Annotated in this window: 99 protein-coding genes and 2 pseudogenes (1 of these 101 running past the window's edge); 65 read left to right on the top strand and 36 right to left on the bottom strand. The window is 70.8% G+C overall.

The window, feature by feature from the left end; genetic code table 11:
• Positions 1 to 320 carry the 3' portion of a hypothetical protein gene (locus ACFYPM_RS10485; protein WP_387193747.1) on the top strand. It extends 340 nt beyond the left edge of the window, so the window shows 320 of its 660 coding nt (coding positions 341-660); its start codon lies off the left edge, out of view; the stop codon is at positions 318 to 320.
• A gap of 556 nt (positions 321 to 876) precedes the next feature.
• Positions 877 to 1245 carry a nuclear transport factor 2 family protein gene (locus ACFYPM_RS10480; protein ID WP_387193744.1) on the top strand — a complete coding sequence of 123 codons (369 nt, stop codon included), beginning with the start codon at positions 877 to 879 and terminating at the stop codon, positions 1243 to 1245.
• Positions 1246 to 1296: 51 nt separating this feature from the next.
• Here the strand turns inward: ACFYPM_RS10480 and ACFYPM_RS10475 are convergent, their stop codons facing one another.
• From ACFYPM_RS10475 to ACFYPM_RS10465, 3 genes are all read right to left on the bottom strand, one after another.
• Entirely contained in the window at positions 1297 to 2010 is a 714-nt protein-coding gene (locus tag ACFYPM_RS10475) for a hypothetical protein (RefSeq protein ID WP_387193742.1), read from the bottom strand.
• 98 nt (positions 2011 to 2108) lie between these two features.
• On the bottom strand, positions 2109 to 2771 hold the full coding sequence (locus ACFYPM_RS10470) for a response regulator (protein WP_387193739.1): 663 nt from the start codon (positions 2769 to 2771) through the stop codon (positions 2109 to 2111).
• A complete protein-coding gene (locus ACFYPM_RS10465; protein ID WP_387193736.1) occupies positions 2768 to 3943 on the bottom strand; it encodes a sensor histidine kinase in 1176 nt (391 codons plus the stop codon). The genes ACFYPM_RS10470 and ACFYPM_RS10465 overlap by 4 nt, the downstream gene beginning before the upstream one ends.
• Positions 3944 to 4086: 143 nt before the next feature.
• On the opposite strand from ACFYPM_RS10465, the gene ACFYPM_RS10460 reads away from it, so the two are divergent.
• The 6 genes from ACFYPM_RS10460 to ACFYPM_RS10435 all read left to right on the top strand — a co-directional run bounded on the left by ACFYPM_RS10460 (position 4087) and on the right by ACFYPM_RS10435 (position 8260).
• Positions 4087 to 4806, top strand: coding sequence for a carboxymuconolactone decarboxylase family protein (locus tag ACFYPM_RS10460; RefSeq protein WP_387193733.1), 720 nt, complete (start codon positions 4087 to 4089; stop codon positions 4804 to 4806).
• A complete protein-coding gene (locus tag ACFYPM_RS10455) occupies positions 4799 to 5251 on the top strand; it encodes a DUF6220 domain-containing protein (RefSeq protein WP_387193730.1) in 453 nt (150 codons plus the stop codon). The genes ACFYPM_RS10460 and ACFYPM_RS10455 overlap by 8 nt, the downstream gene beginning before the upstream one ends.
• On the top strand, positions 5248 to 5577 hold the full coding sequence (locus ACFYPM_RS10450; RefSeq protein WP_387193728.1) for a hypothetical protein: 330 nt from the start codon (positions 5248 to 5250) through the stop codon (positions 5575 to 5577). The genes ACFYPM_RS10455 and ACFYPM_RS10450 overlap by 4 nt, the downstream gene beginning before the upstream one ends.
• Positions 5578 to 5790: 213 nt before the next feature.
• Positions 5791 to 5889: a multicopper oxidase domain-containing protein gene (locus tag ACFYPM_RS10445; protein ID WP_387193725.1), complete on the top strand. Its 99-nt coding sequence runs from the start codon at positions 5791 to 5793 to the stop codon at positions 5887 to 5889.
• Between the two features lie 160 nt (positions 5890 to 6049).
• Complete coding sequence (locus tag ACFYPM_RS10440; RefSeq protein ID WP_387193722.1) at positions 6050 to 7480, top strand: non-reducing end alpha-L-arabinofuranosidase family hydrolase; 1431 nt, start codon at positions 6050 to 6052, stop codon at positions 7478 to 7480.
• A gap of 165 nt (positions 7481 to 7645) precedes the next feature.
• Positions 7646 to 8260 carry a dihydrofolate reductase family protein gene (locus tag ACFYPM_RS10435; RefSeq protein ID WP_387193720.1) on the top strand — a complete coding sequence of 205 codons (615 nt, stop codon included), beginning with the start codon at positions 7646 to 7648 and terminating at the stop codon, positions 8258 to 8260.
• A 280-nt stretch (positions 8261 to 8540) separates the two neighbouring features.
• On the opposite strand, the gene ACFYPM_RS10430 is transcribed toward ACFYPM_RS10435, so the two are convergent.
• Complete coding sequence (locus ACFYPM_RS10430) at positions 8541 to 9614, bottom strand: hypothetical protein (RefSeq protein ID WP_387193717.1); 1074 nt, start codon at positions 9612 to 9614, stop codon at positions 8541 to 8543.
• A 316-nt stretch (positions 9615 to 9930) separates the two neighbouring features.
• Between ACFYPM_RS10430 and ACFYPM_RS10425 the strand changes: the two genes are divergently transcribed.
• On the top strand, positions 9931 to 10788 hold the full coding sequence (locus ACFYPM_RS10425; protein WP_387193714.1) for a cellulose binding domain-containing protein: 858 nt from the start codon (positions 9931 to 9933) through the stop codon (positions 10786 to 10788).
• 56 nt (positions 10789 to 10844) lie between these two features.
• On the opposite strand, the gene ACFYPM_RS10420 is transcribed toward ACFYPM_RS10425, so the two are convergent.
• Positions 10845 to 11642: an SAM-dependent methyltransferase gene (locus ACFYPM_RS10420; RefSeq protein ID WP_387193711.1), complete on the bottom strand. Its 798-nt coding sequence runs from the start codon at positions 11640 to 11642 to the stop codon at positions 10845 to 10847.
• A gap of 366 nt (positions 11643 to 12008) precedes the next feature.
• Here ACFYPM_RS10420 and ACFYPM_RS10415 point away from each other — a divergent pair, with 366 nt between their 5' ends.
• The 12 genes from ACFYPM_RS10415 to ACFYPM_RS10360 all read left to right on the top strand — a co-directional run bounded on the left by ACFYPM_RS10415 (position 12009) and on the right by ACFYPM_RS10360 (position 25186).
• Positions 12009 to 12863 carry a DUF1684 domain-containing protein gene (locus ACFYPM_RS10415; RefSeq protein ID WP_387193708.1) on the top strand — a complete coding sequence of 285 codons (855 nt, stop codon included), beginning with the start codon at positions 12009 to 12011 and terminating at the stop codon, positions 12861 to 12863.
• A gap of 33 nt (positions 12864 to 12896) precedes the next feature.
• Positions 12897 to 13430: a flavin reductase family protein gene (locus ACFYPM_RS10410; protein ID WP_387193705.1), complete on the top strand. Its 534-nt coding sequence runs from the start codon at positions 12897 to 12899 to the stop codon at positions 13428 to 13430.
• A 43-nt stretch (positions 13431 to 13473) separates the two neighbouring features.
• On the top strand, positions 13474 to 14382 hold the full coding sequence (locus ACFYPM_RS10405) for a zinc-binding dehydrogenase (protein ID WP_387193702.1): 909 nt from the start codon (positions 13474 to 13476) through the stop codon (positions 14380 to 14382).
• Between the two features lie 395 nt (positions 14383 to 14777).
• Positions 14778 to 16421, top strand: a complete 1644-nt coding sequence (locus ACFYPM_RS10400) for an ABC transporter substrate-binding protein (protein WP_387193699.1) — start codon at positions 14778 to 14780, stop codon at positions 16419 to 16421.
• 1 nt (position 16422) lies between these two features.
• On the top strand, positions 16423 to 17358 hold the full coding sequence (locus ACFYPM_RS10395; protein WP_387193696.1) for an ABC transporter permease: 936 nt from the start codon (positions 16423 to 16425) through the stop codon (positions 17356 to 17358).
• Positions 17359 to 17361: 3 nt separating this feature from the next.
• On the top strand, positions 17362 to 18261 hold the full coding sequence (locus tag ACFYPM_RS10390) for an ABC transporter permease (protein WP_387193694.1): 900 nt from the start codon (positions 17362 to 17364) through the stop codon (positions 18259 to 18261).
• A complete protein-coding gene (locus ACFYPM_RS10385; protein ID WP_387193692.1) occupies positions 18261 to 19886 on the top strand; it encodes a dipeptide ABC transporter ATP-binding protein in 1626 nt (541 codons plus the stop codon). The genes ACFYPM_RS10390 and ACFYPM_RS10385 overlap by 1 nt, the downstream gene beginning before the upstream one ends.
• 10 nt (positions 19887 to 19896) lie before the next feature.
• Complete coding sequence (locus tag ACFYPM_RS10380; RefSeq protein ID WP_387193690.1) at positions 19897 to 21105, top strand: LLM class flavin-dependent oxidoreductase; 1209 nt, start codon at positions 19897 to 19899, stop codon at positions 21103 to 21105.
• Between the two features lie 16 nt (positions 21106 to 21121).
• The gene (locus ACFYPM_RS10375) at positions 21122 to 22468 is read left to right on the top strand and encodes an NtaA/DmoA family FMN-dependent monooxygenase (RefSeq protein ID WP_387193687.1); all 1347 of its coding nucleotides are present in this window, start codon (positions 21122 to 21124) and stop codon (positions 22466 to 22468) included.
• A complete protein-coding gene (locus ACFYPM_RS10370) occupies positions 22465 to 22980 on the top strand; it encodes a GNAT family N-acetyltransferase (RefSeq protein ID WP_387193684.1) in 516 nt (171 codons plus the stop codon). The genes ACFYPM_RS10375 and ACFYPM_RS10370 overlap by 4 nt, the downstream gene beginning before the upstream one ends.
• Positions 22977 to 24044 (top strand): LLM class flavin-dependent oxidoreductase, encoded by a 1068-nt coding sequence (locus ACFYPM_RS10365; protein ID WP_387193681.1) that lies wholly within the window; start codon positions 22977 to 22979, stop codon positions 24042 to 24044. The genes ACFYPM_RS10370 and ACFYPM_RS10365 overlap by 4 nt, the downstream gene beginning before the upstream one ends.
• 17 nt (positions 24045 to 24061) lie before the next feature.
• Positions 24062 to 25186, top strand: a complete 1125-nt coding sequence (locus ACFYPM_RS10360) for an LLM class flavin-dependent oxidoreductase (RefSeq protein ID WP_387193678.1) — start codon at positions 24062 to 24064, stop codon at positions 25184 to 25186.
• Positions 25187 to 25196: 10 nt separating this feature from the next.
• On the opposite strand, the gene ACFYPM_RS10355 is transcribed toward ACFYPM_RS10360, so the two are convergent.
• A complete protein-coding gene (locus ACFYPM_RS10355) occupies positions 25197 to 26654 on the bottom strand; it encodes a serine hydrolase domain-containing protein (RefSeq protein WP_387193674.1) in 1458 nt (485 codons plus the stop codon).
• A gap of 190 nt (positions 26655 to 26844) precedes the next feature.
• Here ACFYPM_RS10355 and ACFYPM_RS10350 point away from each other — a divergent pair, with 190 nt between their 5' ends.
• Entirely contained in the window at positions 26845 to 27426 is a 582-nt protein-coding gene (locus tag ACFYPM_RS10350) for a TetR/AcrR family transcriptional regulator (protein WP_387193671.1), read from the top strand.
• A 173-nt stretch (positions 27427 to 27599) separates the two neighbouring features.
• Positions 27600 to 28289: a hypothetical protein gene (locus ACFYPM_RS10345; RefSeq protein WP_387193668.1), complete on the top strand. Its 690-nt coding sequence runs from the start codon at positions 27600 to 27602 to the stop codon at positions 28287 to 28289.
• On the opposite strand, the gene ACFYPM_RS10340 is transcribed toward ACFYPM_RS10345, so the two are convergent.
• Positions 28276 to 29640 carry a serine/threonine-protein kinase gene (locus ACFYPM_RS10340; protein ID WP_387193665.1) on the bottom strand — a complete coding sequence of 455 codons (1365 nt, stop codon included), beginning with the start codon at positions 29638 to 29640 and terminating at the stop codon, positions 28276 to 28278. The genes ACFYPM_RS10345 and ACFYPM_RS10340 overlap by 14 nt on opposite strands.
• 58 nt (positions 29641 to 29698) lie before the next feature.
• Between ACFYPM_RS10340 and ACFYPM_RS10335 the strand changes: the two genes are divergently transcribed.
• Both ACFYPM_RS10335 and ACFYPM_RS10330 read left to right on the top strand, forming a co-directional pair.
• A complete protein-coding gene (locus ACFYPM_RS10335) occupies positions 29699 to 30250 on the top strand; it encodes an RNA polymerase sigma factor (RefSeq protein ID WP_387193662.1) in 552 nt (183 codons plus the stop codon).
• A gap of 176 nt (positions 30251 to 30426) precedes the next feature.
• Positions 30427 to 32511 carry a PQQ-dependent sugar dehydrogenase gene (locus ACFYPM_RS10330; protein WP_387193659.1) on the top strand — a complete coding sequence of 695 codons (2085 nt, stop codon included), beginning with the start codon at positions 30427 to 30429 and terminating at the stop codon, positions 32509 to 32511.
• Positions 32512 to 32530: 19 nt separating this feature from the next.
• Here ACFYPM_RS10330 and helR read toward each other — a convergent pair whose 3' ends face one another.
• Positions 32531 to 34660, bottom strand: coding sequence for an RNA polymerase recycling motor ATPase HelR (gene helR, locus ACFYPM_RS10325; protein WP_387193656.1), 2130 nt, complete (start codon positions 34658 to 34660; stop codon positions 32531 to 32533).
• Between the two features lie 153 nt (positions 34661 to 34813).
• On the bottom strand, positions 34814 to 35194 hold the full coding sequence (locus ACFYPM_RS10320) for a YccF domain-containing protein (RefSeq protein ID WP_387193653.1): 381 nt from the start codon (positions 35192 to 35194) through the stop codon (positions 34814 to 34816).
• A 47-nt stretch (positions 35195 to 35241) separates the two neighbouring features.
• Between ACFYPM_RS10320 and ACFYPM_RS10315 the strand changes: the two genes are divergently transcribed.
• From ACFYPM_RS10315 to ACFYPM_RS10285, 7 genes are all read left to right on the top strand, one after another.
• Positions 35242 to 35835, top strand: a complete 594-nt coding sequence (locus ACFYPM_RS10315; protein ID WP_387193650.1) for a hypothetical protein — start codon at positions 35242 to 35244, stop codon at positions 35833 to 35835.
• A 115-nt stretch (positions 35836 to 35950) separates the two neighbouring features.
• Entirely contained in the window at positions 35951 to 36547 is a 597-nt protein-coding gene (locus ACFYPM_RS10310; protein ID WP_387193647.1) for a hypothetical protein, read from the top strand.
• 73 nt (positions 36548 to 36620) lie between these two features.
• Positions 36621 to 36818: a hypothetical protein gene (locus ACFYPM_RS10305; RefSeq protein ID WP_387193644.1), complete on the top strand. Its 198-nt coding sequence runs from the start codon at positions 36621 to 36623 to the stop codon at positions 36816 to 36818.
• A gap of 162 nt (positions 36819 to 36980) precedes the next feature.
• Positions 36981 to 37967, top strand: coding sequence for an ABC transporter substrate-binding protein (locus ACFYPM_RS10300; protein WP_387193641.1), 987 nt, complete (start codon positions 36981 to 36983; stop codon positions 37965 to 37967).
• Positions 37954 to 39006, top strand: a complete 1053-nt coding sequence (locus tag ACFYPM_RS10295) for a FecCD family ABC transporter permease (protein WP_387193638.1) — start codon at positions 37954 to 37956, stop codon at positions 39004 to 39006. The genes ACFYPM_RS10300 and ACFYPM_RS10295 overlap by 14 nt, the downstream gene beginning before the upstream one ends.
• 4 nt (positions 39007 to 39010) lie before the next feature.
• Positions 39011 to 40087, top strand: coding sequence for a FecCD family ABC transporter permease (locus ACFYPM_RS10290; RefSeq protein ID WP_387193635.1), 1077 nt, complete (start codon positions 39011 to 39013; stop codon positions 40085 to 40087).
• Positions 40084 to 40857: an ABC transporter ATP-binding protein gene (locus tag ACFYPM_RS10285; protein WP_387193632.1), complete on the top strand. Its 774-nt coding sequence runs from the start codon at positions 40084 to 40086 to the stop codon at positions 40855 to 40857. Before ACFYPM_RS10290 ends, ACFYPM_RS10285 begins: the two co-directional genes overlap by 4 nt.
• Positions 40858 to 40922: 65 nt before the next feature.
• Here ACFYPM_RS10285 and ACFYPM_RS10280 read toward each other — a convergent pair whose 3' ends face one another.
• Entirely contained in the window at positions 40923 to 41312 is a 390-nt protein-coding gene (locus tag ACFYPM_RS10280; RefSeq protein ID WP_387193629.1) for a DUF1304 domain-containing protein, read from the bottom strand.
• A gap of 352 nt (positions 41313 to 41664) precedes the next feature.
• Between ACFYPM_RS10280 and ACFYPM_RS10275 the strand changes: the two genes are divergently transcribed.
• Positions 41665 to 45600 carry a ThuA domain-containing protein gene (locus tag ACFYPM_RS10275; RefSeq protein ID WP_387193626.1) on the top strand — a complete coding sequence of 1312 codons (3936 nt, stop codon included), beginning with the start codon at positions 41665 to 41667 and terminating at the stop codon, positions 45598 to 45600.
• 341 nt (positions 45601 to 45941) lie between these two features.
• On the opposite strand, the gene ACFYPM_RS10270 is transcribed toward ACFYPM_RS10275, so the two are convergent.
• Together ACFYPM_RS10270 and ACFYPM_RS10265 are read right to left on the bottom strand one after the other, a co-directional pair.
• Entirely contained in the window at positions 45942 to 46436 is a 495-nt protein-coding gene (locus ACFYPM_RS10270) for a septum formation initiator (RefSeq protein WP_387193623.1), read from the bottom strand.
• 57 nt (positions 46437 to 46493) lie between these two features.
• Positions 46494 to 47393 carry a helix-turn-helix transcriptional regulator gene (locus ACFYPM_RS10265; RefSeq protein WP_387194434.1) on the bottom strand — a complete coding sequence of 300 codons (900 nt, stop codon included), beginning with the start codon at positions 47391 to 47393 and terminating at the stop codon, positions 46494 to 46496.
• Positions 47394 to 47497: 104 nt separating this feature from the next.
• On the opposite strand from ACFYPM_RS10265, the gene ACFYPM_RS10260 reads away from it, so the two are divergent.
• Genes ACFYPM_RS10260 through ACFYPM_RS10245 form a run of 4 tightly spaced genes read left to right on the top strand, consistent with a single transcriptional unit; the run spans position 47498 to position 50785 of the window.
• Complete coding sequence (locus ACFYPM_RS10260; protein WP_387193620.1) at positions 47498 to 48196, top strand: SDR family NAD(P)-dependent oxidoreductase; 699 nt, start codon at positions 47498 to 47500, stop codon at positions 48194 to 48196.
• Between the two features lie 24 nt (positions 48197 to 48220).
• Complete coding sequence (locus ACFYPM_RS10255) at positions 48221 to 48916, top strand: response regulator transcription factor (RefSeq protein WP_387193618.1); 696 nt, start codon at positions 48221 to 48223, stop codon at positions 48914 to 48916.
• A complete protein-coding gene (locus tag ACFYPM_RS10250) occupies positions 48913 to 50202 on the top strand; it encodes an ATP-binding protein (RefSeq protein WP_387193615.1) in 1290 nt (429 codons plus the stop codon). Before ACFYPM_RS10255 ends, ACFYPM_RS10250 begins: the two co-directional genes overlap by 4 nt.
• Before the next feature lie 28 nt (positions 50203 to 50230).
• Positions 50231 to 50785 carry a DUF5872 domain-containing protein gene (locus ACFYPM_RS10245; RefSeq protein WP_387193612.1) on the top strand — a complete coding sequence of 185 codons (555 nt, stop codon included), beginning with the start codon at positions 50231 to 50233 and terminating at the stop codon, positions 50783 to 50785.
• 30 nt (positions 50786 to 50815) lie between these two features.
• Here ACFYPM_RS10245 and ACFYPM_RS10240 read toward each other — a convergent pair whose 3' ends face one another.
• On the bottom strand, positions 50816 to 51697 hold the full coding sequence (locus tag ACFYPM_RS10240; RefSeq protein ID WP_387193609.1) for a LysR substrate-binding domain-containing protein: 882 nt from the start codon (positions 51695 to 51697) through the stop codon (positions 50816 to 50818).
• 100 nt (positions 51698 to 51797) lie between these two features.
• Between ACFYPM_RS10240 and ACFYPM_RS10235 the strand changes: the two genes are divergently transcribed.
• Positions 51798 to 52247, top strand: a complete 450-nt coding sequence (locus tag ACFYPM_RS10235; RefSeq protein ID WP_387193606.1) for a GNAT family N-acetyltransferase — start codon at positions 51798 to 51800, stop codon at positions 52245 to 52247.
• A 160-nt stretch (positions 52248 to 52407) separates the two neighbouring features.
• Positions 52408 to 52956, top strand: coding sequence for a PepSY domain-containing protein (locus tag ACFYPM_RS10230; RefSeq protein ID WP_387193603.1), 549 nt, complete (start codon positions 52408 to 52410; stop codon positions 52954 to 52956).
• 85 nt (positions 52957 to 53041) lie between these two features.
• Here the strand turns inward: ACFYPM_RS10230 and ACFYPM_RS10225 are convergent, their stop codons facing one another.
• The 3 genes from ACFYPM_RS10225 to ACFYPM_RS10215 all read right to left on the bottom strand — a co-directional run bounded on the left by ACFYPM_RS10225 (position 53042) and on the right by ACFYPM_RS10215 (position 56535).
• Positions 53042 to 54934: an ABC transporter ATP-binding protein gene (locus tag ACFYPM_RS10225; protein WP_387193600.1), complete on the bottom strand. Its 1893-nt coding sequence runs from the start codon at positions 54932 to 54934 to the stop codon at positions 53042 to 53044.
• Between the two features lie 95 nt (positions 54935 to 55029).
• A complete protein-coding gene (locus ACFYPM_RS10220) occupies positions 55030 to 55698 on the bottom strand; it encodes a class I SAM-dependent methyltransferase (RefSeq protein ID WP_387193597.1) in 669 nt (222 codons plus the stop codon).
• Positions 55699 to 56028: 330 nt separating this feature from the next.
• A complete protein-coding gene (locus ACFYPM_RS10215; RefSeq protein ID WP_387193594.1) occupies positions 56029 to 56535 on the bottom strand; it encodes a nitroreductase/quinone reductase family protein in 507 nt (168 codons plus the stop codon).
• Positions 56536 to 56665: 130 nt separating this feature from the next.
• Here ACFYPM_RS10215 and ACFYPM_RS10210 point away from each other — a divergent pair, with 130 nt between their 5' ends.
• Positions 56666 to 57145 carry a cold shock domain-containing protein gene (locus ACFYPM_RS10210; RefSeq protein WP_387193591.1) on the top strand — a complete coding sequence of 160 codons (480 nt, stop codon included), beginning with the start codon at positions 56666 to 56668 and terminating at the stop codon, positions 57143 to 57145.
• A 357-nt stretch (positions 57146 to 57502) separates the two neighbouring features.
• Positions 57503 to 57652, top strand: a complete 150-nt coding sequence (locus ACFYPM_RS10205) for a TetR family transcriptional regulator C-terminal domain-containing protein (RefSeq protein WP_387193588.1) — start codon at positions 57503 to 57505, stop codon at positions 57650 to 57652.
• A gap of 54 nt (positions 57653 to 57706) precedes the next feature.
• Here ACFYPM_RS10205 and ACFYPM_RS10200 read toward each other — a convergent pair whose 3' ends face one another.
• Both ACFYPM_RS10200 and ACFYPM_RS10195 read right to left on the bottom strand, forming a co-directional pair.
• On the bottom strand, positions 57707 to 58453 hold the full coding sequence (locus tag ACFYPM_RS10200; protein ID WP_387193585.1) for an MBL fold metallo-hydrolase: 747 nt from the start codon (positions 58451 to 58453) through the stop codon (positions 57707 to 57709).
• Positions 58454 to 58613: 160 nt separating this feature from the next.
• The gene (locus tag ACFYPM_RS10195) at positions 58614 to 59828 is read right to left on the bottom strand and encodes a chitosanase (protein ID WP_387193582.1); all 1215 of its coding nucleotides are present in this window, start codon (positions 59826 to 59828) and stop codon (positions 58614 to 58616) included.
• A gap of 299 nt (positions 59829 to 60127) precedes the next feature.
• Between ACFYPM_RS10195 and ACFYPM_RS10190 the strand changes: the two genes are divergently transcribed.
• Positions 60128 to 60784 (top strand): hypothetical protein, encoded by a 657-nt coding sequence (locus tag ACFYPM_RS10190; RefSeq protein WP_387193579.1) that lies wholly within the window; start codon positions 60128 to 60130, stop codon positions 60782 to 60784.
• A gap of 46 nt (positions 60785 to 60830) precedes the next feature.
• Here ACFYPM_RS10190 and ACFYPM_RS10185 read toward each other — a convergent pair whose 3' ends face one another.
• Positions 60831 to 62456: a glycoside hydrolase family 43 protein gene (locus ACFYPM_RS10185; RefSeq protein ID WP_387193576.1), complete on the bottom strand. Its 1626-nt coding sequence runs from the start codon at positions 62454 to 62456 to the stop codon at positions 60831 to 60833.
• A gap of 249 nt (positions 62457 to 62705) precedes the next feature.
• Here ACFYPM_RS10185 and ACFYPM_RS10180 point away from each other — a divergent pair, with 249 nt between their 5' ends.
• The 6 genes from ACFYPM_RS10180 (at position 62706) to ACFYPM_RS10155 (ending at position 70423) form a co-directional block, all read left to right on the top strand.
• Positions 62706 to 64001: an extracellular solute-binding protein gene (locus tag ACFYPM_RS10180; RefSeq protein ID WP_387193573.1), complete on the top strand. Its 1296-nt coding sequence runs from the start codon at positions 62706 to 62708 to the stop codon at positions 63999 to 64001.
• A 52-nt stretch (positions 64002 to 64053) separates the two neighbouring features.
• Complete coding sequence (locus ACFYPM_RS10175) at positions 64054 to 65052, top strand: carbohydrate ABC transporter permease (RefSeq protein ID WP_387193570.1); 999 nt, start codon at positions 64054 to 64056, stop codon at positions 65050 to 65052.
• Positions 65049 to 65885, top strand: coding sequence for a carbohydrate ABC transporter permease (locus tag ACFYPM_RS10170; RefSeq protein ID WP_387193567.1), 837 nt, complete (start codon positions 65049 to 65051; stop codon positions 65883 to 65885). The genes ACFYPM_RS10175 and ACFYPM_RS10170 overlap by 4 nt, the downstream gene beginning before the upstream one ends.
• A gap of 53 nt (positions 65886 to 65938) precedes the next feature.
• On the top strand, positions 65939 to 66955 hold the full coding sequence (locus tag ACFYPM_RS10165) for a LacI family DNA-binding transcriptional regulator (protein WP_387193564.1): 1017 nt from the start codon (positions 65939 to 65941) through the stop codon (positions 66953 to 66955).
• A gap of 124 nt (positions 66956 to 67079) precedes the next feature.
• Positions 67080 to 68201, top strand: coding sequence for a hypothetical protein (locus ACFYPM_RS10160; protein WP_387193561.1), 1122 nt, complete (start codon positions 67080 to 67082; stop codon positions 68199 to 68201).
• Between the two features lie 353 nt (positions 68202 to 68554).
• A complete protein-coding gene (locus ACFYPM_RS10155; protein ID WP_387193558.1) occupies positions 68555 to 70423 on the top strand; it encodes an aKG-HExxH-type peptide beta-hydroxylase in 1869 nt (622 codons plus the stop codon).
• A gap of 22 nt (positions 70424 to 70445) precedes the next feature.
• Here ACFYPM_RS10155 and fxsT read toward each other — a convergent pair whose 3' ends face one another.
• The 4 genes from fxsT to ACFYPM_RS10135 form a co-directional block, all read right to left on the bottom strand.
• Positions 70446 to 74336 (bottom strand): FxSxx-COOH system tetratricopeptide repeat protein, encoded by a 3891-nt coding sequence (gene fxsT, locus ACFYPM_RS10150; RefSeq protein WP_387193555.1) that lies wholly within the window; start codon positions 74334 to 74336, stop codon positions 70446 to 70448.
• A gap of 127 nt (positions 74337 to 74463) precedes the next feature.
• Positions 74464 to 75951 (bottom strand): hypothetical protein, encoded by a 1488-nt coding sequence (locus ACFYPM_RS10145; protein ID WP_387193552.1) that lies wholly within the window; start codon positions 75949 to 75951, stop codon positions 74464 to 74466.
• Between the two features lie 57 nt (positions 75952 to 76008).
• Positions 76009 to 76446, bottom strand: a complete 438-nt coding sequence (locus tag ACFYPM_RS10140; RefSeq protein WP_387193549.1) for a hypothetical protein — start codon at positions 76444 to 76446, stop codon at positions 76009 to 76011.
• A gap of 217 nt (positions 76447 to 76663) precedes the next feature.
• The gene (locus ACFYPM_RS10135) at positions 76664 to 78019 is read right to left on the bottom strand and encodes a PHB depolymerase family esterase (RefSeq protein WP_387193546.1); all 1356 of its coding nucleotides are present in this window, start codon (positions 78017 to 78019) and stop codon (positions 76664 to 76666) included.
• A gap of 444 nt (positions 78020 to 78463) precedes the next feature.
• On the opposite strand from ACFYPM_RS10135, the gene ACFYPM_RS10130 reads away from it, so the two are divergent.
• Positions 78464 to 80524 carry a cellulose binding domain-containing protein gene (locus ACFYPM_RS10130; protein ID WP_387193543.1) on the top strand — a complete coding sequence of 687 codons (2061 nt, stop codon included), beginning with the start codon at positions 78464 to 78466 and terminating at the stop codon, positions 80522 to 80524.
• Positions 80525 to 80613: 89 nt separating this feature from the next.
• Here the strand turns inward: ACFYPM_RS10130 and ACFYPM_RS10125 are convergent, their stop codons facing one another.
• From ACFYPM_RS10125 to ACFYPM_RS10110, 4 genes are read right to left on the bottom strand one after another with little or no spacing between them, the layout of a single operon-like run.
• On the bottom strand, positions 80614 to 80898 hold the full coding sequence (locus ACFYPM_RS10125) for a hypothetical protein (protein ID WP_387193540.1): 285 nt from the start codon (positions 80896 to 80898) through the stop codon (positions 80614 to 80616).
• A complete protein-coding gene (locus tag ACFYPM_RS10120; RefSeq protein ID WP_387193537.1) occupies positions 80898 to 81980 on the bottom strand; it encodes a hypothetical protein in 1083 nt (360 codons plus the stop codon). The genes ACFYPM_RS10125 and ACFYPM_RS10120 overlap by 1 nt, the downstream gene beginning before the upstream one ends.
• Before the next feature lie 15 nt (positions 81981 to 81995).
• Complete coding sequence (locus ACFYPM_RS10115; protein ID WP_357250008.1) at positions 81996 to 82292, bottom strand: WXG100 family type VII secretion target; 297 nt, start codon at positions 82290 to 82292, stop codon at positions 81996 to 81998.
• Complete coding sequence (locus ACFYPM_RS10110) at positions 82285 to 82596, bottom strand: hypothetical protein (protein ID WP_387193533.1); 312 nt, start codon at positions 82594 to 82596, stop codon at positions 82285 to 82287. The genes ACFYPM_RS10115 and ACFYPM_RS10110 overlap by 8 nt, the downstream gene beginning before the upstream one ends.
• 169 nt (positions 82597 to 82765) lie before the next feature.
• Here ACFYPM_RS10110 and ACFYPM_RS10105 point away from each other — a divergent pair, with 169 nt between their 5' ends.
• The 5 genes from ACFYPM_RS10105 (at position 82766) to ACFYPM_RS10085 (ending at position 93520) form a co-directional block, all read left to right on the top strand.
• Positions 82766 to 85324 (top strand): WD40 repeat domain-containing serine/threonine protein kinase, encoded by a 2559-nt coding sequence (locus ACFYPM_RS10105; protein ID WP_387193530.1) that lies wholly within the window; start codon positions 82766 to 82768, stop codon positions 85322 to 85324.
• Between the two features lie 124 nt (positions 85325 to 85448).
• The gene (locus ACFYPM_RS10100) at positions 85449 to 87968 is read left to right on the top strand and encodes a WD40 repeat domain-containing serine/threonine protein kinase (RefSeq protein ID WP_387193527.1); all 2520 of its coding nucleotides are present in this window, start codon (positions 85449 to 85451) and stop codon (positions 87966 to 87968) included.
• Positions 87969 to 87978: 10 nt separating this feature from the next.
• Positions 87979 to 92244, top strand: a complete 4266-nt coding sequence (locus ACFYPM_RS10095; RefSeq protein WP_387193524.1) for an FtsK/SpoIIIE domain-containing protein — start codon at positions 87979 to 87981, stop codon at positions 92242 to 92244.
• A gap of 293 nt (positions 92245 to 92537) precedes the next feature.
• Positions 92538 to 93338, top strand: a complete 801-nt coding sequence (locus ACFYPM_RS10090; RefSeq protein ID WP_387193521.1) for a helix-turn-helix domain-containing protein — start codon at positions 92538 to 92540, stop codon at positions 93336 to 93338.
• The gene (locus ACFYPM_RS10085; RefSeq protein ID WP_387193518.1) at positions 93329 to 93520 is read left to right on the top strand and encodes a DUF397 domain-containing protein; all 192 of its coding nucleotides are present in this window, start codon (positions 93329 to 93331) and stop codon (positions 93518 to 93520) included. Before ACFYPM_RS10090 ends, ACFYPM_RS10085 begins: the two co-directional genes overlap by 10 nt.
• Positions 93521 to 93593: 73 nt before the next feature.
• Here the strand turns inward: ACFYPM_RS10085 and ACFYPM_RS10080 are convergent, their stop codons facing one another.
• On the bottom strand, positions 93594 to 96395 hold the full coding sequence (locus ACFYPM_RS10080; protein ID WP_387193515.1) for a M14 family zinc carboxypeptidase: 2802 nt from the start codon (positions 96393 to 96395) through the stop codon (positions 93594 to 93596).
• Between the two features lie 176 nt (positions 96396 to 96571).
• On the opposite strand from ACFYPM_RS10080, the gene ACFYPM_RS10075 reads away from it, so the two are divergent.
• Positions 96572 to 96964 carry a hypothetical protein gene (locus tag ACFYPM_RS10075; protein ID WP_387194431.1) on the top strand — a complete coding sequence of 131 codons (393 nt, stop codon included), beginning with the start codon at positions 96572 to 96574 and terminating at the stop codon, positions 96962 to 96964.
• Here ACFYPM_RS10075 and ACFYPM_RS10070 read toward each other — a convergent pair.
• Complete coding sequence (locus ACFYPM_RS10070; RefSeq protein ID WP_387193513.1) at positions 96951 to 98276, bottom strand: glycoside hydrolase family 18 protein; 1326 nt, start codon at positions 98274 to 98276, stop codon at positions 96951 to 96953. The genes ACFYPM_RS10075 and ACFYPM_RS10070 overlap by 14 nt on opposite strands.
• A gap of 146 nt (positions 98277 to 98422) precedes the next feature.
• Between ACFYPM_RS10070 and ACFYPM_RS10065 the strand changes: the two genes are divergently transcribed.
• Positions 98423 to 99307, top strand: coding sequence for a bile acid:sodium symporter family protein (locus tag ACFYPM_RS10065; RefSeq protein WP_387193510.1), 885 nt, complete (start codon positions 98423 to 98425; stop codon positions 99305 to 99307).
• Between the two features lie 48 nt (positions 99308 to 99355).
• On the opposite strand, the gene ACFYPM_RS10060 is transcribed toward ACFYPM_RS10065, so the two are convergent.
• Entirely contained in the window at positions 99356 to 99775 is a 420-nt protein-coding gene (locus ACFYPM_RS10060; protein WP_387193507.1) for a PPOX class F420-dependent oxidoreductase, read from the bottom strand.
• A 404-nt stretch (positions 99776 to 100179) separates the two neighbouring features.
• Between ACFYPM_RS10060 and ACFYPM_RS10055 the strand changes: the two are divergent.
• Positions 100180 to 101157, top strand: a pseudogene (locus ACFYPM_RS10055) (phosphotransferase family protein).
• Positions 101158 to 101210: 53 nt separating this feature from the next.
• On the top strand, positions 101211 to 102119 hold the full coding sequence (locus ACFYPM_RS10050) for an NAD-dependent epimerase/dehydratase family protein (protein ID WP_387193504.1): 909 nt from the start codon (positions 101211 to 101213) through the stop codon (positions 102117 to 102119).
• Here ACFYPM_RS10050 and ACFYPM_RS10045 read toward each other — a convergent pair.
• Both ACFYPM_RS10045 and ACFYPM_RS10040 read right to left on the bottom strand, forming a co-directional pair.
• The gene (locus ACFYPM_RS10045; protein ID WP_387193501.1) at positions 102101 to 103213 is read right to left on the bottom strand and encodes a glycoside hydrolase family protein; all 1113 of its coding nucleotides are present in this window, start codon (positions 103211 to 103213) and stop codon (positions 102101 to 102103) included. The genes ACFYPM_RS10050 and ACFYPM_RS10045 overlap by 19 nt on opposite strands.
• A 242-nt stretch (positions 103214 to 103455) precedes the next feature.
• Positions 103456 to 104418: an AraC family transcriptional regulator gene (locus ACFYPM_RS10040; protein WP_387193498.1), complete on the bottom strand. Its 963-nt coding sequence runs from the start codon at positions 104416 to 104418 to the stop codon at positions 103456 to 103458.
• Between the two features lie 204 nt (positions 104419 to 104622).
• Between ACFYPM_RS10040 and ACFYPM_RS10035 the strand changes: the two genes are divergently transcribed.
• The 4 genes from ACFYPM_RS10035 to araD all read left to right on the top strand — a co-directional run bounded on the left by ACFYPM_RS10035 (position 104623) and on the right by araD (position 109491).
• A complete protein-coding gene (locus ACFYPM_RS10035; RefSeq protein WP_387193495.1) occupies positions 104623 to 106194 on the top strand; it encodes a flavin-containing monooxygenase in 1572 nt (523 codons plus the stop codon).
• A gap of 137 nt (positions 106195 to 106331) precedes the next feature.
• Positions 106332 to 107531: a low temperature requirement protein A gene (locus ACFYPM_RS10030; RefSeq protein ID WP_387193492.1), complete on the top strand. Its 1200-nt coding sequence runs from the start codon at positions 106332 to 106334 to the stop codon at positions 107529 to 107531.
• A gap of 158 nt (positions 107532 to 107689) precedes the next feature.
• Entirely contained in the window at positions 107690 to 108586 is an 897-nt protein-coding gene (locus ACFYPM_RS10025) for an acetyltransferase (protein WP_387193489.1), read from the top strand.
• A gap of 203 nt (positions 108587 to 108789) precedes the next feature.
• Positions 108790 to 109491 carry an L-ribulose-5-phosphate 4-epimerase AraD gene (gene araD / locus ACFYPM_RS10020; protein WP_387193486.1) on the top strand — a complete coding sequence of 234 codons (702 nt, stop codon included), beginning with the start codon at positions 108790 to 108792 and terminating at the stop codon, positions 109489 to 109491.
• 62 nt (positions 109492 to 109553) lie between these two features.
• Here araD and ACFYPM_RS10015 read toward each other — a convergent pair whose 3' ends face one another.
• On the bottom strand, positions 109554 to 110657 hold the full coding sequence (locus tag ACFYPM_RS10015; RefSeq protein ID WP_387193483.1) for an aldo/keto reductase: 1104 nt from the start codon (positions 110655 to 110657) through the stop codon (positions 109554 to 109556).
• Positions 110658 to 110786: 129 nt separating this feature from the next.
• Between ACFYPM_RS10015 and ACFYPM_RS10010 the strand changes: the two genes are divergently transcribed.
• The 3 genes from ACFYPM_RS10010 to ACFYPM_RS10000 all read left to right on the top strand — a co-directional run bounded on the left by ACFYPM_RS10010 (position 110787) and on the right by ACFYPM_RS10000 (position 112475).
• Positions 110787 to 111389 carry a TetR/AcrR family transcriptional regulator gene (locus tag ACFYPM_RS10010; RefSeq protein ID WP_387193481.1) on the top strand — a complete coding sequence of 201 codons (603 nt, stop codon included), beginning with the start codon at positions 110787 to 110789 and terminating at the stop codon, positions 111387 to 111389.
• 12 nt (positions 111390 to 111401) lie between these two features.
• Positions 111402 to 112139, top strand: coding sequence for an alpha/beta fold hydrolase (locus tag ACFYPM_RS10005; protein ID WP_387193478.1), 738 nt, complete (start codon positions 111402 to 111404; stop codon positions 112137 to 112139).
• Between the two features lie 93 nt (positions 112140 to 112232).
• Positions 112233 to 112475 carry a hypothetical protein gene (locus tag ACFYPM_RS10000; RefSeq protein ID WP_387193475.1) on the top strand — a complete coding sequence of 81 codons (243 nt, stop codon included), beginning with the start codon at positions 112233 to 112235 and terminating at the stop codon, positions 112473 to 112475.
• Here the strand turns inward: ACFYPM_RS10000 and ACFYPM_RS09995 are convergent.
• The 3 genes and pseudogenes from ACFYPM_RS09995 to ACFYPM_RS09985 all read right to left on the bottom strand — a co-directional run.
• A complete protein-coding gene (locus ACFYPM_RS09995; RefSeq protein ID WP_387193472.1) occupies positions 112456 to 113085 on the bottom strand; it encodes a DUF305 domain-containing protein in 630 nt (209 codons plus the stop codon). The genes ACFYPM_RS10000 and ACFYPM_RS09995 overlap by 20 nt on opposite strands.
• A gap of 71 nt (positions 113086 to 113156) precedes the next feature.
• Positions 113157 to 114050 carry a DUF1996 domain-containing protein gene (locus ACFYPM_RS09990; protein ID WP_387193469.1) on the bottom strand — a complete coding sequence of 298 codons (894 nt, stop codon included), beginning with the start codon at positions 114048 to 114050 and terminating at the stop codon, positions 113157 to 113159.
• A 445-nt stretch (positions 114051 to 114495) separates the two neighbouring features.
• A pseudogene (locus tag ACFYPM_RS09985) lies at positions 114496 to 114584 on the bottom strand (phytochelatin synthase); the annotation flags it as partial.

Below are 114584 nucleotides of genomic sequence, written 5' to 3'. Positions count from 1 at the left end.
TGCCGCTGCTGGGAATGCTCCTCGACGCACCTGCCGACCTGCGCAACACCGTGTCGGTCGGTGAACGCCGACCGGTGCGGATGTCGGTGCACCGGCAGGACGGGGTGGCCGGGCGGCCGGTGGTGACGGTGACTGTCGCCGCCTCGTACGACGACGGCCGGAGCTGGCACGCGGTGCCGGTCAGCCGGGACGGTGAAGGCTGGCTGGCGTCGGTGCCACACCGCCGGGCCGGTCACGTGTCGCTGCGGGCGAACGCCGCCGACGCGGACGGCAACGCGGTGGAGCAGACGGTGCGCCGGGCGTACCGGGTCGGCGGCTAGCGCGGTGGGTGGGGATTCCGTCGGTCCGGCGATGACCGCGGAATCCCCACCGCCTCCGGCCCGATACCTGGGCTGGTGCCGGCCGGCTGAGGTAGGCCGTCGTGTGGGCGGGGTGTTGGTGGCGGACTCTGGCCTGCTGCTGACGACTAACTCCGCACCCTGCCGGGGGCGGGGGGCGCAGCTGGAGGTGACCGTCGGTCACCTCCGTGGAGGCGGATGCGGCAGTGAGCGGTGTACCGCCGAGTCATCTCGGTGCCTCTGCGGGCATAACGCTGAACAGCACGTCGGCATGAGCAATGCTGGAAACCTGTGGATGGGCCATTGGGAGGCTTAGCTGCCCAAGGCATCCGGTTCAAGGGATCAAACAAGGCCCGCACGCCAACGCGGGTCGGGAAGGTACGCCTGTGCCCACCCTGGTCGCCGCCGAGGGGCCGACGCCAGCCACCACGACGACTAACGGGTCCTTGATCGTCGCTCTTGTGCGTGCTGGCGCGCGGTTCAGACGCGGTCAACTGATCGACCGACCGACCCCCGGCACAGCCGCCGAGGCAGCCTGATGAACCAGCTGCGCGAGTACATCACCGCATGGCAACGCCACGACGTGGCCGCCGTCCTAGCCATGCTTTCCGACGACTGCGTGATCATCGAGTGCTACGGCCCGGTCTACCGAGGCAGGCAGACAGTCGAGCAGTGGATGCGTAGCTGGCTCGACGCCGGCTCGGTCGACAGCTGGGAGATCACCACGCACGCGGCTGCCGGCGACGTCCTGATCGCCGAGTGGCTGTTCTCATACACCTGGCACGGCAAGCCACGCACCTTCGAGGGAGCCTCGGTCGCGAGACTCACCGGCGACAAGATCTCCTACCTCCGCGAGTACGCGACCACCGCGCCCCTCTACGACTGGACGGGCACCTGGCGCGAATGACAGCAACACCGCGCACGGCACAGTGCCCGTCGAGGTGACGCCGGAGGCTGCTCAGACCAGGAACTCCTCCCGCATCCGCGCGCCCAGGTTGATGCCGCCGACGGCCCGGGGGCCGGCCGGATCGTGCACGGCGACCGTGTTGTTGCGGCGCATCAGCTCACGGACGGCGGGCGGCAGTCGCGGCGGGTCGTCCATGGCCGCGAGGACCTGCCCGGCACTGGAGATCAGTCGATCGGCCAGGGCGGCGGCGTCGGTGTCCACCCGCACCCGGCCGTACTCCCAGCCGGCGGTGGTCAGGTCGAGCACCTCGAACACGCGGGTCAACAACGGGTTCGGGTCGGTCACCCGGTCGAGCCGGGGCGCCCGACTGCCGACCACCGTGACAGCGGCGGCCACCTGCGCGTACGGGTGGAAGCCGGACGGCAGTGCGAACAGCGGCCACCGCAGCGCGGGACCGGCCTCCTTCCACAGCGGCCGGTAGTTGCGGCGGTGCACCAGCAGCCGCCGGCCCGTCCGTCGGTGGATCTCCTGGGCCTGGGCCTGCAGGTCCACGTGGGCCTCGTCGGCGACCTGACCGACGATCTGGGCCGCCACCAGCAGGCCGTCGTCGCTGTCCAGCGTCGCGGTGAGCGCCTCGACCTGCTCGGTGAACCGGATCCGCGCGTGCGGGCCGTACCGGGTGTGCACGTCGTGCAGCAGCGCCTGCTGGCGTCCCGGATCGAGTTGGACCCGCCTGCCGCCCAGCAACCGCCGGAGCCAACGCATGTCGCCTCGTTTCAGCAGAGCCGTCGTCGGTCGGCGGCAATGCTAGTGCGTCGGCCCCACCCCGTGTGCCTTCGGGTGCCCTCGAAGCGCGTTGTCGATCATCGACGGCGCGGCGTGACGAGTCCCGACTCGTACGCCCACACGACAAGTTGGGCGCGGTCACGGCAGTGCAGCTTCGCCATCGCCCGATTCACATGTGTCTTGGCGGTCAACGGACTGATCACCATGCGCGAGGCGATCTCGTCGTTGCTCAGCCCGCCCGCGACCAGCTCGACGATCTCCTGCTCGCGGGCGGTCAGCACGTCACGCCCGGCCGCCGGCTCGGCCGGCGGTGGGCCGGACACGAACTCGCTGATGAGTGTCCGCGTCACGGCCGGTGCGAGCAGTGCGTCGCCGCGGGCCACGACGGCGATGGCCTGGAGCAGGTCGGCGGGGTCCGCGTCCTTGAGCAGGAAACCGCTGGCACCCGCGCGCAGGGCGGTGAAGACGTAGGAGTCGAGCCCGTAGTTGGTGACGATGAGGACGTGGACCGCGGCGAGGTCCGGGTCGGCGGCGATGCGGCGGGTGGCTTCGATACCGTCGAGCCCCGGCATCTGCACGTCCATGAGCACCACGTCCGGGCGCAGACGCCGCGACAGGTGGACGGCGGCGGCACCGTCGCTGGCCTCGCCGACGACCTCCAGGTCGTCCTCGGCGTCGAGCAGGGCCCGGAATCCGGCTCGCATCAGGGCCTGATCGTCGGCGAGCAGAACCCGGATCATCCCGGCTCCCCGGCGCGCTGAGTCCGCTGGACCACAGGTGAGCGCGCGGTCCCGCCGGGGCCGTCCAGCGGGAACGCGGCCCGTACCGTGAATCCGTTGTCGTTGGCGGCGGCGGCCCGCAGGGTGCCGCCGAGCCCGGTCACGCGTTCCCGCATGCCACGCAGGCCCACGCCCGGTGTGATCGGGTGAGCCGGCGACGCGTGGCCGTCGTCGGTGACCGAGACGGTGAGCTGGGCCGGGGCGTACTCGACGTGGACGCGCGCGGTGGCGGGGCCGGCGTGACGGGCCACATTTGTCAGTGCCTCCTGGACGACCCGATACCCGGCCTGGTCGATCTCGGCGGGCAGGTCCCGTGGCGGGCCGCTGACGGTGACGTGCACCGGGACGCCGGCGGCCCGGGTCCGTTCGGCGAGCTCGTCCACCCGGGCCAGCCCCACGCGGTCCTCGTCGGCGGGTGAACGCAGGACGTCGAGCGTGGTGCGCAGCTCCCGCATCGCGGCGCCGCTGGCCTCCTGGATCGCCAGCAGCGTGGCCGACGGCTGCTCGCCGTGTTTGCGGGCGAGGTGCACGGCGATCCCGGCCTGCACCTTGATCACCGAGATGCTGTGGGTCAGGGAGTCGTGCAGGTCACGGGCAATGCGCAGGCGTTCCTCCCCGGCGCGACGCAACGCCATCTCCTCGCGGGTGCGTTCGGCCTCGATCGCCCGCTGCTCGACCTGTTCCAGGTACGCCCGGCGCTGCCGCGCCACCAGCCCCGCGACGTTGGCAGCCACGAACCAGCCGAGCAGCAGGGGCGTTCGCTCGACGATGAGCTGGCCGGTCTGCGCCGTCGAGATGTCCCGGGCCAGAAAGCTACCGAGGAAGACGAGGCTGGCCACGGCGGCAGCCGCCCGCTGCCCCCGCCAGGCGGCGACGTAGACCGCTGCGAGCACCGGGAACGCGGCGGACACGCCGGGGTGCACGCGGACGTGCACGGCCAGCATGGCGACGGTGACCACGCCCAGCGCCACCACCGGATACCGCCGACACGCCGCCAGGGCGACCATCATGGCCAGGACCAGGACGACGTCGACAGCACCAACCGCCGCGGCGTCCGGCGCGAGCGCCGCGTTGCCGAGCAGAAGGGCGCCGAGGGCGAGGCCACTGAGGGCGTACGGCAGATCGCGACGCATTGTCGAACTGTAGAACGGGCCGTCACCGTGCGGCATCCACCGACCGCGGTAACCGGACGTACCGCGGACGCGGTAGCGCCGGCCGGCCAAGTGCCTGCGACGGCACGACGTTTTCCCAGCTCGCCCGGACGAGCATCGAACCCATGACATACCGCTTCACCACCCCAGTGCAGGCGTCGGCCGCGACCGGCTGGACCGCGGAGGTCTACCGGCAGATGTCGGACGACTTCCTCGGGCCGCTGCCCACCTTCCAGGTGCTCGCCGCCGTGCCGGAGGTGCTGGCCGCGACCTGGGCGCTGATGCGCGAGGCGCTGCTCGCCGGGGACGCGTCCCGGGTCGAGCGCGAACTCGTCGCGGCGGCGGTGTCCCGCGCCAACCGCTGTCGGTTCTGCCTCGACGCCCACGCGATGCTGCTGCACGCGCTGGGCGAGCCGAAGCTGGCCGAGGTCATCGTCCGGGACGGGACACCACCGCAGCCGGGGTACGCTGCGCTCGTCGATTGGGCGCAGGCGAGCCGCAACCCCACGGCGTCCGACTGGACCAGCCCGTACCGCCCGGAGGTCACCGGCACCCTGCTCGCCTTCCACGTCATCAACCGGATCGTCTCCGCGCTGCTCGACCCCGATCTGCTCCCCGGCGGCCTGCAACGCTCCCCACTGGTGCGCTCGGTCGGCACCCGGATCGCCCTGCTGGCGGCGTTCGCGCCCAGCGCGATAACCGTCGGCGACGTCGCTCTCTGGCGGCTCTCCCATCCCGGCGACGCCGACCTCGTGCGGCTTGTCGCCTACGGGGCGATCACGGCCACCGAGCACATCGCCCAGGCACTGACCTCGGCGCACCCGCTGGGAGACCACCATGCGTAAGGCACTCGTCATCAGCAGCGCCCTGTTGCTCGTCGCGTTCGTCCTCCAGTTCGCCTTCGCCGCCGTGGGCGGGTTCACCAGATCCGGGGGCGACGACGCGTACGCCCTGCACAGCATCAACGGCATGGCGGTCATCCCGGCCCTCACCCTGCTCACCGCGCTGTGCGCGGCACTGGCGAAGGCACCGGGCCGGCTCATCGCGCTGGCGCTCCTGCCGATCGGTCTCGTCGTCCTGCAGGCGCTCCTCGCCGCGCTCGCCAACGCGGCCACCGACGCCGCGGGCGTCAGCACCCCGCTCGGACCGATCGTCGGTGCGCTGCACGCCCTCAACGGGATCATCGCCGTACACGTCGTGGTCGCCGTCCTCCAGGGAGCCCGGAAGCTGTCCGACCCCGAGCCGGCCGACTCCACCGGCGCCGTCGTGGGCAGCAGAGAGCCGGCATGACCACCGGCTCGCTGCTCGTCGTCGACGTTCTCCTCGCGGTTCTCGTGGCCGCCGGTTGGCTGGGCGGCGGCGCGGCGGCGGCCGTCCAGCGGCGTCCGCTCGCGCTCGTCGCGCTGCTCGCCACGCTCGCCCGCGCGATCACCATCACCGCGCTCGCCCGCGCCGGCTGGTGGTTCGCGGCGGAGAAGGTCCTCGTCGTCGCCCCCTGTCGCTCGCGGCGGTGGCCGCGGCCGGGCCGCGGTGGCGATCGGTCGCGGGCGACATCCGGTCCGTCGCGGTCCCGTTCCTCTTCGCCGGGTACGCCACGAGCGGTGACCTGTTCGTGACGGTCCTGCACGGTTATCCGGGGCGACGCCGCCGGGCGACTGGCCGGTGCTGGATCCGCTCGGCTACGGCGTCGCCGCCGCGCTGCCGTCGATCGTGGCCTCGACCTGGACGACCTGCTTCCCCGCTACGCGCACACCGTCGACGGCGCGGCCGACCCGAGCATTCCGCTGTGGCTGGACTCGTTCGACGTCCGACCGGGCGAGGTGTGGGAGGTGGCGTTCCGGGCCGACAACCCGATGGTGTGGGCCAACCACTGCCACAACCTGGCGCACGCCGACGCCGGCATGACGATGCGCCTCAGGTACTCGTGATCCACCGGGCGGCACAGGAGATCGAAGATTGTGAGTTCAAGGTTGAGGGTATGGGAGCGCTCCCGTAACATACCTGTCGCGGCCTGTTAACGCTCACAAAACCACCGAGCCAGCGACTACCGCCAATGTGCGGGCCGCCGTCCCCTCAGGAGGGTGTTCTATGACCAGATCCAGATACACCAATGTCGGTCTGGCGTCGGCCGGCGTTGCCCTACTCGTGTCGGCGTCGGTTGTCGCGGCGCTGCCGGCCGGTGCCGCGGCGGCGGGCTGTTCGGTCAACTACGCCGTGCCGTCGCAGTGGCAGGGTGGATTCACCGCCAACGTGTCGATCACCAACCTGGGTGATCCGGTGACAAGTTGGACGTTGACCTGGTCGTATGCGGCCGGGCAGACGGTCACGCAGGCGTGGAGCACGTCACTGACGCAGAGCGGCTCCGCGGTCACCGCGAGGAACGTGAGCTACAACGGCTCGATCGGCACCAACGCCACGGTGTCGTTCGGTTTCAACGGATCGTGGACGGGCAGCAATCCCGCGCCGACGAGCTTCGCCCTGAACGGCGTGACCTGCGGTGACGGCACCACGCCGACGAGCCCACCGCCGACGAGCCCGCCCCCGACGAGCCCGCCCCCGACCACACCACCGCCCACGACGCCGCCGCCGACGACCCCGCCGCCGACCCGCTGCGACCTTCCCTCGACGTACCGCTGGTCGTCGAGTGGCGTGTTGGCGACGCCGAAGTCGGGTTGGGTGTCGCTCAAGGACTTCACCGTCGCGCCCTACAACGGTCAGCAGTTGGTCTACGCCACCACGCACGACTTCGGGGACCGCTGGGGTTCGATGAACTTCAGCCTCTTCAACAACTACTCGCAGATGGCTTCGGCCACCCAGACCGGGATGAACTCGGGGACCGTCGCGCCCTCGTTGTTCTACTTCGCGCCGAAGAACATCTGGGTGCTCGCCTACCAGTGGGGTGGGCCGGCGTTCTCGTACCGCACGTCGACCAACCCGACCAACCCGAACGGCTGGTCGGCGCCGCAGACGCTGTTCACCGGGAGCATCACCGGTTCCGGTACCGGGCCGATCGACCAGGCGCTCATCGCCGACGACACGACCATGTACCTGTTCTTCGCCGGTGACAACGGCAAGATCTACCGGGCCAGCATGCCGATCGGGAACTTCCCCGGCAGCTTCGGCAGCAGCTACACGACCATCATGAGTGACACGACGAACAACCTGTTCGAGGCGCCGCAGGTCTACAAGCTGCAGGGTCTGAACAAGTACCTCATGATCGTCGAGGCGATCGGTTCGACGGGGCGCTACTTCCGCTCGTTCACGGCCACCAGCCTCAACGGTTCGTGGACGCCGCAGGCCGCGACCCAGAGCAACCCGTTCGCCGGCAAGGTCAACAGTGGTGCCACCTGGACCAACGACATCAGCCACGGTGAGTTGCTGCGCACCAACGCCGACCAGACCATGACGGTCGACGCGTGCAACCTGCAGTTGCTCTACCAGGGTCGTTCGCCCAGCTCCGACGGCGTCGACTACGGCCTCCTGCCGTACCGGCCGGGTCTGCTGACCCTGCAGCGCTGACGCTGCTGGCCCAGAAACGGGCGGGCTCGGCGACACGCCGAGCCCGCCCGCGACCTTCCGGGTGCGAAACGCCGAAGTCCTCCTCGGCGCGGCCGCGGGCGGGAGAGTTTGGGATGATGCGGCGGTCTACCTGCGACATCACCTGAGCTGAAGGGATTCCCCGCGATGGCAAAGGTCATCTCCACACTGTTCATCTCGGCCGACGGGGTGGCCGAGATCGACCCCGACTGGCACTTCCCGTACTTCGACGAGAACATGGGCCGCGCCGTCACCGAGGACTACGAGACCGCCGACGTGCTGCTGATCGGCCGTGCGACCTACGACAGCTTCGCCGGTGCCTGGCCCGAGCGTGAGGCCGCGGGAGGAGAGGACGCACCGTTCGCCAAGCAGCTCGGGGACGTGCGCAAGGTCGTGGTGTCGCGCCAACCACTGGAGTTCTCCTGGCGCAACTCCGAGTTGATCGCCGGTGACCTCGTCGGTGCCGTCACGTCGCTCAAGGCCGATGACGGGGTGCGCGGCATCCTCGTCCCCGGGTCCATCTCTGTCGTGCAGCAGCTGCTGGCCGCGGGGCTCGTCGACGAGCTGCGCCTGCTGGTGCATCCGGTGGCGGCGCGGAAGGGCCGCAAGCTGTTCGACGAGGGTGACACGGCGTACCACCTGCGGGTGGTGGCGACCGAGGCGTTTCCGACGGGCGTGCTGCGCGTGATCTACGCGCCGGCTGCGGCACCGGGGAAGGCCGGCTACGACGACGTCAGGGACCAGGTGCCGGCCGGGCAGTAGCCACCGTCGCGGGAACGTCGTAGGCCCGTGTGACGACCGTGCTCGATCCTGGTTGTCAACGCCGTCGCGTTAGGGCAGGAGAATCGCGCCGATCTCGCACTTCCTGTCGCCAATTTAAGCGGTAATGCACCCTAATGTCGGGGCAGAAAGTGCAAGATCGCGAGGCAGGATCGGTTGACGAGCAGTCATTCCGCCTAACGGTTTCGGGAGCGACCGGGTGCGGGTTGGTTCGTCTCCCCGGTGACGGGCCAGGACGGTCCGACCCGGGGAGACGAGAAGATCAGTCGACGGTCGGTGGCACCGTCCTCGCCGCCTCGGCGAGCGCCGCCGCGGCGCCGGCGTACGGGTTGTAGCTGTAGGTGCGAGCCTGGCCAGCCGGCACCGTGAAGTACGCGGCCGACAGTTTCGCCGGGTCGCTGGCGATCTCGCCACGCGCGGGGGCGTCGTTGCCGTCGTCCCAGCCCCAGGGCGCGTTTGCCGAGTTTGTCGAACAGCTCCAGGTGCCGACGCCGCAGTCGCCGGACGTGTCACCGGCGAACGTGCCCAGGCTGGCGAACAGCCGCGCGTTGGACCGCTGCGCCCACAGGCCGCCGGCGGCGAAGATGTCGATCAGCTGATAGCGCACGTCGCGGTCGTTGCTGCTGCTCGGCGTCTCGGCGACGGTCGACGGGTAGTAGACCAGGCCGTCGCCGTTGATGTCGTACTGCGGGTGCGCCTTGAGTCCGTGGCCCTGCGCCTCCTGCGCCGTCACCGGGTGCTGGAACGTGTCGTGCGGCGACGCCTGGAACCGCAGGGTGCCGTCGATGCTCTCCCCGCCGTTGGTCCAGGTGCTGCCGGTCGGCGTGTAGGAGAAGAAGTCACTGTGCGCGACCGTGATGGCCGAGCGGAGAACGCCGTACGTGGAACCGTCGCGCTCGATCGCGAACAGCGCGCCCTCACCGTCGTTCTCGTGCTCGGTCTCGAAGAACGGATGGTCGGTCCAGTCGCGGGGGTGATAGAAGAAGTACGTGATGTACCAGTGGGTGCTCGTCTCCACGACGGAGTAGTACACGTGCGCGGCAGGTGCGGTGCCGGCCTGGCCAGCCCGGTCCCAGTTGTTGCGTCCGTCCAGGTCGCCGTCGAGGTCGACAGGGGCCAGGTAGTCCGACTGGCCACTCAGGGCGTGGCTGCCGGTGGCATCGACGTCCTGGTAGTGGATGGGCGCCCAGCGGAGGGCCAACTCGGCTCGGCCGACGGCGGCGACGGCGGGGGTCGGCGCGGCCAGCGCGGCAGCGGCCAGCGCTGCCGCAGCGCCTGCCGCGGCCAGTGCCCGCACCACCCGGGGTCGCCGGGTTGTGCTGCTTGCGTCGAGCATGGTGTGCTCCGGTGTCCGAAGGAATAGACCCTGATGGATCATTCGGGGTTCGGGCACCCGGCGGGTGTCCCTACGGCGACGAGAAAGCAGACGATGCCCGACGAGATCGGGATCGGGTTGTATCGATGCTTGCAGACTGCCATGCTGGGGTTCGGTCGTGTTCGGGAGTCGGCGCGTACCGCATCTTCTCCGGCCCGCAGGGCGCACGAGGTGGCTGAGTCACCCGTGCCGGGCAGCCCTCGTCGGCGGTCGGACACCCGAGCGCGGCACCGGCCACCACCTCGGTCCTCGGTGCCCGGTAACCACGGAGGCACCGATGCTTCGCACGTTCCTCGCCGTCACGACCATGGCGCTGGCCGCCTGGGCCGGGACCGCCGTCGCCGAGGCGACACCAGCACCGACACCGTCGGCCACGTCAGCACCCACTGCGGTACCCACGCCCACTCCGATACGCACACCCACGTTGGCACCCACTGCGGCACCCACGCCCACTCCGATACGCACACCCACGTTGGCACCCACTGCGGCGCCCACGCCCACTCCGATACCCACTCCCACGATCGCCTGCCCGCCGGCCCTGCCGATCGGCGCCAGCGTCACCGCTGTCACCACCACGAGCGTGACCATCTCGTACTCGATCTTCTTCCGCCCGCCCTGCGGCTACGACCCGCCGTTGACCGTCAGCCTCTTCGCCAGCCGCGAGGACGCCCAGCAGTGGCGGGCGCCGGTGGCGGCGGCCGCCTCCGGGTCGGAGCGCGCCGGCGCGGTGACGATCGACCGGCTGACGCCCGACACCGAGTACTGGTACCGGTTCAGCGATCCCAACGGCAAGCGGGATCCGTTCGTTTTCGGGTCGGCCCGGACCGCTGCGCTGACATCGTGCCGTGCGACGGCCTCGATCGACGCCCAGTGGGGCAGCGGTTTCCTCGTCACGGCCACCGTGCGAAACATCGGAAGCCAGCCGCTGGACCGGTGGCGCGTCTCCTGGCGGTGGTCCGGAGACGAGCGGGTCGAGAACGTCTGGGGTGGAGTGCTGGAGACGGTCGGCGCCGACCTCACGGTCCGCAACGCCACGTACGACGGGACGCTGGCGCCGGGTGGTGTGGCGAGGTTCGGACTGCTCGTGTCGACAAGCGCCGTGCCCGACGGGTTGACGCTGACGTGTAACGGGTGAGCGACGTCCGTCCCGCTGTCGCGGTCACGGCGGCGGCGGGACGGACGTCCGGTCGGTCAGGGCTTGCGCGCCACCGCGCCGTAGGCGTCGATCCCGACAGCGTCGGAGTCCTCCGGTCGCCAGAGGGGGATCGGCACCAGGCCGGGCTCCACCATCGTCAGCCCGTCGAAGCAACTCGCGAGCTCTTCCGGGCTGCGCAGGATGTACGGGACCCCGCCGCTCTGCGCCAGCCGCTCCGCGCCGGAGACCACCGCCGGGCTGGTGTTCGTGCCGTCCCAGAGCACCAGGTGCGAGCCGGAGGGCATCGCGTCCATCGTCCGCCCGACGATGGAACGCACCACGTCCAGGTCCGGCTCGTAGCCGAGCACACCCATGTACATGACGGCGGTGGGCTTGTCGAAGTCGAGCGTCAGCGCCGCCTCGGCGAGGATCTTCTCCGGCTCGTGGTAGTCGGCCGGGACGTAGGTGGTGACACCCTCCGAGGTCGTGCTGGCCAGCAGTGCCCGTGCGTGCACCAGCACCATCGGGTCGTTGTCGACGTAGACGATCCGCGACTCGGGCGCGACGCTCTGTGCGACCGCGTGCGTGTTCTGCATGGTGGGCAGGCCGGTGCCGATGTCCAGGAACTGCCGGATGCCCGCCTCGGCCGCGAGGTGACGCACGGTCCGCACCAGGAACACGCGCGACTGCTGCGCCATGACGACGATCTCCGGATAGACCTCGGCGACCGCGTCGCCGGCCGCCCGGTCGGACTGGAAGTTGTCCTTGCCGCCCATCCAGTAGTTCCAGATCCGAGCCGCGTGCGGCACGTCGGGCTGAAGTTTCGCGGCGAGTTCGGCGTCCGGACCGGCCATGCCAGGCTCCTATCGAGGGGTCGTCGGCGGGAGATCACCACTGCGGTGCGCAGCGGGATCGTACTCCGCCGCCGTCCACTGTCGACGCTGGACGGGGTGGGCGGCGGTGCCGCACTCGATCCGGGGTCTTGAATTCCTACTTCATTGGTAGGAAACTCGATGACATGCCGCTGCTTCGGTTGTTCACCTCCCGCCGGGTCGTCGACCTGATGCGGGTCGCCGCGCAGCTCTGTCCCGGCGCGCCGATCCCGGCCTGACCGGCTGCCCAGCCCGCACCGGCCCTTTTCTCGTCCGCGGCGCACTGTCGCGCCCGGCACCCCGCATCCCGCCCGCGTGGCGGTGCATCTCGTCGAGGAGGACCCTGCCATGAGCAACGACGGCGTATCAGCGACGACCTTGGACCCCCGGCTCGACTTCGAGGCGGCCTGGCGGGAGTGGCATCGACTCCACGAGGAGGCCCGGGCCGACCCGCACGGCTTCCTCGCCGTCACCGACCTGCACTGGCTGACCCCGGGGCCGCAGCGGTTCCCCGACGTGCCGGGGGAGTGGCACACCGGCGACGAGGGACCCGTGGTGGTTCTCGGTGCGGGCGGGCGACTCGTCATCGACGGCCGCCAGGTCCAGGATCGGCATGAGTTCGGGCCGATCGCCGAGCGTGGCGGCGTCACCGTGGGCATCGAGGGTGGGGTGCTGGAGGTGGCCCGCCGGGGTGGGCGCGACATCCTCCGTCCCCGGCGCCCGGATCACCGCCTCCGTGTCGCCTACCGGGGCACCGCCACCTATCCGCCCGATCACCGGTGGGTCCTGAGCGGGCGCTTCGTGGCCTTTGACAGCCCGCGGCCCACCACCGTCGGCGCGGCAGTGGAGGGACTCACGCACGTCTACGACGCCCCCGGTCAGATCGAGTTCGCCGTCGACGGGGTGCCGCTGAGCCTGACCGCGTTCAACGGCGCCGCCCCCGGCAGCCTGTCGGTGCTGTTCACCGACGCCACCTCCGGCGTCACGACCTATCCGGCCAACCGGTCCCTGGCCGTCGCCGCACCCGACGAGCAGGGTCTGGTGACGCTCGACTTCAACCGGGCCACCAACCTGCCGTGCGCGTACACCGACTTCGCGACCTGCCCGCTGCCGCCGGCGGAGAACCGGCTGCCGATCGCGGTCGAGGCCGGCGAGAAGACCCCGTACGAGCGGCTGGCTGTCGATTCGGCCGACCGTTCGTAGCCCCTGCGCACCCACCCCTGCGGGAGGATCGTCATGACCCAGTCCACCGACGCCCCGATCGACGCCGACAGCGACGCGCTGCGGACCCTGCTGCGTCACCAGGCCAGTACCGTCACGGTGGTCACCGCTCCCGGCTCGCCCGCGGTCGGCTTCACCGCCACGTCGTTCACCTCGGTGTCGCTGGCGCCGCCGATCGTCTCGTTCTGCCTGAACCTCGGGTCGTCGAGCTGGCCCGCGGTGGCCCGTGCCCGGCACGTGGCCGTGCACCTGCTCGCCCACCACCAGCAGCAACTGGCCCGGACATTCGCGACGAGCGGCATCGACCGGTTCGCCGCACCCACCCGCTGGCGGACCGGTCCGGAGGAGGTGCCGATCCTGGACGACACCCTGGCCTGGTTGCTCTGCCGGGTCGTCGACCGGGTGACCGTCGGCGATCACGCCGTCGTGCTGGCCGAACCGGAGGTGCTTCGGCACAGCGACGTCGGCTCGCCGTTGCTCTACCACCGGGGGCGCTACGCCGGTCTCGCCGGCGACCAGTCCGGACTGTCCCGCCGTCCCGCCGCCTGACCGGGCGCTCGCCCGCCCCAACCACCGTACGCAGGAGGATGCCGTGCAAGCGATCGTCGCCGCTCCGGACACCCACGCCGGGTTCCGAGTGACGGGCCTGCCCGATCCCACTCCGGGACCGGGGCAGGTTCTCGTCGAGGTGCGACACGTCGGCGTCAACGCCGGCGAGATCCGTCACCTCGACGTCTGGCCGGCCGGCGCCGTGCTCGGGCATGACGCCGCGGGTCACGTGGTGCGCGGCGCCATCGACGGGTCAGGCCCCCGCGAGGGTGACCCGGTGGTCGCCTTCGGGCCGGGGGCCTGGGCCCGCCTGGCGGTGTTCGACGTGGACAGTGTGGCGGTGGTGTCCGCCGCCGTCGACCTGGCCGAGCTGGCCGTGCTGCCCACCGTCGGCCTCACCGCGCTGCGCACCCTGCGGACGTCGGGGCCGCTTCTCGGCCGTCGGGTCCTGATCACGGGTGCGTCCGGGGGAGTGGGCCGGGTCGCCGTCCAACTCGCCAGGCTCGGTGGCGCGTACGTGGTCGCGGTGGTCGGCTCGCCGGCTCGCGGCGCGGGGCTGACGGACCTCGGCGCCGACGAGGTAGTGGTTGGCCTCGACGCGATCATCGACCCGGTCGACGTGGTGCTGGAGACGGTCGGTGGCGCCCACCTGGTGGCCGCCTGGGGCCTGCTGGCCCCGGGTGGGGTGCTGCACAGCATCGGCTGGGCCTCCGGCGAGCCGGCTGTCCTTCCGGTGAACTCCACCTTCAGGCCGGGTGCGGCACGGACACTGCGGTCCTTCGGCGACGCCACCGCCCCGGGGTCGGATCTCGGTCTGCTCGCGGACCTGGTGGCGCGTGGAGCTCTGCGCGCGCCGATCGGGTGGCGCGGCTCGTGGCAGCGCCTCGACGAGGCGGCCGATGCGCTGCGAGAGCGCCGGGTGGCCGGGAAGGTCCTGCTCGACCTGGACTGAGCCGAGCTGGTTCCGCTGATTCTCCGATCAGGAATTCCCGGCAAACCCTATAGCCTTAGTAGGGTATGCGTCAACGGATTGACGTCCACCCGTGCGATAGCCGACATCCGGCGACGGATTCGTTGACACCAGCACTGCCCTGAAGGTGGACTCAACTCATGTCCAGCGAGCTGCGGCTGACGATCCGCGGCCACATCGACTTCGGTCGCGTGTGGTCGAGTTCCTGTCTGGCCTGACCCGGCACCCTCGCCCGTGACCCGGCCCGCCACACCGGCCCGCCGGGGTTTGGCGCACCGCCGCGCCACCACCGCACCGACACCGCCACCGGCCCACGCCCACGCGTCGGGTCCGTTGTCGGCACCCCGCTTCCGCCTGTCCGGACAGGAGATCTCCGCATGCCCGCGTACCGTCTGCGTACCCTGGCCGCCGCCGCGCTCGCCGCACTGCTCGCCGTCGTCGCCGGCTGCTCCACGGCCACCAGCCCGGCCGCCGAGGCGGCCGGCCAGCCCCGCTCCGGCGGCACCCTCACCTGGGCCGTGGAGACCGAGCCGGTCACCCTCAACCCGCACCAGTACGCCCAGGCCAAGGCCCGCCTGCTGGTCTGGAACACCTTCGAGTCGCTGCTCACCTACGACCAGCAGGGCAAGCTCGTGCCCTGGCTGGCCACCGGCTGGACGGTCACGCCGGACGGGCTGTCCTACAGCCTGACGCTGCGCGACCGGGTCACCTTCTCCGACGGCACGCCCTTCGACTCGGCGGCCGTCAAGGCCAACTTCGACAAACTCCGGGAGCCCGGGTACGCCCCTGGCGTCGCCGCCGTCCAACTACGCAACCTCAAGGCCGTCGAGACCCTCGATGAGCGCACCGTACGGCTCGTCCTCAGCGCGCCGGACGTGCTCATCCTCGACTTCCTCGCCTCCCCGCAGGGCGCGCAGGTCTCCCCGACGTCGCTGCGGCAGGCGAAGAACCTCAAGGCCGGTGGCACCGATGTGGTCGGCACCGGGCCGTTCGTGCTGGACCGCTACGTCCCCGGTCAGGAGCTGCGCTATCGGCGCAACGCCGGCTACGACTGGGCGCCGCCCACCGCGACGCACACCGGCCCGGCCCACCTCGACGGGATCACCTACCGCTTCCTCAAGGAGTCGGCGGTACGTGTCGGCGCCCTCACGTCCAACCAGGTGCAGATCATCGAGGGGGTGCCGGCCACCGATCAGCCGCTGGTCACCGGCAACCGGACACTGCGCCTGAACCGCGAACTCAACTCCGGGTCCGCCTACTCCTACTACTTCAACACCTCCCATGCGCCCTTCGACGACCTGCGGGTCCGGCAGGCGTTCCGGGAGGCCGTGGACGTGAACACCGTGTTGACGTCGGTCTACCGCGACACCGCCACCCGCGCCTGGAGCGTGATCAGCCCGTCCAGCCCGCTGTACGACAAGCGCCTCGAAGGCGGCTACAGCGGCGACACCGCCAAGGCGAACACCCTGCTCGACCAGGCCGGCTGGACGGCCCGGGACGCCGACGGCTACCGGGTGAAGGCCGGCAAACGGCTCACCGTACGGCTCGTGCAGTCCGCACCCTTCGTCCGGGACCGCCGCGACGTCCTGGCCCAAGCCGTCCAGGCCGCCGTCAAGCAGAGCGCCGGCATCGACCTCAAGGTGTCGCTTGTCGACCAGGGCACCGCCACGGACGCGTTCCAGCGCAACGAGTACGAGGTCTTCGACAACTCGCGGGCCGACACCGACGCCGGCGCCGCACTCAACCTGCTGCTGCACTCGAAGGGCGGCATCAACCGCACCCAGGTCAACGACCCGCACATCGACCAACTCCTGGAGACCGGTCAGGCCACCGCCGACCCGACGAAGCGCGCCGGCATCTACGCCGACGTGCAACAGCAGGTCGTCGCCGAGCAGGCCCTGGCGCTGCCGCTGTACGCCCCGGCCGACCAGATCGCCGCCAGCACCGGCGTCGGCGGGGTGCGCTTCGAGCCCACCGCCGGGGTTCCCGCCAGCGCCTACGACCTGTGGATCGGCAAGTGACATGAGCCGCCCACCCGTACGTGCCGTGGCCCGCCGGCTCGGTGCCGGCCTGGTCGTCCTCTGGGTCGCGGCCACCGCCGCCTACCTGGCGCTGCTGGCCGCCCCCGGCGACACCGTGGACAACATCGTCGGCGACGGCGCGGACACCCCGCAGATCCGTGCCGAGATCATCGCCGAGTGGGGCCTGGAACGACCGGCCATCGTGCAGTACGTCGACTACCTGGGCCGGCTCGGCGGCGGCGACCTCGGTCGCTCCTACCTGTTGCAGCGCCCCGTCGCCGAGGTGATCGGCGAACAACTCGCCCCCACCCTCACCCTCGCGGTCGCCGCCGCCGGGCTCGGGGTGCTGCTCGCCCTGCTCATCGCGGTGGCCACCGCCGGGGACCGGCGAGGGTGGCTGCGCCGGGTCAGTTCCGGCACCGAACTGCTGCTGGTGTCCACCCCGCCGTTTTTGATCGGGCTTCTGCTGCTCAGTGTGCTGTCGTTCCGGTTCGGGCTCTTCCCGGTCTCCGGTGATCGGGGGATCGCCGCGTTGGTGCTGCCCGCTGTCACCCTCGCGCTGCCCATCGCCGGGTTGCTGGCGCAGGTGCTGCGCGACGGCATCGACAGGGCTCTCGACGAGCCGTTCGTGCTCACCGCCCGGTCCCGGGGCGTACGGGAACGCAGGGTGCTGCTGCGCCACGCGTTGCGGCACGCGCTCCTGCCGGCCGTCACCCTGGCCGGTTGGCTCTTCGGCATCCTGCTCGGCGGTGCCGTGATCGTCGAACAGGTCTTCGGGCGGCCCGGTCTCGGACAGGTCACCCTCAGCGCGGTCACCAGCGGGGACATGCCTGTGGTGCTGGCCGTCGTCACCCTCTCGGCCGCCGTCTACGTGGTGGTCAACACCGCCGCCGACCTGGCGTACCTGCTGGTCGATCCGCGTCTGCGAAGGAGTTGACCGATGACCGTCACCCTGGGCCCACCGCTCACCGACGCCTTGGCGCGGACAGCCGCCGACCCGGCCGAACCGGCCGAACCGGTCGTACGCCGACGGCCCCGGCTGCGACCCGGGCTGCTCGTCGCCGGGGCGTACCTGATCCTGCTGGTGGTCGCCGCGGCCTGGCCCGCGGCGCTCGCCCCCGGCGACCCGCTCGCGGCCGACCCGCTCGGCGTGCTCAGCCCGCCCGACGTGGCGCACTGGCTCGGCACCGACCACCTCGGCCGCGACGTGTGGACGCGGGTGGTACACGGCGCCGGCCACTCGCTCACCATCGGTGTCGCCGCCACCGCGCTCGCCGTCACCGGCGGGGTGCTGCTCGGCCTGCTCGCCGGTCTCACGCACCGGGCCGCCGACGAGGCGCTCAGCCGCACGTTCGACGCGTTGTCGGCATTTCCCATGCTGCTGCTGGCCCTGTTGTTCATCGCGATCGCCGGCCCCGGCACCGCCAGCCTGATCGTCGCCATCGGCATGGCCACCCTGCCGCACTACGCCCGCGTGGTCCGTGGCCAGACGCTTGTCGTCCGCCGCGCAGGCTTCGTCGAACAGGCGGTCACCTTCGGTGAGTCCCGGTCCCGGCTGGTGCTGCGGCACGTGCTGCCCAACGTGGTCGGTCCGGTGCCGGTGCTCGCGGTGATCGGGCTCGGTGAGGCGATCCTGGCCGCCGCCGGGCTCAGCTTCCTCGGCATGGGTCCACAGCCGCCGTCGCCGGAGTGGGGCGCGATGCTCTCCGAGGGCCGCAACTACCTCCAGGTGGCCTGGTGGATCACCATCCTGCCCGGCCTGGCGGTCACCGCCACAGTGGTGTCGCTGACCGTCGTCGGCCGGCACTGGCAGGCGCGCTTCGACGGGCGGCGGCGCTGATGGCCCCCCTGGTCACGGTCGAGGACCTGCACGTCGACTTCGACACCCCGACCGGCCCGGTGGCCGCGGTGCGGGGGATCAGCTTCACCGTCGAGCGCGGCGAGTGTGTGGCAGTCGTCGGGGAGTCCGGCTCCGGCAAGAGCGTCACCGCTCGTACCCTGGTCGGGCTCGCCGGGCCGGGCGCGCGCGTGCGCGCCGCTCGGCTCGAACTGGCTGACCAGGACGTGCGGGGCCATCGACCGCGGGACTGGCGGCGGGTCCGTGGCCGGCTCGCCGGGCTGGTCCTGCAGGACGCGCTGGTCTCCCTCGACCCCCTGCGGACGGTGGGTGCCGAGATCGGTGAGGTGCTCGCCACCCACGAGATCGTCGGCCGCCGGGAACGGGCCGGTCGGGTCACCCACCTGCTCGACGAGGTGCACCTTCCGGAGCCGGAGCGCCGCGCCCGGCAGTACCCGCACCAGCTCTCCGGAGGGCTGCGCCAGCGGGCACTGATCGCCTCGGCGATCGCTGGGGAACCGGCCCTGCTGATCGCCGACGAGCCGACCACCGCGCTGGACGTCACCGTGCAGGCGCAGATCCTGCGGCTGCTCGCCGAGCGACGCGCCGCCGGGGTGAGCCTGCTGCTGATCAGCCACGATCTTGCGGTCGTCGCCCAGATCGCCGACCGGGTCCTGGTGCTGCGCGACGGTCGGATCGTCGAGCAGGGTCCCACCGGCACGCTGCTGCGGGCACCCGCGCATCCGTACACCCGGCAGTTGCTGGACGCGGTGCCCTCGGCGACGTCGCGGGGACGCCGGCTCGGGGTGCCCCGGTCCGGGGACGCACGGGCGGCCCTGCCCGCCCGGCCCGAGGTCCGCGCCGACGACACCGTGCTCGACGCGGCCGGGCTGACCAAGACGTACGGCGAGCAGACGGTCGTGCGGGACGTCTCCTTCACCATCGCCCGGGGCGAGACCCTCGGCCTGGTGGGGGAGTCCGGCTCCGGCAAGAGCACCGTCGCTCGGATCGTCGCCGGTCTGCTCGACGCCGACGCGGGCGCCGTCACGTTCGAGGGCACCGCGTGGGCCGGCGTACGGGAGCGGACCCGCCGCCCACTGCGACGCCGGTTGCAGCTGATCTCCCAGGACTCGCTGAGTTCCTTCGACCCCCGCTACACCGTCGGGCGGGTCGTCGCGGAGAACCTCGGCGGCGACGTCAGCCGCGCGGACCGGCGCGACCGCGTCGTCGACCTGCTGCGCCGGGTCGGTCTCGGCGCGGACCTGTTCGACAGGCATCCCCGGCAACTCTCCGGAGGCCAACGGCAGCGGGTCGCCATCGCCCGCGCGATCGCTCCCCGACCCAGCTTGATCGTCTGCGACGAGCCGGTCTCCGCCCTCGACGTCTCCGTGCAGGCCCAGGTCCTCGACCTGCTGGCCGACCTGCGGGCCACCGACGGCACCGCCCTGTTGTTCATCTCCCACGACCTGGGTGTGGTGCACCACCTCAGCGACCGGGTGCTGGTCATGCACGACGGCGCGGTGGTCGAACAGGGCCCGGTCGGTGACGTCTTCAGCTACCCCCGACACGACTACACCCGGTCCCTGCTGGACGCGCTGCCCACGCTGGTCACCGCCGGCCGACCGTAGGAGGAACACCATGACCGACCAGAGCCTGCACCTGGCCGTGGCGCTCGACGGTCTCGGCTGGCACCCCGCCGCGTGGCGGCTCTCGCGCGCCGACGCGACCGCGCCGCTGACCGCCCGCTACTGGAACGCCCTCGCCGGCGAGGCCGAACACGGCGCACTGGACCTGCTCACCATCGAGGACAGCCTCGACCTACAGACGTCCCGGCCGGACGGCCCCGACGACCGCACCGACCAGCTCCGGGGACGGCTCGACGCGGTGCAGATCGCCGCCCGGCTCGCCCCGCTGACCCGGCACATCGGGCTGATCCCGACCACCAGCACCACCCACACCGAGCCCTTCCACCTCTCCACGGCGATAGCCACGCTCGACCACATCAGCGGCGGGCGGGCCGGTTGGCGGCCCCGCGTCTCCGCCCGCAGGGCCGAGGCCGGGCACTTCGGCCGCCGCGACGTCCCGCCGCTGGACCCGGCCCGGTTCGACGAACCGGAGGCGGTCCGGTTCGTCGACGACCTCCTCGGCGAGGCCGGCGACGCGGTGGAGGTCATCCGCCGGCTCTGGGACAGCTGGCAGGACGACGCCGTGATCCGGGATGTGCCGACCGGCCGTTTCGTCGACCGGGAGCGGCTGCACTACATCGATTTCACCGGCCGGTGGTTCTCGGTCCGGGGTCCCTCCATCGTGCCCCGCTCACCGCAGGGGCAACCGGTCGTCGCCGCGCTGGCCCACTCGGCGGTGACATACGCGTTCGCCGCCCGCCACGCCGACGTCGTCTTCGTCACCCCGACCGATGCCGGGCACGCCGCGGCGATCGTGGCGGAGGTACGGGCGGCCGAGGCGACCATCGGCCGGACCGACGGGCGACTGCGCGTCCTCGCCGACGTGGTCGTCCTGCTCGACGAGTCGTCGACATCGGTCCGACGCCGTCGCGCCCGTCTCGACGAGCTGAACGGCGAGGCGTTCACGTCCGACGCGGCCATTTTCGCCGGCACCCCGGGGCAGTTGGCCGAACTGCTCGCCGAGTGGCACCGCGCCGGCGTGGACGGTTTCCGGCTGCGACCGGCCGTACTTCCCGACGACCTGACCGCGATCACCCGGGCGGTGGTGCCCGCGTTGCGGGATCGCGGTCTGTTCCGCGTCGACTATCCGGCCGGGACGCTGCGTGACCTGCTCGGCCTGCCCCGACCGGCCAGCCGGTACGCCTCCACGGCGACCGCCTGAGCACTGGAGACCCGTCATGCCCAAGCAGATCATCCTGGCCGCGCACTTTCCCGGCGTGAACAACACCACCGTGTGGAGCGACCCGGCGTCCGGCAGCCAGATCGACTTCTCCTCCTTCGTCCACCTGGCCCGTACCGCGGAACGGGGCAAGTTCGACTTCCTCTTCCTCGCCGAGGGGCTGCGCCTGCGCGAGCAGCGGGGCCGCATCCACGACCTGGACGTCGTCGGTCGTCCGGACACCCTGACCGTGCTCGCCGCCCTCGCGGCGGTCACCACGCACCTGGGTCTCGCCGGCACGCTCAACGCCACCTTCCGCGAGCCGTACGAGCTGGCCCGGCAGTTGGCCAGCCTCGACCACCTCTCCGGCGGGCGAGCGGCCTGGAACGTCGTCACCACCTCCGACGCGTTCACCGGGGAGAACTTCCGCCGGGGCGGCTACCTGGACCGCTCGCTGCGTTACGAGCGGGCCGCCGAGTTCGTGCGTACGGCGCGCGAGTTGTGGGAGTCGTGGCCGGCGGAGGCGATCGTGGGCGACCGCGACGCCGGCCGGTACCTCACCGGGGCCGGACCCGGGGGGTTCGCCCACCACGGCGACCAGTTCGACATCGCGGGGCACTTCACGGTGCCCCGCAGCCCGCAGGTGCACCCGGTGATCCTGCAGGCCGGCGACTCTCCGGACGGGCGCGAGTTCGCGGCGTCCAGCGCCGACGCGATCTTCTCCCGACACGGCACCCTGGAGGACGGCCAGGACTTCTACCGGGACGTGAAGTCCCGGCTGGCCCGCTACGGCCGCCAACCCGACGACCTGCTGGTCATCCCCGGTGTCACCTTCGTGCTCGGCGGGACCGACGCCGAGGCGCAGGAACGCGCCCACCACATCCGCCGCCAACAGGTCAGCCCGCAGACCGCGATCCTGCTGCTGGAACAACTCTGGAACCGGGACCTGTCCGGGTACGACCCGGAGGGTCCACTGCCCGCCGACGACCCGGATGTGTCCGGTGACGCGATCAGCCGAGGTCGCGCCGGCATGTATCCCGATCCGGTCGACACCGCGCGGCGGTGGCGGGCGCTGGCCGAGGAGAAGGGACTCGGCATCCGCGACCTGATCATCGAGGTCACCGGCCGGCAGTCGTTCGTCGGCACGGCACGGCAGGTCGCCGACAGGATGAACCACTTCGTGCAGTCGGACGCCGCCGACGGCTTCATCCTGGTGCCGCACCTGACCCCCGGCGGGCTCGACGAGTTCGTCGACCAGGTCGTGCCGCTGTTGCAGGAGCGCGGCGTCTTCCGCGGCGAGTACACCAGCACCACCCTGCGTGGCCATCTCGGTCTCGGCCCCGCCCGCCCGGTCGGTGCGGTGTGACCCCGCCGGCGACGGTGTGCCAGCGACGCTGGAACGATCCGGACGCCGTCGCGCTGCGCGCGGCCATGACGGCGGAGATGCGCCAACGGTACGCGGACCGCCTCGCCGACCCGATCCATCTGTCGGACGCGCAGGCGATAGCCCCGACCTCGGTCGCCTGGACCGGTGTGGCCTACACCGCCGACGCCACACCGGTCGGGCATGCCGCGCTGCGCTGGCGCGGCGCCGACCTGGAGCTCAAACGGATGTACGTGCTGCCCGCTCATCGGGGGCGCGGCGTCGCCCAGGCACTTCTCGACGCGATCCGGGAGACCGCCGGTCGGCTCGGCGCGGCGCGGATCGTGCTCCAGACCGGTGACCGCCAACCGGACGCGGTCCGCCGGTACGAGGTGGCTGGCTACCGGCCGATCCCGGTGTTCGCCCCGTACGACGTGTTGCCGTACTCCCGCTGCTTCGCCCTGGTGCTGCGCCCGACCCTGACCCTGCCCGCGAAAGTGACGGTCCCGGCGTGAAGTTCCTGCTGATAACGCTCATCACCCACCTGCCCGACCCGGTCACCGGCCAGCGCAGGAGCACCACGGACCGGTTCCGGGAGGTGGTCGACACGGCCGTCCTCGCCGAGGAACTTGGGTTCGACGGGTACGGCGTCGGGGAACGGCACGAGCACCCGTTCATCTCGTCGTCGCCGCCGGTGGTGCTGAGCCACATCGCGGCCCGCACCTCCACCATCCGTCTGTTCACCGCGGTCACCACGCTCAGCCTGCTCGATCCGGTCCGTGCCTACGAGGACTACGCCACCCTGGATCACCTCTCCGACGGCCGACTCGAACTGATCATCGGCAAGGGCAACGGTGCCGCGCAGGCACAACTGTTCCACGTCACCGCCGAGGACCAGTGGGACCGCAACCGGGAGGGCTACGAGCTGTTCCGCCGGCTCTGGCGAGAGGAGAAGGTCACCTGGTCCGGGAGGTACCGACCGTCGCTCACCGAGGCCGAGACCTGGCCACGCCCGCTCCAACAGCCCATCCGGGTCTGGCACGGCAGTGCCACCAGCCGAGACTCCGTCGACCTCGCCGCCCGGTACGGCGACCCCCTCTTCTCTGCCAACGTCACCAACCCGATCGAGCCGTACGCCGAACTCATCCGCTACTACCGGGAACGGTGGTCGCACTACGGGCACGACCCGGCTGACGCCCTCGTCGGTGCCGGCACCGCGGGCTTCTACGTGGCCCGCACCTCGCAGGAGGCCATCGAGCGGTACCGACCGATCTTCGACGCCCGGCTGGCCACGTTTCAGCGACTCGGCGTGCCACCCGTCTTCGCCACCCTGGAGGACGCCCTGGACCGCAGCTCGATGCTGGTCGGCAGCCCGCAGCAGCTCGTCGACAAGGTGTTGCGCTACCACGAACAGTTCGGCCACGAGGTCATCCACCTCCAGGCCGACCACGACGGGCTGACCGACAAGCAGCACCGGGAGAGCCTGGAGTTGTTCCAGGCCGAGGTGGCCCCGGTGCTGCGCCGGCAGATCCCCAGCCGTCCCTTCCGCGCGCCGGTGACCGCAGCCACCACGGCCTGACCAGAACGGGGACCACCATGCCCTCCACGCCCCTGTCCATCCTCGACCTGTGCCCGGTGCCCGCGGGCGGCACCGTCACCGACGCCCTCCGCAACACCGTCGACCTGGCCCGCCGCGCCGAGCAGTCCGGCTACCACAGGTACTGGCTTGCCGAGCACCACCTCGCCGCCGGTGTCGCCAGTTCCGCCCCGGCCGTACTGATCGGGCAGGTCGCCGCGGCCACCAGCGTGCTCCGCGTCGGCTCCGGGGCGGTACAGGTCGGGCACCGGACCGCCCTGTCGGTGGTCGAGGAGTTCGGCACCCTCGCCACCCTCTACCCCGGCCGCATCGACCTCGGGCTGGGCCGCTCCGGCCAGCGGCGCGTCGAGGCGGCCCGGGAAAGCGCCGCGCTGGCCCCGCCGCCGGTGGCGGGTCGGGTGGTCGACGGGCTGCTCATCCCGCCACCGTTCTCCTACGCCAGCGTGCTGGCCGCACCGCGTTTCGCCCTGACCACCGCCCTGCTGCACCAGCCGGGCGCGCAGCCGCCACCCTTCGGCGAGCAGGTGGCCGACGTGCTGGCCCTGCTGGGCGGCGACTACCGCGACGCCGACGGCCTGGACGCGCACGCCGTACCGGGGGAGGGTACCGACCTCCAGGTGTGGCTGTTGGGCAGCAGCGGCGGCGAGAGCGCCCGTCTCGCTGGCGCGCTGGGCCTGCCCTTCGCCGCCAACTACCACGTCAGCCCCTCGGCGATCCTCGACGCGGTCGCCGCGTACCGGGCCGCGTTCCAGCCCTCGGCCACGCTCGCCGAGCCGTACGTGGTGGTCTCCGCCGACGTGGTCGTCGCCGAGACCGACGGTGCCGCCAGACGGCTGGCGGCACCGTACGGCCCGTGGGTGCGCAGCATCCGCAGTGGCGAGGGAGCGATCCCGTTCCCGAGCCCGGAGCAGGCCGCCGCGTTGCCCTGGACCGACGACGATCGTGCGCTCGTCGCCGACCGGGTGGACACCCAGTTCGTCGGATCACCCGGGACGGTGGTCGAGCTGCTGCGGACCCTGCGGGACGTCACCGCGGCCGACGAGTTGCTGGTCACCACGATCACCCACGCGCACGGCGACCGGGTCAGCTCCTACGAGCTGCTCGCCAAGGAGTGGAACGACTGACCGTCACCGGTCAGGCCGTCTTGGGGGTGGCTCGCATACCCACGTAGCAGACCCGGGTGCCGTTGCTGAGGGTCGAGAAGACCACCGGCATGTAGTCCTCGCTGAAGGAGGGGCCTGCCCCGGAGGCGGCGAAGACGGTCTCGGTGACCGGCTCCAGGTCCATCTCCAGGGGCGGTGACAGGTCCGACATGTCGTCAACGAACTCGTACCGCAGGTGTGGCGAGCCGTCGTCGCCGCGGGAGACGGTGATGACGACACCCTCGCGCTGGTACGTGCCCAGCAGCGGCGCGAGGTCGATCGCGGGCGGGACGGACGCCGGGGCGAACGGTGCGGGCAGGACGACGCCGGCGAGTTCGGCGAGCAGGTCGCGGAACAGCTCGGCGTACAGCAGACGGGCCGCGCCGCCGTTGGTCATCAGGGCCAGGGCGACGCCCGCCTGCGGGACGACGCGCAGGTAGGCGTACTGGCCGATGGCGGCACCGTCGTGCCCGTAGCCGGCGATGCCGTCCCAGTCGTAGAGCGTCCAGCCCAAGCCCCACCCGTCGGCGCTGACCGTCCACTTGTCGGGCACGTCGACCTCGCGGTGTCGCATGGCGGCGACCGCGTCGGCGGAGAGGACGCGGGTGCCGTCGGGGGCGAGGCCACCGTCGAGGTGCATCTGCGCGAAGCGGGCCATGTCGCCGGCAGAGACGATGACCCTGCCCGCCGGCCCGACGGCGCGGGGCATCGGGTCCCAGAACGGGGCCGGATCGGGCAGCATCGCGGGCTCACCCAGGTGGCTCATGGCGACGCGAAAGCGCAGAGCCTCCTCCGGCAGCGTCATCGAGCGGTGCAGGCCGAGTGGCTCGAACAGGAGGTTCTTCAGAGCTTGGTCCCAGGTCAGGCCGGTGAGCCTTTCGACGACGCGGCCCAGCACGACGTAGCCGAGACCGCCGTACGAGATGGCCGTGCCGGGCGGGCAGTCCAGGGCGACCCGCCGGGCGGCCTCGACGTACCGGGCGAGGCAGTCGTCACCGCGGCCGCCGTCGAAGTTGAAGTCGTTGGTCACGCCGCCGGTGTGCGACAGCAACTGTCGGATGGTGATCGTCCTGGTGGCCTCGGGGTCGGGGGTGGCGAACTCCGGCAGGATGTCCACGACCGGCGCGTTCAGGTCCAGCTTTCCCGCGTCGGCCAGCCGCATGATGAGCGTGGCGGTGTAGACCTTGGCGATCGAGCCGGCCAGGAACACCGAGTCCGTGGTCACCGCCACGCCGGTGCCCCGGTGCAGCACCCCGCTGGCCAACTCGTAGACCTGTGCGTCGAGCACCACGGCCAGGCTCGCGCCGGGGACATGGTGGACAGCACGCAGCTCGTCGAATCGCTGCTGCCAGTGGTCGACGTCGAACCGTCGGTCGGTGGAGAACCCTTGGCCCCGGTTGATGTGGGCTTGCACCTCGCGGTCGGCGTTGCGGCTCATTGTCTCGAACATCGATCATCCCTTCGGTCGATCAGGTGGTCGCGGAGTCGGGGGGCGGATGGCGTGCCCTGCGGGCCGAGGGCGGTCGACACGGCGGTGCAGCTATGGAACGGCACGTGCCGTGCCGTTAGCGGCCCGTGCTCAGTGTGGCCACCGGGATGGGGAATGTCAACGGCACGTGCCGTGTCGATAGGGTGGCGTCATGAGTGACGACCGCCGCACCAGAGGCACCGACCGGACCCAGGCGATCATGCGCACCACTCTGGAACTGGCACAGGAGTTCGGCTATGCCAAACTCAGCATCGAGGCGGTAGCGGCCCGCGCCGGCGTCGGCAAACACACGGTCTACCGTCGCTGGCCCTCCAAGGGCGCCCTGTTCCTCGACGCGGTGCTCACCTCCGGGGGACCGGGGCTCGACTACCCCGACACCGGCGACCTCGTGGCCGACCTGCGCCAACAGATCCGCGCGGCCGTCGACCTCCTGGGCCGGCCGCCACTGGGTCCCCTCTACCAGGCCCTGGTGGGCGAGGCCCAGCACGACCCCAGGATCGCCGCCGCGCTCAACGAACGCTTCATCCGCCCCCAGGCCGACAGGACCGTCGCCCGGCTCAGGAAAGCCCAGCAGCAGGGTCAGCTGTCCGCCGAGTTCGACCTGGACCTGGCCATGGCCATCCTGTCCGGCCCGCTGTACTTCAGGCTCCTCATCACGCAGGAGCCGCTGACCCACGAGTACGTCGAGCGCCTGCTCAACGCCCTGCTGGCCGGGATGGCACCGAGACCATAGGGTCCGGCAGGCGGGTCGCCTCACCGCGAGGTAGGGCGGACACCTGTTCGCCGTCAGGGGGGAGCCACGCCGTTCTGGTGGGTAGTGGAGCTTCCGGCGCCCCGGATGCGTGAACCATTTCCCGTACCGGTGCATCAAACCCAGTGACAGACCCTCCAGAGGAAGGACCGTTCATGCGCGGCAGACTGCTTGTCGGTGTGGTGCTCACCCTTACGTTCGTCGGCGGTTGCACGTCACCGTTCGACCGGGTCGGCGGCGACGCCGCGCCCGCCGGCTCCCCGTCCGCCAGCGTGAGCCCGACACCGAGCGATCCGGCCTCGACCACCCCCAGCCCGACCGCTCCGGCCAGCCCCACCCCGGCCACCCGCACCACCGGGCCGGCCAAGCCGCTGAGCGAGATCAGGCGGACCGACTGGCCCAACGCAGTCATCGGCAACCTGAAATTCTGTGGAGGGTCCGACGACACGGTCAGGTTCCGCAACGGATCGAACGGCGCCCCCGTGCCGTGCCGGATCCTGCCGGGCGGCGCGCGCCCGGTGTACGCCGAGTTCGTCGTCGAAGAGCCAGCGAACGCGCCGTCGACCGAGGACGCCCTCATCCTCGTCGAGCTGGGCGATCCCGGCTCCCGACGGGCACAGGCCCTGGTGCCCGTCCAGCTCTCCTACAACGGCAAGGAGCGGAACGCGTGGCCGTACATCGTGGGCGACAGCGACGGGCCCGACGAGATCGAGACGTTCATCTCGTACCGGGTGGTTGACCAGGACGTGCAGGCCACCGTCCGCAAGCTCGACGGCAGCACCGAGAAGCGGCAGTGGCGCAAGGCCGACGGCGGCGGAAGATGGGAACGGACTACCGTTGAGTGACCAGCGACGCGTGCACCCGCAACGTGCCGAGGATCTCGTCGGTACGGTCAGCGCCGTCGCTCTGCCTGACCTGGACGTACACGCCGACGACGCCGTCGGCCGCGACGAGGGTGACCTCGCTGAAGGACGTCTGCGCGCCCCCGCAGCGCGCCCAGTGCCCGACGTTCCCGCTGAGGGCGCCGACGGTGACCGCCCGATCGGCGGCACGCGTGCATCCGCTGTGATCCGGCAGTGTCGGCCTCTTCGCTCCCGCGAGAGCACGGCTCAGCCCGACGAAGACCCCCGGTGTCGCGCTGTCCACGTCGGACCAGTCACTGAGGTCCGCCCCGACGAGCAGGCCGGGCCGGCGTTCGTCGACGAGGCCGATCACGGCCGGGTCCCAGCCGGTGTCCCGCAGTTGCCGTGCCCAGCCGTCCGGGACGGCCACCGAGAGCGCGCCGGTCGCGTCGGCCACCCGCGTCCAGCCAAGCGCGGCGGTGGGAACGGTGGCCGATCCGGCCATGACCAGCGTCGCGGCCACGGTGCCGACGGCGGCGAGGCTCCGCCGGGTCCGCCGCAGCCATGGGCGGGCCGGAACCCGTCGCGCGGCAAGCAGACCCTCCAGCGCGGTGGCGTACGCGGCCGCGGTCGGCCAGCGGCGGTCCGGGTCGCGGTGCAGGGCGCGACGGACGGCGCGCTCGACCGGGGCGGGCACGCCCGACGCCGACTCCATCGCCCGCCCCGGTGGCAGTCCGGTCATCATGTGCTGGGTCAGGGCACCGATCGCGTAGACGTCGGCGCGTGCGTCCAGCCCGCCGCCCGGGACCAACTGCTCCGGTGCCATGTAACCGGGCGTGCCGGCGGTCACCGTGAACCCGGAGGCATGCGCGAGTGCCTTCGCCAGCCCCAGGTCGGCGACCAGCACCCGACCTCCGGCGGTGGTGGTGTCGAAGAGGACGTTGGAGGGCTTGAGGTCGCGGTGCAGCACCCCGTTGTCGTGCAGCACGGCCACCGCCCGGGCGATGTCGGCGGCGGTGCGCAGCGCCTCGCGCACCGGCATCGGCCCGTTGGCCAGCCGGTCCGCGAGCGTGCCGCCTCCGGCGTACGTCATCACCAGGTACGGCCGACCATCGGGCAGCTCGCCGATGTCCAACACCCGCACCAGGTGGTCGGAGTCGACCTGCCGCATGAACCGGGCCTCCTGGCGGAAACGCGCCCGGATGTCGGCGCGTTGCGACCAGTTTTCGGCGAGCACCTTGATGGCCACCGGGGATCGCAGCTCGTCGTCGTACGCCAGCCACACGGTGGCGAACGCCCCGCTGCCGACGGGGTGTGCGATTCGGTACCGGCCGACCTGCGACGGGATGGACACGACCGTATTATCCGGCAACCGGAACTGCGGGTGTCGCAGACGAGCGGGGGGAGCGCCGGTGGTGGACGGGTCGTCGATCGAGGATTTGGCACGTCGGGCGGCGAACGGCGACAGCGGCGCGTTGGACGAGCTGTTGGTCGCGATCAGACCGATGGTGCTTGAGCAGTGCGGACGGTTCCTGCCCTGCCGGCAGGACGCCGAGGAGGCGGCCCAGGATGCGTTGGTGCAGGTGGCCAGGCACATCGAGCGATTCGAGGGCCGGTCGCTCTTCTCGACCTGGTTGCACGTCGTGGTCGCCAACTGTGCCCGCCAGACCTATCGGTCCCTGCGGCGACGGGCGGCCGAGCAGCCCGGCCTGCTGCTGCCCGTCGAGGTGGCCGACCCCCGTACGACGAGCGTCATCGCCGGGTCGCGCCTCGACCTGCTCGACGCGTTGGACCGGCTGGAGGCCCACCGGCCGGAGCTGGTGACGGCACTGGTGTTGCGGGACCTGTGCCAGATGGACTACCAGGAGATCGCCGAGCAACTGGGCATTCCGGTCGGCACGCTGAAGTCCCGGATCCATCACGCCCGCCGGCACGTCCGCGAGTCGTTGCGGGGTGGGGAGTAGGGCGGCGCTCTTGCCGGACATCGCCTCGATCTGGGGTTTTGTCGCCGATCGAGTGACATCGTTTGACATGCGTCGTCGACCCATCTTTGATATTCGATGTTCATAGTTCGACTTGGTCGGGTGCCGGTCGTCCGGCGCCGGATCGGTCCGGTCGACGCCCCGATCCTGGAGGACGGATGTCAGCTCTCGCGCGGACCAACCCACGTCAGGCACGACGACGACGGTTACTGCCGGCGGCGATGGCAGCGGTGACGCTGCTGAGCATCGCGATCGGTGTGCCAGCATCGGCCGCGCCGGCCTCCACGGTGGTGAGCGCGGCGTCGGGCCGCTGCCTGGACGTCGTCGGCAACGTCCGGACGGCCGGCGCCGGCATCAACATCTACGACTGCAACGGTCAGGCCAACCAGTCCTGGGCGTTCACCTCGGCCGGTGAGCTGCGGGTCTACGACGAGACGATGTGCCTGGACGTGGTCGGCCAGGACACGACCGCGCCGGCCACCCTGCAGATCAACTCCTGCACCGGCGGCGCCAACCAGCGCTGGCGGATCAACACCAGCGGGACGATCGTCGGCGTCCAGTCCAGCCTGTGCCTGGACGTCAACGGCGCCGGCACCGCCAACAGCACCCTGGTTGGTCTCTGGACCTGCAACGGGCAGGCCAACCAGCGGTGGACGACGGCGCTGGGCAGCTCCGACACCCAGCCGCCCACGGCTCCCGGCAGCCCGCGGGTGAGCGGCCTGACGTGCGACTCCGTGACCTTCGCGTGGAATGCCTCGACGGACAACGTCGCGGTGGCCTTCTACGACGTCTACCACGACGGCCAGTTGATGAAGTCGGTGAGCGGCTCGACGCTGTCCACCAGCCTCACGGTGGTCGCCGGAGCGACCTGGGGCCTGTACGTCAACGCCCGGGACGCGGCCGGCAACGTGTCCCAGGCGAGCACCACCGTGTCGATCACGCCCCCGCAGTGTCAGGCCGACACCCAGGCGCCGAGCGCGCCGCAACAGCTCTCCGGCACCGCGTCGGGCACCACGGTGACCCTGCGCTGGACCGCGTCGACCGACAACATCGGCGTCCGGGCGTACGACATCTTCCGGGGTGGCGTGAAGGTCGGCACGGTCACCGGCACGCCGCCGGTGACCACCTTCACCGACAGCGGGCTGGCGGCGAACACCGCGTACCAGTACTACGTGGTGGCCCGGGACGCGCAGGACAACGCCTCGTCGCGCAGCGCCACCACGACGGTGACCACCGGCGCGGGCTGCGGCAACCCGGTGTGCGGGGTGCGCCAGGTCACCACCGACACCGACGTCCCGTGGGGGCTTGTCACGCTGTCGGACGGCACCGTGCTCTACAACCGCCGCGACGCGCACGACATCATCCAGCTCAACCCCACCACCGGGGTCAAGACCAATCTGGGTACGGTGCCGAACGTGCAGAGCACCGACGGCGAGGGTGGCCTGCTCGGGCTCGCCGTCTCGGCCAGCTTCGCCAGCGACCGCTGGTTGTACATCATGCACACCTCGCCCAGCGACAACCGGATCGTGCGGATCAAGTTCGAGAACGGCCGCCTCAACACCTCCAGCGAGCAGGTGCTGGTCAGTGGCATCCGGCGGAACAAGTACCACGATGGCGGCCGGCTGCGCTTCGGCCCGGACGGCAAGCTGTACGCCAGCACGGGCGACGCGCAGAACGGCAACTACGCGCAGGACCGGTCGGCCCTCGAAGGCAAGATCCTGCGTCTCAACCCGGACGGCACGGTCCCCTCGGACAACCCGTTCGGCAACTACGTCTGGAGCTACGGCCACCGCAACCCGCAGGGGTTGGCGTTCGACTCGCAGGGTCGGCTGTGGGAGCAGGAATTCGGCAACTCGATCATGGATGAGACCAATCTGATCACGAAGGGCGGCAACTACGGCTGGCCGGCGTGCGAGGGCACCAGCGGCACCTGCGGGACGGCCGGCTTCATCGCGCCGGCGCGCACCTATCCGACCTCGGAGGGGTCCTGCTCCGGGATCACGATCGTGCGGGACGCGCTCTACGTGGCCTGTGCGCGGGGTGCCCGGATGTATCGCGCGGTGATCAGCGGCAGCAGCCTGACGAACGTGCAGACGTACTTCAGCGGCACCTACGGCCGTCTGCGGACGGTGGAGCCGGCTCTCGACGGCGGGTTGTGGTTGACCACGACCAACACCGGTGACAAGGACAGCACCCCGAACAACAGCAACGAGAAGATCCTGCACGTCACGCTCGGCAACTGACAGCTGTGGGCCGGGCGGCTCAGCGCCTCGTCAGGACGACGAGCTGCTGGGTCGCCCGGGTCATCGCGACGTACCGGTCCACCGCGCCCTCGATGCCCGTGCCGAACGCGTCCGGATCGATCAGGACGACCAGGTCGAACTCGAGGCCCTTGGCCTGCTCCGGGCTCAGCGATCGGACGCGCGACGCCGGTGCGAACGCCGGGTCGCCGATCACACAGGCGGTCCCGTCGGTGTGCTCGGTGAGCCAGGCGTCGAGGATCGTGCCCAGCTCGTCCGTCGAGCCGTGGACGACGGGGAGCCCGTTGCCGCGGATGGAGGTCGGCACGTTGGCGTCCGGGAGCACGGCCCGGATGACCGGCTCGGCCTCCGCCATGACCTCCGCCGGGGTCCGGTAGTTGATGCTCAGCGAGGCCAGGGTGATCCGGTCCAGCCCGATCCGCTCCAGGCGTTCCTGCCACGACTCGGTGAACCCGTGTCGGGCCTGGGCGCGGTCCCCGACGATCGTGAAACTGCGCGACGGGCACCGGGTGAGCAGCATCTGCCACTCGGCGTCGGTCAGCTCCTGGGCCTCGTCCACGACGATGTGCGCGAACGGGCCGGCCAGCAGGTCCGGCTCGGCGCTGAGCGACCCGGACTCGTCGGCCAGGGCGTCGCGCAGGTCGGGCTGGCGCAGCATCGTCAACAGGCCCTCGCCGTCGTCGTAGGCGTCGGCCGCGAGGAGTTCGTCGACGACCCGGTCCCGGTGCTCGCGTTCCACGGCGGTGGCGGGGTCGTGCCGCTGCGAACGCCCCGACGCGACGCCGAGCCGCCGCCGGGCCGCGTCCAGCAGCGGCAGGTCGGACACGGTCCAGGCCCGGGGCTCGTCGCGCTGCAGCGTCCGGATCTCCTCCCGGCTGAGCCAGGGCGCGCACGTGCGCAGGTACGCGGGCACCGACCACAGGTCTCCCACCAGGTCGGCCGCGTCGAGCAACGGCCAGGCGCGGTTGAAGGCGGTGCGCAGCTCCCGATTGCGCGACAGCGACCGGCGCAGCACGTCGTCCGGCTCGTCGCCGTCGTACCTGTCGACGAGGATCGTGAGCAGCTCCGCCCAGATCTCGTCGCGTGCCTCGTTGTGTGGGGTGCCCGGCCCCGGCGCCTGGAACGCGTCGGCCCAGTCGTCGGCGCCCAGCCAGATGTCGCCCTCGTCGGTGGTGACAGTCATCGGCTCGACCGGTGGGTCCTCGTAGAACCGGACCGCCGCGTCGATCGCCCCGACCAGGTCCGCCGACGACTTCAGCCGAGCCACGTCCGGGTCGGGTTCGCCGGTCGCCGCCCCGCCCTCGTCGACGAGGTCCCGCAGGGTGCAGGTCTGCACGTCCTCCTCGCCGAGACTGGGTAGGACGTCGGCGACGTAGGCCAGGTAGGGCTGGTGTGGCCCGACGAAGAGCATTCCGCCCCGGCGTTGACCCAGGCGAGGGTCGGAGTAGAGCAGGTAGGCGGTGCGGTGCAGCGCGACGACCGTCTTCCCGGTGCCCGGACCGCCGTCCACGACGAGAGCGCCGGCCGATCCCGCCCGGATGATGGCGTCCTGGTCGGCCTGGATGGTGCTGAGGACGTCTCGCATCCGGGCGGAGCGGGCAGTGCCCAGGCTGGCGATGAACGCGGACTGGTCGTCGAGCGCGACGGCGTGTCCCACGAACCCGTCCGGGGTGAACACCTCGTCCCAGTAGTCGCTGATCCGGCCGCGAGTCCAGCGGTAACGGCGACGGCTGGCCAGACCCATCGGGTTGGCGTGGGTGGCGCCGAAGAACGGCTCGGCGGCCGGAGAGCGCCAGTCGAGCAGCAGCCGCCGACCGGTGCTGTCGGTGAGGCCGCGCCGCCCGACGTACACGGGTTCGGGGTCGTCCGAGCCGACGACGTGGCCGAGGCACAGGTCCAGGCCGTATCGACTCAGCGCACGCAGGCGGCCGGTCAGCCGGCGGATCTCCTCGTCCCGGTCCATCGCCTGCCGGCCCTTGCCGCCGGGCGCGAGGCGCTCGGCGGCAAGGCGCTCGGACAGTTCGGTGTTCAGCTGGTCGAGGCTCTGCGCCATCGTCGCGAAATGCTGCTCGTCCAGGGCGATGAGCCTTGGGTCGGTCTTGGGGGAGAGGTGCGCGGGGAGATCGAACACGGAGGTAGGCAGGGAATTCAAATGATGACTTCCATTTCGGCAGATTCTGGCCTCGGCCGACGATTTTGCGGCACGACCCGGGTCTTGCCGCAAGCCCCCCAGTGCGCTATAAGTTAGAGGTGGCGGGGGAGTAGGTGTCCCCGTTTTCCGAGCTCAGGGCGTGTCCATGACCTCGCGGCCGAGGGGCCAGAGCGCCGCCGGCACGAGCTTGAAGTTGGCGATGCCGAACGGGATCCCGATGATCGTCACGCAGAGGGCGATGCCCGCGACGATGTGGGACAGCGCGAGCCACCAGCCCGCCAGCACCAGCCAGAGGATGTTCGCCAACCCGGAGGCCACGCCCGCGCCGGGCTTCGGCACCAGGGTGCGGCCGAAGGGCCACAGCGAGTAGACGGCGAGGCGGAGCGACGCGACCCCGAACGGGATCGTCACGACCAGGACGAAGCAGATCAGTGCGGCGACGCCGTACCCGACCGCCAGCACGATGCCACCGCCGAAGATGAGCCACAGCACATTCAGTACGAAACGAATCACCACTCCAGCATGAGCGACGCTCGCCACCCACCACGAGAATGACCACCATGGACGCGAAGACGTACGCGACGGTCGCCGACGTGTGCCGGCGGCTCGCGGGCCGGCTCCCCGACGATGTCCTCGGCACCGTGCGGGAGAACTACGCCGCGGGTGAGTTCGACCTGGCCGACGCCACCCTCCTGCTCAGCCTGGCGCTCCACGGCGTCGGGATAACCAGCGCGGAACGGGCACTGCTGCGCGCCTTCGTCGCTGAGCCCGACGGCTGCGACCTGGCCGACGTGCCGGCCGTCGCGGAGGTGCCGCCACTGTCGTACCGGTTCAGCGTCGACGGCCCGCCGGACGCGCCCAACCCGGCCCCGGCCGACACCCTCCTGTCCGCCGACGCGCCCCGCCGCCACGGGCGCAGCCTGCACCGCGCCTGGCGGACGCCACTGGACGGCGCACCGGACGCGGCGGCGTGGACGTACGTGCTGCTGGTGGCCGAGGGCGCGGACGAGCCGTCGACGTACTCGGGCGTGCAGTCGACGCTCTGGGTCGCGCTGGGGCAGAGGTGGCCGGTGGAGGTCATCGCCGCGGACTCGCCGCGAACGCCGTACCAGGAGGCCGCGCTGGCCGCCGCCTCAGCGGTCTGGCACGCCTGACAACCAAGGCACCGACCGAGGGTCGGCTCGGTGGAAAACCTGAGACGGAAATCGGGGGCCGGGCGAGGATCTTCCCGGAGCCGGCCGCGACGCCGAGGACCAGATGATGGTCGGCATGAAACGCGCTGAGCTGTATGTCCTCGCCGGACCGATCGGAATTGCCGCCTACGGCCTGGTTCGCCTCTGGGCGAAGTCCGATGGTGTGTACGGCCCGGGGTTCGACTGGCAGGCCGCGCACCTGGTCGCGCTCGCCGGCATGGTGTGCTTCGTCCCGGGGGTGCTCGCGCTGTCCCGCCTCCTGCCCCGCAGCCCCTGGCGCACCGGGGTGGTGGCCCTCACGATGGTGGGACTCGCCGCGACGATGGTGCAGTTCGGCGCCGACATCGTGGAGGGTCTCCTGGCGGCGGACCGGGCGGAGATGTCGGCTCTCGGCGCGGACTTCAAGGACATCCCCGGCGTCGAGGTGGCCGTCTACGACGTCGTACCCCAGTTCTTTCTCCTCGGCCTGGTCGTCCTCGCGGGGATGCTCGCCGCGAAACGCCGGCTGCCGTTGTGGAGCGTGCCGCTGCTGGTCGTCGGCATCGTCCTGCCGGTGGTCACTCTCGACCTGCTTCCCGTCGCCGGCCTGGCCATGCTGGTGGCGCTCGCGCCAGCGTTGCCGGCCCTGCGCCAGCAGGGCGAGCGTGCCGAGCCGCCCCTGGCCGTGCGCTGACCTGCGTTGGCCCGGCTCGGCTTCGACGCGGAGTTGGCCGCCGAGGCGCAGCGGCTCGTCGGGGGCGACGGAGGTGGGCCTCGCGGCCCGACTGGGGGTCGAGCACGAGGCGACCGTGCAGCGGCTCTGGGACGTCGCCGCTGACGCGCAGTGGCGCTGGCGGGACCGGGCGGAGGACCCGCTGCTTGCGCCCTCGCAGCGGCGCGGGACCCAGGTCGTCGTCCGTAGCTGCGAGGGGATGATCGCCGAGCGGGCCGCGGGCGGTCCTTGAGCTGCCGGCGCCTGGGTGCTGACCATCTTCGGAGGTGCGGGGCATCGCCATTGGTCAAGATAAGCAATGTTGGTTAGGCTAACCTAACTTCGGGCCGGGGAGGCTCGCTTCTCTCAAAAGATCGGAAACTTCAGCATGCAAAAAAGGCGTCCGGTACTGGCCGTGGCGGCGCTGAGCGTCGTGCTCAGCGGGCTGACCGGCTGTGCCAACGACACCGCTGCCGGTGACACCACCGCCTCCTCCGGCCCCTGGTCGTTCAACGACGGATCTGGTCAGGTCGTCAAGACGGACAGGACACCCACGCGGATCATCGCGCACGCCGGAGAGGCCGCAGCACTCCTGTCCTTTGGCATCAAGCCGGTCGGCGTCTACGCCGACGAGTCGGTCAAGACCGACCCCAACCTGAAGAACCTCGACCTCACCGGGATCGAAATCCTCGGCGAGGAGTGGGGCAAGATCGACGTGGAGAAGGCCGCGGCCCTGCGTCCGGACCTGATCGTCGGCGACTGGTGGCCGGCCGAGAAGGCCCACAGCGGCATGGAGGAAGGCGTCGACGAGAAGAGCAAGAAGCTCGCCGAGTTGGCCCCCGTCGTTGGGATCGCGCAGGGCAAGTCGATCGTCGCGCTGGCCGAGGGGTACGAGGATCTCGCCGAGAGCCTCGGCGCCGACGTGAACAGCCCGCAGATCGCGGCGAACAAGAAGCGCTTCGAGGAGGCCGTGGTCGCGTTCAGGGCGGCTGCCTCGGGCCAGCCGGGCCTGACGGTGGCGGCGATGTCGCCCGCGACGGACAAGGTGTACGTCGCGAACCCCGAGTACGCACCCGAGTTGCTGGACCTGCAAACCTGGGGTCTTAAGGTGACCAACCCGGCCAGCCCGGACCCGGCCTTCCCGTACTGGGAGAACCTCAGCTGGGAGAACGCGGACAAGTACCAGCCGGACCTGATCCTGTGGGACGGCCGATCCTTCACGCCCACCGCCAACGCCGAGTGGGGCAAGAAGCAGCCGACCTGGTTCAAGATCAAGGCGGCCAAGGCCGGCGCTACCGTCTCCTGGCCGGCGTTCTGGCTGCACACGTACGGTGACTTCGCCACCGAGCTGGACAAGCTGACCGGGGCGGTCAAGGCCGCGGATCCGAATGTCGGCAACTAGCCAGATCGGGGCGCGCACGTCGACAAGAGGGGTGCGGCGAGCCTCCGCCCTCGGGCCGGGGCTCGCGGTCCTCTGCGTGGTCCTCGCTCTCGTCGGCTTCCTCAGCGTGACCCTGGGCTCGCGGGCGATCGGGGTGTCCGAGGTGCTGCACGCCCTGTTCAGCTTCGAGAGCGACGGGCTGATCAGCGGCACGGTCACGCTGGAGATGCGCGTACCCCGCACCCTTCTCGGCATCCTCGTCGGCGCCGCGCTCGGCGTGGCCGGGGCGATCCTGCAAGGTGTCACCCGCAACCCCCTGGCGGACGCGGGGATCCTGGGCATCAACTCCGGTGCCGCCGCGTTCGTGGTCTTCGCGATCACCGTGCTCGGCGTACGCGGGATCGGTGTCTACGTCTGGTTCGCCTTCGCCGGCGCGATCGCGGCGCTCGCCCTGGTGTACGCGATCGCGTCTCTCGGCCGCGAGGGTGCCACGCCGGTCAAACTGGCCCTCGCCGGCGCGGCTGTCACCGCCGGCCTGGTGTCGGTGACCAGCGGGATCGTCATGACGAACGTGGACGCCCTCAATGAGCTGCGGTTCTGGCAGGTGGGGTCGCTCGCCGGCCGGTACGCCCCGATCCTGACCGGGATCGCGCCGTTCCTGCTGCTCGGCCTCGTCGCGTCCCTGGGCTTCGGGCGTGCCATCAACGGCCTCGCGCTCGGCGAGGACGTCGCACGTGGCCTTGGTCAGCACGTGGTCCGGACCCGCGCGGCCGCGTTCGCCGTGGTCGCGGTCCTCGCCGGCGCGGCGACCGCCGCATGCGGTCCGATCGTCTTCGTCGGGCTCGTCGTGCCGCACCTGGCGCGGTTCATCTGCGGCCCCGACTACCGGTGGATCCTGCCGTACTCGATGCTCCTGGCGCCCATCGTCCTGCTGCTCGCCGACGTGCTCGGCCGCGTGGTCGCGGCCCCCGACGAGCTTCAGGTCGGTGTGGTCCTCGGGCTGGTGGGCGCGCCGGCGTTCATCGCGATCGTGCGCTACGGCCGACTGTCCGAGGTGTGAGCGGATGACGATCACGACCACGCCCACGAGCGATCTCGGCACCGTGGCCTCGGGCACGGCGGCGTCGTTGCGCACCAACCGGAGGCGTCGCGCCGGCCGCTCCACCCTGGTGACCTGCGCCCTGACCGGAGCGGTTGGCACCCTCTTCGTGCTCACCATGATGGTGGGCAGCTTCCGCATCGGCGCCGGAGAGGTCATCGCCTCGGTGCTGCACCTGTCCGACAATCCCAGCGTTGACTTCGTCGTCCGTGGCCTGCGGTTGCCGACCGCGGCAGCCGCCCTGGCGGTCGGGCTCGCCCTCGGCGCCTCCGGGACGATCTTTCAACAGGTGCTGCGCAACCCCCTCGCGTCCCCGGACTTCGTGGGCGTCACCTCGGGAGCAGGGCTGGCGGCCGTCACCGGGATCGTGCTCCTGCAGGCCGGTGGCCTTCTCGTCAGCGGGCTCGCCCTCAGCGGCGCGATCGCCGCCGCCCTGGTGATGTACCTGCTGGCCTGGCGCGACGGCGTCAGTGGCTACCGTTTCATCCTCATCGGCATCGCAGTGGCGCTCTTCTTCGAGGGCCTGATCGGCTACCTGCTCAGCCGGGCACAGCTCTTCGAGGCCCGCCAGGCCATGCACTGGCTGGTCGGCTCGGTCGGGCAGGCCAGCGCGACGGAGTTGCGCCTGCTCATCGGCGCGCTGGTCGTTCTGCTGCCGGTCGCCGCCCTGCTCCAACGCCCACTGCGCGCCCTCGACCTCGGCGACGACGCCGCCCGGATGCTGGGAGCCCGGACCGAACTCAGCCGCGCCGTGCTCCTGGGCGTCGCCGTCGTCCTGGTCGCGTTGGCGGTGTCCGTGGCGGGTCCGATCGCGTTCGTCGCCCTCGTCGCCGGGCCGATCGCCAACCGGCTCCTCGGGCCAGCAGCCCGGGGCGTCCTCCCCGCCGCGCTGGTCGGCGCGGCGCTACTGCTCACCGCCGACCTCGTCGCTGTGCACCTGCTGCCCACACCACTGCCCACCGGGGTGGTGACCGGTGCGGTCGGTGCTCCCTACCTGCTGTGGCTTCTGGCCACCACCAACCGGCAAGGAGCGGGCGGATGACCCGACTACGCGCCGAGGGCCTGACCCTCGGCTACGACGACCGGACCATCGTCGACGACCTCGACGTCACCGTGCTCGACGGCAAGGTCACCGCGATCGTCGGTGCCAACGCCTGCGGCAAGTCCACCCTGCTGCGCGGCCTGGCCCGACTGCTCACACCGCGGGCGGGCACCGTCCTGCTCGACGGCAGATCCCTCGCCGACCTGCGGAACGTCGACGTGGCCAAGGTGCTCGGGCTCCTCCCGCAAACTCCCGTCGCGCCGGACGGCATCACCGTCGCCGACCTCGTCTCCCGCGGCCGCTACCCCCACCAGGGCTGGTTCCGGCGCTGGAGCGACGACGACCACGATGCCGTCGCCCGAGCACTCGACGCCACCGGCACCGCTGACCTGATCGACCGCCCGATCCGGGAACTGTCCGGGGGCCAACGCCAGCGCGTCTGGGTCGCCATGGCCCTGGCCCAGGACACCGACCTGCTGCTCCTCGACGAACCGACCACCTACCTGGACATCAACCATCAGGTCGAGCTGCTGCGGCTGCTGCGAAAGCTGAACGCGGAGTCCGGTAAGACCATCGTCATCGTCATGCACGACCTCAACCTCGCCTGCCGGTACTGCGACCACCTCATCGCGATGTCCGGCGGGTCAATCGTCGCCGAGGGCGCCCCGGTCGACGTGGTCACCGGCGAGCTCGTCGAGCAGGTCTTCGGTCTCAGCTGCCTCGTCGTACCGGACCCGATCGCCGGCACACCGATGGTCGTCCCCGCCTGAATGGGTTTTGGGCAGGGCAGCCAGACCTATCACGCGGGCGGCGCCGATCATCGGTGCCGATCAGATCAGAGGCTCAGACCGGTCGCCAGGGCGGCCACCCCCAGGAGTGGGGGAACGAGCTGTTTGAGCGCTGCGCTTGCTTTCGCGGGCGTCGAGATGAGTAGCACCAGACCGGCGGCGACCATCGAGCCGGCGCCGACGAAGACGAGGGTGGCACCGACGGTCTGGGATCCGAGGGCGAAGGCGGCGATGCCGACGGCGATCGTGATCGCCAGAAACAGGTTGTAGAAGCCCTGGTTGAAGGCCAGTTCCTTGGTCGCGTCCGCTTCTTCGCGGCTGCTGAGACCGAAGATCGCGCGGGCCCGGTCACCGGTCCAGACGATGGACTCCAGATAGAAGATGTAGATGTGGATCAGGCCGGCGATAGCGGCGAGTACGAGTCCTGCGATGACCACGCTGGTTCTTCCTTCGTTCGAGCCGGCGCGCCCCAGTCTGCCAGCCGGGGGATGCGCGTCCCGCACTGGCCGTGCGTGCTGTGCTGTGTCCGAGGGGATGGATGTCCTGGCTTAGACGCTTTCAAGTGCCTCCGCGCCGGGGTCCGCCGCGTGCGGTCGTGGTCCGAAAACCGTTATTCGATCTCACTCTGCACAGTCGTGCCTGACCTGCGGAGATAACGCTCTCACGAATGGCGCGCGAGCGCTTGACGCGCCCGCCGCGCAGAGGCAACGATGCATTCGCATGTCTAGTGCTACCACCACCGCCAGGCGTGATCGGCGCACGCCGTCCTCGCACCGCGAAAGGACTACCGTGCGCAGATCCCTGAGATCGTGGCTCGGCGTCGCCCTGAGCGCGATCCTCGTGGCCGGCGGCATCGTCGCCGCGCCACCCACGGCCAGCGCCGCACCGTTCACCGTGCTGGTCTTCAGCAAGACCGCCGGATTCCGGCACGGATCCATCGGCCCGGGCATCACCGCCATCCAGCAACTCGGCGCCGCCAACGGCTTCACCGTCGAGGCCACCGAGGACGCCGCCCAGTTCACCGACGCCAACCTGGACCGGTTCGCCGCGGTGATCTGGCTGTCCACCACCGGCGACGTGCTCAGCGCCGCCCAGCAGGCCGCGTTCGAGCGCTACATCACCGGCGGCGGCGGCTACGTGGGCGTGCACGCCGCCGCCGACACCGAGTACGACTGGCCCTGGTACGGCGGCCTGGTCGGGGCGTACTTCGCCTCGCACCCCGCCGAGCAGAACGTCACCGTCAAGGTCGCCGACCAGGTACACCCGTCCACCGCGACCCTGCCGCAGCGGTGGAACCGGTTCGACGAGCTGTACAACTACCGCACCAACCCGCGGGGCGCCGCGCACGTGCTGGCCACCCTGGACGAGAGCACCTACACCGGCGGGAGCATGGGCGCCGACCACCCGATCTCCTGGTGCCAGAACTACTCCGGCGGCCGAGCCTGGTACACGGGCCTGGGCCACACCGACGCGTCGTACACCGAGGCGAGCTTCCGTCAGCACCTGCTCGGCGGCATCCAGACGGCTGCCGGCGCGCTCGACGCGGACTGCGGCCCCACCGTCACCAGCAGCTTCCAGCAGGTGGAGCTGGCCAAGGGCGCGGCCGAGACCGGTGAACCGATGAGCCTCACCGTCCTGCCGGACCGGGGCGTGCTGCACACCTCCCGCAACGGCGTGATCCGGCACACCGACGGCGCCGGCAACACCAAGATCGCGGCCACCCTGCCCGTCTACACCGGCGACGAGGAGGGCCTGCAGGGCATCAAGGCCGACCCGAACTTCGCCACCAACCGCTGGGTGTACGCGTACTACGCCCCACCGCTGAACACTCCCGGCGGCGGCGCCCCGGCCACCGGCACCCCGGCGGACTTCGCCGTCTGGGACGGCGTCAACCGACTGGCCCGGTTCACCGTGAACGCGGACAACACCATCAACCTGGCCAGCGAGACGCTGATCCTGAACGTGCCCACCAGTCGGGGCATGTGCTGCCACGTCGGCGGTGACATGGACTTCGACGCGGCCGGCAACCTCTACCTGTCCACCGGTGACGACACCAACCCGTTCGACTCGGCCGGGTTCACCCCCATCGACGAGCGGGCCGGGCGCAACCCAGCCTCCGACGCGCAGCGCACCTCGGCGAACAGCAACGACCTGCGCGGCAAGGTGCTCCGGATCAAGCCGAGCGCGGCCGGCGGGTACACCATCCCGGCCGGCAACATGTTCGCCCCGGGCACCGCGCGAACCCGCCCGGAGGTCTACGCGATGGGCTTCCGCAACCCGTTCCGGATGAGCGTGGACAAGGCCACCGGCATCGTCTACCTCGGCGACTACGGTCCGGACGCGGGCACCGCCGACCCGAACCGGGGACCGGCGGGCAACGTGGAGTTCGCCCGCATCGACCGGCCCGGCTTCTACGGCTGGCCGTACTGCACCGCCCGCAACGACGCCTACAACGACTACACCTTCCCGTCCGGCCCGTCCGGGGCGAAGTTCGACTGCGCCGGGGGGCCGGTGAACAACTCGCCCAACAACACCGGCATCACCCAACTGCCGCCGGCCATCCCGGCCTGGTTGCCGTACGGCGGCTCCGGCTCGCCGCCGGAGTTCACCGGCGGCGGCCTGTCACCGATGGGCGGTCCGGTCTACCGGTACGACCCGAACAACACCTCGCCGGTGGCGTTCCCCAAGTACTACGACGGGACCTACTTCGCCGGTGAGTTCGGTCGCCGCTGGATCAAGAACATCAAGCTCGACACGTCCGGCCAACCACTGAAGATCAACCCGTTCCCGTGGACCGGCACGCAGGTCATGGACATGGAGTTCGGCCCGGACGGCGCGCTCTACGTGCTCGACTACGGCACCGGCTGGTTCAACGGCGACGCCAACTCGGCGCTCTACCGCATCGAGTACGCCCGTGAGGGCAGAGCGCCGGTCGCCAAGGTGTCGGCCACCCCGACCAGCGGCAGCGCGCCGCTGACCGTGGCCTTCTCCTCGGCCGGCACCCTCGACCCGGACGGTGACCCGTTCACCTACGCCTGGGACTTCGACAACAACGGCACCACCGACTCGACAGCCGCGAACCCGAGCTTCACGTACACCACGAACGGGACCCGCAGCCCGACGCTGACGGTCCGGGACACCACCGGCAAGACGGCCACCGCGAGCGTGGTCGTCACGGTCGGCAACAGCGCGCCGGTGGTCACCGTGAACACCCCGTTGAACGGGCAGACGTTCTCCTTCGGCGACGCCGTGCCGTTCAGCGTCACGGTCACCGACGCCCAGGACGGTGCGATCAACTGCGCTCGGGTCAAGGTGAACTACGTCCTCGGCCACGACTCGCACGGCCACCAGCTCGGCAGCGCGCAGGGCTGCACCGGGGTCATCCAGACCACCGCCGACGGTGAGCACGACACCGCGGCGAACATCTTCGGAATCATCGACGCCGAGTACACCGACCTGGGCGGGGGCGGCCAACCGCCGCTGACCACGCACACCCAGGCGGTGCTGCAACCCCGGGTGCGGCAGGCCGAGCACTTCGGTGACTCGTCCGGCGTCCAGATCGTCTCCGGGGCGGCCGGGCACGGCGGAGCGGCGGTCGGCTACATCGACAACAACGACTGGATTTCGTTCCGTCCGTACAACCTGAGCGGCGTGCAGTCGTTCAGCGCCCGGGTCGGCGCCCCGGCCGGCGGCGGTGGCACCCTCGAACTGCGGGTCGACTCGCCCACCGGTCCGTTGGTCGGCTCGGCCACCGTGGTCCCCACCGGCGGGTACGCCACCTTCGCCACGGTCACCGGCGGGGTCACCGCACCGGCCGGCACCCGGACCCTGTTCCTGGTCTTCAAGGGCACCGGCCCGTACTTCGACATCGACGAGTTCACCCTCTCCACGAGCCCCGGTGGACCAGGACCCGACCCGGACCCGGATCCCGAGCCAGGTGCCAACCTGGCGCGGGGCAAGCCGGCGCGGGCGTCCAGCTTCGAGGGCGCGTTCACCGCGGCCAACGCGTTCGACGGTGCGACCGGCACGCGGTGGGGCAGCGCCTTCGGTGACCCGCAGTGGATCGACGTGGACCTGGGTGCCTCGTACGCCATCAACCGGGTCAAGCTGACCTGGGAGGCGGCGTACGGCAGCGGGTACCAGATCCAGACCTCACCGGACGGGGTCACCTTCACCACGATCCGCACGGTGACCGGCGGCGACGGCGGCGTGGACGACTTGACCGGGCTCACCGGCTCCGGCCGGTACGTCCGGCTGCTCGGCACCACCCGGGGCACCGCCTGGGGTTACTCGCTGTTCGAGGTCGAGGTGTATGGCGGCACCGGCAGCCCGACCGGCGGGAACCTGCTGCTGAACAAGCCCACGTCGACGTCCAGCAACGAGGGAGCCGACGTGTCCGGCGCCCAGGCGGTCGACGGCAGCCCCACCACCCGCTGGTCGAGCACCTTCTCCGATCCGCAGTGGATCCGCGTCGACCTCGGCGGCACCACCGCGATCGGCCGGGTCAAGCTGAGCTGGGAGGCGGCGTACAGCAGCGCGTACCAGATCCAGACCTCGAACGACGGCACCACCTGGACCACCGCGAAGACGGTGACCGGGGCCGACGGTGGCGTGGACGAGCACACCGGGCTCGGCGCCAACGGCCGCTACCTGCGGATCTACGGCACCGCCCGGGGCACCGGATACGGCCACTCGCTCTGGGAGGTGGAGGCGTACACCAGCTGAACCACCACCTGAGTCCGCCCCCACCCCCAATCGGGCGGTGGGGGCGACTCCCCTCGATCATGTGATGCTCAGTAGTTCAGATGGCCTCCTGACTACTACTTCTCAACGCCGTTGCGTTAGGCGGAATGACTGTTCATCAACCGATCCTGCATCGCGATCTTGCACTTTCTGCCCCGACATTGGGGTGCATTACCGCTTAAATCGGCGACAGGAAGTGCAAGATCGGCGCGATCCTGATCATGGTGCCGCGCTGCGCGCGGCCGGCACGATTCGTGCGCCTGGTGCTGCGCGACGGTCTGCCGGGCCAGCATTGGTGCCCCGGCAGCCCGTGTGCACCCGGCTCAGTCGTCGGCGACGGCCACCGGCTCCGCGCCGATGCAGCGCACCTTCAACTCGTACTCCCGGGTTGGCCCCGCGAACGTGACCTCGACGTCGTCGTCCGGTCCCCGGTCCACGTCCCGGACCCGGTAACCCTGCGCGGGCGCCCAGGAGACGAGGCGTACGCCTCCAGCGCCGCACTCGGCCACGGCCGTGCCGCCCTCGGTGGCGAACCCCCGGCGGACCCCGGCGCTGGCGCTCGGTGCGGGCCCCGTCGTGCCCGGCCCGGCCGAGCCGGTGCTCGTCGTGCTTGGCCCGACTGAGCCGCTGCCCGTCGTGCCGGTGGGCACCGGCTCCGGCGAGGCGAGCGCCCGTTCGATCTCGGCCTCGCTGCGCACCCCGCCGGGAGTGCCGGTGATGCTCTCGCCCACCAGCCGGATCGCGCCCAACCCGATCAGGGTCGCCACGGCGGCGGTGGCCACCCACCCGGTGGCGACGAGGATCGAACGACGGCCCATCCCCTGACTATCCCCGATCCACGGTTGTCGCCGGCCCATCAGGGCACTAAGGCGCGGTTAACGCCTGCCCGGCTGGTGGGTCCTGTCATCGAGGTCCGCGGACTCCGCCGGGTGGCGGACGCCTGCCACCCGGGCGAGGCGGATCTTGGTCTCGTCGTCGGTGCCCGGGGCCGCGGTGAGGATCACGATCTTTAGCTCGGCGTCGCCGTCGGTCAGGACATCGCAGTCGACCCGAACGGTACCGACCGCCGGATGCTCGACGATCTTGCAGTCTTCCCGGTGCGCGGTGACCGTCGCGGCCGCCCACAGATCGGCGAACTGCTCGTTGCCCTCGGCGAGGTCACGGATCAGCTTCGCCAGGCGTCGATCACGGGGAAACCGGCCGGTGGCCCGTCGGAGGTCGGAGACGACTGCGGCGCTCGTGGCCTCGGCATCCAGGGAGATCACCGGCCAGCGTGACATCCCCGGCCCGTCGGAGTTCACCGGGAAGGTGTCGCGGGCGAAGTTGCGACGAACTGGCGGGGACGCGGAAGGGTCGCCCAGCAGAGCCGCCCAACTGTGGTTCCACCAGATCGCCTGCCAATCCGCGGCGAACACGGCGACGGCGGCGTCACCGAGGCGGCCCACCACCCGCTGCACGCCCGGCGGAATGTGATCGGAGATCGTTTCGTTTGTCGGCGCGGCCAGGTTGGCCAGCCGGAAGAGGTGGTCGCGTTCGGCGGACGTCAGTTGTAGGGCACGAGCGAGCGCGGAGGTCACCTGCGCCGACGGGGTGGTCGCCCGCCCCTGCTCCAGGCGCACGACGTAGTCGACCGACACCCCGGCAAGCTCGGCCAACTCTTCACGTCGCAGCCCGGCGGCTCGGCGTCCATGGCCGGCGGGCAGCCCGGTGGAGGCCGGCGACAGGCGGTCGCGCCAGGCACGGATCGTCGCCCCCAGTCCCGGAGCCTGCGTCATCACGCCCCTATTGTTTCGCACCCCACCCCGATGAGGGTGGTATCGCTTGTCCTACCGTCGCGACGTCCCTGGCACCTGCCTGCGCGGCGGCAAACGATGGGTGCATGACGATCACCTTCATCACCGGAGCCAACAAGGGGCTCGGTCGCGAGACCGCCCGCCGCCTCATCGAGATGGGCCACACCGTTCTCGTCGGCGCTCGCGACCCCGAGCTGGGCGCTGCGGCGGCAGACACCCTCGGAGCCCGTTTCGTGCGGATCGATGTCACCGACGACGAATCGGTCACGGCCGCGGCCGCAGACGTCGAGAAGCACGAGGGCCGCATCGACGTGCTGATCAACAATGCCGGCGTCCACGGGCCGTTCGGTGACCCGAGCGAGTTGACCGGCGATGACCTGCTCGCCGTCTTCGACGTCAACCTCGTCGGTGTGGTGCGGACGACAACCGCGTTCCTGCCGCTGCTGCGCCGCTCGTCCGACCCGGTGATCATCAACGTGAGCAGTGCGATGGGCTCACTCGCAGCCACCCATGACCCAACGCGAGCCGAATCGGGTGTCATCGCCCCGGTCTACACGTCGTCGAAGGCAGCGCTGACCATGCTGACCACCCAGTACGCCAGGGCGCTGACGGACATCCGGATCAACGCCGCCGACCCCGGTTACACCGCCACGGACCTCAACGGAAACAGCGGTCCGCAGACCGTCACCGAGGGCACCGACGCCATCGTCGCCCTGGCCACCGAAGGGCCGGGGCACCGCTCGGGCCGCTTCGTCGAGCGCCACGGCGAGATCGCCTGGTCCTGATGGCGAACCGCTAACCTGCCAGGTGTGGCCCGCCTGCTGCTCATCGAGGACGACCTGACGATCCGTACGCCGCTGATCCGGGCGTTGCGGGAACGCGGCCACGCGGTGGCCGCCGCCTCGACCGCGATGGCCGGCCTGCGCGACGCCCTGGAGGATCGGCCCGACCTCGTCGTGCTCGACCTGGGCCTGCCCGACCTGGACGGCCGCGAGCTGCTGCGGATGCTGCGCGCGGTCAGCTCGGTGCCGGTCATCGTGGCCACCGCCCGCGACGACGAGGCCGAGATCGTCCGGGTGCTCGACGCGGGCGCCGACGACTACGTGGTCAAGCCGTTCACCGCCGCGCAGCTCGACGCCCGCGCCCGGGCGGTGCTGCGGCGGGGCCCGGCGGGCACGGACGGGCAGGACCCGTCGCTCGTCGTGGGCGGGCTGCGCGTCGACCCCCGGTCCCGACAGGTCACCCTGGACGGGACGGCGGTGGAGTTGACGCCGCGCGAGTTCGACCTGCTGCACCACCTGGCCGGCCGCCCCGGCCAGGTGGTCACCAAACGTGAACTGCTCACCGAGGTCTGGCAGATCCCGTACGGCGGCGCCGACAAGACCGTTGACGTGCACCTGTCCTGGCTGCGCCGCAAGCTGGGGGAGAACGCCCAACAGCCGCGCTACCTGCACACCGTGCGCGGGGTCGGGGTGCGTCTCGAGGCACCGGCGGCGCAGCCGTGAGGGGCCGGCTCGCCCTGCTGGTCGCCGCCGTCAGCGTGCTCACCCTCATCGCGTTCCTGGTGCCGTTGGCACTGCTGGTCCGGACCGTCGCGGAGGACCGGGCCACCGTCGCGGCCACCGCCGACGCGCAGAGTCTGGTGCCGGTGGTCGGCACCGCCGACGCGACGACGATCCGACTCACCGTCGAGCAACTCGCCGTCGAATCCGGGCGACCGGTGAGCGTCTTCCTGCCGGACGGTTCGGTGCTCGGCGCGCAGACCCCCCGTACGCCGGCGGTGGCCCTGGCCGCGCGCGGGCAGAGCCTCACCGGGGAGTCGGCGGCCGGCCGGGAGGTGGTCATCGCCGTGCAGGGTCGGACGGACGGGACCGGGGTGATCCGGATCGTGGTGCCGCGACACGAGCTGACCGCGGGGGTCACCCGGGCCTGGTTGGTGCTGGCCCTGCTCGGTGTGCTGCTGGTGCTGATCGGTCTGTTGGTCGCCGACCGGCTGGCCCGTAACCTGGTCCGCCCGATCAGCGACCTGTCGGCCGTGTCGCACCGGCTGGCCAACGCCGAGCTGGACGCCCGGGTCACCCCGGCCGGTCCGGCCGAGCTGCGCGAGGTGGCCGGAGCGCTCAACCATCTCGCCACCCGCATCCAGGTGCTCCTGGTGCAGGAGCGTGAGCAGGTCGCCGACCTGTCGCACCGGTTGCGTACCCCGTTGACGGCGTTGCGCCTGGAGGCGGAGTCGTTGCGCGACCCGGACGACGCCGCCCGGATCACCACCGCGGCCGACGGGCTCGAACGCGCGGTCACCGGGCTGATCCGGCAGGCCCGGTGGCGTCACTCGCCGACGGCGCAGCCGGCCACCTCGGACGCGGCGGCGATCGTCGCCGACCGGGTCGCGTTCTGGTCGGTGCTGGCCGAGGACACCGGCCGGGCCGTCACCCTCGACCTGGTTCCCGGCCCGCTGCCGGTGGGTGTGGCCGCCGACGACCTGGTGGCGGCCGTGGACGCCCTGCTCGGAAACGTCTTCGCGCACACCCCCGACGGGACGCCGTTCGCCGTCCACCTCACCCGCGACGCGACGGAGGTGGTCCTCACCGTGGCGGACGCCGGCCCCGGCCTGCCGGTCGGGGCGATCCGGCGGGGCGCCAGCGCGGCCGGGTCGACAGGTCTCGGCCTGGACATCGCCCGACGCGCCGCGCAGGCCGGCGGCGGCAGCCTGGAGTTGCGGGCCGGCCCGACCGGCGGGGCGCGGGTGCTGCTGCGGCTGCGCCCACCGACGTCGCAGCGGGAGGGTTAGGCGCGGTGACGTCGGGTAGCTGCCAGCTATGGCGCGGTATACGAAACCCGAGCTCAGAGAACAGATCAAGGAAGAGGTCAAGGCCTCCGACAAGGGTGGCAGGCCGGGGCAGTGGTCAGCGCGCAAGTCACAGTTGGTGACTCAGGAGTACAAGAAGCGCGGCGGGGGATTCCTGGGCGAAAAGGACGAGCGGCAGAAGTCGCTCCAGCGCTGGGGCAATGAGAAATGGCAGACGAAAGAGGGCGACACCCGCGCGCGCAATGGCGACACGACGAGCCGCTACCTGCCCAAGAAGGCCTGGGACGAGATGTCGGACAGCCAGAAACGGGCGACCGACACCAAGAAGCGTGCCGCCTCCCGATCCGGCAAGCAGTACGTCGCCAACACCGGCCCGGCGAAACGGGCGCGTCGAGACGCCACCACGGCCGGCCGGATGTCAGAGATGTCGGTCGCCGAAGCCGCCAAGCTGGTCCGTGGCCTCGACACGCGGCAGCTCAAAACCGCGTTGCGCAACGAGCACGCCGGCAAGGACCGTAAGACGCTCGTCCAGCGGCTCGAAGCGGAACTCAACAGGCGCGGCTAGCCCGCACCCGCACGGCTGAGGTCGAGCAGGTCAGGTTGCCTGGCCTGCGACCTCGAAGCCCGCCGAGGTGATCCGGTCGTCGTCTCGGCGGCGCAGGATCTGCACCTCGGTGGTGGCCTCGGTGTCGGTCAACGGCAGCACTGCCACCGAGGCGGGCACCACGGCGGCGATGCTCGCTGGCGCGATCGTCACCCCGAGGCCGGCCGCGACCAGGTGCGCCACAGTGGCCCAACTGGTGGCGTCCTGGACGATGCGCGGGGTGTAGCCGGATTCCAGGCACGGCCGGAGATTGCGCTGGTAGGCCCGCTCGCCGGCCACCCGTGGGAAGAAGACGAACGGGTCGTCGCGCAGCGCCACGGCGTTGATCGCGAGGCCTCCCGCGTGCGGGTGGTCGGGCGGCAGGACGGCGACGAAGGACTCGGTGGCGAACGTGGTGCCGACCAGGTCGTCGTGGGCGTCCGCGTCACGAACCACGCCGAGATCGACCTCGCCGTTCAACAACCGGTCGACGATGTGCGCCGTGTACGCCTCGTGCAGCCGTAGGTGGACGGCCGGATGGCGTTCGCGGAAACGACGGATCGGCCCGGCCAGCCCGAGCGGGATCGCCGAACTGACGAAGCCGATGTCGAAGCGCCCCTGCTCCCCGCGCCCGATGCGCCCCGCCTCGTGCACGTCGTCGGCCACGGCGGCCAGCACCCGCCGGCACCGGTCCAGATATGTCTCGCCCGCGGGCGTCAGTGCCACCGATCGGGAGGTGCGAACGAACAGCGGCGTACCGATCATCGCCTCGAGTTGGCGGATCTGCTGCGACAGTGGCGGCTGGGCCATCCGCAGCCGCACCGCGGCTCGGCCGAAGTGCAGCTCCTCGGCGACCGCGACGAAGTAGCGCAGGTGGCGCAACTCGGGTTCCATACCTCAAGAATACGAATGACCCCGAACAAGATATTGGACGTTCGAATAGCGGTGGCCGGAGAATCGAACCATGAACCCGAGCACGCTCACCGTCACGTCCATGACGACCGCTGCGGAGGCCGAGGCCTTCCGGACGCTGAACGAAGAATGGATCTCCCACTTCTTCACCATCGAGGAGTCGGACCGCAAGACGCTCGGCGACCCGTTCGCCGCCATCGTCGACCCGGGCGGCGACGTGCTGATCGTCCGCGACGGTGGAGAGATCGTCGGCTGTGTCGCCCTGGTCCGCAACTCGGACGACGTCTTCGAACTGTCGAAGATGACGGTGGTCCCGGCAGCGCGCGGCAAGGGCCTCGGTCGGCAGCTCATCGAGGCGGCGATCAATCGTGCCCGTCAGCTCGGCGCGACCACCCTGTTCCTGGGCAGCAGCACCAAACTTGCGAACGCCGTGCACCTCTACGAGGCTGCCGGCTTCCAGCACGTCAGTCCGGAACAGATCCCGCTGCCGCCGTACGCCCGCGCCGACGTCTTCATGCGGATGGCGCTCTGATCATTTCCGGTCGAGGCGCACCCTCAGGGCTCCGTGCGCGGCGCACGCCAGCGCCGGCTTAACCCCGTCTTAGCGTTCGGACAGCGCGGTGCTATCCCACTTCAGCCGATCCTCAGAGTCGACAACAGGAGTTGACATCCGAGGAAAGGTGGACACCACGATGAAGCGCACCAACCTGCTTCTGGCGACGGTCGGCGGGTCGGCGGTGCTGGCGGTGGCCGGGGTCGCGCTCGGCGTCAACGCCGTGGGCGACACGCGGGCCGGCGGCACAGCACTCGCCGCGGCCACCGTCGCCCCGACGGCCACGGACGCGCCGGAGGCCGGCGCGACCACCGCCGCGCCGGGGACCAGCGGTACGCCGTCAGCAGGCGCCTCGTCGGGTACGCCGAGCGGTACGCCGCCCACCGGCACCGCGCCGGCGGGCAGCGCGGTCGACGAGAAGCGCGCCGGTGAGATCGCACTCGCCAAGGCCGGTGGCGGTCAGATCGTCGAGGTCGAATCCGAGCAGGAGAACGGCCGGCCGGTGTGGAGCGTCGAGATCGTCGCTGGTGAGACCGAGCACGAGGTGGACATCGACCGGGACAACGGCTCGGTGGTCAAGGCCGAGCAGGAGCCGGTCGACAACGACGCCGACGACAACGACGCCGACGACAACGACGCCGACGACGCCGACGACGACGACGACGACAACGACAACGACGACGACTGACCGTCCGCTGCCGCCGCCCGCCCCGGGGGATCCCCCGGGGCGGGCGGCGGCTGGCGTCGTGGCGCGGGGGCCCGGTGCGGCGGCCTCAGATGGCGACGCGTTGCTCCTGGACCGTCGGCTGGTCCTGGTCGAACTGGGTGCGGTACAACTCCTGATACCGGCCACCGGCGGCGAGCAGGTCGCCGTGTCGCCCACGCTCGACGATCCGGCCGTCTTCGACGACGAGGATCTGGTCTGCCGCCCGAATGGTGGAGAGCCGGTGCGCGATGACCACACTCGTCCGGCCGGCCAGGGCTTCGGCGAGGGCCTCCTGAACCGCGGCCTCGGAGGTCGAGTCGAGGTGCGCGGTGGCCTCGTCGAGGATGACCACGCGCGGACGGGCCAGCAGCAGGCGCGCGATGGTGAGCCGTTGCCGTTCCCCGCCCGACAGCCGGTACCCGCGTTCACCGACGACCGTGTCGAGCCCGTCGGGAAGCGAGCGGATCAGGTCGTCGAGGCGGGCACGCCGGAGCACCTCCCACATCTCGGCCTCGGTGGCGTCCGGCCGAGCGAACGCCAGGTTGGCGCGGATGCTCTCGTGGAAGAGGTGCCCGTCCTGGGTGACGACGCCCAGCGCCGTCCGGATCGACTCGGCCGACAGGTCGCGTACGTCGACGTCGGCGAGCCGCACCGCGCCGTCCTCGACGTCGTAGAGGCGGGGGACGAGCTGCGCGATCGTCGACTTGCCCGCCCCGGAGGAGCCGACGAGGGCGACCATCTGCCCCGCCTCGGCGCGGAACGACACCCCGTGCAGCACCTCATCGCCGCCGCGGGCATCGAGCTTCACCACATCTTCCAGAGACGCGAGCGACACCTTGTCCGCTGACGGGTAGCCGAACCGTACCCCGTCGAACTCCACCGCGACCGGCCCGTCGGGGAGCGGCCGGGCGTCGGGCCGGTCGAGGATCAGCGGCTTGATGTCGAGGATCTCGAACACCCGCTCGAAGCTCACCAGCGCGCTCATCACCTCCACCCGGGCGCTGGCCAGCGAGGTCAGCGGCGCGTAGAGACGCGACAGCAGCAGCGCGAGGGCGACCACGGTCCCGGCGTCCAGGCTGCCCCGCAGGGCGTAGAGACCGCCCAGCCCGTAGACCAGGGCCAGCGCCAGCGAGCCGACGACGGTGAGCGCGGTGATGAAGACCCACTGGAGCATGGCGGTGCGGATGCCGATGTCCCGCACCCGACGCGCCCGCGCCGCGAACTCCGCCGACTCGTCGGCCGGCCGCCCGTACAGCTTGACCAGGGTCGCGCCGGGTGCCGAGAAGCGTTCCGTCATCCGGGTGCTCATGGCCGCGTTGTGCTCGGCCGCCTCACGCTGCAACTGGGCGAGCTTCGCACCCATCCGGCGCGCCGGGAGGACGAAGATGGGCAGCAGCACGAGCGCCAGCACCGTGATCTGCCACGAGAAGCTGAGCATCACCGCCAGCGTCAGTGCCAGGGTGACCGCGTTGCCGACCACCCCGGACAGGGTGTCGCTGAAGGCACGCTGCGCGCCGATCACGTCGTTGTTCAGGCGGCTGACCAGCGCACCGGTGCGCGTGCGGGTGAAGAACGCCACGGGCATGCGCTGCACGTGGTCGAAGACCGCCGTGCGTAGCTGGACGATGAGTCCCTCGCCGATGCTGGCGGACAGGAACCGCGTCACCAGACCCAGGCCGGCTTCGGCCAGGGCGATCACGGCGATCAGCACCGCCAACCGGATCACGACGCCGCTGTCGGCACCGTCCACGATGGCCTCCACCACCCGTCCGGCGAGGACCGGTGCCGCCACCGTGAGGACAGCCGTCACCACGCTCAACAGCAGGAACCTGACGATCAGAGACCGGTGCGGGCGCGCGAACTCCACGATGCGCTTCAGGGTGACACGGGACAGTGGTCGTTCTTCCTGCGCGTTCATCGCGTGGTGCAGAGACGTCCACGCGGCAAATTCCATGCTCATGCATTACCTCCGATACCAGAGGTTAGGACCTCACCCGAGATTGAGGTCAAGTCACCGCGCCGGGCGTTCCCGCTCGGCACGTGACCGGAGATGGGCTAGGCGTCGCGGCGCAGCGTGAACCAGAAGGTCGGCACCGAGTTGGTGCCCGGTGTGACGTCGAGTAGTTCCCAGCCGCGGAACCTGGCGCGGAGCTCGTCGGCCGTGACGCCTGCGGCCCACGATGTGACCTCGGGGATCGGAGCGCCGATTGGCTCGGGGCCGTACCCGAACATCAGCAACCGTGCTCCGGGAGCGGCGCGGTGGGTGAGCCCGGCGGCGTAGGCGTCGCGGCGGTGTAGCGGGACCCCGCAGTAGCAGCTCAGGTCGAAGAACAGGTCGAAGGGGCCCGGCACGTCCAGCTCGTCGAGGCGGGTGGCGTCTCCGTGTAGCACCCGTACCGCCACGCCCTCCGCCGCGGCCTTCTCCCTGGCCTGGTCGACGGCGCGGTCGATCAGGTCGACGGCCGCCACCTCCCAGCCGTGCCGCGCGAGGTAGGTGGCGTTGGTCCCGGTGCCGCAGCCGAGTTCGAGGGCGCGGCCGGGCGGCAGCGCCCCGGGCCCTTCTACCAGGTCGACCAGCTCGGGCGGCGTCACGCCGGTGTCCCACGGCGGCTTGCCGGTGCGGTAGTAGCGCTCCAGTGCGCGGTGGACGGACTCCTCCTCCGGGTCCTGCTGCGTTGAGTCCAGGTCCGGCTCTGGCCTCTGGATGGCGTGGGGCTGGTTCATCGTCTCCTCCACAAATGTAGAGTTAAACTCTAACGTTGTGCTCTAAGAAAATCGACCCGCAAGATGAACGAGGTCAAGCAGCCGGACAAGCGAGTGCTCATATTGGTCTCGGAAGCGCAGTAATCGGGACCGCCAGTGACGGCGCCACCCCCGCGATCGTGCAACCTGCCCTGGGCGACATCCCCTCGACCGCCATGACCGACCCGGCCGTGGGCAGCGGGGAGTTGCCCGTTACCGAGGTTCTGGCAGCGGCATCGTCCCGGTCGAGGGTGGCTGTGTCGTCGCCCGAGGCATGGCCGAGCGGCGGTGTGGGGGAGCGGGCGGACCGCGTCAGGCGTCGGGCTGCGGCTGGCCGGCGACGCCCTCGACGCCGGAGCGGGGCTCGAGAACCACCACCGCGGTTTCGGCGGGACGCAGTGCCGCGAGGGCGTCCAGGTTGGTCTCGACGTCGCGCCAGCGGGTCCACAGGCGGACCCGCTCATCCCCGGCCGCGGCACGTCCAGTGACCAGCCGCCGCCCGTCAACCAGGTCGACCGTCGCCTCCGGATGGGTGCGCAGGTTGAGCCACCAGGCGGGCTCACCCTCACCCCAGCCGTTCATCGCCAACGTGAACAGGTTGGGTCCATCCTCCAGGTACGCGACGATGACACCGCGTTGCTGACCGGTGCGGCGACCGGTCGTGGTCAGCCGCAGGGTGCCCCACCGGTCCGGGCGGGGTTGCCAGAGCCCGACTCGGCCGCGAAAGACCCGATAGAGCCCCCGGTGCACGGACCAGGCCGTCCGGATGAACCAGCGCGGCGGCAGCCTCGGCTTCTTTGCGCGGTCCTCGGTCGACACGACGGCCTCCACACCTGCTCGGCGATGGTACGAACAGAATGCCAGCCGCGCCCCCGGCGCGGAATGGTACGCGTGGTGATCGTTGGACGCCAGGTCACGACGTGTTCGGTACCGTTGCCGAGCAGTGTGCGTGGACACTGTCGAGATCCTGGTTGAGTGGTGGGAGTGGGTGGTGGCTGTGTGGGCGGTAGGTAAGGTCATCCGGTTCGACGAGGCACGTGGTTACGGCTTCATCGCGCCAGCGAAAGGTGGCGAGGACATTTTCGTCCACGCCAACGACTTCGGCGAGCAGCGGCACCTGGTGCATCCCGGCATGCGTGTCGAGTACGAGGTGGAGGCCGGCGACCGTGGTCTGAAGGTGGCGGCCCTGCGGATCGTCGAGCCGGTCGCGGGCGCCCGCCCGGAGGGGGTGCCGGACGTCGTGCCGACGCGGACCGGGCCGACCGGTGAGGATGACGGGATGTGCGACGTCCTGTCGCCGCGCGAGTTCACCTACGAGGTGACGGAGTTGCTGATCGAGCGGGTGCCGACGCTGACCGCGGCCCAGATCTCCGCGATCCGGCAGCCGCTGGTCGACCACGCCAGATCGCACGGCTGGGTCGAGAGCTGAGCCTCTGGCCCGTTTGGTTCACCGGTGCCGTGCTGTCGTCATCGGCGTTCGGGTGCGAACGGCACCCGTAGGTCGATGCCCCGACGGGTGACGGCCAGAGCCTCACCAGGAGCTTGGCCGCCGCGTCGGTGAGCGGGTCTGGGCGCACGCCGAGTGCCTGCTCGGCGACTCCGGCGGCAGCCGCGCGGAACGACGCCGCCGCACCGAGGAACTCCTGGCCGAATTTCTGCCGCTCGACGACCTCAGACGCGACGAGATGCTCCTGCGGCACACGTTCACCGCGGCGGCCCGTACTCGTCAGTCGTTGCTCGTCCACGCCGAGGCGATCCAGCAGGCCCTGGACGAGTTGGTTCAGCGATGGAGAGTGTCCGCCTCCGTGCCCTGCTCGACGGGCTGGGGCCGCAGGCCGTGATGTTCCCACGGCGTTTCCCGCCGGGCCTGTTGCGCGAGGTTCTGCGCCGTCACCTGGACTCGCTCGTCGGCGCGCCGGACCGCGCGGCCGAGTAGGGTCCGCCCGCTTAGGCCTGTTTCGTGAGGGCGGCCAGTTCTTGTGAAACCGGCCTAAGCGTCTCTGCGCAGATAGGTCTCGGCCAGTTGACGGAGGCGGATCCGGTCGAAGCTGCGCCCGTGGCCGGGATGGACGATGGACACGTCGAGGTCGGCGAGAGACTCCATGCTGCGTCGGTAGTCGGCCACATCGGAGTTCGGCAGGTCGTCGATCAGCGCGCCCTCGTAGATGATGTCGCCGGAGTACAAGGTCCCGGTGCGCTCCTCCAGCAGGGCGATGCTGCCCGGGGTGTGGCCGGGGAGGTGCAGCACGGTGAGTTTTCGCCCGCCCAGGTCGACGTGGTCGCCGTCGTCGAGCAGGCGGTGCAGGGTCATGGGTGCGATGCGGTAGCTGGCCGGGTCGTAGTCGGGATCGGGCAGGACGTCGATCATCAACTCCGGGACGGGGTCGCCCGCCGCGTCGATCCCGAGCTTGTCGAAGAGTTCCGCGCCGTACAGGCTCGCCGGCACGCCCGCCGTCAGGAGTTCCGCCTCGGCAGGGTGTGCGGCCCGGTCCGCGAACTCGGCCGCCCCACCGACATGATCCAGGTGCGCGTGGGTGAGCAGGACCATCGGATCGCGCTCGAACATCGCCGGGAGCGCCTCCCGGAGGGCGACGACCCCGAGCCCGGCATCGATCACCACATCGCGATCGTTGCCGCGCAACCACCAGAAGTTCGCCGACAGGAGCTCGTTGACGTGCGGTTCCGAGAGTCGGGTGACACCGCTACCGGCCTCGACTCGGGTGTACCAGTCGACCATGTCGGCAAGTGTGCCAGTGCGGGATCCCGTTTTCGTGCCCGCCGGTTCGGCCACCCCACCGACCAGCGGCAGCCCTAAAGCCGTGTGGTCAGCGTCGAGGCGGGGTCGCGTACGGGGGACGGCTCAGGGCGCCGCGCGGGCGGCGCCCTGAGCGTCTGCGTCAGCCGATGCGGAACTGCTCGCCGTAGACGGCGAACGCCAACGGCGTGTTGAGGTTGAGGTTGCCGTTGTTGAGGAACACCCGCTGGGCCGTGTCGACGCGGGACGTGTCCGAGTGGGCCTCCTCCTTCTTCATCTCGATGACCCGCTCGTCGAGGAAGACGTTGAGCCAGGTCCGCTCGTCGCCGCCCTGCGCCGGGGGCTTCGCGCGGGCGAGGGCGCGGCTGCGGATCTGGCGCATGCCCTCGTACCCGTGCATGACCGCCGCGTCGTAGTAGGCGAACTGACCGAGCGCCCGAACCTGGTCGTTCTTGCCGTCGCGTACCGAAGGGTTGAAGTAGACCCGGTCCCGCTCGGCCTCCTGGGCCGCCCGGAACACCGAGTCGTTGGCCGCCGTCCGCCAGTCGCGGGGGAAGTTGGGGTCGAGGCCGGCGTGCGACGCGGTGCCGTTGACGGCGCGCAGCGCCGGTAGGTAGCCGGCCAGCACGTTGCCCGGCTTGGTGTTCGTGTACGCCTGCACCAGTTCGAGCATGTCACCGGTGCCGGAGCAGAAGCCGATGATGCCGGCGGTGTAGCCGCGACCGTCGCCGATGTCCTCGATGTAGGAGAACTGCGCACGCCAGTCGAGCGACGAGTTCTCCGCGGCCGAGACGAGCTGCATGGCAACGTCCTTCTTCGCCGGGTCGTCGAGGTTGGTGCCGGCCGGGACGGTGGCGGTCGGCGTGGGGGTGGGTGTGCCCCCTCCGGGCAGCGTCCACCGCTGGTTGCTGGTGCCCCCGCAGGTCCAGATCTGCAACCGGGCGCCGTTCGCGGTGCTCCGGTCGGTCACGTCGAGGCACTTGCCCGAGGCGGTGTTGACCAGGGCGCCGTTGCTGGCCGTCCACTTCTGCGCGCCGGTGTTGTTGCAGTCGTACAGTTGGATCTTGGCGCCGTTGGCGGTCGACGCGGCGGTGACGTCCAGGCACTTGCCGAGCGCGCGGATCGAGTTGTCGGTGTTGCCGACGGTCCACGTCTGGGCCGCGCTGCCGTTGCAGTCGTAGAGCTGGACCGCCGTGCCGTTCGCCGGATTGGCCCCGGCGACGTCGATGCACCTGCCGCCGAGGCCGGTGATCGGGCCGGCGGTCGCGGCGCTGGCCGACGGCAGGCCATAGCCGACCGCCGCGACGCCGGTCAGCAGGGTGCCCACGACGTAGGCGGCTGTTTTCTTGCGCACCATGGTGTTCCTCGGGGAAGGGGCGGCATGCCGCCGGCCGGTCGGTGCCCGGCGCGGCGATCGGCCACGGCGGGCACCACGAGAATCTGGAAATTGTATTAACAGATATCAGTACGTCGGGTCGCCGTCAATCGACGAGCGCAGGCCGTCACGACGCATGTTCATCTCGTTGTCGACGGGCGTTGGGTACGAGGACGGCTGCCGAGGTGCTCGGCCCCCGGACCACCCAGTTAGATGGCCTGAGCAGTGCCGCGTCCCGGGCGAGACGACCCGGGACGGCACCGACACGCAAGGAGCGCTCCATGGCAGTCCACCTCCGCCGTACCCGGTCTCTGGGGGTCACGGCCGCCACCGTCCTCGCCGTGGCGGCGTTGTCCGCCTGCGGTAGCGCGGACGCCGACCCGGTCGGCACGCCCAGCGTCGCCGCGCCGACCGGGGCCGCGCCGACCGGGGCCGCGCCGACCGGGGCCGCGCCGACCGGGGCCGCGCCCACCGGCGTCGCGGCCCCGGCGGTCAAGGGCAAGCTGCGCGGGTACGGCACGGTGCGGCAGCTCAGTGGGGCCGCGGACCTGGTGGTCCGGGGTGCGGTCGAGGCGAACGGGTTCCGGGTGGACGAGGTGCTGCGCGCGGCGAACGGATCGTCCGTGGGGGCCGGGACGCGGATCACGCTCGCCAGCCTGGATCGCGGCGTGGCCGACATGGCCCAGATGTCCACGCTCACGGCCGGCCAGGTCGTGGTGCTCTACCTCGCCAGGGACCCGGCGGCCCCGACGTTCCGGACGCTCAGCGGCGACTTCGGGGTCTTCGACGTGGCCGGGGCCGGCGACGACGCGGCCGCGGTGTCCCGATCGCAGGCCATGGCCGTCAGCGGTCTGGTCACCGAGGACCCGGCGGCTTCCGGCCACGGCTTCCGCACCACCCTCGGCCAGCTTCGCACCGTCGCCGGCCAGGCGAAGTAGGACGACCGACGCGGACGGCACCCCGGGGGAGGTGCCGTCCGTGCGGTCAGTGCTCGCGGTAGGTGGCCAGGTCGAAGTCGGCGTACACGCCGTCGCCGCCGAGATCCTGCACCCACAGGCCGACGAACGCCCCGGTGAAGCCCCACGCGGCCGGCTCGCCGTCGATGATCAGTGCGGCGTGCTCGTCGGACAGGATCGTCGCGTCCAGGTCGACCGGGAGCCGCTGCCAACCAGCGCCGAGGTCGTACTCGAAGCCCACCACCGGCCCGTCGAACACCGCCCGCAGACCGACCCGGGTGACCCCGCTGGCGTCGACGGTCAGCTCGGGGTGCGGGGTGCGTCGCCCGTTGTCGGAGCTGAGCAGCTCCAGCACCGTCCGCCCGTCGTCGGCCCGGGTCAGGTAGAGGTGGTGCCAGTTCAGCGTGTTGTAGTAGGCGGTGATCCCGGCGAGCTGACGGTGGTCGACCGGGTCGAACTCCACCACCGTCTCCAGGGAGCAGTGCGTCGCCTCGACGCGTCGCGCGACCAGGCTGGGGGCCTGTCGGCCGACCGGTGACTGCCCGCCGTGCACGCGCAGGTGCGACGGGCGCGACCGTAGGTCGATCCAGTCGTCGGTGGCCGGCCGGCGTAGCGTCGACCAGCACAAACCCAGCTCGGCGGCGTCGAAGTGGTCGGTGTCGGGCTCTGCCGGCCACGGATGCGCGGGCAGGTCCGGCGCGACGACCTCGTCGGCGGGCACCCCGCCGGGGATCCGGGGCCAGCCATCCGCCGGCCACTCGACCCGCTGGATCGCGGTCTCCCGGCCCAGCACGCAACTGCCCAGCGGTGAGTAGGGGCGACCCACCAGGTGGGCCAGATACCACTCGCCGCCCTGGGTGCGCACCAGACTGCCGTGACCGGCCTTCTGCAACCGCAGGTCGGGCCGGCCCACCGAGCTGAGCAGCGGGCCGTCCGGGTCCACCTCGTACGGCCCGAACAACTCCCGGGATCGCGCCACGGTGACCTGGTGCTCCCAGCTGGTGCCGCCCTCGGCGGTGATCAGCCAGTACCAACCGTCGTGGCGGTACAGGTGCGGACCCTCGGTGACCCCGACCGGGGTGCCGGTGAACAGGATGCGGGGCCGGCCGACCAGGCGGCGCGCGGCCCGGTCGTACTGCTGGATCTCGATGCCGCCGAAGCGGTCCCGGCCGGGTCGCCAGTCCGCGCTCATGCTCAGCAGCCAGGTGGTGCCGTCGTCGTCGTGGAACAGGGCGGCGTCGAAACCGCGCCCGTGCAGCTTCACCGGATCCGACCAGGGGCCGGTGATGTCCTCGGCGGTGACCAGGAAGTTCTGTGGGTCCCAGTAGCCGCTGGCGAAGCTGGCCACGTCGCTGTAGACGAGGTGGAACTGACCGTCGTGGTACGTCAGGTCGGGTGCCCACACGCCGTTGGAGTCACCACAGCCGCGCAGGTCGAGCAGGCGGCGGTCGGTGATGATCCCACCCAGGGTGCGCCAGTTCACGAGATCACGCGAATGGTGCACACGCACGCCCGGATACCACTCGAAGGTCGAGGTGGCCAGGTAGTAGTCATCGTCGACGCGAAGGATCGACGGGTCCGGATGGAATCCGGCGAGGACAGGGTTGCGGATCGACCGGGCAGCGGTCACCACGTTAGCGATGTCGGTCGACACGAGGGCTCCTCTGGACGACTGTCTGAAACTTCCGGAAACTTGCGGTCCCGGATCACTGGAAGTCCTGCCTACGCTAGCCGGTCTTTTCGCAATAGGACAGAGGTCTTGACCGTTGCGGCCACAGCTCGTAGCGTGCCGGCCATCGACCGGTAATACCGGCGAAGCAATGAAAGTTCCGGAGATCCATAAGTCCCACCCGCCGGCTCGGCCGGCGTCCGAGCACCCTGTGAGTCCCCGAAGGGATGGATCATGACTACGCACCTCTCCCGCCGAACGCTGCTCGGCCTCGCCGGTGCCGGCGCCGGTGCCTACCTGCTGAGCGCCTGCAGCGGTGACGACAAGTCCAGCGACCCGAACGCGCCGCAGACCATCAACTGGTGGCACATCCAGAACACCGACCCGTTGCTGCCCGTCTGGGCGGCGATCGCGAACGAGTACAAGACGGCGCACACCAACGTCACCTTCGACATCCAGCCCCTGGAGAACGAGGCGTTCAAGGCCAAGCTCACCACCGTCACCCAGGCTGGCGACCCGCCGGACCTCTTCCAGTCCTGGGGCGGCGGCGTGCTCAAGCAGCAGGTCGATGCGGGCCTCGTCAAGGACCTCACCGACGACGTGAAGCCGTGGATCGGCGGGTTGCTGCCCGCCGCCATAGAGCCGTACACGATCGACGGCAAGATCTACGGCGTTCCGTTCGACATCGGCATGGTCGGTTTCTGGTACAACAAGGACCTCTTCACCCGCGCCGGAATCACCGCCGTCCCCACCACCTGGACGGGTGTGCTCGACGCGGTCCGCAAGCTCAAGGCCGCCGGCATCACCCCGATCGCCCTGGCCGGTAAGGACAAGTGGCCGGCCCACTTCTACTGGTCCTACCTCGCGATGCGAATCGGCGGCAAGGACGCGCTGCAGAAGGCCGTCACGGACAAGAACTTCGACAGTCCCGACCTCGTCGCCGCCGGCGACCGGCTCAAGGAACTCGTCGACCTGCAGCCCTTCCAGAAGGGGTTCCTCGGCGCCTCGTACAGCTCACCCGACGGACAGGCCGCCACCATGGGCAACGGTGGCGCCGCCATGGAACTCATGGGGCAGTGGGCGCCGGCGACGCAGGCGACGAGCTCCACCAGCAAGAAGGGCATCGGCGACAAGCTCGGCTTCTTCCCGTTCCCCGCCGTCGACGGCGGGAAGGGCGCAGCCACCGAGGTGTTCGGCGGCGGCAATGGCTTCGCCGTCGGCAAGAACGCGCCCGGGGCCACCGTCGACTTCCTGAAGTTCCTGCTCAGCGCCGACAACCAGCGCACGGCCACGAAGACCGGCGCGGTGCTACCGACCGTGAAGGAAGCCGCGTCGGCCATCACCGACCCCAACGCCAAGACCGTGGCGGACACTCTCGCCAGCTACACCGGCTTCCAGCTCTACCTCGACCAGGCGTACGCGCCGGCGCTCGGTTCACAGATCAACGACAGCGTGGCCGAACTCATCGCCGGCAACAAGTCGCCCGCGCAGGTCGTCAAGGACATCACGCAGGTGGCGAAGACCGTCTGACCGTGCTCTCCCACCCATCCGTAGCCGGCCGCAAAACCCCAGTGGAGTAGGCATGACCACGCCATCGACCGTGTCGGACACCAGGCGCGGCGACACGGCGACGGACCCGCCGGCACCGGGGCCGGGCACCGCGCGTCAGCGCGGCCGCCAGCCCCGGCCGGGCCGCGGCGGTGTCCTCGCCATCTTCCTCACACCAGCCCTGGTGCTGTTCCTGCTGCTGGTCATCGCCCCGATCCTGGTGGCCGGCTACGGCAGCCTCTACAAGTGGAACGGCTTCGGGCTGCCGGAGAATTTCATCGGGCTGGACAACTACACACGCGCCTTCCAGGACCCGACCTTCCGTGGCGACCTGTGGCGCGGGTTCGTGCTGGTGCTGCTGTCGCTGGCCGTTCAACTGCCCGCCGCGCTGGCCCTGGCCATGTTGCTCAACCAGCCCCTGCGGGGCCGCGCCGTCTACCGGCTGATCTTCTTCGCCCCGTACGTGCTGTCCGAGGTCACCACGGCCGTCCTGTTCACCCTGGTGTTCTCACCTAACCGGGGCCTGGGCGAGGCGCTCTCCGGGTGGCTGAGTGCCGATGCCGGCGCCGTCTTCGCCGACCCGGACACCGTGCTGTTCGCCGTCTTCCTGGTGGTGTCCTGGAAGTACTTCGGCCTCTACATGATGCTGTTCCTGGCGGCCCGACAGGGCATCCCCAAGGAGCTCTCGGAGGCTGCGGTCACCGACGGCGCCACCGCCTGGCAGGCGTTCCGACACGTCACCCTGCCCCTGCTCGGCCCGACGATCCGGATCAGCGTGTTCCTGTCCGTCATCGGCACCATCCAACTGTTCGACATGGTCTGGGTGCTCACCGGTGGTGGCCCGATCCACTCCTCGGAGACCATGGCCGTGACGATGTACGAGTACGGCTTCCGCCGCTTCGAAGTCGGCTACGCCAGCGCGATCAGCATCATCATGTTCCTGCTGAGCCTCGTCTTCGCCCTGCTCTACCAGCGGATGGTCCTGCGTCGGGACACTGCGGGCGCGATCACCAACCAGGGAGGCCAGCGATGACCGCCAGGATCAGTCGCGCCCAGCGGACCCGCAGCATCGTGCTGCACCTGATCTGCGTGGCCGTCGGCGCGCTGATCGTCGTACCGGTCTGGTTCGGGGTGCTCGGCGGCTTCAAGGACAACGGTCAACTGTCCACCAACCCGCTGGGCTGGCCCGACCCCTGGGTGGGCAACTACGTCGACATCCTCGCCAACGGGTTGTTCTGGCGACAGCTCGGCAACAGTGTGCTGATCGCCGTCAGCAGCACCGTCATCGTCGTCGGCGCGGCGGCGATGGCCGCGTTCGTCTTCGCGCGCTACGCGTTCCGGGGCCGCGAGTTCCTGGCGACCCTCTTCGCGATCGGCCTGATGTTCCCGTTCGCGGTGGCCATCCTGCCGCTGTTCATCCTGCTGCGCGGCATGGGCCTGCTGGACAACCCGCTCGGCGTCATCCTGCCCCAGGCCGCCTTCGGGCTGCCGATCACCATCATCATCCTGCGCCAGTTCTTCCGCACCATCCCGGCCGAGGTGGAGGAGGCAGCTGTTCTGGACGGGTGCAGTTCCTTCGGGTTCTTCTGGCGGGTCCTGCTGCCGATGGCCCGTCCCGCCCTGGCCACCGTCTCGGTGCTGGCGATCGTGACCAGCTGGAACAACTTCATGTTGCCGCTCGTCGTCTTCAGCGACCAGAGCTGGTGGACGCTTCCCGTCGGGGTCCAGGCCTTTCAGGGCCAGTACGCCGACGACACCGCCCGGGTGCTCGCGTACGTCGTGCTGTCCATGATCCCGGCCCTGGGCTTCTACGCCGTGGCCGAACGGCAGCTCATCGGGGGCCTCACGGGCAGCGTCAAGGGGTGACACCGCACCACCGCGAGCAGACCTGAAGCCTCTCGGCAGACGAAGGAGCGACCGTGGGCGCGGAGAACGGCCGAAACGTCACCATCGCGATGATCGCGCGGTTGGCCGGTGTCTCGGTGCCCACGGTCTCCCGGGTCATCAACGGGCGATCCGATGTCGCCCCGGACACCCGGGAACGCGTCGAGGCGTTGCTCAACCGGCACGGCTACCGTCGCCGGTCGCCGGCCCGGCGCACCGACGCCGCCCTCATCGACCTGGTCTTCAACGACCTGGACAGTCCGTGGGCCGTGGAGATCATTCGTGGGGTGGAGGACGTCGGCCAGAGCAGCGGCGTCGGCACCGTCGTGTCGGCCATCCACTGGCGCATCTCCTCGGCCAAGCAGTGGCTCGACAACATGCGTACGCGCTCCACCGAGGGCATCATCTTCGTGACCTCGATGGTGAACCCACCGTTGCAGGCCGAGCTGCGCCGCCTGCACCTGCCGGTGGTCATCATCGACCCGGCCGGCGTCGACCCGCAGGAGTCGCCCACCATCGGCGCCACCAACTGGGCCGGCAGCCTGAGCGCCAACCAGTACCTGATCAGCCTCGGCCACCGCCGCATCGGCTTCATCGCCGGGCCACCGCACCTGATGTGCAGCCGGGCCCGGATGGACGGCTACCGGGCCGCGCTCGGCGCCGCCGACATCCCCGTCGACGACGCCCTCATCCGCCCCGGCAACTTCTACCACGAGGCCGGATTCAGCGCCGGTACCCAGTTGTTGGCTCTGCCCGACCCGCCCACCGCCATCTTCGCCTCCAGCGACCAGATGGCGCTCGGCGTCTACGAGGCGGTGCGCAAACGCGGCCTGCGGGTGCCCAACGACGTCAGCGTGGTCGGCTTCGACGACCTGCCCGAGGTCCGGTGGTGCTCCCCGCCGCTGACCACGGTGCGTCAACCCCTGGCCGAGATGGGCATGCTGGCCGCACGGACCGTGCTCCGCCTCGCCGCCGGCGAGAGGACCGAGAGCCCTCGGGTCGAGCTGGCCACCGAGCTCGTCGTCCGCGACAGTGCCGCACCACCCCGGTGACATCAGCGCCCGGCGACAGGCCCCTGATCAGGCCTCGCGGAGGGCGTCGTCGACGCGGTCCCGGGGGCATGATTACCGGATGCGTGCTGACTCACTCCGTCGCAGCCCGGAGACGGGGTGAACAGTGGATCTCGGCCCTGATTCCCGCGACGTCCAGGTGCTCGGTGTCGGCATCGACAGGTACGCGGGTGGGAGCGACTGGAGTCTGGTCGGGCCGGTCGACGACGCGATCCGGTTCGCACGCCGGTTCGTCGACGGCGGGGTGCCGCCGGAGCAGGTGACCCTGCTGTTGGCCCCCGAACCCGATCCGAGCGCCGTCCCGCCGGGGGTCGTCGTGCGAGCCGCCGACCGCGCGACCGTACGGGACGTGCTGCTCCGGGAGTTGCCGACCCGCCCCCAGTCCACCCTCTACGTGGTGTGGGGAGGCCACGGCTACGTCGACACCGGCCGGCACCGGCGGCTCTACTACGCCGACGCCACCGCCACCGACGCCGGCTCACTCGACCTGGATTCCATGCTCGCCACGTTCGCCTCGGACCTCGTGCGGTCGTTCGACCGGCAGTTGTGGATCGTCGACGCGTGCCAGTCGCACGACCGCCCGCACGCGCTGCGCACACCCGGCAACGAGACCTTTCCCGCCGGCGAACCCGCCGCCGGTCGGACACAGGACGTGCTGTTCGCCGCCGGTGTCGGACAGGCCGCCGCCAACCTGCGGGTACGACGTACCGGGCTGTTCAGTCGGGAGGTGCTGCGGCTGCTGGAATCCGACGACCCGGACCTGCTCGGCGACCCGGCTCGGCTGGTGGCCGCACTCCGGGACCGGTTCGCCGAGCTGCGGGCGACCGGGCTCACCGGGCAGACCCCCACGTACCTCTGGTACCGCAACGCGCTCGGCGACGAGGGCCTCGTGCTCGGTCGACCTCCGGCGGGGCAGCCGGCGCCGCCGACCTCGCCGTCCCCGCCGCCGTCCCTGCTCGGTCCCCTCGTGGACGCTCTGCTGGCGATGCCGGAGTTCCTGCGGCCCAACGACCGGGAGGAGATCCTGTCCCTTCTTCGGGGTCAGGTGTATGCCGCGATCCGACGCAGCAGCGCGGCCCGGGCGGACACCATCAGCGTCGTCCGGACCTGTCTGCGGTATCCGGGCGCCCTGGCGGAACTCGTGGAGGCGGTCCGCTTCTTCGCCAGCGACGACGTCGCGATGGCTCAGGTCGAGGAGAGCGCCGCTCGGCTGGTCCCGTACACCTGACCCGAGCCGCGACGGTCCACCTCGGACCCGCACGTCACCGCGGTGCGGGTTGCGGTGGGCGTAGCTCGATGTGACGCTTTCGTTGCGCTCCAGACATAAGCGATGATGGAGCCATTGCGAGCCATCGTCGGAAGGGTTGTCGTACATGGAGGAAGGCCTCACCGGTATCGAGTCGGAATTGCTCGATTTGTCAACGGTGGACATTGTTACTCTACGATCCGTTGACCGCCCCGGCATGACCGCGGCCATCTCGCGGGTGCGAGAGAGAGTTGCCGACTCGGGGGGCAGCATCAGCGGCTACAACGGCTCCTTCCCGAGTCGGATACGGTCTGCCGGGCCGGATTCGGAGGGACATGTCGTCTGATCCCGTGACGTTGGGGCCGACGTACCTCGATCCCGAGCATTTCCAGGCCCTTGCCTCCGGTGCAGGTGACGGACAGACAATCGCGGCGCTCTGGCGGTCCGAGCGGAGCTGGCGGCTGATCGTGCTGCGGGCGCTCCTGGACGGCTGCGCCACGCGGCCCGACGCGGCCGGTCCGCTCGCGCCGGTCGCGGACGCCTGGCAGCTCCTCGCCCAGGCGCACGGCGTTGATCCGGCCGCCACCGAGGACGTCCTCGCCCAACCACAGGTCGGCATCTGGGCCGCCCACACCCTGCGTCGGCTGCACGACGATCCCGATCCCACCGTGCCGTTGTGGCTGGACGTCGGATACCTGCACGCCCTGGCGGCGGCGAGCGCCGTGCGGGCGGGCCTCTCCTTCGACGTCGACATCCCCGCGCGTGACGGCGCGGCAGTGCTCCCCACGGTGGGTGCCGCCTCGATCCCACCGACCGTGCCGGTCGTCCGGGTGCGGGCCCGCGCCGGGCAGGTCGACCTGGTGAGCACCGCCCGGACCGTGCGATGCGGTGCCGCCGACGACCCCAACTGGCACCCACCGATCATCGTCGCCCTCGACTCGGACGGCGTCGCGCTCCGGGTGGAACTGCACGACCGTGACGTGTACCGCGACCTGCGGGGCCCCTCGTCTCCCCAACCGCTGTCGGCGTCCGACCTCGTCCGTTGGCGCGCGCTTCTCGCGCAGGCCTGGGAGCTGCTGGTCAGTCAGCAGCGCGCAGGGGCGCAGGCGATCGCCGGGATCCTGCGCAGCGTGGCACCCCTGCCGCCGCGCGCCCGGTTCCGTCAACTGTCCGCATCCGGTGCCGAGGCCTTCGGCGGTGTGCTGCTCTCCGAGCCGGACGACGCGGCACAACTGGCCGTCACCCTGGTGCACGAGTCGCAGCACCACAAGCTCGGTGCGCTGTCCCACCTGCTCACCCTCGTCGAGGGCGGCGGCGACGTCCGCTACTACGCCCCCTGGCGGGACGACCCCAGGCCACTCGCCGGCATCCTCCAGGGCGCGTACGCGTTCGTCGGCATCACCCGGTTCTGGCGCACCTACCGACACGACGCACCGCTCGACGAACGGGCCGCCGCGGACTTCGAGTTCGCCCTGTGGCGACGGCAGACCCTCGACGTCCTGCGGATGATGGCGGCGTCCGGCCGGTTGACCGGGCACGGCCAGCGGTTCGTCGACACCCTGCACACCGAGCTGAAGGCGTACCAGGAGGATCGGGTCCCCGCCGTCGCGCTCGACGCGGCGGGTGCCGTCTCCGTCGATCATCGCGCGATGTGGCGGGGCCACAACATCCGCATACCACCCGCCGACCGGGACGCGCTGGCGGCAGCCTGGGAGCGCCGTGATCCGACGGCGGAGACCAGCTTCGGTCGCACGGTGCTGGCGGCGCCACCGGAGGGCCTGCTCGACGCCCGGGCCGTACTCCGCAGGTACCTGCTTGTCGACCCGGCCGCATTTGGCCGGCTGTGGGCCGCACCGGACGGGGTGGGGGCCACGGTCGCCGGCGTCACCGAGGCCGATTTCGCCCTGGTGGCCGGTGACCTGCGGCGGGCGCGCACCGCCTACCTCGACGAACTACACGGGAACGCCTCCAGCGTGCACGGCTGGGTGGGCCTCGGCCTCACCCACCTCGACCGTCCCGCCGACCCGGTGACGCGAGCACTGCTGGGTTGCCCGGAGCTCGTCCTCGCCGTCGTCGACGGGCTGCGCTCGCGCGGCGACACCACGGTCAGTCCGGACCCGATCGAGCTGGCCACCTGGGTCGGCCAGCTGATCCCCGAGCGGGACCTCGACACGCTCGACCCGGCGGGTTGGCTGGCTGCCTGATCCCGCCGGGTGGACGCCGTCATTACAGAGGCAGCGGGTCGATGTCGCAGTTGGCCCGGACGCCGGCGCCGATCGCCGCGACCGCCGGGTGCTGTGCGCCGAGGGTCAGCCGCAGTTGCTCGAGACCCTTGTCGAACATCATGCTCGCCTCGGCCTCACGACCAAGGTCGCGCAGGTCCATGGCGAGGTTGAGCGCACACACGAGCGTGGTGGGGTGGCTGTTGCCGAACACCTGCCGACACAGCGCGAGCGTTTCCAGGTCGAGAGCGTGGGCTTCGGCGTACTCGCCGAGCTCGTAGTGGTCGCTCGCGAGGTTGATCCGGGCGGCCAGCACCAGCGGGTGCGACCCGCCGAGCCGGCTGGTCAGGTGTTGCAGGGCGGTCTGGTTGAGATCCCGGGCCTGAGCGCACTCGCCCAGCAGCCGGAGGGTCACCGCCAGGTCCACCTGAGCCCCCGCGGTGTGCGGGTGGCTGTCGCCGTACAGTCGGCGAAGCCCCTCCACCGCGACCTCCGCCGACTCCCGTGCGGCCCGCAGGTCGCCGTTCAGCCGCTGGTCGATGGCGAACGTCAGCGTGGCGAGCACCGTGTCCGGATGGTTGTCGCCGTAGCGGGACCGGAAGCGGCCCAACACGTAGCTGGACAGGTCCAGGGCGTCGTTGTGGCGGCCGGCCTTGCGCCGGAACGTCGCCAGCGCGCGGCTCCCGCGCAGGATCGACGGGTGATCGTCGTACTTCAGCATTCGTCGGGCCGTCGCCACGACGGTCTCCTGATTGGCGTGCGCCGCCACGTAGTCGCCGAGCTCCCGGCGGTCGAGGTTGATGCCGCCGAAGGTGCTGAGAGTGTCCGGGTGGTCGGTGCCGTAGATCTGCACCAGACGCTGGTAGGTCTGTTCGTCGAGCTGGAGGGCTCGACCGAAGAGGCCGGACAGTCGCATGCTCACCGCGAGGTTGTGCGCGGCGCGCAGCGTGAACGGCTCATCCTCGCCGAAGTTCCGCTTGGCCTGCTCGTAGACCGTGAGCGACAGTTGCAGCGCGCCGGTGAAGTCGCCGGCGACGCGGTGGTCGGCGGCCACGGCGCCGATGGCGTCCAGGGTCTCCTCCCGGTCGTCGCCGATGGTCTGCCGGTAGAGCCTCAGCGTCCGGGCGTTCAGCGGGGCCGCCGCGGCGTAGTCACCGACGACGAAGTGCATGAAGCCGAGCCAGCTCGCTGCCCGGAGGCTGTCCGGGTCGGTGCCGTCCGAGCTGCTGTCGGTCCATGCCGCCCACGCGCGTTGGGACAGGCCCCGGGCCGCCAGGTGGTCACCCCATCGCCACAGGTACTTCGCCTCGTTCAACACCATGTCCCGGACGAGGTCGTTCGAGCACCGCTCAGCCTGCGAGGCGAGGATGTGCGGATACAGGTCCGCGTACCGCTGCCAGTGGTCGCTGTTGTCGGGCTGGTCGGGGTCGTTGCCGGCGAGCAGCAGGTGGGCGCCGTGCTGCATCTCCTCCTGTTCCTCCCGGTCCATCTGGTTGATCAGCACGCGTTGCACGAGTCGGTGCATCTGGAACGAGTTCGTCCGGTGATCGATCCGGGCGAGCGACAGCCGCCCGATCATGCGGATCGCCTGGTTGAGGTGGATCGGGTTGCGAACGAGGGGATCCAGGTCGGGGTGGATGCGCAGCGCACGCGGCTTGGACAGGAGCACCTTGCCGATCGGCTCGGGCGCGAAGAACGCGCACACCTGGAGCAGCCGCAGGGCCGCCGGATCCCGCTCACGCAACCAGTTGAGCGACACGTTCCACGCCGCGGCGACGAGCTCGGGGTAATCCTGCCGCGCCGTCGTCTCGTCGTCGAACAGCGGACGACTGGTGTCGAGAAGGTCGAGGTACTCGTTGGTCGGCATCTTCGTCTCAGCGCGCCAGGCCGCCGCCTGCTCGATGGCCAACGGGAGGTCGCCCAGCGCCGTGGCGAGCCGGTCGGCGTCGGTGACGGCCAGGTCCGGGTCTCGACGACGGAGCAGGTCGATGCTCTCCTGGCGTTCGAAGATGTCGACCGGGAGGCTGTTGGCGATCTGCCGCCACGCACCGATGCGGGAGGTGACCACGATGCTGCCCGGGCCGCCCTTCGGGAAGAACCGCTCGACGCTCTCCGGATCCTCGGCGTTGTCGAAGATCAGGAGCCAGTTCGAGTACGGACGACCCACGCGCAACGCCTCCAGCACCGCCGGTACGGCCGTGTTGGCCGTCGCGGGCACGGGCAGGTTCAGGCGCGTCGCCAACTCCACAAGCGCTGACTGGATCTGCGCGGGGCGCTCGGCCGGGATCCACCAGATCAGGTCGAAGTCCTGTTGATGCAGGTAGACGTACTCGATGACGAGCTGCGACTTGCCGACACCGCCGGCGCCGTGCACCGCCTCGGGTAGCACGGCCGTCGTGCCGGCGCGCAGGCGTTGGTGCAGCCGGTCGAGGAGGTCACGTCGACCGGTGAAGTTCGTGTTCCGCAGGGGCAGGTTGCCGACGAGCGCCGACTGCTGACCGTCGAGCCGCTGCGTGGGCGGCAGGTCACGGGACGACGACGGCAGGCCCGAGTCGATGCCCGTCTCGGCGTCCAGGATGGCGTGCGGCGCAGTGCCGATCGAGGCGGCCGAGTCCGGCGAATTCACTCTGTCAGACATTCCGGACTCCATGGTCCTGTGGGCGGTAACGGAAGATGGCTCCAGTACTCGACGTACCTGCCGTGGAATGGGTGAGCCGAGCGCCTGGCCCAGCCGCGCAGCCGCGACGAGGTTCGGCCCGCCCAGTGAGAGGTGAACAGCCAACTCGACCCGCAGATAGGGCTCTGCGGCCGGGGTGACGCGCTCGTACGAGGTGTGGCGCGGATCCTTGATGCGAAGGGTCAGGTTGCGCACCGCCGCGACGTCGTGCGCCAGTTCGTACTCCACGACGTGCTGGACCTCGACAGTGCGGTCGCGGTACCCGAGCGTGAGGAGCCGCTCGCGTACGCCGTGCGCGAACTCGTACCTGATGCGGGTGTCGTTCGCCGGCGCGGCCCGGTGCAGGACGGGTCGGACCAGGTCGCTGGTCAGCACCTCGGTCAGCTGCGCCGGCCCCGACCGCACCATCGTCTTCAGCAGGGCGCGGATCACCCGGGCGTTGAGCGGCGCGGCCGCCAGTCGGGTCGCGAGAATGAACGACGCCGGCGACACGGTGGCCCGGAAGCGGGCGACGAGGTCGTGTGCGGTGAGCGCCCGGTGCACCCGGCGGGGGATCTCGCCATCGGGCGGCAGGAGCAGCGCGGGCAGCCGCACGTCGCCGGTGGGCGTCTCGGAGAGCAGCCCGCTCCACCGTCGCAACCAGTCGACCCCTCGCTCGATGACCGGAACCGCTGTCAGCCGAGCGTCGTCCTGCTCCTCTGCGGGGCGAAGATCCAGACCGCTCACCCGCCACGACCACCGGCGCGTCGCCGAATCCGAGTCGGCCGGGCTCCAGGCCACCTCGGTCGTCTCCATCAGTCGCTCGCGCCACCGCTGTTGCGGCAACAGGTTGACCACGGCGACCGTCATGCTGGCGGCCCAGGAGACGAGCACAGGTTGGACGAGGCCGCCGCGCCAGGCGGCGGATCCGCCGTGGGTCAGCAGGAGAACGACGCGCTGCCCGGCCGGGTCGACAAGTGCCGAGGGGGCGGCGGGACCGTTGTCGGCGCTGTCGGTCAGCACGAGTGCGCCCTCGTCGACGGCCAGCCGCCAGACCTCGACCGAGCTGAAGCCCGGCTGGGCGCGCAGTTGCGCGACGAAGGCGTCGATCTCCTCGGTCCAGAACTCCAGCACCGCGTCGTCGTCGACGACCACGACAACGTCCCGGGGGTGGTGCCCCGGATCGAACCGCGTCCCGTTGGCAGGGCCGCTCGCGACGTCGACGGTTGACGGCATCATCCGGCTCACCGCGGCCCGGTCGTCGATGTCGGCGGCGACACCGGACGGTGAGAGTCGTGGGCGCCTGCGCCTGGCTGTTGTGTGCGCCGACTGGCGGCGTTCCCTGTGCTCCGCTGGCCGTTGCCGCTCATGCCAGGACCTTTCGCCTGTCGCCGTCGGCGGAGTCCGCCCCTCCGGGCTGCCGATCCGGATCGTCGAACAACATCACAAAGCCATGCCCGATGTGCTTGTGGAGCCCCTCCGGGTCTTCGCTCCACGCCAACTGTCGCAGGTGCGCGACGTGGTTCGGAAGGGCTGTGACTCCGGTGTCCGACGCCCGACCGTCGACCATCGACGCAACAGTCTGGCATAGATCCTTTTTGGACGGTGGGTCTCGGTGCCACACGATGGCCGGCACACCGGAGCGCAGCCCGACGAGCAACTGCCGCTCGCCGATGCTGTCGGCGGTCGGGGTCTCGCTGAGCACCAGCACGGCGACCGCGCTCTCGCGTTTGAGGATCGCTTCGAGCTGGACGTCGGCGTGGAGCTGCGCGGCGCAGTGGATCAGCTTGCGCTCGGCGGGGCGGTCGCTGACAAGTTGCCAGCGGCTGCGCCAGAGCCGGTGCCAGTGGCTGGCCCGGTTGCGCTCCAGGCTCCTGATCACCAGGGGATATTCCGTCGTCAGGGGGCTTGGCAGCGCGGACTGCAGCTCCTTGCGCCAGGTGTCGACCGGCTCGTTGATCAGCTGCCAGGGCAGCACGAACTCGATGGTCACCGCGCCGGCCCGCGTCGCCCAACGGCGTTCGGCCTCGTTGACGACCCGGTCGACGGCGGCCTCGAGTTCCTCGTACGCGACGTGCCGATCCTCGCCGCGGATCGGCTGCCACTCCGGCGACGCCCACTGATACCAGTGGGACATGATGTACGTGTCGTCGTCGCCGCCGTACTTCTCGAACTGGATCACCAAATAGGCGCTGCGGGTGGGTGCCGCTGCGCTCGGCTGAGCGGCGTCGAGCTGATCCGCGACGCCCCAGTCCGTGGCCAGCTGTCTGCACAGCTGGCGCAGCCGGGGCAGCGACGCCTGTGTCACGGCCGGTGCCAGCCGGTCGAGCAGCACGAGCCAGGACGGCACCTCGCCATGCGCGTTCGCCGACGTGAGGTGGGCGAACAGCTCCCACGCGGTCTCGCACCAGGGTGGGGCGGGGGTCGCGCGGATCTCGGCGACGAACTGTCGAAGGTCAGGGGTCGTGTCGAGCGTGGACAGCTCCCCACGCAACCAGGCGACGTCGTAGTCGGAGAGCAACTCGTACGCCTGCCAGTCGTCGGCCAGGCGCAGCAACGCGACTGTCTGTTTGCCCTCCGGCTCGAACAGCTCGAGACATTCGGCGAGGCAGCGCAGCCCACCTGCTCGGTCCATGCAGGCCGTGACCAGCGCGATGAGCTGGAGTCGGAGCACACCCACCTCGCGGTAGTCCAGCGCGCCGCCCAGCGCGTGCCGCAACTCCTGCAGCAGCAACTGTCGACTGTTCGGGTCCTGAACGACCGACGACGCTTCCAGCACGGTCGTGATCTGTCCGACGAGTCGGCGGCGTTCCTCCGCTACGGGCGGCGAATGAAGCCGCGGGGCCTCACGCACGGGCCCTGGGTGATCGCTCGTCGCCGGTTCGGCGGCGATTCGCTGCGGCGGGCGTCATCAGGTCGGCTCCGAGCCGAACGGGTCGAGCGTCGTCAGTGCCTGCACCACGTCGTCCGCCTCTCCGGTCACCTCGGCGCGCCGACGCTCGGTGCCGTCGTCGAAGATCGCGACCACCCGGAGCTGCTGCCCGCCGCGCCGACGCAACAGCGTCTGCAACGCGTACCAGCCGGCGGACGAGCTGATACCCACCGCGATCTGGATCAGGGAGTCGGTCAGCACGCCGCGGGACGAGACGAACTCGCACTCCGTGAGGGGGTGCCAGGTGCCCGCTGTCAGCCGGGCGGCGAGTAGTTCCTCGATCAGCTCGGGGACGGAGTCGTCGTAGACCGGAACGCCGCCGTCGTCGGCGAACGGCAGGAAGGTCACGTCGGCGTCTGGCCGTGGACCGGGCTCCCGGTGGCGGTCCGTGGCGACAATCGAGACCTTTGGTGACATGCGCTTTATGGTATTGGTGGTGGCGGCGGCCATGGCCTCACGGAGGTGTCGCCAACTTGACAATTCGCAGTGTGCTCAATCGGGATCTGCGGTTCGCGGGGCAGTGCCAGGCGGGGCGCGGCCCGGCTCGGGAAAGTTCCCGACCCGGGCCGCGCGGCCGGCTGGCCTTACGTCGTCGGCGCGCTCTGGGGGCGTGACCGACTGCGGATCCCCCGGTTCAGCTACGGGTCCACCGCTGGCTGTTCCCGCCGTTGCAGGTCGAGACGACCAGCTGGGTGCCGTTGGCGGTGCCGGCGGCGTTCGGTGCGAGGCACAGGCCGGACTGCACGCCGGTGACCGTACCGTCGGTGTTGAGGTTCCACTGCTGGTTGGTGCCGCCGTTGCAGTCCCAGATGATCACCCGGGTGCCCGACGTGGTCCCCGCGGCCTCGGCGTCCAGGCACTTCGTGCCGTACACCTGGAGTTGTTTCGCGGCGGTCGGCGTCCACTGCTGGTTGCTGCCGCCGTTGCAGTCCCACAACGCCAGCTGGGTGCCGTTCGTCTGGGACCTCGACGGGACGTCCAGGCAGCGACCGGCGTTGACGTTGCGCAGCGGCCCGGCCGTGCCGCCCGGCGGCGGCGTGCTCGGGTTCGGCGGCGGTGTGGTGGGACTCGTGGTGTCGAGACCGAGGAATCGGACGGCCTGCGCGGCGTCGAACGGGATGGAGTGGCCGTACCCCTGGAAGCTGACGGCTTCGACGGGTGCCGTGCCGCCGGTGCCTCCGTACCGGGTACGGGTGGCGCTGGTCTGCGGGGAGTCGGTGTAGGCGGGGGTCTGGGACACGCCCTGGACGTTTGTCCACTGCTTGATCTGTTCGCCGAAGTTGACGTAGCTCAGCGTGGTGTCCGTGGTGCCGTGCCAGATCTGCATCCGGGGGCGTTTGCCGGTGTAGCCGGGGTAGGCGTTGCGCACCAGATCGCCCCACTGTTGCGGGGTCCGGACGATGCGTCCGCCGGAACACTCGCTGTTCCACTCGGCGCCGTTGGTGGTGGCGAAGCAGCCGAACGGAACTCCGGAGGAACTGAATCCGGCGTTGAACAGGTCCGGGTAGAGGCCGGCCATGACGTTCGTCATCATGGCGCCGGAGGAGAACCCACCGACGGCGATCCGGTTGGCATCGACCGGGTAGCGGCCCCGGACATGGTCGACCATGGACTTGAGGCCGATGGGGTCGCTGCCGCCGTCGCGCCGCAACGCCTGCGGGGAGGAGACGTCCCAGCACTTGCTGCTGCGGGTCACCGACGGGTAGATCACGATGAAGCCGTAGCGGTCGGCGAGGGTGCTGAGCCCGAAGCCGGAGTGCACCGCCGGGCCACTGCCGGTGCAGTAGTGCAGGGCGAGGAGGAGGGCCGGCTGGGCGGCGACCCGGTCCGGCACGTACAGGTGCATCTGCAGGTTCGTCGGGTTGGTGCCGAAGTTGGTCACCTGGGTGAGCGTCGCGGCCGACGCTGGGGTGGCGACCGTGACCACGGCCGTCATCGTCGCCAGGGCGGTCGCGAGCGCGGCGGCCAGCAGTGCGATCCTTGATTTCATCGGCGCTTCCTCTGGTGCTGGGTCGGGGACTCGGCGGCAGCACGGGGTGCTCCGGTGGGGTGCGGACGCGCGTCGTCCGCCGCGCGTCGTCGGCGGCCGTGGTGAGGTCCTGATGCGACGCCCCGCATGCCCGGGGGGCGTCGTGACGCCGAGGCTGACCAGCGGGGGCTCTCCCGGCAACCCGCGAACGCTGTTCGCCTCGACATCGACTGTGAGCGATAACATGCCGTTCGTCAAGCGGTAACGTATGACGTCAGCTGACCGGCCGGCCTTGAAGTTCCCGATCCGGCCGTGACATTCTTGTGCGTCGATGACCCCCGCGCGCGGGGCCGATGTCCGTCCAGGGCAACCAGGATCCGGTACGGGTGCTGGGGGACGGGTGCGACGAGCGATGGACCGCCGAGAGCCATCCGTGCACTCATTCCCGCAAAGGAACCCCAGCCCATGCAGAACCACAGGAGGCGCGCGTCCCTGGTGGCGAGCGCGCTGCTCGCCGCGACCGCGCTCGCCGGCATCAACCCACCGGCGGCAAGCGCGGCCCCCGACCCGGTCACCGTGACAGTCAACGCCCGCGCGGGGCTGGCGACCGTGCCCGACACCGCGCTGGGCGTCAACCACGCCATCTGGGACCAGAACCTGGGCACCACGGAGACGTCGGACCTGCTGCGCGACGCCGGTGTGCAGATGATGCGGTACCCCGGCGGCTCGTACGCCGACATCTACCACTGGAAGGACCACACCGCCCCCGGCGGCTACGTCGCGCCGGGAACCGACTTCGACACGTTCATGGCGGCGGTCCAGCGGGTCGGCGCACAACCAATGATCATCGCGAACTACGGCACCGGGACTCCCGCCGAGGCGGCCGACTGGGTGCGGTACGCCAACGTGACGAAGGGCTACGGCGCGCGGTACTGGACCGTCGGCAACGAGAACTACGGCAACGGCCACTACGGGTCCGCGTGGGAGGCGGACGACCACCCGGACAAGAGCGCGACACAGTATGCGCGCCTGGTCGTCGAGTACGCCGACGCCATGAAGGCGGTCGACCCGAGCGTCAAGGTCGGCGCGGTGCTGACGATGCCGGGCAACTGGCCGGACGGGATCACCGCCGGCAGCGACCCCGGCCCGTGGAACCAGACAGTGCTCTCCCTCGCCGGCCCGAAGATCGACTTCGTGGACGTGCACTGGTACCCGGGCGGCACCGCCGCCGAGTCCCTGGCCCGCACCAACCACGTCCCCGACGCGACCTACCTGCTGCGGCAGCAGATCAGCAGGTACGCCGGCCCGAACGCCGACCGCATCGGCATCAGCCTCACCGAGCTGAACGTCGACGCCGGCCGGACCACCCAACCGGCCGCGCTCTTCCTGGCCGACGCCTACAGCGAACTGCTGGCGAACGGCGTCTTCACCGTGCACTGGTGGAACGTGCACAACGGCATCGGCACCGTGTCGGAGGTGGCCGGCCAGACCGACTACAACGACTTCGGGATGCTCTCCAGTGGCACCTGCACCGCGGACGGCTCGGTCTGCGAGCCACCACTGAACACACCGTTCGCCCCGTACCACGGGCTGGGCATGATGAGGCTGTTCGCCAAGACCGGCGACCAGTTCATCCGCGCCGGCACCGACGAGCCGCTGGTCAGCGCGCACGCCGTGCGCCGGGGCAACGGCGATCTCGCGGTGCTGCTGGTCAACAAGGACCCGGACGCGGCGCACGAGGTCGCCATCGACTACGCCGGGTTCACCCCGTCCGCCGCCGCGCCGACCGTCGCCACCCTCACCAACGGCGCCACCGGCATCGCCACCAGCCAGTCCGGCTCCGCGACCAGTCGGACGTTGCCGGCGTACTCGTTGACGACGCTCGTGCTGCGCCCGGCCGACGCGACCGCCGGCCGCCCGTCGGCGCCGGGCCAGCCCACCGCCAGCGAGATCACCGACCGCGCCGCGACGATCTCCTGGCCGGCGGCCACGCCGGGCCGCAGCCCGATCGCCAAGTACGAGGTGCACCGGCAGTATGGCGCGGTCAGCGAGCAGCTCGGCGAGACGACGAGCACCTCGTTCACGGTCGGCAACCTGGTGCCGGGCAGCAGGTACACAGTCAACGTGCTGGCCCGCGACACCGCCGGGCGGGTGTCCTGGGCCTCACCACCGCTCACCTTCGCCACCGGCAGCCCCGCCGACAGTGCATGCACCGTCCGCTTCACCACGAACAACGACTGGGGCAACGGTTACATCGGCGGCGTAGAGATCAGCAACAACGGGACCAACCCGATCAACGGCTGGACGCTCACCTGGACCTGGCCGACCGGCTGGCAGCAGGTGAGCAGCGGTTGGAGTGCCACCTGGGAGCAGACCGGCACCGCCGTGCGGGTCACGCCCACCGACGACAACCGGCAGATCGCCGCCGGCGGCAGCGTGAGCGCCGGCTTCGTCGGGGCGTACGGCGGGCCGAACGTGCTGCCCACGGCGTTCACCCTCAACGGCACCGTCTGCACGACCGGCTGACACTGCCGTGGTCCGGCTGGCCGGTGCGCTCGGGCCAGCCGGACCTCCGCTCCGAGCGCACCTGTCGGCCAGGGGCTCTGACGCGTGCCCTACGTCGCGAGGCGGTAATTCGGAATGGCGGGCCTGCGCTCCTCGACCGGTTTGTCGGTGGAACGAACGGTGGCGCCGGCGGGGATGGGTGCCCGGGACACGGAGATCCCCTCCAGGCAGGTGTCGCACCAGAAGGAGACATACCCGACGTCGGCGCCGGGCCGCGCGTTGAACACCATCCGTAGCGTCCGGTGGCCGCAGTTCGGGCAGGCGTGGTCGGACTGCGCCGGCAGCGCCTCGTAGACGACGTCGTACGCGTCCAACCACTCATCGAACGTCGCCATCACCGCGTTCCTTCCGGCCTGATGGAGTGGCTGTCCCACCACTCGTCCTCGTACGCGTAGGCCCGATCCTCGAACGGGACAGCCTCATCACTGTTCTTAGGGTAGGGGAGCCCTCGGCGGAGTTCTTCGACATGGAATCGCTCGTGCGCGAGCGTACGGGCCAGATCCTCCTCGCTCCGGAAGGCGTCCCGCCAGAGATCGACCGACCCGTCGGGTCTGGTCACTCCGTGACGGCCCGCCTTGCTGTCCTTGATGTTTATCGTGACGCCGGCAAGATCGATGCCGTACTTGGCAGCGATGCGCCGCACCGAATCCATCTTTATCGGCATCTTCGGCCCGGACCCCTTGCCACGAACCCGGTTGAGACCGTCCGGGCCGTCGGAGGTGCCGCCGAGGGGCTTGGCGCCATTCGAGGACATACCGAAGAGGTCCTCTACTGCCTCGGGATCATTGCGCGTGACAGCCGCCGACTTCGGCAGTCCCCGTAGGGCGTCCCGGAGGGCAGCCGCGCAGCGGGCGGCGGCCTGTGTGTACCGGTCCTTCGCCTGGAGCGCGGAGGCCCGCGCGCGTTCGCGTTCCGCCTCGCAGAGTCGCGCGTTGCGGGCAACACCCAGAGCCTGTGAGCGGACCGGTTCGCGCAGCTGGGCCGCGTACGACTCGTTCAGACCACGCCAGACCCCCGCTCCGTAGGTGCGCATGCCGGTCAGTCCGCAGAACTGCTGGAGCATGGCCCGGTACTGGCTGTCCGCCGTCATCCCGATCCGCAGTGCGCCGCGCGAGTGCACCTGAAGCTGGGTGAGATCGTTCGCGAACGCCGACAGGGCCTTGGCGGCGGCCAGGTAGGCGTCGGCCAGGGTCTTCGCCGTACCGGGTAGTCGCCCGAGCTCGCGATCGACGGTCGTGGCGTAGTCGCCCCGCAGGCTCATGGCGCCGCTGTTGGCCGCGACGGATCTGAGCCGCGCGGCGTGCCCGTTGATCTCCGCGGCGCGACGTTGCACGGCGGTCGCCATCGCGGTGATCGAGGCGGGCGTGCCCGGGGTCGGATCGCCGTCGTAGATGCTGAGGACGTGCCAGTCTTCCATGTCGGCAGGTGATGATCAGCCGTTGATGCCCCCGGCCAGCCTGGCGTCCAGGTCCTGGTGCTCGCGGACGACGCCGACCAGGAACGTGGACATGCCCTCCAGGCCGCCGATCATGTTCTGTGCGCCGGTGGTCCACTGCTGGTAGGAGTCCTGGAAGCGACCCGAGGCCAGTTGGGTGCGGAACTCGCTGTTGACCAGTTGGTCGATCATCGACTTCAGGGCGTTCAACTTCTGGGTCATCTCCTCCTGCCCCGTGGTCAGGGTGCGGGCCGCCGACTGGAGGCCCTCGTAACCGACGCTGACGTCACTCATTGATGTGCCCCTTCGCTTGTTGGTTGGTCGACAGCCGACTGCCCAGTGCGCTGTCGAGCTGGTCGTGGCCGTTGACCACGTCGTCGAGCCGGTCCGCGGCGGCTGTCACTGCGGCCACCAGGCCGGTCTGATGCTGGATCGCGGCGTTGGTGAAGTCGTGGAGGGCCAGGTCGACGTCGCGGGAGCCGGTCGCGGACAGTTGCCGGGCCTGCTGGCGGGTCGCCTCCAGCCCGGAGCGCACAGCTGTCAGTTGCTGCACGGCCTGGAGGACTGCCTCCCTGTCGAAGCCGAACCCGGTCGCCATCGCCCCGTGCCCTCCTGAAGGTCGCGCCTGCCCCGGTCGAACCCAGCCGGATCACCCGCCGCACCAGGCGCGAGACGTCGATCCGCTCCTATGTGGACGGACAACGCGGTGCGATCGGCCGGAGTATGGTTCGCACCGACTGTAATGCCCGATGGCAAGGAGCGCGAAGGTGCCGAATCCGCAGTCGCCGCACCAGCTCATCGCGGGGCGTTACCGGTTGGAGAGTGTCCTCGGCCGGGGTGGCATGGGGGTGGTCTGGCGGGCGACCGACGAGCTGATGGGCCGCACCGTCGCGGTCAAGGAGGTCCGCGTACCCCTCGGGCTTCCGACCGAGGAGCGTCAGCGGTTCGCGGAGCGTGCGCTGCGGGAGGCCCGCAGCGCGGGGCGCATCAACCATCCGGCGGTCGTGGCGATCCACGACGTGGTCCCGGCGAGCGGTGACGACGAGGCCGTCTACCTCGTGACGGAGCTGGTGGACGCTCCGACGCTTGCCGATCTCCTCGATCGGGATGGGGCACTGCCGCCGGATCGGGTGACCACCATCGCTGTTCGTGTGCTGGACGCGTTGAAGGCCGCGCACGCGGTCGGTGTGGTGCACCGGGACGTCAAGCCGGGCAACATCATGGTGCTTCCGGGTGACGAGGTGAAGCTGCTCGACTTCGGCATCGCGCACGCGGCGGGGGACACCCGCCTGACCCGCCAGGGGATGATGGGATCGACGGGTTACCTCGCTCCGGAGCTGTTCCATGGCGACGACCCCACACCGGCGGCCGATCTGTGGTCGGTGGGTGTGACGCTTGCCCAGGCCGTGACCGGTGAGCTTCCGTTTGGGGGCGCGTCGACCGCGGCCACCCTGCACGCGGTCCTCTACGACGACCTGCCGGCCATCGAGTGCGGGGAGCCGCTGGCCACGGTGATCGCCGGTCTGCTCACCCGCGACGTGGCCCATCGGTTGACCGTCGAGCAGGCCCGCGACCTCCTGGACGCCCCGGTCAGCGCGGGCGCACCCGGGCGGCGCGACAGCTCCGCCGCCGCAGCTGGAGCGCTGGGTCGGCCCGGCGCCGCCAACAGTGGCCCCGAGGCGGCGGTGGACGAAGCCTGGGAGCGGCATGCCACGACCGTGCAGCCGGCCGGGCCTCCACCACCTCGCCAGCGGCCCGGCCCGGCCGAGTCGCCCGCGTCAGCGACGGAGCAGCCGGCAGTCAACTTTTTGGCCGTGGTGCCGCGGGCGACCCTCATCGCCAACATCGGCGCCCGGATCGTCCTGCTCGGCGCCGCCCTGTGGGTGACCGGCCTGCTGGCCACCCTGCTGCTGGTGCAGGGCCGACCCGACTGGACCCTGATCCCCGTCGTCCTCATCGCGCTGGTGGTGGGCGTCGGCGTGCTGCTGACCGTCGTCAACCCACCGCACGGCTGGCTCCACCTGAGCAACCGCTCCATCCGGACGCACTTCTGGCGTGGGACCCCGATGCATGTGCTCTGGGCGCACATCGCCGCCATCACGGTCGGTCCCGGTGCCGGCCGGTCCGCCAAGCGCTCCAGGATCGGCGTCGAGCTGACGCCGGACGCGCCGCCCGAGACGACGACCCGGTGGAAAGCCCGCGGGGTGCTGCACGAGCAGGACGGTCTTGGCCCGGTCTGGACCCTCGGTGACCTGGAGGTCAGTCCCACGGTCCTCGTCAACGAACTGGGTGCCATCGCTCCCGGCCACGTCCGGATCGTCGGTCCGACCGAGGACACGCCGGACGGCCCGACCCGCGCCTTCCTGCCGCTCGGCCGGCGATGGCCCGTTGCGGTGGTGTCTCTCGTGCTGCTGGCCGTCCTCATCGTGACCGGTCACCTCTACCTGCGGCAGCATCGCTCGGCCATGGTGGAGCTGGACCGCCAGCCGGCCAGCGCGTTGACGTTCAGTGCGGACGGCACCACGCTCGTGACCGCCAACAGTGACACGTTCAGCATCACGTTCTGGGACGTCGCCGCCCGTCGGGCCGTGGCCACCATCCCCGGGCACACCAGGAAGATCAACGTTCTCCGGCTCAGCCCGGACGGCAAGACGCTTGCCAGCGGCGGGGACGACGGTGCCGTCAAGCTCTGGGACGTCGCCAGCCGGCAGAACACCGCAACGCTCACCTTCAACCGAGGCGGCATCGTCGACGATGTGCTGTTCTCCCCCTCGGGGGACCTCATCGGCGCACTCGGCTACAGCGATGTCAAGTTGTGGCGGCTGTCCTCCCCGGACCAGCCCGTCGAGCTGTCCTCCGACCCGGCAGCCGGGCCGATCAGGGGTGAGACGATCCGCTTCACCTCGGATGGGCAGGTGTTCATCGCCCTCGACCCGAAGGGGGTTCCACGGGCGTGGGAGACTGCCAGCGGCCTCCCGAGCACCCGCGTCGACGGGGCTGTCACACCGTGGGCGGAGACCACCCGTGACTCGAAGGTGCTGCTCCGCACACCCGGCTCCAACCAGATCGTGGCCACCCTGGTCGGCGACTCGAGCGCGACGTTCGATGCCACCGCCTTCGGCCCGAAGGACCTCTTCATCGGCGCCAGCCTGGACGAGATCCGGATCTGGCACACGTCGACGGGTCGCACCGCGCACCTCTACAAGCCGGGCATCTTCCCCGCCCAGGAGGTGTCGTCCGATGCCGTGGCGATGAGTCCCGCCGGCATTGCCGCGTTCGCCGGAACCGAGGGCCTCTGGCTGTGGACGTACGACTCGGTCAGCTGAGAGCCAGCCGCGCCCGCACCAGCCGCGATGCGCTGATGGGTTCCATCATGGACGGACATCGCCATACCGGTGGTCGGGGTATCGTTCGCACCGACTGTAGTGGTCGATGGCGAGGAGCACGAGGGTGTCAGATCCCCGGCCGGCGCAGCGGCTCGTTGCGAAGCGTTACCGGCTGGAGAGCGTCCTCGGCCGGGGTGGCATGGGCGTGGTCTGGCGGGCGACCGATGAACTGATCGGGCGCACCGTCGCGGTCAAGGAGATCCGCGCACCCGTCGGCCCGCCCGGCGAGGAGCGCCGGTTGTTCGGGGAGCGGGCGCTGCGCGAGGCGCGTACCGCCGGACTGATCAACCATCCGGCCGTTGTCGCGGTCTACGATCTCGTGCCGGCGACCGCCGACGACGAGGCCGCCTACCTCGTGACGGAGTTGGTGGACGCTCCGACGCTTGCCGATCTCCTCGATCGGGATGGCGCGTTGCCGCCGGATCGGGTGACCACCATCGCCGTACGCGTGCTGGACGCGCTGAAGGCCGCGCACTCGGTCGGTGTCGTGCACCGGGACGTCAAACCCGGCAACATCATGGTGCTTCCCGGTGACGAGGTGAAGCTGCTCGACTTCGGCATCGCGCGCGCCGCGGGCGACGCCCGCCTGACCCGCCACGGGATGATGGGCTCGACCGGCTATCTCGCTCCGGAGCTGTTGCACGGCAGCGATCCCACGCCAGCGAGCGACCTGTGGTCGGTGGGTGTGACCCTTGCCCAGGCCGTCACCGGCGAGCTTCCGTTCGAGGGTGTCTCCACCGCGGCCACCCTGCACGCCGTTCTGTACGACGATCTGCCAGTCATCCGGTGCGGTGCGCCGCTGGCCACCGTGATCGCCGGCCTGCTCACCCGCGACGTGGCGCAACGACTCACCGTCGAACAGGCCCGTGGCCTCCTCGACGTCCCGGTCGGCGCGGCCGTCACCGGCCGGCGGGACAGCCCAGCAGCCGCGGCGCCCGAACGACCCGCTCCTGCCGACAACGACCCCGAGCCGGAGGGCGAATCCTGGGAGCGGCAGGCCACCACCGTGCAGCCGAGCGGCCCCCCACCACCTCGCCAGCGACCGGCGGCGGCCCACCCGAGCGCCTCGTCGACAATCGGCTTCGTGGTCGCGGTGCCCGGGCGGATCCGCCGGATCAACGTCCCCGCTCGGCTGGTTCTTCTCGGCGGCGTGCTCTGGGTGACCCTCCTGGTCGTCAGCGTGGTGTCGATTCTGGGTCTGCCCGGATGGACGGTGTTCCCCTCCGTCCTCCTGCCACCGGTGGTGGGGGTCTGGATGCTGTGGAGCATCGTCGATCCTCCGCACGGCAAGCTGAGTGTGGGCAGCCGTTCCGTGCGATTCGACGGTGGCCGCGGGTCGCCAGCGGAGGTGCTGTGGAAGAACGTCGCCGGCATCGCGGTGTGGCCGGGAGCTGACCGGTCCACCCCGCACAGCCGGATCGGCGTCGAGCTGACCGCCGGCGTGCCGGTGACCACAGTCGACGCGTGGAGGAACGCCGGAGTCCTCCACGAAGAGGACGGCAGGAGCCCGGTCTGGGTCGTCGCCGATGTCGTCGGGGTCAGCCCGACGCAACTGGTCGACAAACTGCGTGCCACCGCGCCGGGCCAGGTCCGGATCGCCGACCGCTCGCGTGCGGCGCCGGGCTGGTCACCGCGTGCCCTCCGACCACTCGGGTCGCGTCGGCCGTGGGCAGTGCTGTCCGTCGTGGTGGTGGCCGGCCTGATCGCGAGCGGTCACCTGTACCTCCACCAGCGGCTGGCGGCGCTGGTGGCGCTGCGTGACGACCCGGTCAGCGCGGTGGCGTTCAGCCCGGATGGCGCGACACTCGCCAGTGCGAACACCGAGACGTTCGGCATCACGCTGTGGGACGTCGCCGACCGCAGGGCCGCGGCCGTCATGCCGGGGCATGCCAACAGGATCAACGTCATGGCTTTCAGTCCGGACGGGAAGACGTTCGCCAGCGGTGGGATGGACGGCGTCATCAAGCTCTGGAACGTCGCCAACCTCCAGAACACCAGCACGCTGACCGTCGGACACGCCGTCACCAGCCTGCTGTTCACCCCGCAGGGGACCAGCCTGGCGGCTCTCGGCCAGGGTGATGTCAAGGTGTGGCCGCTGTTGTCTCCGGACAGCCGCATCGACCTGGTCACCCGGCAGACGGACGTCACGACGATCCGCTTCAGCCAGGACGGTCAGGTGCTCATGACCCTCGACCAGCGGGGTGCCCTGCGCGCCTGGCAGACCGCCAATGGTCAGGACGCGCCCCGCATCGACGGGCCGGTCACGCCGTGGGCGGACGTCTCCGCCGACGGGGATGTGCTGATCCGCGCCACGGGCTCCAACCGGATCCTGGCCACCCTGGTCAGCGGGGAGGGCACGTTCAGCGCCACGGCATTCGGCCCGGACGACCTTTTCGTCACCGCTCAGCGGGACGAGATCGGCGTCTGGCGCACCACGACCGGCCGGACGGCGCACCTGTACCGGACGGGACCCTTCTCCGGCCCCGACCTGGACTTCGACGCGGTGGCGCTGAGCGCCGCCGGCGCTGCCGCGCTGGGCGGCGACGAGGGGCTGTGGTTGTGGACGTACGGCTCGGACAGGTGAGGGCACAATCATGATCCTGCGTCTGACCGTGTGGGACCGCAGTACCGGGACCGCACACGATGTCGAGGTGGTCGCCGCGCCCACCAGCAGCGTGCGGTCCGTGCTCGCGGGGCTGCCCGTCTCCGTGGCGGGCCGGCGCTGCTTCGTCGGAGCCGTCGCGTTGGACCCGGCCGCGACCCTGGGCAACAGTCCACTGCTGCGCGGCTCGGTGCTCAGCGTGGGTGGACCCGGGCCGGTCGGCCGCCTGGCCACCGACGGCGCCGCGGGCGTGCTGGAGGTGGTGGGTGGCCCGGACGCCGGCCTGGCCGTCGCCCTGCGCGCCGGGGTCCACCCGATAGCTCGTCGTTCCGCGGCGGCGTTGCCACTGCGCGACACCGACGTCTCCCGGGACACGCACGCGCTGCTGGAGGTGGCCCCGGACGGCACGGCCACGGTCACCGACGGCGGATCGAGCAACGGTACGTACGTCGACGGCGTGCGGATCGCCGAGCGGGCCGTCGTCGCGCCGAACACCGTGCTCCAGATCGGCGGGAACGAGCTGCGGTGGACGCCGGTGCCGGCCGGGGCGCGGCGACTCGTCCGAGCCCCGGACGGTCGGCTCGACTTCGACCGCGCCTTCGGCCACGCCCCGGTCATCCCCACCGTCGAGGTGACCCTGCCGTTTCAGCCGAGCGTGACCCGAGGCCCGGTCGCGGCCGCGTACCTGCTAGGCGCCGGGGGATCCGTGGGGGCCGCGCTGCTCACGCAGTCACCCATCCTGTTGCTCGGCGCGGTGGTCTCCATCGGGGGGTTGCTGCTGCACCAGCACGCGCAGAACAAGCAGGACGCGGAGCGCGAGGCCGAGTTCACCGCGGCCCGGAAGGTCGTCGACGCGACGATCGCCACCCAGGTGGACGCCGAGCAGCGGGTTCGCCGGGCGCTCGCCCCGAGCCCGGCCGAGATCGTCGACATCGCCCGGGGCGCCCGCGTCGATCTGTGGACGCGTCGGGCGTCCGCACCGCACGCACTGGCACTGCGGGTCGGCGTCGCCGACGAGCCGGCATCGGTGATGGTACGCGGGGAGCCCTGGACCGGCTTCCGTCCGCCGCGGCTGTCGGCCGTCCCGGTCACCGTGGACCTGCGCACCATCGGGGTGCTCGGGGTGACCGGCGCCGAGCAGTCGGTGCAGGCCGTCCTGCGGTGGCTGCTGGTTCAGCTCGCCACCCTGCGCGGCCCGGACGACCTGCGGATGGTGCTGCTCAGCGCCGATCAGGGCGGCCGTCTGGCCTGGGCACGTTGGCTGCCGCACGTCGACGCGGGGGACCCGGCGACGTACTCCTGCCGGGTCGGCAACACGACCGCGACCCGGGCCGACCGGGTACGGGAGCTGCGTACCCTCATCGCGACGCGGCGTGCCGAACGCGGCCCGCAGCAGTTCGACGACCTGGTCGTCGTCCTCGACGGCGCGTTGGCGCTGCGGGACCTGCCGGGCATGGACGAGGTGCTGCGGGACGGGCCGGCGGTCGGGGTTCACCTCATCTGCGCCGATCGGCACAGCATGAACGAGTGCCGGGGTCTGATCGAGACGGCGGAGGAGTCGGCACGGGTGACTCGCAGCCCGGACGGCCCGCCGGTGACGGTCCGGGCCGACACGCTCGACGCGGTGACCGCCGAGCGGTTGGCGCGGGCCCTGGCCCCGATGCGTGACCGGGCGACACTCGGCGCCGCCCAGCAGGCCATCCCCGGCGCGGTACGCCTGCTCGACCTCCTGGACCTCGGCGCGCCCAGCGGCGACGATGTGCGGGCGCTCTGGGAGCGGGGGCGGGGTCCACGGACTCGCGTCGTGCTCGGTGCGGACGCGACCGGGCCGGTGTACGTCGACCTCGCCGGCCAGGGACCGCACACCATGTTGGGCGGTGCGACCGGCGCCGGCAAGAGCATCCTGCTGCAGACCCTGGTCACGTCGTTGCTGCTGGCGAACCGACCGGACGAACTCAACCTGGTGCTCGTCGACTTCAAGGGCGGCAGCGCCTTCCTGCCCTTCGAACGGTGCCCGCACGTCGTCGCGCTCATCCGCTCCACCGGCGAGACTGCCGCCGACGTGTTCGACGACGCGGCGGCGGCCCGGGTGCTCGCCTCGATCCGGGCGGAGGTGAGCCGCCGGGAGTCCCTGCTGGCCCGCCACGACGGGGAGATCGACAGGTACTGGCAGAAGCGACTGGCGGGGGCGGACCTGCCGCCGCTGCCCCGCCTGGTGCTGATCTTCGATGAGTTCGGTCGGGTCCTGGACGCCGCGCCCGACTTCGTCAAGGAGCTGGTCAACGTCGCCGCGAAGGGGCGGTCGCTCGGGATGCACCTCGTGCTGGCCACGCAGTCGTTACAGGGCAAGCTCTCGCCCGAGTTGAAGAACAACGTGTCGCTGCGGATCAGCCTTCGCCAGAACGAGCCGGCGGACAGCACGGAGGTGCTCGGCGTCCCCGACGCCGCCACCATCCCGGGCGCGTTACGTGGCCGTGGCCTGATCCTGTGCACCACTGCGGAGTCCCGGATCCCGCAACCGTTCCAATCCGGCTACCTCGGTGACCCTCCGCCGACCGGTGGGGCCACCCCGGCCGTCGTCCGCGTCCTGAACCCGACGGACCTCGGCACCCCTCGCCCCCGCGCGGCACCCACCGGGGGAGCGGGACCCACCGACCAGGACCTCACCATCGCCGCGATCGAGGACGCCGCGGATCGGTCCGGGCTGTTGGCGCCCTTCCGGCCGATTCTGCCCCCGCTGCCGGCCACTCTGACGGTGGACGAGTTGCCGTCGCGATGGACCGCCGCCGCACCGGCGACCGCCGTGCCCTTCGGCCTGGCCGACGACCCGGCACGCCAGGCGCAGCCGGCGGACTTCCTCGACCTGGCCGGAGTCGACCGCCTGCTCGTCGCCGGTGGCCCGCAGTCCGGCCGAACGACACTGGCCCGCACCCTGATCACCGGCCTGGCCGCCCGCTTCCGACCCGACCAGGCCCACCTGTACGTCGTGGAACGGCACCCGGCGGGCCTGGCCGAGTACGCGGCGTTGCCGCACTGCGGAGGGGTCTTCTCCGCAGCGGAGCCCGACCGGATCCGTCGGCTGGTCACCTGGCTGGCCGAGGAGGTCCAACGCCGCGCCGGCAGCGCGCCCCCGGCGGACGGAGCACGGCCGCACATCGTGGTCGTCATCGACGGCTGGGAGCACTTCGAGGATCACAGCGACCCCGCCTTCGTCGAGACGTCCCTGCTCGCCACCCTGCGCGGCGTCATCACCGCGGGCGCTCCGCTCGGGGTGCACGTCGTGCCGTTCGGTGGTCAGGACATGCTCAACCACCGGCTGCCGACCCTCTACAACCGGCGGTTGCTCCTGCCGTTTCCCAAGGAGGAGACCCGGCGGATGCAGTTGCAGACCGGCATGGCCAGCCCGCCCGCCCTCCCCGGACGGGCCATCGACGCCGGCAGCGGCCGGCACGTGCAGGTGTGCCTGCCGACGCGATCCGGCACCGCCGACGCCGTCGAACCGCACGACACACCCGCGCACCGGCTGCCCCGGCGGTTCCCAGCCCTGCCCGCGCGCGTCGACCTGGCCGCCCCCGGGTCGAGCGCCGACACTGGGGCGCTGTCCACCTGGATACCGCTGGGCGTCGGCGGGCCGGACCACACCACCGTGGGCATCGACCTGTTCCACGCCGACTCCCACCTGTTGCTGATCTCCGGTGCTGCTGGCACGGGCCGCACCACCGCGGCGGCCACCGTGGTGCACGCGCTGCGGCGGCGGGGGATCGGCGTACTCGCCGTCGCCCCACTCCAGTCCCCGTTGCCGAAGCTGCTCCCCGACGACGCCGGGCTCCGGGTGCTCACCGGTGTCACGTTCAAGGACAGCGACCTGCGCGAGGCCGTCGCCGGGTTCGGCGACGAGCCGTACGCGGTGGTCGTCGACGACGTCGACCGGATCGCCGTGCTCCCCAGCGAACAGGGCTTCGCGAGCAGCCCCACGCTGCTGGACGACATCAGCAGCCCCGCGGCTCGCGGGCGGCGGGCCCTGGTCGTCACCGCGGACGCCGCCCCCCTGCTGACCGGGTTTCCCAGCCCGCTCACCCGTCTGGTCAACGCGATCGTGATGGCGGGGACACGTCTCGTGCTGGCCCCGGGCAACCGCTCGGCGGCGGTGGCCCACAACATCACTCTCGAACCCGACCAGTACCTCACCGGCCCGCCGGGGCGCGGCTATCTCACTGCTGGTCGGACGCCGGTGCTGGTGCAGGTGGCCGTAGCCTAGGACCGGCGGGGATCCAGCCGCAGCCCGGCGCGGGTGGCGCCCCGAGCGGCGCAGAATCGGCAATGCCCGCTCGACTTTCCGGAAGTCGGGGTGTCGGCGGCCCTTTGACACCCCGACTTCCGGAAAGTCGAGTGGATCAACCAACTTCAGGCCGCGCCGATAGTGACGCTCCGCTGTGGAGACCACTACGCTCGGACGGTGAAGCCCGGTGGCCAGCCCCGGGCCGCGCTGACGAGACGGTCAACGCCGGGCACTGTCACGAGTGGTTGATCTTCCGGCTTGGGGAGCTTCGCATGGCCGACTTACCGCACACGCTTGCCGCGTTCATCGTGACCGAGATCCGCCGGGCCCGAGGGGCCGCCGGGATGACGCAGGAGGCCTTCGGCCGGGGAGCCGGTTTCAGCGCCTCCCATGTCAGTGCCGTGGAGAGTGAGACGCGAGCGCTGACGATGGACTTCATCAAGGGCGCGGACCGGGCAGTCAAGAACGGCGGCCTGTTCCAGCGCATGGTGGCAGAGCTGGGCGCACCCTCCTGGTTCCTGCCGTGGCTGGACGCCGAGCGCGTCGCGACTCAGCTTCGGTCCTGGCAGCCGTCCCTGATTCCCGGCCTACTCCAGACCGAGCACTACGCGCGAGCGGTCATTCGTTGCGACGACACGCTGGGTGATGAGGATGTCGACAAGCGGCTCGCGGCTCGGCTCGATCGGCAGTCGATCCTCATCCAGCCGAAGGCACCGCAATTCGTTGCGGTCATCGGCGAGGAGGTACTGCGACGGGCGGGCGAAGACTTTCGGGCGATCATGGTCGGACAGATCACGCACTTGTTGACTTTGGTCGAGCGTCCGAACATCAGTGTTCACGTCGTGCCGCGCGAGGTGAACATGCACGCCGGGCTCACCGGTCCGTTCATCCTGGCACGGGCTGCCGATGGCAAATGGGTCGGCCAGTTGGAGAACCAGCTTGGCGGGGCGGTCATCAGCAACGACGATGACATAGCTACGCTTCTGTCGAAGTGGGAGACCGTGCGAAACGAGGCCCTACCCCGGCGGCAGTCAACTGACCTGATGAAGGAAGTGGTGACGTCATGGACCTGATCGGCGCTACGTGGCGCAAGTCCACCCGCAGCGGCTCCAGCGGTGGCGACTGCGTCGAGGTCGCGGACAACCTGCCCGGCATCGTCGGTGTCCGGGACTCCAAGGACCCGACCGGGCCGGCGTTGCTCTTCGGGCCGGTGGCCTGGCGGGCGTTCGTCACCGAGGTCAGCCGGCGGTCATAACCGACCCCTGCACACGCGCCGAAGCGCCCGCCCCCGGGACCACGGAGACGGGCGCTTCCGCTGTGCGGGATCGTCAGCCGACCACCGACCGCAGCGGCACCTTGGCGTCGCGGAGCGCGCGTACCAGATCGCTCGCGAACGGGTGTTCGTCGACCTGGAGGCCCTGCGGGTTGGGGATCACGACGTACACCGAGGTGTCCTTCGCGGACGTCCTCGCGTCGGTGGTGAAGCGTTCGACGATGGCCCGGGTGCGCGGCAGGTCGCTCGCCGCGACCTCGACGGTGATCGGCCGCCACCCGCCGCCGAGGTCCGGCGTGACCGGCGCGGCGGCGGCGCTGGCGCGCGCCGGGTCGAGACCGGCCGTGCGCCGGCCGTCCGGCGCGCCCTTCGGGTAGAGCAGCGCGTTGGCCACCAAATGCAGGCCACTCTCGTTGTACGCCCGGAAGAGCGGGTTGAACGCGAACAGCACCGCCCGGCCGGTGCCGGTGGGCTCGTCGACCACTGCCGCCGTGCCCTTCAGGGCGTCCGCGCCGACGGTGTAGCCGTTGGCCCAGAACGTGTCACCCGTCGGGTAGCTGAGCACGTTCGTGCCGGTGGTGCTCGGGTTGAGGATCGGGTCGCTGTTGTTGAACTCGAAGTCCTCCGCCGGGCGGCCCAGGGCGACCGGGTTGTCGGTGTCCACGTCGACCCGCAGGTGCGAGCCGATCACCAGGTAGTCGGCCGGCTTGGTCTTCTCGGTGGTGGAGGTGAGCCCGGCGGCGCGGGCCAGCCGGGTGCCCTCGTTGCGCAGCCCGACGTAGGTGTGGCCCTGGGCGATCCAGGCGCGCAGGTTGGCCTGACCGGCGGCGGTCAGACCGCCGGTCGCGCTGCTGCCGTCCGGGACCAGCAGCACGGTACGACCGGTGAACGCCTCGGTGTTGTCGTTGATGTCGGCAGTGGTGACCGGGGTGAGGTCGAGCCCCCACCGCTTGCCCAGCACGTAGCGGGCCTCACCGTGCGAGCCGGCGGTGGTGGAGATGCCGGTGCCCTGGAACAGCCCGACATCGGGCAGGGCCAGGCTGGTGCCGGTGGGCCGCCCGCCCGGGGTGAGGGTCACCCCGAACGACTCGGCCAGCTCGTCGACAGTGCGGCTCAGCTTGGTCGCCGGGATGGCGACCCGGCTGGTCTTCAGGTCACGAACCAGCGGCACGCCGCGACCGAGCAGGCTGAACGTCAGCTCCGCGGCGGCCGCCGAGTCGAGCGGGTACGTGTACGAACCCCACGGCCACGCCGGGGCGGTCCGGCCGCCGGAGACCGCGCGGACGAGCTGGGCCTTCGGTCGGACGGCGTCGCCGGTGTAGATGGTGGAGACCCCCATCAGCAGCGGGTTGCTCCAGGACGACACGTCGTAAAAGTAGGGGAACGGCGTGTATGGATCCTCGCCCATGATGGCCTGGATCCAGTGCTTCTGCGGCTGGTCCATCGGAATCCAGTACGCGCCCTTGGGCACTGTCACGTTCGTGGCGCTACGCCCGCCGAAGACCCGTGCGGTGGGCACCCGGGTCGCCTTCTGCACCTCGTACACCTCGACGTCCATCCGGCGCAGCCGCTCGACGAGTTGGCGGGCGTCGGCGAGTTGCCGGTCGGGCAGCAGGAAGTACGAGCGGATCGTGAGGTCGGGCACCGGGAACTGGACCTCGTTGGTGGGCTGCACCACCTCGTTCGGTTCGAGGGCGCCCGCCCGGCCCTGGGCGAGGGCGTCGGTCCAGATGTCGAAGTAGCCGTCGAGCACCTCGCGCTTGTTGGCGGCGGCCCAGCCCAACGTCGACCACTGGGTGTGGAACTGCTGCTGGACCCGGTCGGCGACTGCCGAGGCGCTGCCCTTCTCGTACGTCATGCCGGCCGCGCCGAAGCCGGTGGTCGGCACGGTGTCGCCGTAACCCATGAAGAACATGTCGTACGTGTCGTAGTTGAAATAACACTCGGTGATGGCGGTGTCGTCGCAGGCGCCGTTGTAGCCGAAGCCGGCCTTGTTGGCCTCGCCGATCCGGTTGATCCAGTCCACCGCCTCGCCGGCGATCTCGTGGTGGATCGGGTCGGCGTTGGGCGGGAAGAAGTACTGCTTGCCACCCATCTCGTGGGCGTCGACGAAGACCTGCGGCGGGTATCGGCGCAGCAGCTCGAGTTTGCCGTCGGTCTCCTGCTGGGTGCGGGCGAACCAGTCGCGGTTCAGGTCGAAGCCGAACTCGTTCTGCCGCCGGGTCGCGTCGCGGCCGTCCGGGTTCTGGGTCGGCACGATGATGGTGACCAGGTTGTCGTTGCGCCGGGCGACCTCGCAGGACAGGCCCGCCGCCAACTCGTACAGCGTCTTGAGGGCCGCGTCGGTGCCGCTCTTCTCGCCGCCGTGCACGTTCGCGGTGACCCAGACGATGGCCGGGCTGTCCCTCGCCGTGCGGGCGGCCGTCCGCGCGCTGGTCCGACGGGGATCACGCAGGTCCCGTACGTCGTCGGCGATCCGGCGCAGCGCGGCGGGCCGCACGTGGCGTTCGTTGGACACCACCGCGTACGGCAGGGTTTGCCCGGCCACGCTGGTGGCCAGCACCCCGGTGACGACCCGGTCGGAGGCGCTGTCCACCGCCCCGAGGTAGGTGCGGACCTCCGCGTTGGTGACGACCCGTTCCTGGCCCACGCCGAGCGGGAAGCCGAACACGGCCTCCGGTGCGGGCACGGTGCTCAGCCGGGCGGTCGGGTCGTCGCTGCAGGTGGAGGGGCGGGCGGCGCTCGCGGTCGAGGTGCCGCCGAGCAGGGGACTCAGGCCGAGCAGGAGCGCGATCGTGGCGGCACTCGCCAGCCGCTTCGGGGGGACCGTCCAGAACGGGCGCGTCGATGGGGACATATCTCGTGTTTCCCTTCTCGGGAACAGCCTCGCAGTGGCCGGAGCCTATGAACGGGCCGACACGACGGTCAAGGGTTGATCGACGCTGTTCACTACTCGGCGTGCCGGACCCGATGCGGACTGGCAGGATGACGGGTGTGCTCGTCGTCGTTCGGAAGGAGCAGGCCGTGTCGGAAATGATCGCGCTCTCGGTCCATCCGGATTCGCCGTCCGCCGATGCGCGGCGGTCGCTGGCGTCCTGGCTGCGCGCCGAGGACCGGCTGCGCGACGGGGTGAGCTCGCCGCCGGCCAGTCAGCCGCCGGCCAGTCAGCCGCCGGCCGGCGGCACGGACCCGCTGCGGGTGGCTGTCGACGACGCGGGCGCCGCCATGGTGTTGGTGCAGGCGGTCGCCGGCTGGCTCATCCACCGCCGGGACGACGTGACGGTGCGGCTGGCCCGGCCCGACGGGTGGACGGCCGACGTGGACGTCCGTCAGGCGCGGGACATGGAGCAGGTGACCGCGCTCATCGAGGCGGCGGTGGGCGCGGTCACCTCCGAGAAGGGGCGGGAGGCCCCTACCAGGTCGTGAGGCCGAGGCCGATGGTCCTGGTCAGCGTGGCGTTGTCGTCGTCGCCGTCCAGCGACCAGATCATCGCGCCGGCCAGGCCGGCCCGGCGGATGTAGAGCGTCTTCTGCAACACGACCGCCGGATCGTCGTACGTCCAGAACGTCGTACCGTCGAAGAGCCACGCGTGCCCGGCGCGCAGGTCGCGGTGCACGGCGTAGCCGTTGCCGGCCAGGTTCTTGAGGTTCTTGTAGTCCTCGTAGCCGGCCTCGAAGGTGGCCGGCGCCGGCCCGGTGGCCGGCCCGAAGAGGCCGTTACCGCCGCCGGTGATGCCGGTCCATCCGCGACCGTAGTACGGGATGCCGAGGACGAGTTTGTCGCGCGGCGCGCCCCGGGCGATCCAGCCGTCGATGGCCACCTCGACGGAGAAGTCCGGGTTGTCCGGCGATCCCGCCGGTACACGCAGCGCCGACTGCTGGTTGGCCACCGCCTCCCAGCCGCCGTGGAAGTCGTAGCCCTGCACGGTGGCGAAGTCCAGGTACTTGAAGATCTTGCGGCCCTCGTAGCCGGCGTCCATGGTGGCCGGGTTCGCGGGCAGGAACGCGGTCAGCGGGTGATGCGTCCGGGTGGTGCGGCCGTACGCGTCGAGCTGCCGGCGGAACTCGGCAAGCAGCTTGGTGAAGTTCTCCCGGTCCTCCGGGCGGATGACGTTGCCGGGCTCACCCGCCCAGTTGGGCCACTCCCAGTCGAGGTCGATGCCGTCGAAGACGCCGGCGGCGGCGCCCGGGGCGCCCGGGAGGTTGCCCTTGAGGTAGAGGTCGACGCAGGACGCGACGAACGCCTTGCGGGAGGCGTCGGTGCGCGCGGCGTTGGAGAAGTACGTCGACCAGCTCCAGCCGCCCAGCGAGATCAGCACCTGGAGTTGGGGGTGCTTGGCCTTCAGCTTGGCGAGCTGGCCGAAGTTGCCGTTGAGCGCCTGCCCCGGGGCGTCGGCGACGCCGTCGACGCTCTCCTGGGCCGGGACGGGACGTTGGTAGTCGGCCCAGGCGTCGCCCTCGCCCGGCCCGCCGTCGAGGTAGCAGCGGCCGTCCTCGCTGACGTTGCCGAAGGCGTAGTTGACGTGGGTGAGGCGGCTCGCCGCCCCGGAGGTGTCGAGCTTCTTGACCGGGAAGGCCCGGCCGTAGATGCCCCACTGGGTGAAGTAGCCGACCCGGTGGTAGCCGGCGCGGCGCTGCTGGTGGTCGCCGGCGTTGGCGGCGGGAGGCGGGGTGGCGGTGATCAGCAGGGTCGCCAGGGCGACGACGGCGGTGACACGGCGGTGGCGAAATGGTCGCATCGGCACACTCCCACGACGGTTGGCGCGTAATTAGTAAAGACACTTATCTGATTGATGAAGTTAAGCCGATCGCACTCCACGGTCAAGAGTCGACCGGCCACACGGGGGATTGTTAACGCGTTACCGGCTGGTAACGATGTTGTGCCATGGACTCCGCCCTGACCCTGATCGGTCTGCCCATCGCCCTCGGCATCATCATGCTCGGTCTGGGTCTCGGCCTGACCAGCACGGACTTCCGCCGGGTGGCCCAGCACCCACGCGCCGCCGTCATCGCGCTGGTGTGCCAGGTGCTGGTGCTGCCGGCGCTCTGCTTCGGCCTGGTCCTCGCGTTCGACCTGGCACCGGAGTTGGCCGTCGGCATGATGCTGCTGGCCGCCTCACCGGGCGGCACGACGGCCAACCTCTACAGCCACCTGTTCGGTGGGCACGTGGCCCTGAACATCACCCTGACCGCCATCAACTCGGTGCTCGCCGTGGTCACCCTCCCGATCCTGGTCAACCTGTCGGCCGCATACTTCCTGCCCGACGGCCGCAGCATCGGACTGCAGTTCGACAAGGTGGTGCAGGTCTTCGCCATCGTGCTCGTCCCGGTCGCGATCGGCATGCTGATCCGCGCCCGGGTGCCACACGCCGCCGAACGGCTGAACCGTCCGATCCGGATCCTCTCCGTCGTCGTCCTCGTCGCCGTCATCGCCGGCGCCGTCCTCGGCGAGCGGGAGAACATCGCCGACTACTTCGTCTCCGTCGGCCTGGCCGTGCTCGCGTTCAACCTGCTGAGCCTCGCCATCGGGTACGGGGTGCCACGGCTCGCCGGGGTGGACCGGCGCGCCGCGACGGCCGCCGGGTTCGAGATCGGCATCCACAACAGCACCCTGGCGATCACGATCGCGCTCAGCCCCGCGCTGCTCGACAGCAGCCAGATGGCGATCCCGGGTGCCGTCTACGGCATCGTCATGTTCTTCACCGCGGCGGCCTTCGGCTACCTGGTGACCCGCGCCGGCACCCGGTCCGCCGCGACGTCGACGCCCTGACCGGGCGTGGTGCTGGCCCGGATGCCGCCGGCAAACCGGGCCAGCCGTTCAGCCGACCTGGCTGTTGTCCTTCTGAGCGCCCCAACCGTGCCAGCGGTCGATCTCGATCAGGGCACTGACCCGGGCGCGCTCGCGCCGCGGGTACGCGTTGCCCGTGTAGTGCAGGGACAACCTGTCGATGTCCGCCAGGTCCTCGTCGGCGCGCAGCTCGGCGACGTGCCCGACGATGCTGACATGGGTGTACCAACCGGCCTCGTCGAGCACGGTCAGCGACACCCGCGGGTCGTTGCGGATGTGCTCCAACCGGCGGCGGCTCTCGTCCAGGTTCACCAGGATCCGGCCGTCCTCCCACAGGTACCAGGTGGCGGCGGACACCGGCTGACCACCGTTGCGAAGCGTGGTCATCACGGCCGGGTTCGGCTTCCGGAGCATGGCGATCGCGGCCTCGGGAAGCGGTGGCTTGGACATGCGGTCTCCTTCGGGCGTGGACGTTTACCCCTGCACGTTACGCAGCAGACGCCCCGATCGCTCTCAGAACGGGATCAACGGGGTGGTGGTGGCCCGTGGCCGGAGAGCGGTGACAACTCGATTGCACGAGGTCGATACGTCGGGAAGCATCGCCGGGCACCCACGACAACGCCGATGCGTTAGGCGGAATAACTGCTCGTCAACCGATCCCGCCTCGCGATCTTGCACTTTCTGCCCCGACATTAAGGTGCATTCGCGGTTAAATCGGCGACAGGAAGTGCAAGATCGGCGCGATTCTCCTGCTCGACGCGTCTTGATCTACAAGCCCCGATAGTCAGCAGCGGGTTGACCTGCCGGCCACAGCCCTAACGCGACGGTGTCGGCAGCCACGAGGAGAGGCGATCATGACGCGGGCATTCCTGCAGCCTGATGACGTACGCGACCTGGTGGTGGACCAGTTCGGCGCCGACCGCAGACTTGTCGACCTGGTCCGGCTCACCGGTGGCAGCAAGAAGGGCGTCTACCGGCTCAGGCTGGACGACCGGGCGACGGTGATCCTCTACGTCTGGGCGGCCGACGAGAACTACTGGCCCCCGGCGCCGGTCGTCCCCGACGACCCGTTCACCGACGCGTCGGGCGCCGAACTGTTCGCCGTCAACCACGCCGCCCTCACCGCGGCGGGCGTGCGGACGCCACGACTGCTGATGCTCGACCGCGACGGCCGCTATCACAGGGCCGACCTCGCACTGGTCGAGGACGTCGGTGGGGTGACGCTCGAAACCCTCCTGAAACAGGACCCGGCCGCCGCCGTGACGCCGCTGTCGACACTCGGTGCCGCCCTGCGACGCATGCACACCACCCAGGGCTCCCGGTACGGCAAACTCGCCGCCATCGCGCGCGGCGTGGCACCCCAGGCGCGCAGCGCCGAGGACATCATCCAGGACCGTGCGCTCGGTCACCTCGCCGCTGTGGCGGCCCGCGACGCCCGGCTCGCCGACGCCCACGATCGAATCGCCGACCATGTCCGCCACCCTGCGCCGAGCCATCACCAACCGCAAGGAATACGGGCTGGTACACGGCGAACTCGGACCCGACCACGTGCTCGTCACGCCCTCCGGCGAACCCGTCATGGTCGACATCGAGGGCCTGACGTCTTCGACGTGGAGTGGGAGCACGCCTGGCTGCAGATGCGCTTCGGTGACGCGTACCCCGCGCTGCGCCCGGTCGCACTCGACCCCGCCCGCGTGGATTTTTACCGTTATGCCCAAGTCCTGTCGCTGATCGAGGGCCCGCTTCGGATCGCGGCCAGTGACTTCCCGAACCGCACGTGGATGCTGGAACTGGCCGAGTGGAACATCGCGAAGGCCCTGACGGCGATCTGACGTCGGCAGGTACCGCCGTCAGGGCGCAGTTCGACGCCGGGAAGGATGTGGTCATGACCAACTCCGCACTGCCCAGGCGTGTCGTCGTCACCGGGGCCACCGGAAAGCTCGGCCGGGCCGTGGTCGCCCACCTGCGCGCCGTGGGCGTCGACGTGCTGGCCGTGGACCGTGCCGGTGGCCGCGACCCGCGCGACGTGGACGGCGAGTTCCTCCTGGCCGACCTGACCGACTACGGGCAGGTGGTGGAGGCGTTCACCGGGGGCGCCGACGAGCACGCCGGCACGGTCGACGCGATCGTGCACCTGGCGGCGGTCCCGGCCCCCGGGCTGAGGTCCAACGCGACCACGTTCGCGAACAACTCCGCCGCCACGTACAACGTGTTCGCCGCGGCGCGGGCGGCCGGGATCAGGCGGGTGGTGTGGGCGTCCAGCGAGACGGTGCTCGGGCTGCCGTTCGACACCCCGCCGCCGTACGCGCCCGTCGACGAGGAGTACGCGCCGCGGCCCGAGTCGACGTACTCGCTGAACAAGGCCCTCGAGGAGGAGATGGCCCGGCACTTCTGCCGCTGGGACCCGGCGCTGGTCATGGTGGGTTTGCGCTTCTCCAACGTGATGGACGTCGAGGACTACGCGCCGTTCCCCTCCTTCGACGCCGACCCGCAGGCGCGCCGGTGGAACCTGTGGGGTTACCTCGACGCCCGCGACGGCGCCCAGGCGGTCGAGCGTGCGCTCGCCCACGACCGGCCCGGCGCCGACGTCTTCATCATCGCCAACGCCGACACCGTCATGACCAGGTCCAGCGCCAGTCTGCTGGCCGAGGTCTACCCGGGCGTCGAGGTCCGCAAGGAGCTGGGCGAGCACGAGACCCTGCTCAGCATCGACAAGGCGCGCCGGGTGCTGGGCTACGAGCCGCGCCACTCCTGGCGAGACCACGTGAATTCGGTTCAGCGCGCGGCCTGGTAGGCGCGACCCACGGCGGTCACCTCGCTGCCGGTGCGGAAGAGGCCGGTCTGGTCCTTGTCGGTGGCGGGCAGGCCGAACCAGGCGTACCGGTGCAGCCAGGACTGGCCGGCCAGCATCCGGGTCGCCGCGCTGAGGAACGCGGCCTGCTCTGCCTGGGTCGGGAAGCGCACGCCGTTGGAGAAGTCGATCAGGGCGAACTCGGTGAGCCAGATCGGCAGCTGGTAGCGGTCGTGCACGGCCTGGAGGTACGACCTGAGCTGGTTGACCGCGTTGGCGGTGGTGAAGTCGCCGCCGTACCAGTGCAGGGCGATGAAGTCGACCCGGTAACCGCGCTGCTTCGCCCCGGCCAGGAAGCGGTCGAGCCACTCGCCCGGCCGGTCACCGCCCCAGGCCACCGCCGGGCTGCCCAGCGGCAGACCGGTCGCTTCCAGTTGCGGCCACAGCTCCAACGCCTGCTCCACGCTCATCTCCGCCTGACCCTTCAGGTCCGGCTCGTTGAACCCGAGCAGGTAGCGGCCGTTCTGCTTGGCCTTCTCCAGGTTGCTGGCGGTGACGCTCTTGGCCCCCCAGATCATCGGGACGAACTCGGCGTTCTTCGGGCTGGTGACGCCCTGGTGGGCGACGTCCCAGGTGTAGTACCAGCTCGCCCCGGAGGTGGCCAGTGCCTGGCTGACCCCGTCGAAGGTCCACACCCCGACACCCTTGCGCTTCGAGGTCACGGCGGTCGCCGCCGGGGCGGCCGGACGCCTGGTCGTCGGCGTCGCCGTCGGTGTGGTCGTCGGCGTCGGGGTCACCCCCGCCGGGCTGGTCGACGCGGCCGGCGTGGTCGCGGTGGGTGGGCCGGGCTCCGGGGTCGTCGTCGGCGGCGGCGTGTCGAGCGCCTGCGTGGCCGCGGGAGCGGGCGTCGGCGCGGTCGGTTGCACCACGACGATCACCCCGGTCACCAGTACGGCGACCACGGCCGCCACGGCGAGGGGCCACCGCAGCCGCCATATCCCGATCGGAAGGCGACGGAACACCAGGCGTCGGGGCTCCGCGTGGACTCCCCGGGACCCCTTCGGGGTGTCCGCTTCACCCGGGCCGGTTGCGCGCATCGTCTCGACTCCTTCGTGTGGTCACCGCACTGCTCGACAAGGGGCGGTGCCCGATCGCCAGCAACGCCCCCCTCAGGAGACTTGCCGGGCGCGGGGCGATAACGATTTTCTCGGCGGCTCACCCCGTCAGGCCGGTCTGGGCGACGGAAGATCGCCACTGCGTCGAGGGCCAACGGTTGGGTGGCCCGCGCGGTCCGAGGGGACCGGCCGGCACGTCAGCGAGCTGTCGGCGAGCGGTCCGGTCAGCGACGGAGGGTCGCCGACGGCGACTCACCGAACCGGCTCCGATACTCGGTCGCGAACCGACCGAGGTGCACGAACCCGTGCCGCAGCGCGACGGTCGTCACCGAGACCCCCGGCTCGGCCGCCCGCAGCGATCGGTGCGCCGCGTCGAGGCGACAGGCCCGCAGGTACGCCGTCGGGGTGGTCCGCAACTCCCGCCGGAAGCAGTCCTGCAACGTCCGTACGCTCACCCGCAGCGCCTCGGCGACATCACCGACGGTCAGTGCCTCGCCGTGGTGGTCGGCGATCAGGGTGCAGGCCCGGCGGACCAGCCGCCCGGGGTTGGCGTGGTAGCCCGGCTCGGCGAGCAGGTCGGAGTGGCTGTGCCGGTGGGCCAGCAACAACTGGCCGATGAGCCCCTGCTCGAAACGGGCGGCGACCTGCGGATGGTCGAACAGGGACGCGTCCGTCGGCTGTGCCAGCTCGTCGGCGAGGAACGCCACGCCGCGCGCCCACGCCTGCGCCCTCGGTGTGGTCATGACCATGCCGATGTCCAAGCGGACCGGGTCGTCCACCGGGCGGCCCAGGAGGCGGGTGAGTTCCCGGTCGACGGCACGCCGGTCGGCGTAGAAGATCCGATGTGGCGATCCCTCGGACCACCGCATGTCCGAGGGATCGTGCGGGGACAGGACGGAGGCGACGTCGGGTGTCGAGGTCACGGTGTGGCCGGAGTGTCGGACCACCGTGCTGCCGGCCCGGGGGATCTGGACGAGATAGAAGCTCTCCAGGGCGGGGGGTTGGATTCGGACCTCCTGCCCGTAGTCCAGGTCGACGACACCGACTCCGCCCACCCGGCGTGCCGCCATGCGCAGCTGAACGGCGCGCACGCCCGCCTGCGGGGTGAGTCGGTGCGGACAGAAGATCTTGCCGACTTCGGCGCGGGCCTGGTCGATGTCGTCCGTCCGGACCGTCACCGCATCCATCCGACCCCTCCCGGGCGTCTCGGTGCGCTGACCATAAGGCGGGACCGGGAACGACGGTGCGGCAAAGCCGTACACCCGACACGGGCCGGCCGGCTGCGCGGAGCGGACACACCTCGCGCGCAGCGGATAGCGACGGTCCCGGCCCGCTCGTTAGCGTGCGCTCACCACCGCTGCCGCAGTGGTAGACGCGCTTCGGAGGATGCCATGAGAATTGCCGTCGTCGGCGCCGGATTCGCCGGTCTGAGCGCAGCGAAGGTGCTACGGCAGAGCGGGTTCGACGTCACCGTGTTCGAGAGGGCCCCCGACGTCGGTGGCGTGTGGAGCCGCACCCGGCGTTATCCCGGTCTGCACACGCAGAACAACAAGGGCACCTACCACCTGTCCGACCTGCCGATGCCCGCCGACTATCCGCAGTGGCCCTCCGGCGAGCAGGTCCAGCGGTACCTTGAGAGCTACGTGGAGAAGTTCGGGCTCGCCGGCGTTCTGCGTCTGTCCACGGAGGTCGTCACCGCCGAGCTCATCAACGACGACACCGGGTGGCTTGTCACGTCGCGGCCGGCGGGGGCATCAGAGCCGGTGACGGTGCAGCGGTACGACCACCTGATCGTCGCCAACGGCATCTTCTCCGACCCGGTCGTGCCGTCGTTCGACGGGCACGCGGCCTTCGCCGCCGCCGGTGGGCGGGTCCTGGCCGCGGGGGAGTTCCACGACGTCGAGGCGGCCCGGGGCAGGAACGTCCTCGTCGTCGGGTACGGCAAGTCGTCCTGCGATGTGGCGGTTCCGCTGAGCGACCTCGCCGCCCAGACCCACGTGGTGGCCCGGCAGTTGCTGTGGAAGATGCCCCGCAAGCTCGGCGGGGCGCTCAACTACAAGTACCTGATGCTCACCCGGATGGGTGAGGCACTGTTCCGCTACCTGCACCTGAAGGGCTTCGAGCGGTTCCTGCACGGTTCGGGCAACAGCCTGCGCCAACGGATGGTCGACAGCGTCGGCTCGGTCGCGACCAGGCAGCTCAAGCTGCGTGAGTTGGGTCTGGTGCCGAATGGCAGCTTCGAGGACATCGCCCGCAGCACGGTCAGCCTCGTCACGGAGGGCTTCTTCGAGCGCGTCGCCGACGGCCGCATCGCCGTGCACCGCGACCAGGTGATCACCGAACTGCTCGTTGCCGACGGTCGGCCCGCCGCCCGCCTGGCCGACGGCACGGTGCTCCCCGCCGACCTGGTCATCTGCGGCACCGGCTTCCGCCAGCACGTGCCGTTCTTCGACGACGCGCTGCACGCCCGGCTGCAGGACGACCAGGGCAACTTCCAGCTCTACCGCCAGATCCTGCCGGTCGGTGTGCCACGGCTGACGTTCGCCGGCTACAACTCGTCGTTCTTCAGCCCGCTCAGCGCGGAGATGGCGGCGGTGTGGACGGCCGCGTACCTGCGGGGTGGGATCACCCTGCCCGCCGAGGACCGGATGCGCGACGAGGTCCGCACCCGCCTGGCCTGGATGGCGGCTCGGACCAACGGGCGGCACGCCCGCGGGACGAACATCATCCCGTTCTCGATGCACAACATCGACGAGGTGCTCGACGAGGTGGGGCTCAACCTCGGCCCGCTGACCCGGGCACGGCAGTGGCTGCTCCCCGTGGACCCGCGCTCCTACCGGGGCGTGACGGCACGAATGATCGCCCGGACCGCCGATGGGGGCACGACGGGCGAGGCCGCATCGGCCCGGTCCGGGCACGGGGGGATCCGGCATAACCACGAAGAATCTCACGTATCCGGATAAAGTACGCAGACAGGAAGCAGGCGGTACGGCCAGCGGGAGGACCCGGGACGATGGCAGCGGAGCAGGTCGCCGAACACCGTCACCGCCCCGGCGTTCCCGTGCCGGCGGCTGTGGTCGGCTGAGCTGTCCCGCCGTCCGTGCTGACGCGCCCCAAAATGCTGCGCGGGATCGGCGACAGCAGGAGCCCCGACTCCGCGACCGTCCTGGAACTGCTGTTCGACATCGTCTACGTCTTCGCGCTCGCCCGCCTCGCCGGGCGGGTGGCGGACGATCTGACAATCGTCCGGCACACGCTGCTGTCGGAGGCCGGCCAGACGGTGCTGTTCTTCACGGCGATGTGGATGATCTGGTCGCTCAACGCCCTGCTGGCGAGCACCTACGACCCTCGCCGGGCGGACCTCCAGGCCGTGCTGCTCGCGACGATGTTCGGCACGCTGGTGCTGGCCGTCTCGCTGCCGGAGGCGTTCGGCAAGCGCGGGGTGGTCTTCTCCTGCACGTACGTCATCATCCAGATCGGCCGACCGCTCTTCCTGACGTTCGCCCTACGGGGTCACCCGGGCCGGGCGTTCGCGGCCCGGGTGCTGACCTGGCACACGGCCTCCGCCGTGCTCTGGATCAGTGGCGGCATCAGCGGTGGCCTCGGTCGGGGCGTCTTCTGGACCCTCGCCCTCGCCATCGAGCTCACCGGCGCCGCCACGGCCTGGCCCGTGCCCCGGCTCGGCGCGAAGTGGTTCGGCAGGGCGGGCGTCGCCGTCTCCCACGTACACCTCGCGGAGCGGTTCAACCAGTTCTTCATGATCGCTCTCGCCGAGGTGGTGCTCGAAGCAGGTGCCGCCGTCAGTTTTCCGGGCTTCACGATGGCGGGGACCATCACCCTCGTCGCCGCCTTCGTAGCGACTGTCTCGTTCTGGCGGATCTACTTCTACCACGTCCGGTCCGGCCAGGCCGCGACCTCCGGGGGGCAGGGCGTCCAGCTGTCACGGTGGGCGAGCTACAGCCTGCTGATCATCGTCGGGGGCATCATCTGTACTGCGGTGGGCTTCGGGCAGGTCATCGAGGACCCGCACCCGCCGATCGACTGGGCACTGGTGGTCATCCTGTTCGGTGGCCCGGTGCTGTTCCTGATCGGGCGGAGCTTCCTGGAGAGGGAGAACCGATCCGCGCCACGTTGCCGGATGCTGTACGGCGGTGCGGCGGTGCTGCTCGTGGCGGCGCTGCCGATGGTGCTGCTCCCGCCGGTCGCCGTGGCGGCCTCGGCGGCGGTGATCCTGGCCGCCATCGCTGTCTTCGACCAGCGAGCCCACCGGCGTGGGTCGGAGACCAACCCGACCCTGTGACACATCGTTGCGGCTCGACGGCTGCTGCGGGTATGGTGCTCTGGCACGCCGTCGAGCTGGAAGGAGGTCAGAACAATGTCCGATGTTCTGCGCCCCCTCCGCGCTCCGGCGTCCGCGCGGATCTGATCCGGGGCGCGCGCTTCCCGGAGGCCCCACCCATGACTGATCTGGTCATCCGTCCGCTCGTCGCGGGCGAGGAAAATCTGTTCGACTCCATGCCTGATCCGCTGCCCCAACTGCGCCAGGTCGCCTACGCCGACGGGATCGCCGGCGGCGGCTACCGGCCCGAGACCACCTGGGTCGCCCTGCGCGCCGGCCGGGTGGTCGGCCGGGCCGCCTGGTTGCAACCGCCGGGCGCCGTCGGAGCCCCCTGGTTGGACCGGTTCGATCTGGACGCCGAGCCGGAGGTGGGTGCCGAGTTGCTGCACGCCGCCCACGAGGCGCTCGGCGGTCCCGGCCGGTACCACGCCGCGCTGCCGGCGCACTGGCGGCGTCGGCCCGAGGTGCTGGCCGTGGTGCGGGCGCCGATGGCGGCCGCCCGGCTCGCCGGGCTGGTCGAGCGGGGGGAGCGGCTCAGGTGTTCCTGGGCGGGCACCCCGCTGCCGGCGTCCTCCGGGCGCTACGACTTCCGGCGGCCCGCCGACGCGGCGGAGATCAACGCCCTGGTGGCCCGGATCGCCGAACCGGACGTGCTGACCGGCGTCGAGATCGCGCGGGCGGTCGCCGGCGTCGACCTGGCCACCGACCCGCTGGCCTGGCTCGGCGACGCGACCGAGGAATGGCGGATCGCGCTGGACGCCGGCGAGCCGGTCGGCCTGGTCGGCACGGCCGGAGACGCCTGCTACCCGCTGCTGGCCTATCTCGGCCTGCTCGACGACGCGGCCCGACCCGAGTTGCTGGCCGAGGCGGTCCGGGTGCTGGCCGCCGGCGGCGCCCGGGAGGTCATCGCCGACGTGGACTCCCACCAGGTCGCGGTGGTCGCAGAACTGGAACGGACCGGGTTCCGGCAGTTGCGCGCCAGGATCGTCTTCGCGCCACGGGACGCTCCGCAATAGCTGACCGGGGTGCGCCCTGTCACCAGGGCGCACCCCTCGGCGGAGCCCGACCCGCACCCCTGTCAGCAGCCCGGCATGGCGAACCCGCTATTGACCGGGCAGGATGTTAGCGCTAACGTGCCGCGCTACCGCATCGCGCTGCGCCGGATACCACCCCCACCCGAAAGGCGTCACCTGCAATGAGTACGGCCGGATCAACCGACTTGCGCGCCGCTGTCCTCGCCGCGAACCGCCTCATCGCCTCGGCCGGCCTGGCCGCGCTGACGTGGGGCAACGTGAGCGGGGTCGACCGCGAGGCAGGCATCTACGTCATCAAGCCCTCCGGCGTGGCGTACCAGGACCTCACGGCCGACCTCCTGGTCCCGGTGGATCTGGAGACCGGGCAGGTCGTCGCCGGAGAGCTGCGGCCCTCCGTCGACAGCGAGACCCATCGCGCGTTCTACCTGCACTGGCCGTCCATCGGCGGGGTGACCCACACCCACTCGACGAACGCCGTCGCCTTCGCCCAGGCCGGGCGGGACGTGCCGGTGCTCGGCACCACGCATGCCGACACCTTCGCCGGTCCGATCCGGGTGACCCGCGACCTCACGGCCGACGAGTGCGCCCACGACTACGAGTTCAACACCGCCCGGGCGATCATCGAGCTGATCGGGGGAGAGGCCGAGGCGCTGGCCAACCCCGTCGCCCTCGCCGCCAACCACGGCCCCTTCACCTGGGCGAAGGACCCGCTCAAGTCGGTGGAGAACGCGATCGTCTGCGAGGCGGTCGCGGAGATGGCCCTGAAGACGCTGTCCCTGAACGCCGCGGCAGCCGCGCCCCAGTGGTTGCTGGACCGCCACTTCACCCGCAAGCACGGCGCCGGCGCCTACTACGGCAACCAGCTTCCCGAGCAGAGCCGGCCGTAACCGGCGCCGCGTGACGACACCGGCACGGGCGACTGCCCGTGCCGGTGCTCCCCGCAGGTCTTTCACGCGGCGGGCTGGGTGGCCCCGTTGAACACCGGCGGGGCGTAGCCCGCAGGCTTGTCGCCGATGCCGAGGCCTGGGCTCACCACCCAGGACTGGTACTGCGGCGTGAACATGCCGTACGGCAGCCCGAGGTCCGGCGCGCTGGCCTCGTCGAGCCGGCGACGGGCGTCGGCCGGGATCTCGAAGTCGAGCGCGCCGACGTTGCTGGCGAGCTGCTCGGGGCTGCTCGCCCCGACGATCACCGAGGCGACGCCCGGCTGGGTGGCCACCCAGTTGATCGCGACCTGGGCCATGCTGCGGCCCAGGTCGGCGGCCACGCTCTCCAGCGCCTCGATGACCTTCCAGTCGCCGGGGTTGATCTCCCGACCCGCGGCGTCGGGGTTGGTCAACCGCCCGGTCCCGCTCATGCCCTCGCCGGTGCGTCGGTACTTGCCGCTGAGCAGCCCGCCGCCGATCGGGCTCCACGCGGTGAGCCCCATCCCCAGGCTCTGCGCCATCGACACGAACTCCGCCTCGATGCCCCGAGTCACCAGGGAATACGGAAGCTGCACATTGATCATCGGGGCCAGTCCGTGTGCCTCGGCGTAGCTCTGTGCGCGGGCCGCGTACCAGGCCGGCACGTCGGAGAGCCCGGCGTAGCGGATCTTGCCGGCGCGGACCAGGTCGTCGAGGGTGTGCACGACCTCCTCGACCGGGGTGATCCGGTCCCAGGTGTGCAGCAGGTACAGGTCGATGTAGTCGGTGCCGAGCCTGCTCAGTGAGCCTTCCACGGCCCGCATGAGGTGCTTGCGGCCGTTGCCGCTGGCGTTCGGGTCGGTCGGGTCGACGGTGTTGGTGGCCTTGCTGGTGAGCACGAGCCGTTCACGGACGCCGGCCCGGTCGATCAGACGGCCCAGGATCCTCTCGCTCTGCCCGGCGGTGTAGAAGTCCGCCGTGTCGATGAGGTTGCCGCCCGCCTCCAGGTACTGGCGGAAGATCAGCTCCGCCTCCTCCTCGGTCTTGCCGTACGCGGCGTGGAACCCGTCGACGCCGAAGTTCATGGTGCCCAGCGCCAGCCGGCTCACCCGCAGGCCAGACCGCCCGAGCAGGTAGTAGTGGTTCACGGTGGTGCCCTCCCGATCGTGGTGTCGGCCCGGATCGGACCGCGCTCCAGACCCTTGCTCGCCAAATTTGGACCCGCAAGTCCAAAAGCTGGGTATGGTTGGGTCCGCAGGTCCAGACCAGGAGGTCTCATGACACGGGCGTTGACCCGCAAGGGCGAGGCCACCCGCGCCCGGATCGTCACCGGCGCCGCCGCCGAGGTCCGCGAGCGCGGCGTCGACGAGGTACGCCTGGAGGACGTGCTGACCCGCACCGGCACCAGCAAGGGTCAGCTCTTCCACTACTTCCCCGACGGCAAGGAGGGGTTGCTGCTCGCGGTGGCCCAGCACGAGGCCGACCAGGTGCTCATCGACCAGGAGCCGATGCTCAGCAACCTGACCTCCTGGCCGGCCTGGCTGGCGTGGCGCGACCGGCTCGTCGAGCGGTACCTCGCGCAGGGCGTGAAGTGCCCGCTCAACGGGTTGCTCGGGCAGACCGGTCGACGCGCACCGGGCGCGAAGGCGATCGTGACCGGACTCATGTGGCGCTGGCAGGGGGCGATCACCGAGGGGATCCGGCACATGCAGTCGACCGGGGACATCGCCGCGGACGTGGACGCCGAGCGCGCCGCCGCGGCGCTGCTGGCCGGCATCCAGGGCGGCGTGCTGCTGCTGCTCTCCACCGGCAAGATCGATCACCTGGAGGCGGTTCTCGACCTCACCATCGACTCGCTGCGGGCGAGCGCCCGGACGTAGGAGGGTGGGGTCATGACGGATGACGACCGCGCACCGCTGGTACTGCTGCACGGCCTTACCTTCGACCGGCGACAGTGGGACCCGGTCCGGCGCGAGCTGGCGGTGATCGACCCTGCCCGGCAGGTCCTCGCCCTCGACCTGCCCGGGCACGGTGACGCACCCCGGCGGCAGTCCTACGGGATGGCGGAGGTGGCCGACGTCGTGCACGAGCAGGTGACCGAGGCGGGCCTCGCCCAGCCGATCGTGGTGGGACATTCGGTCGGCGCGGTGGTCGCCACGACGTACGCGGCCCGGCACCCGGTGCGCGGCGTGGTGAATCTGGACCAGATCCTGCTGCCCGGCCCATTCGGCGTGGCCGTACGCCAGGCCGAGCCCACACTGCGCGGCCCGGACTGGCGGCGGGTGTGGGACGGCATGCTGGCGGGGATGGGCATCGAGGCGCTGCCGGCCGAGGCACGCGAGATCGTCACCACCGCGACCGATCCCCGACCGGACCTGCTGCTGGGTTACTGGGGTGAGATCCTGAGCGGGTCCGACGAGGCGATCTCCACCGAGCGGCAGCGCGCCCTGCGGTCCATCGGCGAGCGGGGGGTCCCCTACCGGTGGGTGACCTCGTCCGAGCCACCGCCCCGCTATCTGGCCTGGCTGACGGATGCCCTGCCGGAGGTCGCGGTGACGGTGCTACCCGGTAGCCACTTCCCGCACCTGGCGGAGCCGGCGACGATCGCCCGGCTGCTGGCGACCGGCTGAGCGGACGATCGGGTGTCGGCACGGACCGGCGGGGGCTGCTGACGGTGAACTAGTCGCTGACGCGAGTTGCCGGAGATCGGAGCAGCGTGGCAGGTGACGACGACATCTCCGGGTGAGCACCCGGACCGCCGTCGCCTCGGTCTCGCGGTGGTCGTCGCCAACCCGCCGGCACCGCTGCTGCTGGACGAGCCGACCAACCACCGCTCACCGCAGCTCCGTGACGAGTTGGAGGCCCTCGGCACCGGACCCGGCGCCACCGTCGTCGGCGGCCACGGCCGGCGGCTCCGCTCCCGCTGGTCCGGTCGCGAGGTCTCCCTCACCGGTCCGCACGCATGAGCCACGTGAGGCCGGTGTTCGCCGTCCGGACGACCGCCGAGGCCAACGTCGTGGTCGCGGGATGAGCTCCAACCCGCTGCTCGGCGGTGGCGATCCGAACCGCCTGGTTCAGGTGCGCCCGTACGTGCTGGCCGGCCCGCCGCTGGAACGCCACGCCGGTGACCGACCGCAACGCGGCCAACTCCTCGTCGGTGACCATGCCCGGCATGTCGTGGCCCTCGTGCGGGTTGGTCGCCGGAGCGCCGGACTCCGCAAGCAGCCGTCGCGCCGTGCTCAGGTCGGCGCGATGCGCCGTGCCGAGCCGGGCGGCGAACGTCAGCCACGCCGGGTCGGTGGTCCGGCTGGACACCACGTCCAGCACCGGCAGGAGGCGTTCGTTCATCGCCACCGTCAGCTGAAGCCACGCGATGTCGGTGGCGCTGAACAGACCCGTCGAGCCGCTGGCCGAACCCGACCCGAGCGGCGCGGCGGAGGCGGTAGTAGCGGCGGTTGATGTGGTGCTGGTGGTTGATACCGCGGGTTCGGTCGGTGACCCGCTGGTGCAGGCGGTGACGAGCAACAGCGCCGCGAGGCACAGGCCCTTGGGCGCGCGTACCGGGATCCCTCGCATTCGGCCTCCTCTCGCCCGGAACGGCGGGCCCGGCGTGACCGGACCCGCCGCTTCGGGGTGCGCCTGTCGGCTCAGATCGGTCGCCCGTCGGCACCGCACTTGATGACGGGACGAATGCAGTCCTGGACCCGGCGGGCCATCTCCGCGACCGGCCAGGCGTTGAAGAAGTCGCCGTGCATGGTGTAGCCAGGCCCGGAGGCCAGCCGGAACCGTGACGGGTCGCCGTTGACCGGGTACCGCAGCACCTGCCGCAACTTCGGCACGTGCACCGGGTGGGTGCTCGGGCAGGCCTGGTTCACCGGGTACGCCAGGTGGCTCTTGTGGTCCGGCGAGTCCAGGTCGCGGCCGTTCCAACACTGCGGGAAGTCCAGGTACGACTCCAGCATCGTGCCGGACGGGCAGGTGACGAAGTTCTTCGACGGCGGCACCTGTCCCGCGTGCAGACACGACCACCGGGCGATGCTGTCGTTCGACCCGGTTGCTTTCGCGTTGCCGGCGACGAGTCGCAGCCCGAGCGGGAACGGCTGGGTGTTCGCGACGACGTCGGAGCGTACGCCCTCGCCCAGGTAGTAGAACGTGGCGATCGCCGGCTCCACCGGGACGTTGTCACGGTAGAGGGTCGGCACCCAGTACGACGAGACATCCACCCGCGGGTTGCAGGTGGTCTGGGAGTTGACCAGGTCGGGCAGGGTGGTGTTGCCGTTCGTCACCGTGCTGCCGAAGAAGCTGTGCATGTGCGACGCCCCGGGCAGGCCGGGGAAGACGATCGGGTCGTCCGGCAGCCGGTGGCTGTAGGTGCAGTCGGCGGGGAACTCGGCAACCCGGATGGCGTTGGCGACCGGGGCGGCGTCGGCCCGTGCGGTGGTGGAGACGACGTAGGTGCCGAGTAGCACCAGTAGAGCGCCGATCGCCGTGGCGAGGCGCAGTCGGCGGCGGTTGCCGGAGAGGGGTGCGGCCCTGTCCATCTCGTGACTCCTGTTCGGGGAACGGGTCAGGGTAGCTCCGGCGCCGCCGCCGAAGACGTCGGAGATTGCCCTGGCCAGACTGGTGGTGACCGGTGGAGCGTGAACGAGAGAGCGCTCTCACCGGCTGCCCAAGCCTTACCTCTGCGTCGAAACTTGTCAATACGTACCGCAGCTGGTGGAAATGACGACGCCGAAGGGCCGGTCCCCGAGGTGGGGTCCGGCCCTCCGCTGGTGGTGCGGCCTTGCGGTGGTGCGGCCTTGCCGTGGTGCGGTGGTGCGGCCTTGCCGTGGTGCGGTGGTGCGGTGGTGCGGCCTTGCCGTGGTGCGGTGATGCGGTGGTGCGGCCTTGCCGTGGTGCGGTGGTGCGGTGGTGCGGCCTTGCCGTGGTGCGGTGATGCGGTGGTGTGGTCTTGCCGTGGTGCGGTGGTGTGTGCGGTGGTGTGGGTCAGCTGGTGGCGTAGCCGCGGGTGGCGATCCAGTCGGCGAGGTGTTCGATGCTGATCTGGTAGGCGGCTTGGTTGGGGTCGGCGGAGT

The sequence above is a fragment of the Micromonospora sp. NPDC005203 genome, from assembly GCF_042872705.1.
Taxonomy (GTDB): domain Bacteria; phylum Actinomycetota; class Actinomycetes; order Mycobacteriales; family Micromonosporaceae; genus Micromonospora.
Note: the sequence above shows the minus strand (reverse complement) of the source record. Positions and strands in the feature narration are given on the sequence as shown.

Bases quoted from the DNA above. Each gene is read 5' to 3' on its own strand.
- ACFYPM_RS10010 (WP_387193481.1), top strand. From the start codon at position 110,787: ATGACACGGGCGTTGACCCGCAAGGGCGAGGCCACCCGCGCCCGGATC.
- ACFYPM_RS10070 (WP_387193513.1), bottom strand. From the start codon at position 98,276: ATGCGACCATTTCGCCACCGCCGTGTCACCGCCGTCGTCGCCCTGGCG.
- ACFYPM_RS10260 (WP_387193620.1), top strand. From the start codon at position 47,498: ATGACGATCACCTTCATCACCGGAGCCAACAAGGGGCTCGGTCGCGAG.
- ACFYPM_RS10295 (WP_387193638.1), top strand. From the start codon at position 37,954: ATGTCGGCAACTAGCCAGATCGGGGCGCGCACGTCGACAAGAGGGGTG.
- ACFYPM_RS10435 (WP_387193720.1), top strand. From the start codon at position 7,646: ATGGCAAAGGTCATCTCCACACTGTTCATCTCGGCCGACGGGGTGGCC.
- ACFYPM_RS10090 (WP_387193521.1), top strand. From the start codon at position 92,538: ATGGCCGACTTACCGCACACGCTTGCCGCGTTCATCGTGACCGAGATC.
- ACFYPM_RS10350 (WP_387193671.1), top strand. From the start codon at position 26,845: ATGAGTGACGACCGCCGCACCAGAGGCACCGACCGGACCCAGGCGATC.
- ACFYPM_RS10230 (WP_387193603.1), top strand. From the start codon at position 52,408: ATGAAGCGCACCAACCTGCTTCTGGCGACGGTCGGCGGGTCGGCGGTG.
- ACFYPM_RS10085 (WP_387193518.1), top strand. From the start codon at position 93,329: ATGGACCTGATCGGCGCTACGTGGCGCAAGTCCACCCGCAGCGGCTCC.
- ACFYPM_RS10265 (WP_387194434.1), bottom strand. From the start codon at position 47,393: ATGACGCAGGCTCCGGGACTGGGGGCGACGATCCGTGCCTGGCGCGAC.
- ACFYPM_RS10195 (WP_387193582.1), bottom strand. From the start codon at position 59,828: ATGGTGCGCAAGAAAACAGCCGCCTACGTCGTGGGCACCCTGCTGACC.
- ACFYPM_RS10455 (WP_387193730.1), top strand. From the start codon at position 4,799: ATGCGTAAGGCACTCGTCATCAGCAGCGCCCTGTTGCTCGTCGCGTTC.
- ACFYPM_RS10310 (WP_387193647.1), top strand. From the start codon at position 35,951: ATGAAACGCGCTGAGCTGTATGTCCTCGCCGGACCGATCGGAATTGCC.
- ACFYPM_RS10080 (WP_387193515.1), bottom strand. From the start codon at position 96,395: ATGTCCCCATCGACGCGCCCGTTCTGGACGGTCCCCCCGAAGCGGCTG.
- ACFYPM_RS10245 (WP_387193612.1), top strand. From the start codon at position 50,231: ATGGCGCGGTATACGAAACCCGAGCTCAGAGAACAGATCAAGGAAGAG.
- ACFYPM_RS10285 (WP_387193632.1), top strand. From the start codon at position 40,084: ATGACCCGACTACGCGCCGAGGGCCTGACCCTCGGCTACGACGACCGG.
- ACFYPM_RS10060 (WP_387193507.1), bottom strand. From the start codon at position 99,775: ATGTCCAAGCCACCGCTTCCCGAGGCCGCGATCGCCATGCTCCGGAAG.
- ACFYPM_RS10095 (WP_387193524.1), top strand. From the start codon at position 87,979: ATGATCCTGCGTCTGACCGTGTGGGACCGCAGTACCGGGACCGCACAC.
- ACFYPM_RS10425 (WP_387193714.1), top strand. From the start codon at position 9,931: ATGCTTCGCACGTTCCTCGCCGTCACGACCATGGCGCTGGCCGCCTGG.
- ACFYPM_RS10290 (WP_387193635.1), top strand. From the start codon at position 39,011: ATGACGATCACGACCACGCCCACGAGCGATCTCGGCACCGTGGCCTCG.
- ACFYPM_RS10390 (WP_387193694.1), top strand. From the start codon at position 17,362: ATGACCGTCACCCTGGGCCCACCGCTCACCGACGCCTTGGCGCGGACA.
- ACFYPM_RS10440 (WP_387193722.1), top strand. From the start codon at position 6,050: ATGACCAGATCCAGATACACCAATGTCGGTCTGGCGTCGGCCGGCGTT.
- ACFYPM_RS10065 (WP_387193510.1), top strand. From the start codon at position 98,423: ATGGACTCCGCCCTGACCCTGATCGGTCTGCCCATCGCCCTCGGCATC.
- ACFYPM_RS10330 (WP_387193659.1), top strand. From the start codon at position 30,427: ATGTCAGCTCTCGCGCGGACCAACCCACGTCAGGCACGACGACGACGG.
- ACFYPM_RS10395 (WP_387193696.1), top strand. From the start codon at position 16,423: ATGAGCCGCCCACCCGTACGTGCCGTGGCCCGCCGGCTCGGTGCCGGC.
- ACFYPM_RS10050 (WP_387193504.1), top strand. From the start codon at position 101,211: ATGACCAACTCCGCACTGCCCAGGCGTGTCGTCGTCACCGGGGCCACC.
- ACFYPM_RS09990 (WP_387193469.1), bottom strand. From the start codon at position 114,050: ATGGACAGGGCCGCACCCCTCTCCGGCAACCGCCGCCGACTGCGCCTC.
- ACFYPM_RS10420 (WP_387193711.1), bottom strand. From the start codon at position 11,642: ATGGCCGGTCCGGACGCCGAACTCGCCGCGAAACTTCAGCCCGACGTG.
- ACFYPM_RS10205 (WP_387193588.1), top strand. From the start codon at position 57,503: ATGGAGAGTGTCCGCCTCCGTGCCCTGCTCGACGGGCTGGGGCCGCAG.
- ACFYPM_RS10270 (WP_387193623.1), bottom strand. From the start codon at position 46,436: ATGGGCCGTCGTTCGATCCTCGTCGCCACCGGGTGGGTGGCCACCGCC.
- ACFYPM_RS10115 (WP_357250008.1), bottom strand. From the start codon at position 82,292: ATGAGTGACGTCAGCGTCGGTTACGAGGGCCTCCAGTCGGCGGCCCGC.
- ACFYPM_RS10140 (WP_387193549.1), bottom strand. From the start codon at position 76,446: ATGTCACCAAAGGTCTCGATTGTCGCCACGGACCGCCACCGGGAGCCC.
- ACFYPM_RS10200 (WP_387193585.1), bottom strand. From the start codon at position 58,453: ATGGTCGACTGGTACACCCGAGTCGAGGCCGGTAGCGGTGTCACCCGA.
- ACFYPM_RS10075 (WP_387194431.1), top strand. From the start codon at position 96,572: ATGATCGCGCTCTCGGTCCATCCGGATTCGCCGTCCGCCGATGCGCGG.
- ACFYPM_RS10400 (WP_387193699.1), top strand. From the start codon at position 14,778: ATGCCCGCGTACCGTCTGCGTACCCTGGCCGCCGCCGCGCTCGCCGCA.
- ACFYPM_RS10355 (WP_387193674.1), bottom strand. From the start codon at position 26,654: ATGTTCGAGACAATGAGCCGCAACGCCGACCGCGAGGTGCAAGCCCAC.
- ACFYPM_RS10035 (WP_387193495.1), top strand. From the start codon at position 104,623: ATGAGAATTGCCGTCGTCGGCGCCGGATTCGCCGGTCTGAGCGCAGCG.
- ACFYPM_RS10040 (WP_387193498.1), bottom strand. From the start codon at position 104,418: ATGGATGCGGTGACGGTCCGGACGGACGACATCGACCAGGCCCGCGCC.
- ACFYPM_RS10175 (WP_387193570.1), top strand. From the start codon at position 64,054: ATGACCACGCCATCGACCGTGTCGGACACCAGGCGCGGCGACACGGCG.
- ACFYPM_RS10385 (WP_387193692.1), top strand. From the start codon at position 18,261: ATGGCCCCCCTGGTCACGGTCGAGGACCTGCACGTCGACTTCGACACC.
- ACFYPM_RS10375 (WP_387193687.1), top strand. From the start codon at position 21,122: ATGCCCAAGCAGATCATCCTGGCCGCGCACTTTCCCGGCGTGAACAAC.
- ACFYPM_RS10480 (WP_387193744.1), top strand. From the start codon at position 877: ATGAACCAGCTGCGCGAGTACATCACCGCATGGCAACGCCACGACGTG.
- ACFYPM_RS10180 (WP_387193573.1), top strand. From the start codon at position 62,706: ATGACTACGCACCTCTCCCGCCGAACGCTGCTCGGCCTCGCCGGTGCC.
- ACFYPM_RS10135 (WP_387193546.1), bottom strand. From the start codon at position 78,019: ATGAAATCAAGGATCGCACTGCTGGCCGCCGCGCTCGCGACCGCCCTG.
- ACFYPM_RS10360 (WP_387193678.1), top strand. From the start codon at position 24,062: ATGCCCTCCACGCCCCTGTCCATCCTCGACCTGTGCCCGGTGCCCGCG.
- fxsT (WP_387193555.1), bottom strand. From the start codon at position 74,336: ATGATGCCGTCAACCGTCGACGTCGCGAGCGGCCCTGCCAACGGGACG.
- ACFYPM_RS10120 (WP_387193537.1), bottom strand. From the start codon at position 81,980: ATGGAAGACTGGCACGTCCTCAGCATCTACGACGGCGATCCGACCCCG.
- ACFYPM_RS10460 (WP_387193733.1), top strand. From the start codon at position 4,087: ATGACATACCGCTTCACCACCCCAGTGCAGGCGTCGGCCGCGACCGGC.
- ACFYPM_RS10155 (WP_387193558.1), top strand. From the start codon at position 68,555: ATGTCGTCTGATCCCGTGACGTTGGGGCCGACGTACCTCGATCCCGAG.
- ACFYPM_RS10465 (WP_387193736.1), bottom strand. From the start codon at position 3,943: ATGCGTCGCGATCTGCCGTACGCCCTCAGTGGCCTCGCCCTCGGCGCC.
- ACFYPM_RS10450 (WP_387193728.1), top strand. From the start codon at position 5,248: ATGACCACCGGCTCGCTGCTCGTCGTCGACGTTCTCCTCGCGGTTCTC.
- ACFYPM_RS10475 (WP_387193742.1), bottom strand. From the start codon at position 2,010: ATGCGTTGGCTCCGGCGGTTGCTGGGCGGCAGGCGGGTCCAACTCGAT.
- ACFYPM_RS10345 (WP_387193668.1), top strand. From the start codon at position 27,600: ATGCGCGGCAGACTGCTTGTCGGTGTGGTGCTCACCCTTACGTTCGTC.
- ACFYPM_RS10220 (WP_387193597.1), bottom strand. From the start codon at position 55,698: ATGAACCAGCCCCACGCCATCCAGAGGCCAGAGCCGGACCTGGACTCA.
- ACFYPM_RS10410 (WP_387193705.1), top strand. From the start codon at position 12,897: ATGACCCAGTCCACCGACGCCCCGATCGACGCCGACAGCGACGCGCTG.
- ACFYPM_RS10130 (WP_387193543.1), top strand. From the start codon at position 78,464: ATGCAGAACCACAGGAGGCGCGCGTCCCTGGTGGCGAGCGCGCTGCTC.
- ACFYPM_RS10045 (WP_387193501.1), bottom strand. From the start codon at position 103,213: ATGCGCGCAACCGGCCCGGGTGAAGCGGACACCCCGAAGGGGTCCCGG.
- ACFYPM_RS10190 (WP_387193579.1), top strand. From the start codon at position 60,128: ATGGCAGTCCACCTCCGCCGTACCCGGTCTCTGGGGGTCACGGCCGCC.
- ACFYPM_RS10225 (WP_387193600.1), bottom strand. From the start codon at position 54,934: ATGAGCATGGAATTTGCCGCGTGGACGTCTCTGCACCACGCGATGAAC.
- ACFYPM_RS09995 (WP_387193472.1), bottom strand. From the start codon at position 113,085: ATGCGAGGGATCCCGGTACGCGCGCCCAAGGGCCTGTGCCTCGCGGCG.
- ACFYPM_RS10025 (WP_387193489.1), top strand. From the start codon at position 107,690: ATGACTGATCTGGTCATCCGTCCGCTCGTCGCGGGCGAGGAAAATCTG.
- ACFYPM_RS10315 (WP_387193650.1), top strand. From the start codon at position 35,242: ATGGACGCGAAGACGTACGCGACGGTCGCCGACGTGTGCCGGCGGCTC.
- ACFYPM_RS10430 (WP_387193717.1), bottom strand. From the start codon at position 9,614: ATGCTCGACGCAAGCAGCACAACCCGGCGACCCCGGGTGGTGCGGGCA.
- ACFYPM_RS10125 (WP_387193540.1), bottom strand. From the start codon at position 80,898: ATGGCGACGTTCGATGAGTGGTTGGACGCGTACGACGTCGTCTACGAG.
- ACFYPM_RS10005 (WP_387193478.1), top strand. From the start codon at position 111,402: ATGACGGATGACGACCGCGCACCGCTGGTACTGCTGCACGGCCTTACC.
- ACFYPM_RS10240 (WP_387193609.1), bottom strand. From the start codon at position 51,697: ATGGAACCCGAGTTGCGCCACCTGCGCTACTTCGTCGCGGTCGCCGAG.
- ACFYPM_RS10110 (WP_387193533.1), bottom strand. From the start codon at position 82,596: ATGGCGACCGGGTTCGGCTTCGACAGGGAGGCAGTCCTCCAGGCCGTG.
- ACFYPM_RS10470 (WP_387193739.1), bottom strand. From the start codon at position 2,771: ATGATCCGGGTTCTGCTCGCCGACGATCAGGCCCTGATGCGAGCCGGA.
- ACFYPM_RS10235 (WP_387193606.1), top strand. From the start codon at position 51,798: ATGACGACCGCTGCGGAGGCCGAGGCCTTCCGGACGCTGAACGAAGAA.
- ACFYPM_RS10415 (WP_387193708.1), top strand. From the start codon at position 12,009: ATGAGCAACGACGGCGTATCAGCGACGACCTTGGACCCCCGGCTCGAC.
- ACFYPM_RS10170 (WP_387193567.1), top strand. From the start codon at position 65,049: ATGACCGCCAGGATCAGTCGCGCCCAGCGGACCCGCAGCATCGTGCTG.
- ACFYPM_RS10380 (WP_387193690.1), top strand. From the start codon at position 19,897: ATGACCGACCAGAGCCTGCACCTGGCCGTGGCGCTCGACGGTCTCGGC.